The organism is Salipiger marinus (assembly GCF_900100085.1).
Taxonomy (GTDB): Bacteria; Pseudomonadota; Alphaproteobacteria; order Rhodobacterales; family Rhodobacteraceae; genus Salipiger; species Salipiger marinus.
Genome location: NZ_FNEJ01000015.1, coordinates 1 through 112,617, shown reverse-complemented (window position 1 = coordinate 112,617; position 112,617 = coordinate 1). Strand labels below are relative to the sequence as shown.

Here is a 112,617-nt window from a genome sequence, read left to right as displayed (position 1 = left end):
CCCGGTCGCGCCGCTGGTCCCCCCGGCTGAACCAGTTCCAGCAGGACTGCGCGTTATCCCCCCGCGACTGCTGCGGGTAGATCACGACAAAGCCATGGGTTTCGGCCAGCGCGTTCATGCCGGTGCCAGCGGCGAAATCCTCTGGCGTCTGGGTGCAGCCGTGCAGCATCACCACAAGGCCGGTGACCCCGTCCCGCGCCGAGGCGGGCACATAGCTGCGATAGCGTCGCGTGCCCGCCGCACAGGTGAAGCTGCCTTCGGCAAAGCTTGCGCCATCGGGCAGGGCTGCGGCGGGGCTGGCGGGGCGGCCGGTCTGCTGGAACCGGGCGACCATGTCGGCCAGCGGGCTGGACAGCGTCTGCGGGCTGGCCCCGCCGCCAAGCCCCGAGGCAAGCCCGTGCCGCGCCAGCGTGCGGGTGACAAGATCGGTGGCGGCGTCGCGCCGCGCGGCGCGCGCGCCATGGATCGCCCGGCGCCCGGCGCCTGCGGTAAAGTCTGTCATCTGGTCCGTCCTTCTGAGGTGCCGTCAGCCGATACGATCAGCCAAGGCCTTCTTGATGTCCGCGGGCGCCTGAAGGGTGCCGAGAACGGTGATCGCGCCGATGGTGGCCCGGGCAAGTTCGGGCGTGACATCGGGGCTGATGCGGGCAAGGCCCACGACCTTGATATGCAGCACCTCGCCAGCGTCGCGGGCCTGCTCCAGCTCGGCGCGGCTGATGTCGCGCAGGCCAAGTTCCATGCTGTGCCGTTCGATGGACCGCTCCACCACCCCGCCATGGCTGTCGAGCTGCCGGCGGATCGCGGTGCGGATAAAATCGCTGCGGTTCGAGTAGAAGCCCTCCTGCACCAGCAGGTCGATACGGCCAAGATCGACAAACCCCAGATTGAGGGTAAGTTTTTCGCTGTCGGGATGTCTGTCGCGGATCTGGCTGACGCTGCCCATCTTGGTTCTCCATCTGTATGGATGGTATATGGATGGTAAATGCTCGCATGCAAGCCCCGGACCGGCGATCCCGGGCGTGACCCTGCGTCCGGCGCGGCAGCACTGGCCGGAGGGGGCGGTCAGTCCAGCAGGTCCAGCAGCTTGTAAAGCTGGGTCGCCCCCACGATGCCCAGCGATTTCAGCGCGCCCCCCGGCAGGCGCGGCGCCGGGCCGCGCGGCACCTCGATCCCGTCGAGCCCCGCCCCGGACAGCATGGCGCGCGCCAGCAGGCCGCCATAGCTGGTGGCCATCGCCACGCCGCGCCCGCAATAGCCATAGGCGGCCCAGAGACCGGGTTCGGGTTCGTCGATATGCGGCAGGAAATCCTTGGTCATCGCGACGCGGCCCGCCCAGCGATGGCTGATCCCCACCCCGGCAAGCTGCGGATAGATGCTGAGCAGCGCGCGGTGGACATGGTCGAAATCGGCGGCGCTGCGCGGCCCGTGAAGCAGACCGCGCGTGCCGAACAGAATGCGGTTGTCGCGCTCGCGGTGCCAGTAATACAGGATGCGGCGGCTGTCGGAGGCGGTCTGCTGCCCCGGCAGGATCTGCGCGGCCAGATCGGCGGGCAGCGGGTCGGTGGCGATCATGTGGGTGTGGATGGTCGCGATCGACCGCTCCACCCGGGGTTCCAGCCCCTCGACATAGGCATTGGCCGCGATCAGCACCCGGTCGGCGCGCACCGTGCCCCGGGTCGTGCGCAGATCCCAAAGCCCGCCCTGCCGGGTCACCGACAGCACCTCCGTCTCGCCATGGACCTTGGCGCCAAGGCTGATGGCGCCACGGGCAAGGCCGCGCGCATAGGACAGCGGATGCAGCGCGCCGCAGGCATGGTCGATCATGCCGCCGACATAGGCGTCCGAACCCAGCATCCGCGCCACCGCGTCGCGGTCCAGCAGCTCCAGCCCGGTGGTGCCGTCGGCGGTCCAGCTGCGGTGCCGCTCCTTGGTCCGCGCGAGCCCCGCGGCGTTATGCGCGGGCAGCAGCCAGCCGGTGCGGCGCAGGTCGCAGGCGATGCCGAAGCGGTCGACCATGTCATAGACCGAGGCCGCGGTCCGGTCGCCGAACCCCGCCATGGCCCTGCCCCGCGTTTCCCCGAAGGCGCGCACCAGATCGCTGCGGCTGGACTTGAAGCCGCGGATCACCGATCCGGAATTGCGCCCCGATCCGCCCCAGCCGACAAAGCCGCCCTCCAGCACGCGCACGTTCAGCCCCTGTTCCGCCAGACCCACGGCGCAGGCAAGCCCGGTATAGCCTGCGCCGACGATGGCCACATCGCAGCGCGCATCGCCGTCAAGCGGCGTGGCGGGATCCGGCTCTTCGGCGGTGTCCAGCCAGTAGGACGGAAAGCGGGCAAGGCAGTCGGACTGATACCTCATGAGCGTGCTCCAAGCGCATCCGCCGACCGCGTCTCGTGCAGGCGCACGGTGGTGGCGTAATGGTAGTTGAGTTCGGCCTTGGCAGTGTCCGCGTCACGGCGCAGCAGCGCGGCATGAATGCGGCAGTGATCGGCATAGGCCGCCTGCGGGCCGTTGTCCTTGTCCAGCTCGTTGGACCGGATCAGCCGGGCGCGGTTGATGATCGTCTCGGTTTCGCGCAGCAGCATGTCATTGCCCGACAGCCGCGCCAGCGCGAGATGGAACCGCGCATCCAGATCGGAAAACTCGCCCCGGCTGGCATTGCCCAGCACCGCCTTCTGCGCGGCAAGCTCGGCGCCAAGCGCCGCGATCCCGGCATCATCGGCGCGCAGGATGGCGAATTCCACCGACAGATGCTCCAGCGCCGCGCGCATGCGGTAGGTCACCAGAATTTCGTCGTAGCTGTAATTGCGCACCGCGTATTTGCGGCCGATCCGCTCTACCAGACCTTCGGTTTCAAGCCGTTTCAGCGCGTCGCGCGCGGGCGCGCGGCTGGCCCCGAACCAGCTGGCCACGTCTTCCTCGCGCAGCGGATCGCCCATCCGGAACCGGTGGTGCAGGATGCCCGATTTCAGGCCCTGATAGACGGCTTCACCCCGGCTGAGCCCGTCGCCCGCAGCGGGCGCATCGGGGGCGGAAGGCGGGATGTCGGGTGGTCCCGGCATGGGTCTCTCCTGCGGTGCTGCGCAATTTCAGTATACATAAATTCCAAAACGTCAACGCAGGAGTCGGAGCCTGCCCGATTTTCATTCTGCGGGCTCTTGAGGGGAATCCCAGTGCTTTGTCGTGTTTTGCCTGCCTAAACCCGGTCAGAAAGCACCCTTTGCGCGGCGAAAATGATCCTCCGCCCCGGTGCAGCGCATTTTTTGATTGGCAGACCGGCTTTCCTCAGGCCACATTCCGTATACTGAAATGCGAGTCGCCCGACTCGGCACGCAAGGACACGGCCCCATGAAGAAGATGCGTCTTGGTCTTTCGATGCGGTATCACGGCTACCACGTCGCCGCGTGGCGCCATCCCGATTACGTGCCCGGCTGCAACGTCGATTTTCGCAGCTACCGCGACATCGCCCGCGCCGCCGAAGCCGAAAAGCTGGACATGATCTTTTTCGCCGATGGCGTTGCCGTGCGCGGCACCGACCAGCCCGAGGGCGCGCTGAGCCATGACATGCGCAATGCCGAGCTTGAACCGCTGACCCTGCTGGCGGCGCTGGCGGGCAGCACCGATCACATCGGGCTCGTGGCCACCGCCTCCACCACCTATAACGAACCCTTTCACATCGCGCGCAAATACGCCTCGCTGGACCATATCTCGGGCGGGCGCGCGGGCTGGAACGTGGTCACGTCTTGGTCGGATCAGGAGGCGCTGAATTTCAACCGCACCGAGAACCTGCCGCGCGAGGCGCGTTATGGCCGCGCCGCCGAATTTGTCGAGGTGGTGAAGGGGCTGTGGAACAGCTGGGACGCGGACGCCTTCACCCATGACAAGGCAAGCGGCCAGTTCTACGATCCGGATAAGCTGCATGTGCTGGACCATCGCGGCCCGCATTTTCAGGTGCGCGGCCCGCTCAATTCCTGCCGCACGCCGCAGGGCCGTCCGCTGATCGTACAGGCGGGGGCATCGAACCAAGGCCGCGACATCGCCGCCGAACATGCCGATGTGGTCTATTCCGTGTCGCAGACGGTAGAGGAGGCGCGGGCGTTTTATGCCGATCTGAAGGCGCGGGCGGCCGAATTCGGGCGCTTGGACAACGCGCCGCTGATCATGCCCGGCATCACCATCTATACTGGCGCGACGCAGGCCGAGGCGCAGGCGCGGTTTGACGAGCTTCAGGCGCTGATCGACCCGCTGGCCGGGCTCAACATCCTTTACACCTTCTGCGGTGACCTCTCCGGCCATGACCTTGACGGGCCGCTGCCCGAACATCTGTTCGAGGGCCGGATCACCATCGGCAGCGGGCTTCTGGCCAAGGCCAAGGCCGAAAACCTGACCATCCGCCAGCTTTATGAAAGCGCCGCGGCGGGCTTTACCGGGCGCTACATCATCGGCACCGCCGAAACCGTCGTGGACGACCTGCAGCACTGGTTCGAAACCGGCGCGGCGGACGGGTTCAACATCTGTCCGCCGATCCTGCCACAGGGCATGGCGGACATGAGCCGCTTCATCTTGCCCGAACTGCGCAGGCGCGGGCTGTTCCGCACGGACTACGAAGGGGCCACGCTGCGCCAGAACCTCGGCCTCGGCTGAGGCCCGCCCTGCCGGAGGCGCGCCCCCCGGCAGCACGACCATCAAAAAAGGCCGCAAGGGCCAGCAACCAACAGGGAACCTGCCATGACCAACCAGATCTCGCGCCGCCGCGTGTTGCAGGGCATCAGCGCCCTGCCCCTCGCCGGATCCTTTTCGCTGTCGCCCCGCGCCGCACTGGCGCAGTCGACCACGCTGACCGCCGCGATCACCGGCTACAACGTCATCAACTCGCTTGACCCCGCCAAGGCGTCGCTGATCCCCGAATTCTACGTCATCTGGGGCGTGTTCAACGGGCTCATGACCTTTGACGACGAGATGAACATCGTGCCCGACCTTGCCGAGACGGTGACGCCGCTGGAGGGGGGCGGCTATGAATTCACGCTGAAACCGGGGGTGAAATTCCACGACGGCAGCGAACTGACCGCCGAAGATGTCAAATTCACCTTCGACCGGGTGATGGCGGCAGAGACCGCCTCGCCGAACGCGGGCAAGCTGGCCAAGGTCAAATCGGTCGAGGTGGTGGATCCGCTGACCCTGCGCATCCTGACTGACGGTCCCTATGCGCCGCTGCTGACCTTTCTCACCAATGCGCGCACCGGCACGCAGATCATCTCCAAGGCGGCGTTCGAATCCATGGGCGAAGAGGCCTATTCGCGCATGCCGGTGGGCACCGGTGCCTACAAGGTCACCGACTGGCGCTCTGGCGAGGGGCTGACCCTGACCGCGCATTCCGAGTATTTCGAGGGCGCGCCGACCTTCGAGACCATCGAGGTGCCGCTGATCGCCGAGGAAGCCTCTGGCGTGACGGCGCTGCAGGGCGGGCAGATCGACATGACCTCGACCGCCCCCGCCGCCGACGTGTCGGTGCTGATGAAGGACGATGCCATCAAGGTGCTGCGCCAGCCCGGGCTCAACACCCGCTTCATCTCGGTCAATCTCAGAAAGGCGCCTTTCGACGACATCCATGTCCGCCGCGCCTTCTCCATGGCCTTCCAGCGCGAGGCGATGGTGCAGGCGGTGATCTTTGGCGAAGGGGTGACGGCGCAGGGGCTGCTGCCGCCGCAGCTTGCAGCCTATTATTCCGAAGAGCCGCGCCCCTACATGAGCTATGATCCAGAGGCGGCCAAGGCAGAGATGGCCAAGGCCAAATACAAGCCCGAAGAGATCGAGATCGGCGTGATCACATGGTCCGGCGGCTGGTGGAAACGGTTTGCCGAGATCTTTGTGGCACAGGTCAACCAGACGCTTGGCACCAAGCTGACGGTCGAGGTCACCGATGCCAACACCGCCTATGCGCGGCAGAAATCCGGCGATTTCGAAGCGGGCGTCTGGGGATGGCTGGGCATGGTCGATGCCGACGAATATGTGGGCGACATCCTGACCACCACCGGCTGGCGCAATTTTCAGGGCTATTCCAACCCCGAGGTGGACGCGCTGGCGGCGCAGGGCCTTGCTGAGACCGATCCCGCCAAGCGCCCGGACTTCTACAAGAAGGCCGAGGCCATCGCGATGGAAGAAATGGCGGTGATCCCCTGCTTCTGCTCCAACATCCACAATCTGCTGCGCGCCGATCTGGAGGGGTTCGTGCAAAGACCCTATTCCAATTTCGCCGACCAGTTCCGCAGCATGAAGCTGGGCTAAGCAGGCATGTCCGACCTGCTTGGCACGCAGCCAAAGGCCTCCAGCCTCAGCGACCGCTGGGGGCCCGTCGCGCTTTATCTTCTCAAGCGGCTGCTGAGCGGGGGGCTGGTGCTGCTGGCGGGCACCGCGGCGGTGTTCTTTACCATTCAGGCGGCGCCGGGCGATCCGGCGCTGGCCGCACTTGGCGAACAGGCGACCCCCGAAGCCATCGCGGCCTTTCGCGCCGAATACGGGCTCGATGCGCCGCTGATGGCGCAGTATCTGCGCTGGCTCCTTGGCTTCTTCCAGGGCGATCTGGGCCAGTCGCTGGCGGTGGCGCGCGGCATGCCCGTGGGTGAGTTGGTGCTGCAGAAGCTGCCCGCGACCGTCTTTGTGGGGCTTTTCGCGCTGTTTCTTGCCGTGGTGCTGTCGCTGGTGCTGGGCACGCTTGCCGCGCTCAACCGGGGCAAGGCCACCGACACCATCGCCACCTCCATCGCCGTCTTCGGCATCTCCATGCCGGATTTCTGGATGAGCTATGTGCTGATCTTCGGCCTGTCGCTGGGGCTGGGGCTGTTTCCGGCCTTCGGCTATGTGGCGCCCGGCGACAGCCTGCTGGGGGCGCTGCACGCGGCGTTCCTGCCCGCGCTCGCCATTGCCGCGCCTATGGCGGCGGTCTTTGCCCGCACCCTGCGCGCGGTGCTGATCGAGACCCTGTCAAAGCCCTATGTCACCGCCGCGCGTTCCTTCGGGCTGCCGCGCCCGTTCGTGATCCTGCATTTTGCGCTGCGCAACGCGATGGTGCCCTATCTGACCATCGTGGGGCTGCAGATCCGCTACATCCTTGGCGGCGTGGTGGTGGTGGAGCGGATTTTCGGCATTCCCGGCATCGGCTCGCTGATGGTCGATGGCGCCTTTGCCCGCGACTATACCGTGCTGCAGGCCTGCACCGTGGTGTTTCTTGTCATCGTGCTGGTGGTCAACATCGCCGTCGACATGATCTGCGCCCTGCTCGATCCCAAACAGACCGTGAGATGAAAGCCCCCGCATGACCTCTTTCCGCCGTTTCATGCAGAACCGCACCGGCATGGTCGGCCTGCTTATCGTGCTGATCGTGGCCTTGGCGGTGCTGATCGGCCCGGCCCTGATCCCCTATGGCCCCGAGGACATGGATTTTATGGCCATCCTTGCCCCGCCAAGCCTTGCCCATCCCTTTGGCACAGACAGTTTCGGGCGCGACGTGCTGTCGCGCGTGCTGCTGGGGGGACGGGTGTCGCTGACCATCAGCTTCGCGGCCATCCTTGTGGCGGCGGTGCTGGGTTCGTGGATCGGGATCCTGTCGGGCTATCACCTTGGCTGGACCGATGGCGTGCTGATGCGGATCATGGATCTGCTCTTTGCCTTCCCCAGCTTCATCCTTGCCATGCTGCTGATGGTGCTGTTCGGCTTTTCTTCGGTGAACATCATCGCCGCGATCGCGCTGGTCTATCTGCCGATCTTTGCCCGCATCGCCCGCAACACCACGCTGCTGATCCGCGAAGAGCCGTTCATTCAGGCCTCGCGCCTGATGGGCCGCCGCCCTTCGGCGATCATGCTGACCGAAATCCTGCCCAACATCTCGGCGCCGATCCTCGTGCAGGCCTCGGTGGGGCTGGCCTTTGCGATCATTCTGGAAGCCGGGCTCAGCTTCATCGGGCTGGGCGTGCAGCCCCCCACCCCGTCGCTGGGCGGCATCATGTCCGACGGGCGGGAATATTTCTCGCGCGCGCCATGGGTGCTGACCATGAGCGGCATGGCCATTTCCGTGGCCCTGCTGGGGATCAACCTTCTGGGCGACGGGCTGCGGGATCTGACCGACCCCAAGCTGCGCGAAAGGGCCTGAGCCATGTCTGTTCCCCTGCTCGACATCAAGGGCCTGCGCGTGGGCTTTGGCCGTGGCGCCTATCGCAAGGAGGTTCTGCACGGCGTCGACCTGCATCTGCAGCGGGGCGAGACGCTGGGGATCATCGGTGAATCCGGCTCCGGCAAGACGATGACCGGCATGGCGCTGCTGCGGCTGCTGCCCGACACGGCGCAGGTCGCGCAGGAGGCGATGCTGTTTGACGGCACACCGCTGCACGACCTTGACGAGACCGCATTTGGCGCGCTGCGCGGCGTGCGGATGGCGATGATCTTTCAGGACCCGGTGGGCTCGTTCAACCCGGCCAAGCGCATCGGCTGGCATTTCCGGCAGGTGATGAAGCGCGCCGAAACGGCGGCAGGTGGCGTGCAGCCCACCGGCGATTACCGCGCCCGTGCCGTGGCGCTGATGCAGGAGGTCGGCATCCGCCGCGCCGAGGACTCGGTGGATCTTTATCCGCATCAGCTGTCGGGCGGCATGCTGCAGCGGGCGCTGATTGCGCTGGTGCTGGCGCTGGAACCCGATCTGATCGTCGCCGACGAGCCCACTACCAATCTCGACAAGGTGGTCGAACATCAGATCCTGACGCTGTTCAAGCAGATCCAGCGGCGGCTGAACGCGGGCATGATCTTTGTCACCCATGACATGGCCGTGGCCGCCTCGCTATGTGACCGGATCGCGGTGATGCGGGAGGGCGAAGTGCTGGAGGTGGCCGAGGCGCAGAGGCTGTTCGATGATCCGCAGCACGATTACACCAAGCTGCTGATCGCCACGGCGCGCAAGCTGGCCAGCCCCGCCGCCCCCCGGGGCGAGCCCGGGCGGGACAAGCCGCCGCTGATGCAGATCCGCAACCTGTCGCTGGTGTTTCCGCCATCCGGGCCGCGCCCCGCCTTCCGCGCGCTTGACGACATCACGCTAGACATCCGGCAGGGAGAGGTGATCGGCCTTGTCGGCGAATCCGGCTCTGGCAAGACCACGCTGGGGCGCGCGCTGCTGCGGCTTTATCGTCCCAGCGGCGGCACGCTGCTGTTTCGCGGCGAGGACATCACCCGCGCCTCGGACCGGGCGCTGCGTCCGGTCCGGCGGGAGCTGCAGATGGTGTTTCAGGATCCCGGCGGGTCGTTCAACCCGCGCAAGCTGATGAAGGACTCGCTGGCCGAGGCGCTGCGGGCTGCGGGCGTGACCTCCTCGCGCGAGATCGCCGCCCGGACCGCCGCGCTGCTGGAAAGGGTGCAGCTGGCGCCGGAGCATGGCGAGCGGTATCCGCATGAACTCTCGGGCGGGCAGCTGCAGCGCGTCGCCATCGCCCGCGCCGTGGCGCTTGATCCCGCGCTGATCGTGGCGGACGAGGCGGTGTCCAAGCTTGACGTGTCGGTGCGCGCCGGGGTGCTGGATCTGTTCCGCGACATCCAGCGCGAAAAGCAGCTGTCGATGGTGTTCATCACCCATGACCTCGAAGTGGCGCGCTACATGTGCGACCGTATCGCCGTGCTTTATCACGGCAGGCTTCTGGAACTGGGACCGACCGAGCGGGTCTTTGACAGCCCGTCCAGCGACTACACCCGCACATTGCTGGAAACGCTGGACTATTCCTTGGGCGGGCGAAACTTTGGACAGGCCGGTTACGGCGGAACGGGCACGGAGCGCGCGCATGCGGATTAACTATATCGACGCCTCGGAGATGATGGCCGACCTGCTGGCCGAACTGCCGCCGGATCCGCGCATCTCGGTGCATGTGGGCGACCCCGACGAGGAGGCGCTGGTGGCGCTGGCCCACGAGGCGGAGGTGATCCTCAACGGCCATACAAGCATGGGGGCCGCGCTGCTGGCCCGTCTGCCCGCGCTGCGCAGGATCGTCTTTCTGGGCACCGGCGCCAGTTCCTATATCGACCTTGAAGCGGCGGCGGCGCGGGGCATTACCGTGGATACGGTCAGCGGCTATGGCGACCGGTCGGTGGCAGAAATGGCGCTGGCGCTGATGCTCGACTGCGCGCGGCGGGTGACGCAGATGGACCGTGACCTGCGCGCGGGCCAGTGGGACCCGCGCGAGGGCATGCTGCTGCAGGGCCGTCGGCTGGGGCTGATCGGCTTCGGCGGCATCGGGGCGGAAATGGCGCGGATCGGGCGTGCGCTTGGCATGGATCTGGCGATCTGGAACCGATCCGAGATTGCCGAAGACTGGCGCGGCTTCCAGATGCCGCTGCCGGAGGTTCTGTCCGGGTCAGACGTGATCTCGCTGCATCTGGCGCTGACGCCGCAGACCCGTGGCCTGCTGGGGCAGGAGGCCTTTGCGGCGATGAAGCCGGGCGCGATCTTCGTCAACACCGCGCGGGGCGCGCTGGTGGACGAGTCGGCGCTGATCGCGGCGCTCCGCTCCGGGCATCTGGCGCAGGCCGGGCTCGACGTGTTCGAGACAGAGCCGCTGCCGCCCGGCTCGCCGCTGCTCGGCTGTCCCAACCTCGTGCTCAGCGCCCATGCCGGGTTCAAGACCCGCGATGCCGCACGGGCGCTGCTGCAGAAGGCGCTGGCGAAGATCGGCTAGGCGCTACCGGGCAAAGGCCGCGTCGACCCGGTCGGCCAGATCCGCGAGCGAGGTCACATGCAGGTCGGGCGTGGTCACGGTGGCAGGCGTGGGCGTGCCGCCAAAGCCCTGCTGGCCATGGCGCCGCTCGACCCAGCAGGTCTTGTAGCCCAGCGATTTGGCCACGCCGATGTCATGGTGCTGGCTTTGCGCCACATGCAGGGTTTCGTCCTGCGTGAAGCCAAAGGCGGACTGGCGGCCCCGGGTGTAGTCAAAGAACCGCGGATCAGGCTTGGCGCAGAGCGCCTCGTCGCAGGTCACCGCGTCGTGGAATGGCAGACCCAAGCTGTGGGCATAGGAGCTATAGGCGACGCGGTCGGCATTGGTCATCGCCACCAGCCGGTAATGGCGGCGCAGCCGGGCCAGCGCTTCGACCGAATCCGGAAAGACCGGCAGGCGCAGGATGGCCGCCTGAAACCCGGTGGCCGCCGCCTCCGTCGCCTCCAGATCCAGCTGCGCGGCCACATGGCGGTAGACATCGCCAAACGCCTCGCTGGTGCGGCCATGGTGGCGGTCCCGCGCCTCTACATAGGCGGCAAAGATGGTGTCGTCGTCGCAGCGGGCGGCCTTGGCCCCGCCGAAGGCGCGGATGCCGTCCAGCACGCCGCGTTCGAAATCGATGCAGGTGCCGACGATGTCGAAGCTCAGAAGTTTGAAACGGGTCAGGTCCATGATCGGCTCCTTTGCGGACAGGCTCTGGCCGATCCTGCGCCGGGGGGCCGGTTTCGCCAATGGACAAATGCTTGGGCCATTCATAACCTGACATCATGACCGGACTTCGCCGCAAGCTGCCCTCCTCTCATGCGCTGTTCGTGTTCGAAGCGGCGGCGCGGCACGAGAATTTTTCGCGCGCGGCGGCGGAACTGAACGTCACCCAGCCCGCCGTCAGCCGCACCATCGCCACGCTGGAGGCGCATCTGGGCACCGCGCTGTTCCGGCGCGGCAAGACCGGGGCGCGGCTGACGGCAGAGGGGCTGCGGCTGCGCCATGTCGTCTCTGGCGCCTTTGCCGAGATCGGCGCAGAGCTTGACGCGCTGGCCCGGCGCGGGGGCGGCAAGATCCCGATCACCCTGTCCGTCTCCACCGCCTTTACCGCGCATTGGCTGATGCCCCGGATCGACCGTCTGCACGCGGTCTTCCCTCAGGTGGATCTGCGGTTCCAGATGATCCCCGGCCCGGTGGATGGCCCGCCCGATGAGGTTGATCTGGCCATGCGCTATCTGACCGCCGACCCCGGTGCGGCCTGTTTCGTGATGCAGGAGGCGCATGTGCCGGTCTGCATTCCGGCGCTTGTCGATCAGGCCCGGCGCGGCGAGGTGCCGCGCCTGCTGCTGGAGGCTGCAGGCACGGCGGCGCGGGCCGGCCCCAGCCTGAGCTTTCCCGATTATGCCATCGTGCTGCAGGGGGCGATGATCGGCCAGGGCGTGGCGGACGGATGGATCAACATCGTGGCGCACTGGCTGTGCGAGGGGCATCTGCTGCCCTGCGCCGACGCGCTGACGCTGGGCGCGCGCGACTGCTACCTGCTCAACCGTGCGCCGCCGGAACGCCGCGCCACGGCGGATCTGCTGGCGGCGTGGATCACGGCGGAACTGCATGCGGATCTGGCGCGGCTGGACGGGATCTTTCCCGCGCTGGGGATCGGGGCCCTGCGCCACCCGCGCCCGGCCCTTGCGGCGCAGGCCGCGCCCCCCGCGCCCGGCGTCTTGCAAGGCGGCGATGCGATGGATGATTGACGTAAGTCAACATACCTCATAGCCTATCAATCGGGAGGCCTGCCGCACCGGAGGAAGACGCATGACGCAAGCCATGTCGCGGGTGTGCGAGGCGATGATCGACGTATGGCGGGCACCGGGCTGACCGGCGCTGCCACGAAGAGATGGAACGAGGGGAGGCATCATGAAGACGATCAAGGGACCCGCGCTGTTTCTGGCGCAGTTCGCGGGCGACGAGGCGCCGTTCAACAGCTGGGAAGACATCACCCGCTGGGCCGCCGACTGCGGCTACAAGGGCGTGCAGGTGCCAAGCTGGGACGGGCGGCTGATCGATCTGGACCGCGCCGCTGAAAGCCGCGACTATTGCGATGAATTCAAGGGCCGCGCCGCCGAAAACGGCATCACCGTCACCGAACTGTCGACGCATCTGCAGGGGCAGCTTGTGGCGGTGCATCCGGCTTACGACGTGGCCTTTGACGGGTTTGCGCCCGCCAGCGTCCACAACAACCCCAAGGCACGGCAGGAATGGGCGGTGGATCAGGTGCGCAAGGCGCTGACCGCCTCGCGCAACATGGGTCTGACCGCACAGGCGAGCTTTTCCGGCGCGCTGGCATGGCCCTATGTCTATCCGTGGCCGCAGCGCCCCGCCGGGCTGGTCGAGGCGGCGTTTGACGAGCTTGCGGCGCGCTGGCGTCCGATCCTTGACCATGCCGAAGAGATGGGGATTGACCTCTGCTACGAGATCCATCCGGGCGAGGATCTGCATGACGGCATCAGCTTCGAGATGTTCCTTGAGCGTGTCGGCAACCACCCGCGCTGCAACATGCTTTACGATCCCTCGCATTACGTGCTGCAGCACCTTGATTACCTTGACAATATCGACATCTACGCCGAACGCATCCGCATGTTCCACGTCAAGGATGCCGAGCTGAACCCGACCGGTCGGCAGGGTGTCTATGGCGGCTTCCAGTCCTGGGTCAACCGCGCGGGCCGGTTCCGCAGCCTTGGTGACGGGCAGGTGGATTTTGGCGCGGTCTTCTCGAAGATGGCCGCCAATGATTTTGACGGCTGGGCCGTGGTGGAATGGGAATGTGCGCTCAAGCATCCCGAGGATGGCGCGCGCGAAGGCGCGGCTTTTGTGCGCGATCACATCATCCGCGTCACGCCGCATGCCTTTGACGATTTTGCGGCAGGTGGCACCGATGACGCGGCCAACCGCCGGATGCTGGGGATCGACCGATGACACGGATCAGACTGGGCATGGTGGGCGGCGGCAGCGGCGCCTTCATCGGGGGCGTGCACCGGATCGCGGCGCGGCTCGACGGGCGGTTCGATCTGGTGGCGGGGGCGCTGTCCTCCACGCCTGCGAAATCGAAGGCAAGCGGCGCGGAGCTGGGGCTTGATCCCGACCGCTGCTATGGCAGCTTCGCCGAAATGGCCAAGGCCGAGGCCGCGCGCGCCGATGGGATCGAGGCGGTGGCGATCGTCACCCCGAACCACATGCATTACCCGGCGGCGCGGGCCTTTCTGGCGGCGGGGATCCATGTGATCTGCGACAAGCCGCTGACCGCCACCGATGAAGAGGCCGAGGCGATGGCGCAGGCCGTCGCGGGCTCTGGCGCGCTGTTCATCCTGACCCATAACTACACCGGCTATCCGATGGTGCGGCAGGCCCGCGCCATGGTGGCCGAGGGGGCTGTGGGCCAGATCCGGGTGGTGCAGGTCGAATATCCGCAGGACTGGCTGACCGATCCGGTGGAACAAGCGGGCGACAACAAGCAGGCCGAATGGCGCACCGACCCTGCCCGCTCTGGCGCGGGCGGATCGGTGGGCGATATCGGCACCCATGCCTATAACCTTGCCTGTTTCGTGACGGGCCTTGCCGCCGAAAGCCTTGCCGCCGATCTGCAAAGCTTCGGCCCGGGGCGGCAGCTGGATGACAACGCCCATGTGCTGCTGCGCTTTGCCGGTGGCGCGCGCGGGATGCTCTGGTCCAGTCAGGTGGCGCCGGGCAATGAAAACGGGCTGCGGCTGCGGATCTATGGCGACCGGGGCGGGCTGGAATGGGCGCAGGAACAACCGAACGCGCTGTGGCATACCCCCCATGGCGAGCCGACGCGGCTGATCCGCCGCAATGGCAGCGGCGCGCATCCGGCAGGCACGGCGGTCAGCCGCATCCCGGCGGGCCATCCCGAGGGCTATCTTGAAGCCTTTGCCACGCTTTATTCCGAAGCGGCGGAGGCGATCCGCGCCGTCCAGCAGGGCACCGACCGCGACACCGCGCGCGGGTTGCTGCCCGGCATCGAGGATGGCATGGCCGGAATGCGCTTCATCGCCGCCTGCGTCGCCTCGTCGCGGCGCGACGCGGCCTGGACCGCGCTGTGACGGCTGTGCCGGTTCTTGCCCTGCGCGGGATCCGGCGCAGCTTCGGCCCCGTGGAGGTGCTGCACGGGGTCGACATCGCGCTGCATCCCGGAGAGGTCCATGCGCTGATCGGCGAAAACGGGGCGGGCAAGTCCACCACCATGAAGATCATGGCGGGCTACCAGCCCCCCAGCGAGGGCGATATCCTGATCGACGGTCAGGTGACCCGGCTTGCCAGCCTGCATGAGGGCGAAGAGGCGGGGATCGTGATGATCCATCAGGAATTCAACCTCGCCGAACAGCTGACCGTCGAACAGAACGTGTTTCTGGGGCGGGAGCTGCGGCGCGGGCTGCTGGCCGACCGCGCCGCCATGACGCGCGAGACGCAGGCCCTGCTGGACCGGCTGGGCTGCGCCGTGTCTCCGGGGGCGCGGGTGTCGGAGCTGTCGAACTCCGACAAGCAGATGGTCGAGATCGCCAAGGCGCTGTCGCGGCGGGCGCGGGTGCTGGTGATGGACGAGCCGACGGCGGTGCTGACCCATACCGAGGCGGAGGTGCTGTTCGAACAGGTCCGCGTGCTGCGCGCCGCCGGGGCCGCGATCCTGTTCACCTCGCACAAGCTCGACGAGGTGCGCCGCATCTCTGACCGGGTCACCGTCATGCGCGACGGCGCCGTGGTGCATAGCGGCCCCACGGCGGACATCAGCGAGGACGAGATGGCGACCCGCATGGTCGGGCGCGACGTGTCCGTGCTCTATCCGCCCCGCCCGGCCACCCCGCCGCAGGAGGTGGTGCTGCGCCTTTCGGGGCTGGAGGTGCCGGGCCATGTCGAGGCGCTGGATCTGGATCTGCGACGGGGCGAGATCCTCGGGCTTGCCGGGCTTATCGGCGCGGGCCGCACCGAGGCGATGGAGGGCATGTGCGGGCTGCGGCCCGCGCGCATGACGGCGCTGGAGATCGAGGGCAAGCCGGTCAGCATCCGCAGGCCCGCCGACGCGCTGGCGCACGGGCTGTGCTACCTGACCGAGGACCGCAAGCTGCGCGGGCTGCTGCTGGACAAGGGCCTGCGCGAGAACCTGACGCTGCAGGCGCTGTGGAAATTCGGGCGGGTCTTTGTCGACACCGCCGCCGAGGAACGCGCGCTGGACGAGGCGATCACCACCTTTGACATCCGCGCGGGCGACCGGCGGGTGCGGGCGGGCAACCTGTCGGGGGGCAACCAGCAGAAGCTGCTGCTGGCCAAGACCATGCTGTCAGAACCGCGCATCCTTGTGGTGGACGAACCGACGCGCGGCATCGACATCGGCACGAAACAGCAGATTTACGCGTTTCTGCGCGAACTTGCGGCGCAGGGCCATGCTATCATCATGGTCTCGTCCGAGATGCAGGAGGTGATCGGCCTGTCGGACCGGGTGGCGGTGATGCGGCGCGGCAGGCTTGCGGGCGTGCTGGAGGGGCCTGCGGTCAGCGAGGAGGCGATCGTGCGGCTGGCAATGGGGATCGGGGCCGGACCGGCAGCGGCGCGGGACAGCGCTGGTGCCGGCGCGGCCCGGCGGGAGGAGGCCTGACATGGCGATGACGGATGCGGAACAGGGATCGAAGGCGCGGACCCGCCTGCCCCCGATGACGGTGCTGGGGCCGATCCTTGCGCTGGTGATCCTTGTGCTGGTGGGGGCGGCGCTCAATTCCAATTTCCTGAGTGCGGCGAACCTGACCAACGTGCTGTCGCGCTCTGCCTTCATCGGCATCATCGCGGTCGGCATGACCTTCGTGATCACGGCGGGCGGGCTTGACCTGTCGGTGGGGGCCATGGCGGCCTTCATCGCGGGGCTGATGATCCTTGTGATGAACGCGGCCCTGCCCGCGCTGGGGCCGGGCGTGCCCATCGTGCTTCTGGGCATGGCGGTGGCGCTGCTGGCGGGGCTGGTGGCGGGGCTGCTCAACGGTTTCATGGTCACCACGCTGGGGATCGAGGCCTTCATCGTGACGCTGGGCACCATGGGCATCTATCGCAGCCTTGTCACATGGCTTGCCGATGGCGGCACACTGTCGCTTGATTTCGGCCTGCGCACCTATATCCGGCCCATCTATTTCGACGGCATCCTTGGGATGACATGGCCGATGATCGTCTTTGCGCTGGTGGTGATCGTGGGCGAAATCCTGATGAGCCGCGGCGTGTTCGGGCGGCACTGCGCCGCCACCGGCAGCAACGAGCATGTGGCGCATTATTCCAACGTGCGCGTGGGCCGGGTGCGGCTCATCACCTATGCCATGCTGGGCCTGCTGGTCGGCATCGCCACCATCATGTATGTGCCGCGCCTCGGCTCGGCCTCCGCCTCCACCGGCGTGCTGTGGGAGCTGGAGGCGATTGCCGCGGTCATCATTGGCGGCACCGTGCTCAAGGGCGGCTTTGGCCGGGTCTGGGGCACCGTGCTGGGGGTGCTGATCCTCGGGCTGATCGAGAACATCCTGAACCTGACCGATCTTGTCTCGCCCTATCTCAACGGTGCGATCCAAGGGGTCATCATCATTCTCGCTGTGATCTTGCAGCGCGAAGGCAGGTCGGCCTGAGGGAGCGGGCCACCTCATCATCATCAGTGGAGGAACCAATGGGCATCACAATCAGGACAGCGCTGGCTGCGGGCGTGCTGACGGCGCTGGCCGCCCCGGCCATGGCGCAGGACATCACCGTGGGGGTGTCGATTCCGGCGGCCACCCATGGCTGGGCGGGCGGCATGAACTTTCATGCGCAGCAAGCCATCGAACGGCTGGAGGAGGTCTATCCGCAGGTCGATCTGGTGCTGGCCACCGCCTCCGACCCGGCAGAGCAGGTGTCCGACATCGAGGACATGGTGGCCACGCGCGGCATCGACGCGCTGGTGGTGCTGCCCTTTGAATCCGAACCGCTGACCGGGCCGGTGCAGGCCGTGGCCGAAAGCGGCGTCTGGATCACCGTGGTCGATCGCGGCCTGTCGGTGGACGGCATCGAGGATCTGTATGTGGCGGGCGACAACGCGGGCTTTGGCCGGGTCTCGGGCGAATTCATGGCCTCTGCCCTGCCCGAGGGTGGCAAGATCGTTGCGCTGCGCGGGATCCCCACCACCATCGACAACATGCGCGTCGAAGGCTTCGAGGCCGCGATCGAGGGCAAGAACATCGAGGTTCTTGGCATGGAGCATGGCAACTGGAACCGCGATGACAGCTTCACCGTCATGCAGGATTTCCTGTCGCGCTTCCCCGAGATCGACGCGGTCTGGGCCTCGGATGACGACATGGCGGTGGGTGTGCTTGCCGCGATCGAGGCGGCGGGCCGGGACGATGTCCAGTTCGTGCTGGGCGGCGCGGGCATGAAGGAGATGATCGCGCGGACCCGGGACAATGATCCGATGATCCCCGCCAACGTCACCTATCCGCCCGCGATGATCGCCACCGCGATCGAGCTGACCGTGGTGGGCCAGGTGTCGAGCGCGCCGGTGGCCGGAACCTTCACCATCGGATCCGAACTGGTGACGCCGGAAAACGCCGCAGAGTATTACTTCCCCGACAGCCCGTTCTGAAGGGATTGCGGCGGCCCTTCGGGGCCGCCGCAGTTTTTCAGAGGTAGCGGTTCACGAGGTTTTCGAGCCGCTCCTGCCGCCCCGACCGGGGCTGCGGATTGATCCCCTCCGCCTCGACCCGGGCTGTGATCTCGTCAAAGCCCTGCGTGCTCAGCATCGCCTGCGCTTCTGCGCTGTCCCAGCCCGCATAGCGCGCGTCGCGCGCCGCTTCGAGCTTGCCTTCTTCCAGCATCTTCGCCGCCGCCTTCAGCCCTGCCGCACAGGTGTCCATGCCGCCGACATGGCCAAGGATCAGATCCTCGGCATCCAGCGACTGCCGCCGCAGCTTGGAGTCAAAGTTGGTGCCGCCGGTGCTGAAGCCGCCCGCGCGCAGCACCTCGTAATAGGCCAGCGCGGTTTCTGGCACGTTGTTCGGGAACTGGTCGGTGTCCCAGCCGGACTGGTAGTCGTTGCGGTTCATGTCGATGGAGCCAAGGATGCCCAGCTCGCGCGCCAGCGCCAGCTCGTGCTCGAAGCTGTGACCGGCGAGGATGGCATGGCCCTGCTCGACATTGAGCTTCACCTCTTTCTCAAGCCCGAACTGCTTGAGGAAGCCATAGACGGTGGCCACGTCGTAATCATACTGGTGCTTGGTGGGCTCCTGCGGCTTGGGCTCGATCAGGATGGCGCCCTTGAAGCCGATCTTGCGCGCATACTCCACCGCCTGCGTCAGGAACCGGCCCGCCTGCTGGCGTTCGCGGCCCATATCGGTGTTGAGCAGGGTCTCGTAGCCCTCGCGCCCGCCCCAGAGCACGTAGTTTTCGCCGCCCAGCTGGTGGGTCGCGTCAAGGCAGGTCTTCACCGTCGCTGCGGCAAAGGCATAGACATCGGGATCGGGGTTGGTGGCGGCCCCGGCCATGTAGCGGCGATGGGTGAACAGGTTCGCCGTGCCCCAGAGCAGCTTGGTGCCCGTGGCCTCCATCTTGCCCTGCATGTAATCGGTGATTTCGCGCAGGTTGCGGGTGTTTTCGGCAAAGCTGTCGCCCTCGGGGCGCGCATCGGCGTCGTGGAAGGCGAAATAGGGCGCGCCAAGGATCTGGAACATCTCGAAGGCGACATCGGCCTTGAGCTTGGCCTTGGCCATGCCGTCGCCGAACCACGGGCGCTCGAAGGTCTGCCCGCCGAAGGGATCCCCGCCCACCCAAGCGAAGCTGTGCCAATAGGCCACCGAGAAGCGCAGATGCTCCTTCATCGTCTTGCCCATCACCACCTCTTCGGGGTCGTAATGGCGGAAGGCGAAGTCATTGTCGCTGTCGGGGCCTTCGTAGCGGATCGCAGGAATGCCGTTGAAAAAGTCTGTCATGGTTGTCTCGTCTCTCATCTGCCGGTGCCCCGGCTGGCCCAGACCAGCCCGCGGCGAAGGATTTCCTTCATCTGCGGGACGTCGAATTCGGAAGCGTTGTGGCCAAGGGCGGAGTAGAACACCCGGCCCTCGCCATGGTGGCGTGTCCATGCCACCGGCATCACCGTGCCCTTGACCCATGGCGCATGCGTGCCGTCAAAGCGGGTCACGGCAAGCACGTCATTGCCGGGATCGACATGCATGAAATACTGTTCGGAATGGTAGTCGAAATCCCCGATGCCCTGCATCAGCGGATGATCCGGCTGGGTGATCTCGACCCGGTAATCCATCATGTCGCCGGGATGCGCGACCCATTGCCCGCCCACCATGAACTGATAGGCGGGGGCGGCGCGGAACGTGTCGCCCATGCCGCCGTGAAAGCCCGCAAGCCCGGTGCCCGCCGCGATGGCGGCGCAGAGCCGCTCCAGCGGCTCTTTCTTGATCTCGACCTGCGTGCAAAGCGGCACGATCAGGTCGAACGAGGACAGATCCGCCTCGCCCAGCACCGCAACGCCCGGTTCGGAGCGCACGTCAAACCCTTCGTCCCGCAGCATTCCGGCCACCACGGCGGCGCAGGCCTCGGGGTCGTGCCCCTCCCAGCCGCCGTAAAATATAAGTGCTTTCTGGTTCATGCCACCTCCTCCTGCAGCGCGATTTCTCCGGTTCCCCGCTCGGCGAGCAGCGGCGCTGGCCGCTCGCAGCGCGTGGTCATCTCGATGGCGCGGCCCTCGCGGGCCGAGCGGTGCATCGCCTCCATCACCTCCAGCGCGTGCAGTGCCAGATCGCCGCTGGCGCAATGCGGCCCGCCCGAGGCGATGGCCCCGGCCATCTGGGCCAGCCCCAGCCCGCGGTAATTGCCGTCACCATGGCCGTGGCGCATCTGCTGCGGCTGCCAAGCCCCGTCGCGGTGCAGCTCCACCGTGCCGTCGAAGCGGTTGGGATCGGGCAGCGTCATGGATCCGGTGGTGCCATACAGTTCCAGCGGGCCGTGCCTGTGGGCGCGCACGTCGAAGCTGGTGGCGATCTGCACCAGCGCGCCCTGCGCAAATTCCATGACCCCCGCCAGATGGGTGTCGACCTCCACCGGCACGCTCTGTCCGGCGCGCGGCCCGGTCGCGATCTCGCGGCTGTCGCGCGACCGGCCCCCGAAGGCGGTGACCCGCGCCACCGGCCCCAGCAGGTTGAGCATCGCGGTGATGTAATAGGGCCCCATGTCCATCATCGGGCCGCCGCCGGGCGCGCTGTAGTAGAAATCCGGGTTCGGATGCCAGCGTTCATGGCCCGGCAGCATCAGGGTCGCGGTGCCCGCCACGGGGCGCCCGATCTCTCCGGCATCGACCAGCGCCCGCGCGGTCTGATGCGCGCCGCCCAGAAAGGTGTCGGGCGCGCATCCCAGCCGCAGCCCCGCCGCCTGCGCCGCGTCATTGAGCGCGCGCGCCTCGTCAAAGCTGCCCGCCAGCGGCTTTTCCGAATAGACATGCTTGCCTGCCGCCAGCGCGCGATGCCCGATCTCGGCATGGGCGGCGGGAATGGTCAGGTTCAGCACGATGCCGATATCCTCGCGCGCCAGCAGCGCCTCGACCGTCAGCGCCTCCACGCCATAGGCGCGGGCTTTTTCCTCTGCCGCCTCGGCGCGCAGATCGGCCACGGCGCGCATCTTGATCTGCGGGAACAGCGCCGCATTTTTCAGGTAGATGTCGCTGATGACGCCACAGCCGATGACGCCCACTCCGATCCCGCTCATGCCACGGCCTCCATTCGCTGTCCGTCCTGTCCAAAATAATGCAGCGCGCCCGGTTCCGGGCTCAGCCCCAGCTGCTCGCCCGCCTTGAGCCGCATGTGCCCCGGCAGCCGCACCGTGATCTCTCCCAGACCTTCGGCATCCATATAGGCGATGGTGTCGGCGCCCAGCGTCTCGACCACCCGCGCCCGCGCGGGCCAGAGCCCGTCGGTTTCCACCCGCAGATGTTCGGGGCGGATCCCCACCGTCTTGATGTCGTCGCGGGCCACGGCCCGGCCCGGCAGCAGGTTCATGCGGGGCGAGCCGATGAAGCCTGCGACAAATTCCGTGGCGGGGCGGTCATAAAGCTCCATCGGCGCGCCGACCTGTTCGATCCGCCCGGCCTTCATCACCACGATCTGGTCGGCCAGCGTCATCGCCTCCACCTGATCGTGGGTGACGTAGATCATCGTGGCGCCGATGGACTGGTGCAGCTGCGCCAGTTCCACCCGCATCTGCGTGCGCAGGGCGGCGTCAAGGTTCGACAGCGGCTCGTCGAACAGGAACACCTCGGGATGGCGCACGATGGACCGGCCAATGGCGACGCGCTGGCGCTGCCCGCCCGAAAGCTGGCCCGGCTTGCGGTCAAGATAATCCTCAAGCGACAGGATGCGCGCGGCCTCCGCCACCCGCTCGCGCCGTTCCGCAGCGGGCATCTTGGCCAGCCGCAGCCCGAAATCGATGTTCTGCGCCACCGTCATGTGCGGATAAAGCGCGTAGGACTGGAACACCATCGAGATGCCGCGATCCGACGGTTCCGCATCGGTCACGTCGCGCCCGCCGATGCGGATTTCGCCCTCGGTCGGATCTTCGAGCCCCGCGATCATCCGCAGAAGCGTGGACTTGCCACAGCCCGAAGGCCCCACCAGCACGGTGAAGGATCCATGCGGCACCTTCAGGTCAAGGCCCGGGATCACCGTCAGCGCGCCGAAGGTCTTGATGATGCCTGCCAGTTGCACGTCAGCCATGTTCGGCCCTCCTCGCCCGCCCGGTCATCAGCGGGGCTCGTAGTTGAAATGAAGGAAATCGGCGTGATGGCCCCGCCCCGAGGTGTCATGCGCGGCCATGCCGACAAAGGCGCCGGTGAAGTTGTTGCCCGGCCCGTTGCCCGCCTCGTCAGAGATCGCGGACTGGTCGAGCGTGACCCCCAGATCGGTCCAGTCAGCCCCCGGCAGGGCATAGCGGAAGCGCAGGGTCATGCCGTCCACGTCGCAGCCCAGCCGGACCGGCCCGGTGGCGGGCAGATCGACCGGGGCGGCGAGCGGCTGCACCATCCGCAGCATCGGCCAGTCGGCGGGACAGCTGAGCACGGTCAGCTGGCGCTGCCCCTCCTCCCCCGCCGTCACCGCAAGGTAGTGGAACTTGAACCCGTTATACCACGCGATCAGGCCCGCAAACTGCTGGTAGGTTTCCGGGGCGAAGTCGATTTCGGTTTCGGCGGAATAGGCGATGTCGGTCTGGCGCCGCGCCACCAGGGCGTGGTCGAAATGCGATCCCGGCGCCTCGCGCCCGTAAAGCCGCAGCGCGCCGGGCCGTGCGTCCAGCGAGAAAAGCCGGGCGCTGTCGGGGCTGCGCAGCCACTGGAAGGCGGGCGGCAGCGCCCCGGGGGCAAAGGTGGTGCGGGCGGGCTCTGGCGAGAAGCGGTGTTCGGGCAGGTCGGGCGCGGGCGCCGTCGCGGTCGGCACGCAGCCGCCATGGGCAAGGCGCGGAAATTCCCCCGCAGGCCAGATCAGTTTCTGGATCGCGGTTTCCCGGCCCAGCGGCGAGCGGCGCGCATCCTCTTCGTGGATCCCCACGACCCGGCCGGGGGCTGCGCCGCGCGTCTCCTCCAGCGGGCGGGAGCAGAGATGCACGAGGTAAAACTCGCCATTCTGCGTCTCGACGATATCGGCATGGCCCGCGCGCTGCAGCAGCGCCTCGGGCGCGTCCTTGGAGGTCAGCAGATGCTTTTTCGGATCGGTCTCGTAGGGGCCGAACAGATCGCGAGACCGGGCCATGGTCGCGGCATGGTCATAGCCGGTGCCGCCTTCGGCGGTCAGCAGCCAGTACCAGCCGTCGCGCCGGTAAAGATGCGGCCCCTCGGTCAGCTTGTGATCGGTGCCGCGATAGATGTTGCGCACCTCGCCCACCAGCCGTTGCTCTGCCACGGAATATTCCTGACAGACGATGCCACCGAACTTGCCACCGCCCTGCTGGCGGTGATCCCAGATCATGTTGACCAGCCATTTGCGCCCGTCCTCGTCATGAAAGAGCGAGGGGTCGAACCCCGAGGAGTTGAGATAGACCGGATCGGACCACGGCCCGTCGATGCTGGGGGCGGTGACAAGATAGTTGTGGCTGTCCTTCCACGCGCCGTCGCGGCGTTTGACATCGGTATAGATCAGCCAGAACTGCCCGTCGGCATGGGTCAGGCACGGCGCCCAGACCCCGCCCGAATCCGGATCGCCGCGCAGGTCAAGCTGCGCCGCGCGGGTCAGGGGCCGGGACACCAGCCGCCAATGCGCCAGATCGCGGGAATGATGGATCTGCACGCCGGGATACCATTCGAAGGTCGATGTGGCGATGTAGAAGTCGTCGCCCACCCGGACGATTGACGGATCGGGGTTGAAGCCCGGCAGGATCGGATTGCGGATCTCGGTCACTTTGGTCATCCCTTGACGGCGCCGCCGGTCAGGCCTGCGACGATGTATTTCTGGGCGGCGAGGAAGAAGACGATGGCGGGCAGGATCGTCAGCGTGACGAAGGCCAGCGTGCGGTTCCATTCGGTCACGTATTCACCGCGGAACTGCATCATCCCCAGCGGCCATGTGAAGGCTTCGCGCGAGTTGAGCACGACCAGCGGCAGCAGGAAGTTGTTCCAGCTCTGCACGAAGACGAAGACGCCCACGGTGGCGAGGATCGGCGTGGAGAGCGGCAGCGTGACCTGCCAGAAGAACCGCACATAGCCGCAGCCATCGATCCGTGCCGCCTCGAACAGCTCTTTCGGCAGCTGTTCGAAGAAGGTCCGGAACAGCAGGATCGCCAGCGACAGGCCAAAGGCGGTCTGCGGCAGGATCACCGCCCAGTAGGTGTCCAGCAGGCCGATGTCGCGCACCTTGATGAAGAGCGGCAGGATCGCGGTGGCGAAGGGGAACATCAGCCCCAGCAGCAGATAGGAGAACAGCATCCGCGAGCCGAAGAAGCGGATCTGCGCAAAGACATAGGCAGCGGCGGATCCGACGATCAGCGTCAGCACCACGGTCCCGGTGGAGATCAGCAGCGAATTGCCCAGATAGCTCCAGAACCGCGGATCGGCGAGGATCGAGGCGTAGAAGCTGGCATCCCACTGCTGCGGCAGCGCGAAGGCGTTCATGCGGATTTCCGCGTTGCTTTTGAACCCGCCAAGCGCCGTGGCCAGCATGGGCGCCAGCACGAAGCTGGCCACCACGCAAAGGATCGTGACGCGGGCGAAGTTGCGCCAGAAATGGCTGCGGGTCATGGCTTGGTCCCCTTCATGAAGATGCGCTGGTAGAACAGCGCCACGACGATGGCGGCGAGGAACAGCAGCACGCCCACGGCGCTGCCAAAGCCGATCTTCAGCCGGGTCAGTCCGAAGCTGTAGAGATAGGTCACGATGGTATGGGTCTGGTTCGACGGTCCGCCATTGGTCAGCGGGATGATGACGTCAAACACCTGCAGCGCGCCGATGATCGCAAAAAACGCGCTGACCACGATGGCAGGCTTGATCTGCGGGATCTGCACATAGCGCACGATCTGAGGCCGCTTGGCGCCTTCGATCTTGGCAGCCTCGATCAGATCCTCGGGCACGCCCTGCAGAGCCGCGATGTAGATCATCATGTGAAAGCCGAAATATTTCCAGACGATCACGGTCATGACCGCGACAAAGGCCCAGTCCCGGTCAGCAAGGATGAAGAAGCTTTCCTGCCCCATGGACCGTGCGAGGGAGGCGGTGACGCCATAATTGCCGTCGAACACGAAGCTCCAGATCAGGCCCGCTGCCACTTCGGCAAGGATGTAGGGCACAAAAAAGATCAGCCGGAACAGCGCGTTGGTCGGCGTCTTGCGATAGATCAGCAGCGCCAGAAACAGCGCCAGCGGCATCTGGATCAAGAGCGAGACAGCCACGATCTTGAGCGTGTTGCCCATGGCGGTGTGAAACACCGAATGCCCGGCGATCTGTTCGAAATTGCGCAGGCCGACATAGTCTTCGGGCGTGCCGTAGCCGTTCCAGTCGAAAAAGGCGTAATAGCCCGATTCCGCCAGCGGCAGGATCACAAACAGGCTGAACAGGATCAGCGCCGGGGGCAGCAGGATCGCGATGGCGGCAAGGCGGCTGGAGCCCATTCCGCGCCGACGGCGCGCGCGTTTCCGCGATGCGGCCGCGCGGGCATCGATCATCTCCATGGAGTGCGTCTCCGTCTCGGGGGAAAAAGGGCGCGCGTCCGCAAGGACACGCGCCGGGGGAAGGCTTAGCGGAACTGCCAGGCCTCCTCGACCTGTGCCGCGGCCTCCTCGGGCGTGATCACGCCCTGCGCCAGATCGGCGGAGATGTCGTTCACCGTGGCCCCAACCGAGGCGCCAAGGAACTGGTCAAGGAAGATCTGGTGATAGCTGGCTGCCGCGATGTCCTGCGCAACCTGCTGGAAGAACGGGTTTTCCAGCGCCTCTCCGGCCCCCTTCACGATCGGGATGAAGATGCCTTCGCGCGCAACTTCTTCCTGATGATCGCGGTTGAGCAGGAAGGTCAGGAAATCCACCGCGCCATCGGTTGCATCCGACGTGACGGCCCAGCCGTTCATGCCGCCCAGCGTGGCGCTGTCGCCGCCCTCTGCCACCGGATCGGACACCGCCGGGAAGGAGATGATCGCCATCTGGTCATCGGGCAGGCCTTCGCCGCTTTGCGACCGGCCCCGCATCGGCAGGTAATCCCAGTCGCCCATCAGGTGCAGCGCGCCCTTGCCATCGGCAAACATGCCGCTGGCGGTTTCATAGGTGGTGCCCATGAAGCCGGGCTGGAACGGCTCCATTTCGGTCAGCTTCTGGAATTCTTCGCCAGCGGCGACAAAGGGCTCGGCCTCGAACCCGCCATCCTCGCCGTTCATCGCCGCCGTCACGACCTCGGCCCCGCCTTCGCGCAGCGCCAGATAGCTCCAGTAGAAATGCAGCGGCCATTTGTCCTGCCCGCCCACCACGATCGGCGTCACGCCCGCGTCCTTCATGGTCTGCACCGCAGCCAGCAGGTCATCCCATGTCTTGATCGCGGTATGATCGACGCCCGCCTCTTCGGTCAGCGCGGTATTGACCCAGAACACCACCTCGGTGGCGTAAAGCGGCAGACCGTGCAGGGCGCCATCCACGGTATAGGCGGTCAGCGCCGCGTCGGGGAAGGTGCTGCGCACCTCGTCGGAGAGCTCGCCCGAGATATCCTTCAGGAACCCGGCTTCGGCCTGTTCGACCAGCGTCTGGCCAGCCCAGCTGTAGAAAATGTCGGGCCGGGCGTCGGACTGCAGCAGCGTCGGCAGCTTCGACTTGTAGGCCTCGTTGGCGATATATTCGAACACCACGTCCACATCGGGGTTCTGCGCTTCGTAAGCGGCCTCGACGCGGGCATAAAACGCCTGTTCGGGGTCGCTGGGCTGCACCCGCAGCACGCGGATTTCTTCCTGCGCCATGGCGGCAGTGCCCCATGCGGCGCTGGCCAGCAGGGCTGTCTTGACGAACAGTTTCATTGGTCATCCTCCCAGATTGAGCCCGAATCCCGATCCTCCTCGACCGTGATTCTGCACCATTTTGACTAACGTACATCAGATTTGACCAACGTACATCAAGAAAGAGCGGGTATGCAATCCCGCTTTTCCGGACCGGACCCTAGGGCAGGTTGTCGCGCAGGAAAATTTCGGTGTGGATGATGCCGGTGCGCGGATCGACCGGCACCGCCTCGATCAGGTTGCGCATGATGATCAGGGCGCTGGCCACTTCCTTGTGAATATCCTGCTGCAGCACGGCGTCGAACACCCCATCCTGCAGCGCCGCGCGCGACTGGTCTGTCAGTTCGTGCACCACCACCAGCGGGCGCGGGCTGGACTTGGCACGGTCCAGCGCGGCGCGCAGGCCCCGGTTGCCGCCGCCAAGGCTGTAGATCCCCACAATGTCGCGACAATCCTGAAGTACGTTGGTCAGAAGCTCGTCGACCCGCGCCGCCTCGTCGCCGCCTTCGACCGGCGGCAGCAGCTGCAGATCGGGAAATTCCGCATGCATGACCTGTTCAAAGCCCAGCCTGCGCTCCACATGGTCGCGCACCAGCATGGATCCCGCGATGATCGCGATGCGGCCGGGGCGGCCCTGACAGAAGCGCCCCAGCAGTCCGGCGGCGGTGCGCCCGGCGGATACGTTGTCGATGCCGACAAAATGCCCGCGCGCCGAGGCCGACAGATCCGAAATCAGCGTCACCACCTGAATCCCCGCGCCGCGCAGGTCCGACACCGCCTGCCGCACCTCGGCGGATTCCGTCGCGACCATCACCACGCCATCCACCGCCTGCTCGCGGGCGCGCCGCAGATCCGCCGCCAGCGCCCGCCCGTCAAACGGCGGCACCAGCGATACGCTGATTTCCGTGCGATCGCGCAGCGCAAGGCGTGCGTGGCTGTCCAGTTCGGCGGCCAGATTGCGCATGAAGCTGTTGGGCCCGTCCGGAATGGCGAAATGTATACGGTAGACCCGCTTGCGCGACAGGTTGGCGGCCATGATGTCGCGCTCATAGCCAAGCTGCTTCATCGCGGCGCGGACCCGCTGCTGCGTTGCCTGCCGCACCCCGTCGCGCCCGTTCAGAACCCGGTCGACGGTGGACAGGCTGACATTGGCCACGCGCGCCACATCATGCACGGTCGGTCGTGACATATCGCAGCTCTCCTTACTTCTTGTCCCACTCCCGGTTAGACCAGCGCCGGGACGCCCACAACTGACATGGGGCGCGGGCTGGCCCCCTGCCCCGGATCAGGCCCTGACCTGCCCCGCCCGGCCTCCTGCCCGCGCAGGCCCGGAAAATACCGCGCGGCACGGCATCTGACATACGTACATCACACACTGCTTACTGAAAAGTGAATTGCGACGGGCGGGGTCCGGGGGTGCCGCCGCCTAGAGCCGGTCGCGCACCCGCGCCCATGTATTGGCCAGATGCCGTGCCATCACCCGGCCCAGTTCCTCGCCATCGCGCTGGCGCAGGGCGGCGGCCATTTCCTCGTGCTCGGCCACGGCATCATCCCAGTAATCGGCATTGCGGTTGCCCATGAAGCGGATGCGCTTCAGCCGCGCCTGCAGGTTGGCCTGCGTTTCCGTCAGCGCGGGGTTGCCCGCATAGTCGGAAAGCCGCGAATGGAATTCCTGATTGAGCTTGTAATAGGGCATCCGGTCGCGCGCCCGCCAGCGGTCCAGCATCCGGTCATGCAGCGCCAGCAGATCGGCGATCTGCGCATCACTGGCCCGCTCGCAGACCAGCCGCCCGGCCAGAAGCTCGATATGGCCCAGCAGTTCCAGCATGCCATGCACCTCTTCGGGGGTGAGCTTGCGCACCACGCTGCCCTTGGACCGGACCGAGGCGATCAGCCCTTCGGCGGCAAGCGTGCGCAGCGCCTCGCGGAAGGGGGTGCGCGACACGCCCAGCTGTCCGGCCAGCACGACCTCGTCGATTCGGGTTCCCGGCTCCAGATAGCCTTCGATGATCATGTCGCGGATGCGGCTGGCCACCTGATCATGCAGGCTGAGCTTTTCGATCGCTAGCGGTGCGCCAAGGTCATCCATCTGATCCTGCACGTCTTTCTCCTGAAACATAAGGGCTGACACAAATATAGCAGCTTTTTCCGGCGGCGCGAGACTTGTGTATTGTATAATTTATCCATTACACAAAATGCGACACACAGGCCGACCCCGATGCGGGTGGCCCGGACCAGCGACAAGACGGACAAAAGCATGACGAGCGGATCTAAAGTGGCCATGGCGATCGGGGATGCGGGCGGGATCAGCGCCGAGCTTGCGGCACGGGTGCTGGCCTGCCCCGGGGCCAATACGGGCGACCTGATGGTGATCGGCGACCGGCGCCTGCTCGAACGCGGCGCCGCCGAGGCGGGTGTTGCGCTGGATCTGCCGGTGCTGCGCCCGGACCAGACCGCAGGCCCCCTGCCCGAGCACAGCTTTCTGGTGGATCTGGGCAATTGCGACCCCGGGGCCGTGCCGCAGGGCCAGTCCAGCGCCGAAGGCGGTCGCGCCTCGGTGCAGAATTTCCGCGCCGCCCTGCTGGTGGCGGCGGCGGGTCATGCCGATGTGGTGTTCTTTACCCCCTTCAACAAACACGCGATGCGGCTCGCGCAGCCCGATTACGTGGACGAGATCGGCTTCATCGACGCCACCATCGGCGCCACCGAAAGCGGGCGGGAATTCAACGTGCTGGACGAGGTCTGGAATGCCCGCGTCACCTCGCACATTCCGCTGTCGGAAGTGGCGGGCCGGATCACCGAGGCGCGGGTTTTTGACAGCCTCTGCCTGACCGACCGGATCATGCGCAACGCAGGCTATGACCGCCCGCGCATCGGTGTCGCCGCGCTGAACCCCCATGCGGGCGATGGCCGCAACTTCGGCACCGAAGACGAGGACATCCTGCTGCCCGCCATCGAACGCGCCCGCGCCCGGCAGCTGGCGGTCACCGGGCCGGTGCCGTCGGATACGGTGTTCGTGCGCGCGGTGAAGGGCGAATTTGATGCGGTGCTGACCATGTTCCACGATCAGGGCCAGATCGCGATGAAGCTGATCGGCTTTGACCGGGGCGTGACGCTGATCGCCAATTACCCCTTTCCCATCGTCACGCCCGCCCATGGCACGGCCTATGACATCGCGGGACGGGGCATCGCCGATCTGGGCGCCACCCGCAATGCGGTGACGCTGGGCCGCCGTCTGGCGGCAATGGATCCGCGCAGCGACCGGCCCGACACCCCCGCACCGCTGCCCGAACTGTTTGCCCGCGCGCTCGACTGGGGCGCGCTGCCGGTCTGAGATCACCGCGCCCGCCGGAGGAGGGCGGCGCGCATCATCTTTGGGAGGAGAGACACATGAACAGACGAGAGTTTGCCAAGGGCATCGCCCTGACCGGCGGGCTGATGGCCAGCCCCGCCCTGCTGCGCGCCCAAGGCACCGCGCTGCGTTTTGCCCATTACGGCACGGCCAGCGATTCCGTCAGCGCCGCCGCCACCCGTCTGGCGGAGCTTGCGGCGGAAAAGACCGGCGGCGCGCTGACGGTCGAGGTCTATGGCAATGGCGAGCTTGGATCCTCGCCCACCATGCTGGAAGGCACCCGGCTTGGCACCATCGACATGGCGACCACCGGCAATCCCTATTTCACCGCCAGCCTGCCCGCGCTGAACCTGCTGGACCTGCCCTTCCTGTTCCAGTCCGACGCCCATGCCTTTGCGGTGCTGGATGGCGAGGTGGGCCAGACGCTCATGTCCTCCATGTCGGAGGCGGGGCTGCAGGGCATCGCCTTCTGGGAACTGGGCTTCCGCAACCTGACCAACAATGTCCGCGCCGTGGTGACGCCCGAGGACATGGCGGGGCTGAAAATCCGCACCACGCCCAATCCGGCGCATGTGCTGGCCTTCGAGACGCTGGGCGCGCAGCCGACCCCCATGCCCTTTGGCGAGGTCTATTCCGCGCTGCAGACCGGGGCCATCGACGGGCAGGAAAACCCGGTCAACCACATCTATGCCAACAAGCTGCACGAGGTGCAGACGTTCATGAGCCTGACGCGGCACGCCTATACCACCTCGCCGCTGGTGGTGAACGCGCGGCGCTGGTCCGGCCTGTCGCCAGAGGTCCAGACCGCCCTGCAGGAGGCGGCGCTGGAGGCCGCGACCTTCCAGCGGCAGCTCAACGACGAAGAGGATGTGGCAGCGCTTGAAGAGATGCGCGCGGTGGGCCTGCAGATCGAGGAAAAGCCCGATACCGACGCCTTCCGCGCCGCCGTCAGCGACGTGACCCGCGCCGCCTATGTGGAGCAGTTCGGTGCTGCGCTGCTGGATCAGGTGGACGCCGCCGCAACCGCCTGACCCCCGCCCGCACCGGCCGCTCCGGAGGAGGGAGACGCCCATGACCCAGATCGCGCGCCTTGACAGGCTTCTGCGCCGCGCCGTGAACGGGGCCGCCGCGCTGCTGCTGCTGGCGGTGGTGCTGCTGGGGATCGCGCAGGTGGTCAGCCGCTATCTGCTGGGCACCTCGCTGATCTGGTCAGAGGAACTGATCCGGCTGCTTTATGTGTGGATGATCCTCGTGGCCGCCGCCAATGCCGATCACATGCGGATCACCCTCATGGATGGCAGGCTGGGGCCGCGCGGACAGGGCGTGCTGACGGCGCTGCGCACCGCCGTGGTGCTGGCCCTGCTGGCGCTCCTGATCTGGGGCGCGTGGCAGCTTGACGCGAGCTTCGGGCGCGACCGCTATGTCGCGCTCGGCATCTCCAAATCCTGGTACTGGATGGCGGGGGTCGTGGGCGGGCTGCTTTGGGCAGGCACGCAGATCTCGGCGCTGTTCACCTCCCCGACCCCGCCGGAGACGCAATGACCACCCTTCTTCTCTTCGGATCCATGCTGCTGCTGGCGCTGATCGGCGTGCCTCTGGTCTTTGCCATCCTCGCCGCGTCGGTGGTCACGCTGCTGGTGGTGCGCCCCGAAATGCCGCTGCTGCTGGTGGGGCAGGTGTTCATGAACGGCATGGACCAGTTCCTGCTGCTGGCCGTGGGCTTCTTCTTTCTGGCGGGCGAATTCATGAACCGGGGCGGCATCACGCGCCGCGTCATCGATTTTGCGCAGACGCTGGTGGGGCATTTTCGTGGCGGGCTGGCGCAGGTCAACATCGTCTCCAGCCTGTTCTTTTCCGGCATCTCCGGATCCGCTGTGGCCGATACCGCCGCCATCGGTTCGGTGATGATCCCCGAGATGAAGGCGCGCGGCTATTCCGGCGCCTTTGCCGCCGCCATCACGCAATGCAGCTCCGTCGTGGGGCCGATCATCCCGCCCTCCATTCCCATCATCGTCTATGCCGTGCTGGCAGAGCAGTCGGTGGGGGCGATGTTCCTTGCCGGGATCCTGCCCGGCGTGGTGATCGGGCTCTGCCTCATGGCGGCGGTGGCGCTGCTGGCGCGGCGGCGCGATTTCGAAAGCAGCCCCCGGCAGCCCGTCACCGCCATGGCCCGCGCGGGCGCCCGCGCCGCCGTAGCCCTGCTGACCCCGGTGCTGATCGTGGGCGGAATCCTCGGCGGCATCATGACCGCCACCGAGGCCGGGGCCATCGCCTGTCTCTATGCCTTCCTTACGGGGACGCTGTATTTTCGCGAACTTGACCTCCCGGGCATCGCGAAATCCCTCATCGGCGCGGCACAGGGGACGGCGATGGTCCTCGTCATCGTCGGGGCCTCTTCGCTGTTTGCGTGGATCGTCGCCGACCTGCGGCTCAGTCAGGCGGTGGGGGATCTCATCACCCGCTTCGGCGACAGCCCGCTGCTGTTCCTGCTGATGGTCAACCTGTTTGCGCTGGGGCTGGGGCTGTTTCTGGATCCGCTGGCGGCGCTGGTGATCCTTGTGCCGCTGCTGCTGCCCAATGCGGTGGATCTGGGCATCGACCCCGTGCATTTCGGCATCATGCTGGTGTTCAACCTGATGATCGGGCTGACCACGCCGCCGGTGGGCTATCTGATCTACCTGTCCGCCCATATCGCCGGGGAACGGCCCGAACGGGTGATGCGCGAAAGCCTGCCCTTCATGGTGGCGCTGTTTGTCGCGCTCGCCATCCTGACCTTCGTGCCCGCCGTCACCACGCTGCTGCCCCGCCTGTTCATGACCTGAGAGAGCCCATGCGCATCCACGATCTGTCCATGCCCATCCTTGCCGATCACTTCCGCTGGCCCGCGCCGCGGCAGGTGATGGGGGATCATTCCGACACGCAGCCGTTTCAGGTGACCAAGCTCACGCTGTCCTGCCACAGCTTCACCCATGTCGACGCGCGCCGCCACATGCTGCCCGGCGCGCCGACCATCGACCAGACCGCGCCAGAGGATGTGGCGGGCGCCTGTTTTGTCGCGGATCTGAGCGATGTCGCCCCGGATGAAGAGATCACTGCCGCCCGCATCGCCAAGGCCACCGCCGGATATGAGGGCGAGCCGATCCTGCTGCTGCGCAGCGCATGGGACCGCCAGCGCGACTGGCGGACCCCGGCCTACTGGCGCGAGGCGCCTTACATGAGCCGGGAGGCCGCGCGCGCCGTGGCAGCCCTTGCCCCCCGCGCGGTGGCCTTCGATTTTCCGCAGGATTACACCATCCGGCTGTCGCTGGACGGCATCGTGCCGCCCATCACCGACCACGTCACGCATGACGAGATCCTGCGCCATGGCATCACGCTCATCGAATATCTGATCGGCACCGCCGCGCTGACCGGCCCGCGCTGTTTTCTCTGCGCGCTGCCGCTGAAGATCGAGGGCGCGGATGGCGCGCCTGCCCGGGTCGTCGCCTTCGAAGGGCTCGCAGAAGCCCCCGGCGCGACCTGAGCCACACCCATCACCACAGGGAGGAGACCCGATATGACCCTTATCCAGAAAATGCTGACCGGCGTGGCGCTGGCCTGTCTGCCCGCAGGGGCGGCGCTGGCCGACTATCCCGACCGTCCCGTCACCATCCTCGTGCCATGGGGCGCGGGCGGCGGCACCGACACGATCATCCGCATCTTCGCCACTGGCTTCGAAGAGGCAATGGGCCAGCCCATCAACGTGGTGAACCGCGATGGCGGATCGGGCGTGGTGGGCCATATGGCCATCGCGCAGGCACGGCCTGACGGCTACACGCTGGGGGCCTGCACGCCCGAGATCACCTATTTCAAATCCATCGGCCTTGCCGACCTGACGCCCGAGAAGTTCACCCTGATCTCGCGTCTGGCGCTGATCCCGGCAGGCATCACCGTGGCGCAGGACAGCCCCTATGCCGATCTGCCCGCGCTGGTCGAGGCGGTGAAATCGGAACCGGCGGGCCATTTCCAGTCCTCGGGCTCGGGCATCGGCGGCACATGGCACATGGCGACGGCGGGCTTCCTCAAGGCTCTGGGCGAGCCGGTGGACAAGATCGACTTCATCCCCTCCAAGGGCGGCGCGCCCGCGCTGCAGGACATGGTGTCGGGCGGGCTCAACATGTTCACCGGCTCCCCGGTGGAGGCCAAGGCGCTGGCCGATGCCGGAGAGGTGCGGATCCTTGGCATCATGTCCGACGAACGGTCCGATGCCTTCCCCGACGTGCCGACGCTGAAGGAATCCGGCGTGGAGTTTGCGCTGTCGAACTGGTTCTCGCTCTGCGCGCCCGCCGGTCTGCCCGAGGAGGTGACGGCGAAGCTGGCCGAGGCCGCGCGCGAGGCACATGGCGCGGCGGTGGTGCAGGACGCGCTCGCGCAGCGCGGCATCACCCCCTATTTCGACGGGCCGGAAGAGTTTTCGACCTTTGCCGCAGGCTTTGCCGACGAGGCGGGCACGCTTCTGGGCGAGCTTGGTCTGGTGAACTGATCCGCTGCCCGCCGGAGCCACCGGCCCCGGCGGGCCCTCAAGGGCAGGCATGATGAAATTCAACGACCGAGTGATCGGCATTCTGGCCATTCTGGGCGGGATCGCCATCATCAGCGGCACCTTCGGGTTCCGCGAGGCACCGGGGCAGCAGTTCGGATCCGGCTTTTTCCCGCGCATCGTGGGTGCCGCCGCGATGCTGGCGGGGCTGGTGCAGGTTCTGGCGGCGCGCGATCGCGGCCCGTGGATCCGCATCGCGCCAGAGCTGCGCAGCCGCGATGCCTTTCTGAAGCTGGGCGTGCTTGCCGCCGTGGTGTTCTGGCTGCTGACGGTCCAGATGCTGGGCTTTCTGCTGACCACGACGCTGGTGGCGCTGGCGCTGAGCGTGGCGATGGGGGCCCGGCCCCTGCCCGCCACCGGCGTGGCGGCAGGCCTTTCCGCGCTGCTGTGGCTGGTGTTCGGCATGGTGCTGCGGGTGCCGCTGCCGCGCGGCCTGATCGAAGGACTGATGTCATGGACGTGATGTGGGAGGCCCTGCTGCTTGTCGCCCGGCCCGATGTGCTGCTGACCATTCTTGCCGCCTCGACGCTGGGCATCGTGATCGGCGCCATTCCCGGTCTGACGGCGGTGATGGGCGTGGCGCTGCTGGTGCCCATCACCTTCTTCATGGATCCGGTGCCCGCCATTGCCGCCATCGCGGCGCTGGCGGCCATGGCGATCTTTTCCGGAGACATTCCCGGCGCGCTGCTGCGCATCCCCGGCACTCCCGCCTCTGCCGCCTATGTCGATGACGCCTTCGCCATGACGCGGGCGGGCCGCCCCGAACGCGGGCTGGGCCTGTCGCTGGGATCGGCGCTGATCGGCGGGGTGATCGGCGTGCTGCTGCTGATGTTCGCGGCGCCGCTGCTGGCGCGCTTCGCCACCAATTTCTCCTCGGTCGAATATTTCTGGCTGGCGCTGCTCGGCCTTTCCTGTGCCGCCATCGTTTCGACCGGATCGGCGCTCAAGGGTGTGCTGTCGCTGATTTTTGGCCTGTTCGTGGCCTTCATCGGCATTGACGAGGTGGCGGGCCAGCCGCGCTTTACCTTCGGCAGTTTCGAACTCATGGGCGGGGTCAGCTTCATCCCCGCGATGATCGGCATGTTCGCCCTGACCGAGATCCTGCGCAACGCCACCCGCAACGCACCGAAACCCGAAGCGCCGCGCATGGGCCCGGTCTTTGCCGGGCTGGGATCGACGCTGGTCCGCCGCTGGCGCAACGTGCTGCGCGGCGGGCTGACCGGGTCGCTGGTGGGCGCCCTGCCCGGCGCGGGCGCAGACATCGCGGCGTGGGTGTCCTATGCCATCGCCAAGCGCCGCTCCAGGACGCCCGAGAAATTCGGCACCGGCCATGACGAAGGCCTGATCGAGGCGGGCGCCTCCAACAATGCCGCGCTCAGTTCCGCATGGGTGCCGACGCTGGTCTTCGGCATTCCCGGCGACAGCATCACCGCCATCGTCATCGGCGTGCTGTATCTCAAGGGGCTGGAGCCGGGGCCGATCATCTTCGTCAAGACGCCGGAGTTGATCTATGCCATCTTCCTGTCCTTCCTGCTGGCCAACCTGCTGCTGCTGCCCTTGGGCTGGGCGGTGATCCGGCTGGCGCGCCACCTGCTGCGGGTGCCGCAGGCCTATCTGATGCCGATCGTGCTATGCGCCTGCATCGTCGGCAGTTTTGCCATCAACAATTCGCCCTTCGGGGTGGGGATCATGCTGGCCTTCGGGGTGATTGGCTGGCTCTTCGAGGAAAACGGCATCCCCGTCGCCCCGGCCATCCTTGGCATCGTGCTGGGCGCCATGCTGGAATTCAACTTCGTGACCTCCATGCTGAAATCCAAGGGCGATCTGATGACCTTTGTCGAACGGCCCATCGCGGCGGGTCTGGGGCTGGTGGTGCTGCTGCTTTGGGCCGCACCGGTGCTGCGCGCGCTCAGGAGCCGGACATGAAGATCATCGACTGCCATCACCATTACTGGGATCCGCGCGTCAACCCGCATCCGTGGCTGACCGACCGTCCGATGATCCCGTTCCGCTACGGCGACTATTCGGCGATCTGCCGCCCTTGGCTGCCCGAGGATCACGCCCGCGCCGCAGCGGGCTGGGATCTGGTGGCCAGCATCACGATGGAGGGTGAATGGTCCCCCGCCGATCCCTTGGGAGAGGCGCGCTGGATGGCGCGGCTGGCGCAGGAGCAGGGCACGCCCGCCGCCCATGTCGGGCAGATCTGGCTTGACCGCGACGACTGCGCCAAGGTGCTGGACGGCTATGCCACGCTGCCGCTGACCCGCAGCGTCCGGCACAAGCCCCGCAGCACGCCCCGTCCCGGCATGGGCCCCGGCGGGCTTGCCGATCCGGCCTATCTGGCGGGGGTGGCGGCTCTGGCGCGGACGCCGCTGATGTTCGACCTGCAATGTCCGTGGTGGCATCTTGCGGATCTGGCGCGGCTGCGCGAGGTGGCGCCCGACCTGCCGGTGATCGTCAACCATACCGGCCTGCCCGCCGACCGGTCGCCAGACGCGCTTGTTGGCTGGCGCGCGGCGCTGGAACAGGCAGCGGGCATGGGCACGGTCTATCTCAAGATCTCGGGGCTGGGCCTGCCGGGCCGTCCGTGGCGGCTGGAAGACAACCGCGACATCATCCGCACCGCCATCGACATCTTCGGTCCGGACCGCGCCATGTTCGGATCGAATTTCCCGGTGGACGGGCTCTGCGGCAGTTTCGACACGATCTTTTCCGGCTTCGATGCCGCCACGCGCGATTACGGCGCGGCAGAGCGCGCCGCCCTGTTTCATGGCACGGCGGCGCGCGTCTATGGTCTGGACCCGGTCTGAGCCTCAGCCCCGCGCGGCAGGCTCTGCGTCCAGCCGCAGCACATGCTCGGATCCGGCGCTCTCGGCCTGCGGGTAGATCAGGGCAAGGCGCGGATCATGGCCGGGCAGCACATGATCGTCGCTGTCGGCCAGCGCCCGGATGACGTCATGCCCGGCGATCATGTCGGCGGAGCTGTAGACGATGGCAAAGGGGATGCCGCGTTCGTATTCCTCGTAATAATGCAGCGCATCCGAGGCCAGCACGACCCAGCCGCGCGCGGTGCGCACCCGCACGATCTCCTGCCCGGCGGTATGGCCGCCCACCCAGTGCAGGCTGACGCCATCGGCCACCTGCCGCTCGCGCCCGTGCAGATGCAGGCGGCCCGCGTGCAGCAGGCTGACCAGCTTCAGGATCTCGGCGGTTTCATAGGCGCGGCGGAACCACGGGCGTGCCATGAACGGCCCGGTGATATAGGCCATCTCTTCGGCCTGCATGTAGAACTGCGCGTTGGGGAAAGCGTCGAGATAGCCCAGATGATCGTAATGGGCATGGGTCAGCAGCACCGTGTCGATCTGCGCCGCCTCCAGCCCCAGCGCCGCCAGCGCCGCGACCGGACTCAGCAGCGGCGTATGACCGTGGCGGGCGGCGACCTGCGGATCCATGCCGGTATCGACCATGATCGCGCGGTCATCAGAGACCAGCACCCAGCAGTAGAAATCCAGCACCAGCGGCGCGCCGGGATCGGGGTCAAGGATGTAATTCTGCCCCCGGGTCCGGTTGGCGTTGATGGCGTGACGGATGCCATAGATCCGCCATGTGGTCTCGTTCATGTCCTGCTCCTCCTGCTCCGCCGCAGGGTCTGGCGCGGGCGGGGCGAATGCAACCCCGATTGCGCCCCGGCAGGTGTCAGCCCACCGCCGCCCGCCATGCCTGCGCATAGGCGCTCAGCGGCGCGGGGTCGGGGGCGGTGACCGCGCGCCCCGCCGGGACGGCGGCGGCGGACCCAAACAGCAGCGCCGCGCCCGCGCTGGTGCCGGTGGCGGATCCCATGGCGGTGACCCCCTGCGGATGCAGGGCGGCCAGCATCTCCAGATAATCGGCATTCTGGGCAAAGGGCCCTTCGATGACCACCGGCCCCGCCGCCCCGGCAAGGCTCAGGCAGGTGTCGGTCATCAGCGCCAGATACCATGACAGCGCCAGCATCCTCTCGCCCTCGCTGCCGGGCGGAGAGGTCCAGCCGCCCTTCATCCCGCGAAACGGCCCCGATCCGCGTTCGGTCGCGGGCAGGCGCCGCAGCTGCCGCGCCAGCACCGCCTGACGGTCGGCGGCGGTGGGCCGGGCGGTCGCGCCTTCGCGCAGGATCTCGTATTCGCGCCCGCCCATGAAGCGGGCGGAGGGCACCGGCTGCCCCAGCGCGTTGACATTGACCAGCGTGTCACGCGCCGGATCCAGCGTCACCGGGCGGCCCCTCACCGCCATCGCCACCACCCATGTGCCGGTCGACACCACCGCAAAGGGCGCCTTGCGCGACAGCACATGCGGATAGAGCGAGGCGTTGCTGTCATGGATGCCGGTGGCCACGGGCGTGCGCGGCGAAAGCCCGGTGATCCGCGCCACCTGCGCCGAGACCGGCCCCAGCAGATCGGCGGCGCGGCGCGGCGGCGCCAGCCGCCCGGCGAGCCCGAGCCGGTCCAGCAGCGCCGAAGGCCGCCCCCGCCACGGATCCCACAGATCGGTGTGACAGCCCAGCGAGGTGACATCGCTGGCCCGCACCCCGGTCAGACGGAAGCCCCAGTATTGCGGATAGGTCACCACATGCGCCAGCCGGTCGCGCAGCCCGGGATCGCGCTGCAGCATCCAGTGCAGCTGCGCGCCAAGGTTCAGCCCGGCGCCCAGCCGGGGGCTGCCGGTGTCGGCAAAGCCGGGGCGCAGCGCGTCATAGTCGGCAGCGCAGCTGTCGGGGCCGTCATGTTCGTAATCCAGCATCGGCGCGGCAAGCCCGCCCGCCGCATCCAGCAGCACCGCCGAGGCGCCATGGGTGGTGACCGAAATCGCATCGACCCGGTGGCGGGCGTGAAACCGCGCAAGCGCATCGAGCAGAAAGGCCCAGTGGCCGCTCAGATCGAAATGCGGCCAGGGCGGGCCGGGGATCACCCGGTTCGGCCGGGTTTCCACCGCAAGTTCGGACAGATCCGCCGCATCGACGAGCGCCAGCTTGGCATTGGTCTTGCCGATGTCGATCACCGCGATATGGGCGGGGGCGGTCATGGCAGGTGGAACATGGGCACGAGATCCGTCACGCAGGGCGAGCCGTCGGGGTTGGTGTCCATGATATCGGCCATATGCGCCCACCAGCGCCGCATCACCGGATGGTCGGGCAGATCGGCCATGCCGTGATCGGCAGGCCGCCAGAGCACGGCAAAAAGCGCCGACGTGTCGGGATCAAGATGGATGGAATAGTCGCGCACCCCCGCCTCGCGCAGCAGGGCGGCAAGCTCGGGCCAGATCGCGTCATGGCGGCGGCGGTACTCGTCGGCGCAGCCGGGACGCAGGGTCATGCGGAAGGCGTATTTTTCCATCACCGCCCCCGGATCCGCGCGACCAGCCGGGGAATGGCGATGACCCCGATCAGCAGCGCCCCGATGAAGATCGACATGACGATGCCCGGCACGTTGAGCAGGCCCAGCCCGAAAGTGACCATGCCCATGACCAGCGCCGCCAGCACCACGCCGGGAATGGATCCCGACCCTCCAAGGATCGACACGCCGCCCAGCACGACCATGGTCACCACCTCCAGTTCCCATGCCGAGGCGATGGAGGGCCGGGTGGATCCCAGCCGCGCGGTCAGGCAGACCGCCGCGATCCCCGACATCAGCCCGGTGAGCAGGAACAGCACCATCTTCACCCGCTCCACCCGGATGCCGGCAAACCGCGCCGCCGTGGGGTTGTTGCCGATGGTCACGACATGGCGGCCAAAATTGGTCCGGTGCAGCACGATCCCGTAGATCAGCGCAAAAAGCGCGAACAGCACCAGTTCGAACGAGATCACCCAGACCACATAACCCCGCCCCAGCCATGCAAAGCTGTCGGGATAGCCGTTGAAGGCCTGATCCCCCAGCACGATATAGCTGATGCCACGGAACAGGCTCATGGTGCCGATGGTCACCACGATGGAGGGCAGGCCAAGCCGCGTGACCAGCGCGCCGTTCACCGCGCCGCAGGCCAGCCCCACCGCAAGCCCGATCATCACCAGCCCCGGCGTGCCCAGCCCGAACTGCAGCGCCCAGCCCATGGCGGTGGAGGCCAGCGCGATGATCCCCGCCACCGACAGGTCGATCTCGCCCGCGATGATCAGCAGCGCCATGGCAAAGGCGATCATCGCCTTTTCGGTGAAGTTGAAAGTGGCGTCCGACAGGTTCCACGGATCAAGGAAATAGGGGCTCGCCTGCGTGTTGGCGACAAAGATCAGCACCGCGATGCCCAGAAGCAGCACCTCCCAGCTGCGCGACAGGCGGGCTGCGGGGCCGGTCAGCCGGTCGGGCAGGCTGCGGGAACGGGGGGGATCAAGCAGGCTCATGCCGTGGACTCCGGTCTGAGGATGAGACGCCCCGCCTTGGCAGAGGACCGGGCGTTGAAGGCGACGGCGATGATGATCGCGGCCCCCGAAATGGCGAGCTGCCAGAAGGGAGAGATCCCCGCCACGGGCAGCGCGTTCTTGATGGTGCCCAGAAACAGCGCGCCCAGCACCGCGCCGCCCACCGTGCCAAGCCCGCCCGCGATGGAAATGCCGCCGATCACGCAGGCGGCGACCACGTCAAGCTCGAACCCGCCCGCGACATCGACATAGGCCACCGCATAGCGCGACACCCAGAGATAGCCGCAAAGCCCGGCAAGCCCGCCCGCGATGGCGAAGGCGGCAAAGCGGGTGCGGCCCACATCGATCCCGGTATAGACCGCCGCATGGGGATTGCCGCCCACGGCCAGAAAGGCCCGGCCAAGCGCGCTGCGGTTGACCAGCACCGCAAAGCCCGCGATCACCGCCAGCGCGATCCATGACAGCACCGGCAGGCCGATCAGCTCGGCCCGGGGCAGCGCCTTGTAGGCGGCGCTCATCTCGTGGCTGTTCACCCATGCGCCATCCGAGATCAGGAAGATCAGGCCGCGATAGATGGTCAGCGTGCCCAGCGTCACCACGATGGGCGGGATGTCCAGCTTCCAGACCAGAAGCCCGTTGACCATGCCCATGACCACGCCCAGCGTCACCGCCAGCGCGATCAGCGCCACCACCGGCAGGCCCGGCACCGCGGCATTGAGCATGGCGGTGACCATGCCGGTCAGCGCGAGGTTCGAGGCCAGCGACAGGTCGATGCAGCGCGTCAAGATCACCAGCATCTGGCCAAGAGCCAGCATGATGAGGATGGCGGTGTCGTTGAACACCGCCGCCAAATTGCCGGGGCTGGCGAAGCCGGAAAAGCGGCTTTCCACCAGCAGCACCAGCGCGATCAGGGCGCCCAGCAGGATCGCTTCGCGCGATCTGACGAAGCTGCGGATCATGCGGCCACTCCTTTGCGGTCATAGCCGGCGGCGGTGCGCACCAGCGTTTCAGGGGTCAGACGGGCGCGGTCGAATTCGGCGGCAATGCGCCCCTCGCGCATCACGATCACCCGGTCGGACATGCCCAGAATTTCCGGAATCTCGGACGAGACCATGATGACCGACAGCCCCTCTGCGGCGAGTTCCGCCATGAAGTCATGCACCGCCGCCTTTGATCCCACGTCGATCCCCTTGGTCGGCTCGTCAAGGATGATGACCTTGGGCCGGGTGGCGAGCCATTTGGCGATGACCACCTTCTGCTGGTTGCCGCCCGACAGCTCCCCCACCGGCTGGTCAAGCGCCGCCGCGCGCAGATCCAGCCGTTCGGTATAGGTGCGGGCCAGCGCAAATTCCTCCGCCATGCGGATGAAGCCACGGCGCGAGGTGCGGGGCAGCGAGGGCAGCGTGACGTTCTGGAAAATCGGCATCGCGGTCACGGCGCCCTGCCGTCCGCGATCCTCCGGCACATAGACGATGCCCTGCGCGATGGCCTCCGCCGGGGAGCGGATCACCGCGATGCGGCCATCGATGCGCACCGCCCCGCGCGCGGGCCGGGTCACGCCGAAGAGCGCCTGCATGACCTCTGACCGCCCGGCCCCCACCAGCCCGTAGAACCCGAGGATCTCGCCGCGCCGCAGGGTAAAGCCGATATCGGCGAATTCGGTGGGATGGGCATAGCCCGCCACGGTCAGCACCACCTCGCCGGGAACGGACTCGCGCTGCGGAAAGATCGTGTCCACCGCACGGCCCACCATCTTTTCCACCAGCTGGGTTTCGGTGACATCGGCCATCCGTCCGGCATCGACCATCTGCCCGTCGCGGAACACGGTATAGCGGTCGGCGATGCGGAAGATCTCGTCGAACTTGTGCGAGATGAACAGGATCGCCTTGCCCTCGCGCTTCAGCCGGTCGACCAGCTCGTAAAGCTCTTCGATCTCGGTGGCCGAAAGTGCTGCGGTGGGTTCGTCCATCACCACCACCCGCGCCTCGATGGACAGGGCGCGGGCGATGGCCACCAGATGCTTGGAGGCGATGCCAAGCTCGCGCAGCGGCGTCGCGGGGTCGATCTGCGCGCCGATCCGGGTCAGGATCGCGGCGGCCTCCCTGCGCATCCGCGCCCAGTCGATCAGCCCGAACCGCCCGCGCGGGGCATGGCCCAGAAAGATGTTTTCCGCCACGCTCAGGTCATCGAACAGCACGGTTTCCTGATGGATGGCGGTGACCCCTGCCGCTGCCGCATCGCTGGCGGTGGCAAAGCGCACCGCCGCGCCGTCGAGTTCGATCCGGCCCGCATCGGGCTGGTAAAGCCCGGTCAGGATCTTGACCAGCGTGGACTTGCCCGCGCCGTTCTCGCCGATCAGCGCGGTCACCTGCCCCGGATAAAGCGCCAGTTCCACATCGCTCAGCGCCTTGACCCCGGGAAAGCTCTTGCTGATCCCGGCCAGCCGCAGCACCGGATCGGTCGCCCCAGCGATTTGGTCCGTCATGTCGATGGAATAGCTCATCACTCCCCCGGAAGCCGATGGTTGTCGCAAGATCGCGGATGGATATGGGCGCGGACCCGGCGCCAAGGCCGGGCCCGCAAGGGGGAGCCCCTCAGAAGACGCTCTTGAACTCGTCGATGTTGCTGGCGTCATAGGTGAAGGGTTCGGACATCGCGGCGCTGGTCTCGTCGTCCAGCGTGACGCTGCCCATCCGGCCCGTGGCGATCTCGGCGCCGGGTTCGGCGCTGGCCGCGTCGCTGGCCAGCGCATGGGCGATCATCGCGGCGGTATAGCCCAGATCCACCGGGTTCCAGATCGCGAAGGACTTGGAGGCGCCGGACTCGATCGCCCCCGCCATTTCCGACGGCAGGCCCAGCCCGGTCACATTGACCTGCCCCACCTTGCCCGCATCCTGCACGGCCTGTGCCGCCGCGACGATCCCCACCGAGGTGGGCGCGATGATGGCATCCAGATCGGGATAGGTCTGGATCAGGCCTTGGGTCTCGCGATAGGACTTGTCGGCCAGATCGTCGCCATAGACGGTCGCCACCACCTCGATGTCGGGATACTGGTCCATCACCTTGGTCATCTCGGCGATCCAGACATTCTGGTTGGTCGAGGTGGAGGTGGCCGACAGCACCGCCACCTTGCCGCCTTCGGGCAGATGATCGGCGGCAAGCTTGATGATGGTCTGCCCGATCAGCGCGTCCGAGGAGGGCGCCAGATGCATCTCGCGGCCTTCAGGGGCCACGCCCGAATCCCACGAGATCACCGTGATGCCGCGCTGCATCGCCTTCTGCAGGGCGGGCACCACCGCGTCGGGATCATTGGCCGAAATGGCGATGGCATCGACCCGCTGCGCGATCAGCGAATTGATCACCTCGATCTGGCCCTCCGCCGTGGTGGAGGTGGGGCCGGTATAGATGATCTCGGTATTGCCAAGCTCGGCGGCGGCCTCTTCGGCGCCGCGCGCCGCGGCCTCGAAAAAGCCGTTGCCCAGCGATTTGGCGACCAGCGCGATGCGCATCGGATCCTGCGCCATGGCGCTGGTGCCCAGAAGGCTGGCGGCAAGGCCGAGCCCAAGGGCGAGACGTCTGTTGAATGTCATGTCTTTCCTCCCTGAAAGTCCTGTTTGATCGGCGGCGCGGTCAGCCCGCGTCAGCCTCCTCCTCGTCGGCCCCTGCGGGTGCCACGATCAGCGTCACGCCCGCGCTTTCCAGCATGGCGGCATGGGCATCGGTCACCCGGTCATCGGTGATCACGGTGTCGACCTGCGCCAGCGGGCACAGGATCAGGCTGGACCGCTTTTCGAATTTCGTGCTGTCGGCAAGGATCACCACCTTGTCCGCCTGTCCGATCAGCTTCTGTTCGGACTGGATCACCAGGGGATCCGGTTCCATGATGCCGATGGGGGCGATGCCCTGACAGCCCATGAACATGCAGCGCGCGTAAAAATTGCGCGTCACGTCATTGTCGAAGGGCGACAGGATGATGTTCTGCTCGCGGTAGATGGTGCCGCCGGGCAGGACCACGGTGTTCTTGGTCTGCCGCAGCAGATGCTCCGCGATGGGAAAGGAATTGGTGAAGACCTGACAGCGGCGCGTGGCCAGCGGATGCACCATCTGAAAAGTGGTGGTGCCGCCGTTGATGATGATCGACTCGCCATCCTCGACCAGCGCCACCGCCGCGCGCCCGATGGCGCGTTTCTGCCGGGCATTCTTGGACAGGTTCACCGAAAACGGCCGCCCCGCCAGCCCGATCACCGCAGGTGGCGCCACGGATTCCGCCCCGCCCCGGACGCGGCGCAGCTTTTTCTGCATGTGCAGCGTCGCGATGTCGCGCCGGATCGTCGCCTCGGAGGACTCGGTCATCTCGACCATTTCCGCGACCGAGACGAAGGGCTTGGCCTCGACGGCGGACAGGATGACGCGATGGCGTTCGTTTTCGTGCATGGGATCCTCCCTGATGTCGCAGGCTGCCTGACAAAACCAATCACTGTCAATCATAAATGATCGTATGTTGATTTTCTGCGCCTGCATAATGATTGGTATTGATTGTTTATGATTGACATTCGGCTGCCCCGGCGCAACCCTGCCTCCCGAACCGGGCTGAGCACCTTGGCCGTGATGGGAGGATTCTTCATGCTTAACACCGCACCGGGAACGGCGCTCGACAACCTCTGGGACGACGCGCATGCGGCGACGCTCAGCGACTCCGACAAGCTGCTCTATCGCTCCAACCTCTTGGGATCGGACAAGCGGGTGACCAATTACGGCGGCGGCAACACCTCGGCCAAGGTGACGGAGACCGATCCGCTGACCGGCGCCCCGGTCGAGGTGCTGTGGGTCAAGGGATCGGGCGGCGACATCGGCACGATGGACAAGCAGGGCTTTGCCACGCTTTACATGGACAAGCTGCAGGCGCTGAAGGGGCTTTACCGCGGCGTCGCATTCGAGGACGAGATGGTGGGCTACCTGCCGCACTGCACCTTCGCGCTGAACGCGCGCGCGGCCTCCATCGACACGCCGCTGCATGCCTATGTGCCGCGCCGCCATGTCGACCATGTGCATCCCGACGCGATCATCGCCATCGCCGCCTCGGCCAATTCGGAAGCTCTGACGCGGCAGATCTTTGGCGACGACATCGGCTGGCTGCCATGGAAAAAGCCCGGTTTCGAGCTGGGCCTGTGGCTGGAGGAGTTCTGCCGCAAGAACCCCCAAGCCAAGGGAGTGGTGCTGGAAAGCCATGGCCTCTTCTGCTGGGATGACGACGCCAAGACCTGTTACGAGACGACGCTGGCCACCATCAACCGCGCCATCGCATGGTTCGAGGCGCAGATGCAGGATGTGCCCGCCTTTGGCGGCCCGGCCCATCCAACCCTGCCCGAGCCCGAGCGCCGCCGCATCGCCGCAGCGCTGATGCCCGCGATCCGGGGCATGATCTCCGAAGGCAGCCACAAGGTCGGCCATTTCGACGACCAGCCTGCAGTGCTGGACTTCGTGGCGGCTGCCGAGATGCGGCGGCTGGCCGCCCTTGGCACCTCCTGCCCGGACCATTTCCTGCGCACCAAGATCCGCCCGCTGGTGGTGGAGTTCGACCCCGCAGCCCCGGATCTGGAGGCGACGCTGGCGCAGCTTCCGGCCATGGTGGAAGCCTATCGCGCCGAGTATGCCGCCTATTATGACCGCTGCCGCCATCCCGACAGCCCGGCGATGCGCGATCCCAATGCCGTGGTCTATCTGGTGCCCGGCGTGGGCATGATCACCTTTGCCAAGGACAAGGCCACGGCGCGGGTGTCGGCGGAATTCTATGTCAACGCCATCAATGTCATGCGCGGCTCGGATGCGGTCAGCGACTATCGCGGCCTGCCCGAGCAAGAGGCCTTTGACATCGAATACTGGCTGCTGGAAGAGGCGAAGCTGCAGCGCATGCCAAAGCCCCGGTCGCTTGCGGGGCGCATTGCCATCGTCACCGGCGGCGCGGGCGGCATCGGGTCTGCCACGGCGGAACGTTATCTTGCCGAAGGCGCCTGCGTGATGCTGGCCGATATCGACGCCGAGGCGCTGGCCGCCACCCGGCAGGCGCTGGCTGCCCGCCACGGCGCGGACCGCATCGCCACGGTGGAGATGAACGTGACCTCCGAAACGGCGGTGGCTGCGGCCTATGCCGACCTCGCCGTGGCCTTTGGCGGGGTCGACATTGTGGTGTCCAACGCGGGCATCGCCTCTTCGGCCAGGATCGAGGACACCACGCTGGAGCTTTGGGACCGCAACATGTCGATCCTGTCCACGGGGTATTTCCTTGTTTCGCGCGCGGCGTTCCGGCTGCTGAAGGCGCAGGGCATCGGCGGCTCCATCGTCTTTGTCGCCTCCAAGAACGGGCTCGCCGCCTCGCCCGGGGCCGCCGCCTATTGCACCGCCAAAGCCTCGGAGATCCATCTTGCGCGCTGTCTTGCGCTGGAAGGCGCGCCAGAGGGCATCCGGGTCAATGTGGTGAACCCCGATGCGGTACTGCGCGGATCCAAGATCTGGTCCGGCGAATGGCTGGACCAGCGCGCCGCCACCTATGGCACCGACAAGGAGGGGCTGGAGGAGATGTATCGCGCCCGCTCGCTGCTCAAGCGGTCGGTGCTGCCCGAGGATGTGGCGGAGGCCTGCTATTTCTTCGCCGCCGATCTCAGCGCAAAATCGACCGGCAATATCCTGAACGTGGATGCCGGCAACGTGCAGGCCTTCACCCGCTGACCGGCGGGGCAGGCAGACAGGGCCCGCGGCAGGCCACGGGCCGCTGCGGGCGGGACGAAACGGGAGGACAGCGTGATCGACAGGACCATCATCGAGGCGGCCAATGCGGCTGCCGAACCGGGGCTGCGCGCCGAGTATGACGCGCTGGGAGAGCAGCTTGACCGCCGCGGCCTTGCCATCGACAGCCTCAAGGCGCGGGTGGCGGCCTATGGCATCGCGATTCCGTCCTGGGGCGTGGGCACCGGCGGCACGCGCTTTGCGCGCTTTCCCGGCGCGGGCGAACCTGCGGGGATCTTCGACAAGCTCGACGATTGCGGGGTGATCCACCGGCTGACCGCCGCCACGCCGCGCGTGTCGCTGCATGTGCCGTGGGATCTGGCCCCCGCCGCCGATCTCCGCGCCAAGGCCGAAGAGGTGGGCTTGGGCTTTGACGCGATGAATTCCAACACCTTTCAGGACCAGCCCGGGCAGGCGTCAAGCTACAAGTTCGGCTCGCTGTCGCATGTCGATGGCGGCACCCGTGCGCAGGCGGTGGAGCATAACCTTGCCTGCATCGAGATTGGCCGCGAGATCGGATCAAAGGCGCTGACGGTCTGGGTGGGCGACGGGTCCAACTTTCCGGGCCAGAGCCATTTCACCCGGCAGTTCGACCGCTATCTGGACAGCGCCCGGCAGATCTATGCCGCCCTGCCCGAAGACTGGCGGCTTTTCACCGAACACAAGATGTTCGAGCCTGCCTTCTATGCCACCGTGGTGCAGGACTGGGGCACCAATTACCTGATCGCCACCGAGCTTGGGCCGCAGGCGCAGTGCCTTGTGGATCTGGGCCATCACGCGCCCAATGTGAACATCGAGATGATCGTGGCGCGGCTGATCCGCTTCGGCAAGCTGGGCGGCTTTCATTTCAATGACAGCAAATATGGCGATGACGATCTGGACACCGGATCCATCGATCCCTACCGGCTGTTTCTGGTGTTCAACGAACTGGTCGATGCCGAAGGCCAGCCCGGCTTTGACCCCGCGCATATGCTGGACCAAAGCCACAATGTCACCGATCCCATCGAAAGCCTGATGTCCTCCGCGATGGAAGTTCAGCGCGCCTATGCGCAGGCGCTGCTGGTGGATCGCGCCGCCCTGTCCGGCTATCAGGAGGAAAACGACGCGCTCATGGCCTCCGAGACGCTGAAGCGCGCCTTCCGCACCGATGTCGGCCCGATCCTTGCCATGGCCCGGCTGGAGGCGGGGGCGGCCATTGATCCTGTCGCCACCTTCCGCCGCTCGGGTTACCGGGCGGAGGTCGCGGCGCGGCGGCCCCAATCCGGCGGCCGCGGCGGGGGCATCGTCTGATGCCTTGCGCCGGGCGGGGCCTCAGCCCCGCTCGCGCGCCAGTGCCGCCAGCACCTCCTCGGTATGCTCGCCCAGACGGGGGGCGGGCAGACGGGCCGCGCAGGGGGTGCGGCTTAGCTTCACCGGAAAGCCCAGCATCCGCACCGTGCCGCGATCCTCGCCATGCGGCACGTCGATCGCCATGTCCTGCGCTTGGATCTGCGGATCGGCGAAAACCTCTTTCAGCGTCTGGATCTTGCCGGTGGGCACGCCCGCGCGGTTGAGCCGGACAATCCAGTTTTCGCGCGTGTCGCTGGCCAGCGCCGCATCCAGCAGCCCGTGCAGTTCCTCGCGCCGGGCGAAGCGCTTGTCGTTGCTGTCAAAACGCGGATCGGACAGCAGGTCGGGCAGGCCGATCTCGGCCAAGAGCCGCCCCAGCACCTGATCGTTGGAGGCGGCAATGGCGATCTGCCCGTCGGCGGCATTATAAAGCCCGTAAGGCGCCACCAGCGGATGATCGTTGCCGGTGCGCTGCGGGTTCTCGCCGGTGACAAAATGTTCGGAGGCAAGATAGGCCATCATGCTCAGCACGCCATTGACCATGGAGGTTTCCACCGCCTGCCCCGCCCCGTCGCGGTTGCGGCCATGCAGCGCCGAGACGATGCCGAAAGCGGTGTAAAGCCCCGCCACCAGATCGGTGACCGGCTGGGCCGCGCGCAGCGGCGGCTGGTCGGCGGGGCCGTTCACGCTCATGAATCCGCTCATCGCCTGCGCGATGAAGTCAAAGGCGGGCCGGTCGATATAGGGCCCGGTGGAGCCGAAGCCGTTGACGCTGGCCACGATCAGCCGGGGGTTGAGGCGGTCCAGCTCCTCCTGCGGGAAGCCCATCCGCGCCAGCACGCCGGGGCGGAAGTTTTCGACCAGCACGTCGGCGGTTTCCAGAAGCCGGGCCAGCGCCTGCCGCCCCTCGTCGGAGTAAAGATCCAGCACCACGGATTTCTTGTTGCGGTTGAAGCTCGCGAAATACCACGAAAAGCCGTTCTTGTGATGGCCCTGCCCGCGCACCGGATCGCCTGCGGGGCTTTCGATCTTGATGACCTCCGCCCCCATATCCCCCAGCAGCATGGAACAGAACGGCCCGGACAGCACGCGGGTCAGGTCGATCACCCGGATCCCGTCCAGCGGCGGCTTCATCGCCGTCGCCACGGTCATGCCGCATCCCCGCGCGAGGAGCGCACCGCGTCGCGCCCATAGGCGCGCAGCCGCGGCCCCGCCTTCATCACCTGCCCCGGCAGCTTCTGGCCAAGCGCGGTTTCGGTGCGCTGCGCCACGCCGATCAGCGCCTCTAGGTCGATGCCGGTTTCCACCCCGCTTTCGTGCAGAAGATAGACCAGATCCTCGGTGCAGATGTTGCCGGTGGCACCCGGCGCGAAGGGACAGCCGCCGATGCCCGCCACGCTTGCCTCGAACCGGGTGATGCCCTCCTGCAGCCCGGCATAGGCGCAGGCCAGCCCGACGCCGCGCGTGTTGTGGAAATGCAGCGCGATGTCGGCCTGCGGCAGATCTGCGGCCAGCGCCCGGCAGCGCTCCTGCACCAGACGCGGTGTCGCCATGCCGGTGGTGTCCCCCAGCGAAATCTTGGTGATGCCGCAATCGGCATAGGCCTTGGCCACATGCAGGATGTCGCTGACGGGCACATTGCCTTCAAACGGGCAGCCAAAGGCGGTGGCGATGGCGCCATAAACGGCCACGCCCGCCTCCTGCCCCATCCGCGCGATCTCGCGCGCGGCGGCAAGCGAGGTGTCGCGCGCGCAGTTCACATTGGCCTGATTGTGGCTTTCGGAGGCCGACAGGAACACCACCATCGCATCCACCTTCGCCCCGATGGCGCGGGCGGCACCGCGGGCATTGGGCACCAGTGCGGTCAGTTCGGCGCCGCGGCTGCGGTCGATGGCGGCCATGACCTCGGCGGCATCGGCCATATTGGGCACGGCGCGCGGGGCGACAAAGGACGTGACCTCCAGCTGCGGCACCCCTGCCGCGATCAGCCCGTTGATCATCGCGATCTTCACATCCGTGGGCACCGGCTCCGGCCAGGCCTGCAGCCCGTCGCGGGGGCCCACGTCCACGATCCGCACTCTTTCGGGGAAACCCTCCAGCGTGACCTGCGTCATAAGCCCTCCTCCAAAAGCTGTTGATGTGGTCTACCGACGTGGTATACCACCCGGACAGGGAGGGTCAATGCAGACCATGGACGCCACTGACGCGGGGGATACGGCGGCACTGCCGCAGGCGGAACGCGCCCTTCAGGACATCCGGCGGGATGTGCTGTCGATGGCCTTCGCCCCCGGCGAGCCGGTGTCCGAACGCGCGCTGCAGGACCGCTACCACATGTCCCGCACCCCGATCCGCGCGGCGCTGGCGGCGCTGAGCGCCGAAGGGCTGGTGGACCGCGATCCGCGCGGCGGCTACCTGATCGCGCCCATCGACCTGACCGAGATCCGCGACCTGTTCGAATTCCGCGAAGAGCTGGAGGATACCGCCGTGCGGCTGGCCTGCCGCCGCGCGCAGGCGGAGGATCTGGCGGCGCTGCGCCAGACCATCGACCGGGGCCGCACCGATTTCCGGGTGGAGGACTGGATGGCCTCCGGGCTTGACGTGCATGTGGAGCTTGCGGCGCTGTCGGGCAATCCGTTCCTGCGCGATGCGGTGCGCGCCGCCGTGGGCCGGGCGCTGCGGCTGCGCTGGCTGCTGGCAAGCGATGCCGCACAGCGCGAAACCGCGTGGCAGGAACATACCGAAATTCTGGATCTCGTCACCGCCGGGCAGGAGGATGCGGCGGCGCGCCAGATCCGCCTGCACACCCGCGCCGTGCGCGACCAGATCCTTGACGCCGTGGAGGGCGCGCGCCGGTTTCTTGGCACGCGTGGCGTTGTCGATCACAAACCGGGTCGGGGAGGCAGCGTCTAGACCCGAGACCAGACCACCCGGGGCGGGAGACCCCGGCAGAGCAGCCCGTCAGGGCCAAGGGACAAAAGGGAGGAAACCATGTCCATCACGCGCAAACTTGTCACCGGAGCGATCTTCGCCACCGGGCTTACCGCCATCAGCGCTGTCACCGCCAGCGCCGCCGAATGCATCGCCCCCGCCGATCCGGGCGGCGGCTGGGATTTCACCTGCCGCACCGTGGGGCGGCTGCTGACCGATCTCGGCATCGAAGACAGCTCGGTTCAGGTCACCAACATGCCGGGCGGCGTCGGCGCCGTGGCCTTTGCCAATGTGGCGGGCAAGCGCGCGTCCGAAGGTGAACTGCTGGTGGCCACCTCCACCGTGGGCGTCACCCAGATCGCGCAGGGCAAATATCCGGGCGGCGTCGACGTGATGCGCTGGGTGGGGATGCTGGGCACCGATGTCGGGGTCATCACCGTGCCGGCGGATTCCGAATATGACAGCATCGACGACCTGCTGGATGCGCTGAAGGCCGATCCCACCTCCATCCCGGTGGCCGGATCCTCGGGTGCGGGCGGCTGGGACCATATCCGCCTGCTGATGCTGGCCGATGCGGCGGGCATGTCCGGCGAGGATTACAAGGCGATCCGCTGGGTGCAGTTCGATGGCGGCAGCCCGGCTGTGACGCAGATGCTGGGCGGTCAGGTCGGCGCGGTCTCCACCGATCTGGGGGAGATCGCAGGCTTCGTGGAATCCGGCGACATCAAGATCCTCGCGGCCCTGTCCGACGAGCCGATCCCCGCCTTCCCCGACGCCCCCACCGCCAAGGCGCAGGGCTATGACGTGACTGGCTACAACTGGCGCGGGTTCTATACCGGCGGCGACGTCTCCGATGCCGATTATCAGGCATGGGTCGACAAGCTGAAGGCGCTATACGACACCGCCGAATGGAAGGAAGCCGCCGAAGGCAACGGGCTGATCACCGTCTGGCGCGGTGGTGACGAGTTCGAAACCTATGTGGCCGAACAGGCGCAGCAGATGGAAGAGATCTCGCGCAGCATCGGGGTCATTCAATGATCGACCGCATGGTCGGAGCCGTGATCTTCATGATCGCGGTTTCGGCCGTCTGGGTGGCGCGCGGCTACGAGGCGAGTTTCGGGGATCCTCTGGGCCCCGCCGCCTTTCCGCAGATGGTCGCAGCACTTGCGGCCATCCTCAGCCTCGGGCTGCTCCTGCGCCCCGATCCCGACCCCGTGGCACAGTCCGGCCCGGCGCTGGCCCGGCAGCTTTGCACGCTGGCCGTGCTGTCCGGCTACGTGCTGCTGCTGGAGCCCTTGGGCTTTCCGCTGTCGACCACGCTGGGCACCGGCTGTCTGGCGCTGCTGTTCGGCGCCCGGCCATGGAAGGCGGGCGTGACCGGTCTTGCTGTCGGCATCTCCCTTTTTGTGATCTTTGACGCGGTGCTGGGGCTGCCCCTGCCCTTTGCCCCCGCGATCTTCGGCTAGCGAGACTTCATGGACATCCTGACCTCTCTCATGGGCGGGTTCGCCGTCGCCGTCACGCCGCTCAACCTTGCGCTGGCGGTGTTCGGCTGTTTCGCGGGCACGCTGATCGGCGCGCTGCCCGGGCTTGGCCCGGTGAATGGCGTGGCCATCCTGATCCCCGTCGCCTTCGCCATGGATCTGGAACCGGGCTCGGCGCTCATCATGCTGTCCTGCATCTATTACGGCTGCATGTATGGCGGGCGGATCAGTTCGATCATGCTCAACATTCCGGGCGACGAGCCCGCGATCATGACCACGCTTGACGGCTATCCCATGGCGCAGCGCGGGCAGGCCGCCAAGGCGCTTGGCATCTCGGCGGTGGCCTCGTTCACCGGCGCCACCTTTGCCACGCTGGGTCTGACCTTCTTTGCGCCGCTCTTGGCCAAGGCCGCGATCCATTTCGGCCCGGCGGATTACTTCGCGCTTTATGTCATGGCTTTCGCCACCATCGGCGGCGTCACCGGCGTGAACCCGTTCAAGACGCTGCTGGCCGCCGTGCTGGGGCTGCTTCTGGCCAGCGTCGGGCTCGATCCCGCCACCGGCACCGCGCGCTTCACCTTCGGGTCGTTCCATCTTTATGACGGGTTCGATCCCATCGTCGCCATCGTGGGCCTGTTCGCGGTCAGCGAGATCATCATGTATTTCGAAAGCCACGCCACCTCGGGCGCGGGACCGGTCAAGCTGGGCCGCGCCCTGCCCCGGCTGCGCGAGATGTTCGAGGGCTATGGCGCGGCACTCCGCGGCTCGGTCATCGGCTTTATCTGCGGCGTGCTGCCCGGCGCGGGCGCCTCGCTGGGGGCGTTTGTGTCCTACAGCACCGAAAAGCAGCTCAGCGACAAGGACGGCACCTTCGGCACCGGCGATCCGCGCGGCATCGCGGCGCCGGAGGCGGGCAACAACGCGGCCTCGGGCGGGGCGCTGATCCCGATGCTGACGCTGGGGGTGCCGGGCTCCGGCACCACGGCGGTGATGCTGGCGCTGCTGGTCTCGCTCAACATCCAGCCCGGACCGCTGCTGTTCGAACGCCAGCCCGATCTGGTCTGGGGGCTTATCGCGGCGCTGTATCTGGCCAATGTCGTGCTTCTGGTGCTGAACATCCCCATGGTCGGCATCTTCACCCGGCTGCTGTCGCTGCCGCAATGGCTGCTGATGCCCATCGTGGTGATGGTCAGCTTCATCGGCATCTATTCGATCAGCCATTCCACCTTTGACCTCTTCGTGATGATCGGCTTCGGCATCCTTGGCTACGGGCTGCGCAAGCTCGACTTTTCGCTGGTGCCGGTGGTGCTGGGCCTGCTCCTGGGGGCGGACATGGAAAACAACCTGCGCCGCGCGCTGTCGATTTCGGGCGGGGAGTTCGGCATCCTGCTGCAAAGTCCAATCGCGCTGGTGATCTATGGCTTCACCGCGCTGATGCTGGTCTTTTCCTTCGGCATCGCGATGCGCCAGCGCCCCGGCGCAGGCTAAGCGCCCACGCGCCCGCCCTTGCGGCGGGCGCGACCGCTTCAACCCGTCTCGGCTGTTGCCATGCTCCGCCAGATCGGCAATCTGCGCAAAACAGGAGCGCCAATGACACGAACTTGTTCTCTTCTCGGGGCGGCCATCGACACCGGCGCCTCCCGGCCCGGCTGTCTCATGGGACCGGCGAGCCTGCGCACCGCCGGGCTGGCAGAGGCGATCCGCGCGCTTGGCTGGGCCGTCACCGATCTGGGTGACGTGACCATCGCGCCGCAGGATCCGCTGCCCCATGCCAATGCCGCCATCCACCATCTGGCCGAGATGCGGGCATGGATCGAAGCAATCGCACCCAAGGCCCATGCGGCGGCATCGGCGCATGACCTGCCGGTGTTCATGGGGGGCGATCACTCCATTTCGGCGGGCACCGTGGCCGGGATGGCGCGCCATGCCGCCGATCTGGGCCGCCCGCTTTACGTGCTGTGGCTGGACGCGCATCCCGACCTGCATTCGCCCGACACCACGCAAAGCGGCAACCTGCATGGCACGCCCGTGGCCTATGTCACCGGGCAGCCCGGCTTTGACGCCTATCCGCCGCTTCAGGTCGCGGTGGATCCGGCCAATATCTGCATGATGGGCATCCGGTCGGTGGACAGCGCGGAACGCGATCTGATCCTGAAGCTGGGGATCGACGTGCATGACATGCGCGCCATCGACGAAACCGGCGTGCTGGTGCCGCTGCGCCGGTTTCTGGACCGGGTGCGCGCCACCGGGGGGCTGCTGCATGTCAGCTTTGACGTGGATTTCCTTGATCCCGGCATCGCCCCCGCCGTGGGCACCACCGTGCCGGGCGGCGCCACCTTCCGCGAGGCGCATCTGATCATGGAAACGCTCTGCGACAGCGGGCTGGTCTCCTCGCTCGATCTGGTGGAGCTGAACCCGTTTCTGGACGAACGCGGCCGCACCGCCTCGCTGCTCTGCGACCTGACCGCCTCGCTGATGGGCCGCCGGGTGCTGGACCGCCCGACGCGCAGCTTTGCCTGACCCGGCGGGCGGGCGGGATCGCGCCCGCCCGCCCCCTGCCCCTAGCGGCAGGCGCAGGCCTGCACGCTGGCCTTGGCGCCGGTGACCGGCAGCGGGGCCAGATCGCCCGCGCGCAGGGCCGCTGCCGCCGCGACAAGGTTGCGCAGCGCCGCCAGCGTTTCCGGCCATGCGCGGGTTTTCAGCCCGCAATCGGGGTTCACCCACAGCCGTTCCGCCGGGATCACGCTGCTGGCCTTGCGCAGCAGGGTGACCATCTGCGCATGGCTCGGCACGCGTGGCGAATGGATGTCCCACAGGCCCGGCCCGATCTCGTTGGGATAGGCGAAGCTGCCGAAATCCTGCAGCAGATCCATGTCCGACCGCGAGGTTTCGATGGAGAGCACATCAGCATCCATGGCGGCGATGGAGGGCATGATGTCGCTGAATTCGGAATAGCACATATGGGTGTGGATCTGCGTCGCGTCCCGCACGCAGGCGGCAGACAGGCGGAAGGCATCGACCGCCCAGTGCAGATAGCCGGTCCAGTCGGCGCGGCGCAGCGGCAGGCCCTCGCGCAGCGCCGGTTCGTCGATCTGGATGGCGCGCAGGCCCGCCGCCTCCAGATCCGCCACCTCGTCGCGGATGGCGAGCGCGATCTGCCTGCAGGTCTCTGACCGGGGCTGGTCATCGCGGACGAAGGACCATTGCAGCAGCGTCACCGGCCCGGTCAGCATGCCCTTCACCGGCCTGTCGGTCAGCGCCTGCGCGAAACGCGCCCAGTCCACGGTCATCGGCTGCGGGCGGGACACATCGCCATAGATCAGCGGCGGCTTCACGCAGCGCGAGCCATAGCTCTGCACCCAGCCCGCCTGCGTGAAGGCGTAGCCCGACAGTTTCTCGCCAAAATATTCCACCATGTCCGTGCGTTCGAATTCGCCATGCACCAGCATGTCGAGCCCCAGATCCTCCTGCTGCCGGATGCAGGCCTCGGTCTCGCGCTGCAGGAAGCCGGTGTAGTCGGCGTCGCTCAGCAGGCCCTTGCGGTGATCGGCGCGGGCGCGGCGCACCTCTGCGGTCTGCGGAAAGGATCCGATCGTGGTGGTGGGAAAGGCGGGCAGCGCCAGCACCGCCTGCTGTGCGCGGGCGCGCTGCGCATAGGGTGCGGGGCGGGCAAGATCGGCGGCGGTCACCGCCGCACTGCGCGCCTTGACCCGCGGATCATGAATGCGCGGCGAGGCCCGGCGCGCCGCCGCCGCCGCATCGCTTGCGGCCAGATCCGCTGCCACATCCGCGCCCGCCAGCGCGCGGCTCAGCACCGCCACTTCGGCCAGCTTCTGCGTGGCAAAGGCCAGCCAGCCCCTGAGATCCTCCTCCAGCCCGGTTTCTGCGGCCAGATCCACCGGCACATGCAGCAGCGAGCAGGAGGGCGCGATCTGGATCCGCTCCGTGCCGAAGGCCTGCGCGGCCTGCTGCGCCACGGTCAGCGCCTGCGCCAGATCGGCACGCCAGACGTTGCGGCCATCGACCAGCCCCAGCGACAGCACCTTGTCCGACAGCTGCCCAGACTCCGCCGCCAGCACCTGCGCGATCTGTCCGGGCGCGCGCACCAGATCCAGATGCAGCCCGGCGGTGGGCAGCGACAGCGCCAGATCCAGATTGTCGTCCAGCGCGCCGAAATAGCTGGCCAGCATCACCTTCGGCCCGGCCTCTGCCAGGTCCGCATAGGCGCTGCGCAGCGCACGGGCCTGCCCCTGCGACAGATCGGTGACCAGCACCGGCTCGTCGATCTGCACCCACTCCGCCCCGGCCTGCCGCAGCCGCCGCAGGATGTCGGCATAGATCGGCAGGATCGCGGGCAGCAGCGCCAGCGGATCGACCCCTGCCGTCTTGGCCTTGCCAAGGCTCAGCCATGTCACCGGACCCAGCAGCACCGGGCGCGTCAGGATGCCCTGCGCCTTGGCCTCCAGAAACTCCTCGACCGGCTTCAGCGAGCCCAGCCGGAACGCCTGCCCGTCGGTGAATTCCGGCACGATGTAATGATAATTCGTGTCGAACCATTTGGTCATCTCCATGGCGGGCGCCGTCTTGGTGCCGCGCGCCATGGCGAAATACTGCGCCGGGGTGACGGCGCCCTGCAGCGGGCCGAACCGTTCCGGCACCGCCCCCAGCAGCGCCGTGGCATCCAGCACCTGATCGTAAAAGGAAAAATCGTTGGACGGGATCACGTCCAGCCCCGCCTCCTTCTGCAGCGCCCAGTGCCGGGCGCGCAGCAGCGCCCCCTCTGCGGCCAGATCCTCGGCCGAGATGCGGCCCGCCCAATGCGCCTCCAGCGCGGTTTTCAGCTCACGCCGAGCGCCGATGCGCGGAAATCCAAGGTTTGCGGCAATTGCCATGTTCATTCTCCGGAACAGTGTGGTCCGGGGCAGGTTAGGGGCTTTGATCCATGAGTATAAATGGTATGTTCTCATTGATCCATGACAGAGGCTCATCCATGATCGACCGCCAGCATCTTGCCATCCTGCGCGAAATCGACCGGCTTGGCTCGCTCACCCTCGCGGCGGAGCGGCTGAACCTCACGCAGTCCGCCCTGTCGCACACCATGCGCAAGTTCGAGGCCCGCCACGGCGTCCGCATCTGGCAGAAAGAGGGGCGCGGCCTGCGCTTCACGCAGGCGGGGGAGTACCTGCTGGCGCTGGCGCAGCGGGTGCTGCCGCAGATCGACCATGCCGAACAGGTGCTGTCGGAATTTGCGCAGGGCCATCGCGGCGCGCTGCGGGCGGGCATGGAATGCCACCCCTGCCAGCACTGGCTGATGCGGGTGGTGGCGCCCTATCTTGCCGCATGGCCGGATGTGGATCTGGACATCCGCACCGCCTTCCGCTTCGGCGGCATCGGCGCGCTGCTCGGGCATGAGATCGACCTGCTCATCACCCCCGATCCGCTGGATCTGCCCGGCCTGCATTACACCCGGGTCTTTGACTACGAACTGGTGCTGGCGGTGCCGCGCGACCATCCGCTGACCGGCCCCGCCCGCCCGCAGGATCTGACCACCGAGACGCTGCTGACCTATCCGGTGGCGCCCGAACGGCTGGACGTGTTCACGCAGTTTCTGGTGCCCGGCCACTGCCTGCCGAAGCGGCACCGCACGGTGGAAACCACCGACATGATGCTGCAGCTGGTCGCCGCCGGGCGCGGGGTCAGCGCGGTGCCCGACTGGATCCTGCGCGAAGAAGGCGCAGGCCTGCCGCTGCGCGCCGTGCGTCTTGACACGGGCATCGCCAAAAGCCTGCATATCGGCGTGCGGCGCGGCGAGCAGAGCACCGATTACATCGCGGGATTTCTGGCGCAGGCCCGCGCGCTTGGCGCGCGCCCGGACCCGGACTGAGCGCGCGGTGCCGCATCAGCCCTGCGGGATCTCTCCGGCATTCGAGGGCACGTGATAGCCGCGCTGCACCGCGTCCCGCTCGCGCAGGCGCTGATACCACGCGCGCACATGTGGATATTGCGCCAGATCGACCCCGTGCCACGCATGGCGCGCCACCCAAGGCCAGCAGGCCATGTCGGCGATGGAATAATCACCCACCAGATAGGGGCCCTGCGCCAGCTGCGCGTCAAGCACGCCGTAAAGCCGCTGCACCTCGGCCCCGAACCGCTCTTCGGCATAGGCGGATTTGCCGGGGTTGAAATGCAGGAAGTGATGCGCCTGCCCCAGCATCGGCCCGAAGCCGCCCATCTGCCACATCAGCCAGCCCATGACCCGCATCCGGTCCTCGGGTTGCGCGGGCAGGAAGGCGCCGTGCTTTTCCGCCAGATACCACAGGATCGCCCCGGATTCCATCAGCGCCAGCCCGTTGTCCTGATCGACGATGGCGGGGATGCGGCCATTGGGGTTGATGCGCAGGAACTCCGGCGCCTTCTGCGCGCCGCTGCCGATGTCGATGGCATGGACGCGGTAGTCCAGCCCCAGCTCTTCAAGCAGGATCGACACCTTGCGCCCGTTGGGGGTGGACCATGTGTAAAGATCGATCATGTCGGCTCTGCCTCCTCGCCCGCGCCGGACCGCCCCGGTCCGGTCTCGGGCGCATCTAACGGCAAAGTCTCGACAAAGCCGAGCGTTTTGTGCCGCTCAGTGGCCGGAATGGTCCATGCCCGAGTGACCGCCGCCCTGCGCGGGATCGACCATGAACTCGACCTCGACCTCGCCCGCGTTGCGGAAGACCAGCGTTGCGGGGATCATGTCGCCCTCATCGGCGGGACCGCTCAGACCCATGAACATGACATGGATGCCGCCCGGTTCCAGATTGACGGTCTCGCCCGCCGGGATCACCAGTTCCTCCAGCCCGCGCATCCGCGCCACGCCCTCCTCGAAGATCGTGGTGTGCAGGGTGGCATGTTCGGCAAAGGGCGTGCGCACTTCGATCAGCGCCTCGGGCTCCGCCCCGTCATTCGAGATCGCCATATAGCCTGCGGCAGAGCGCGCGGTGGGCAGCGGGTCGGGAATGGACGGGTGGATGATGTGCAGATCCCCGGACACAAGATCATGCGCGGCCAGCGGGCTGGCCAGCAGCAGCAGTAGCGGCAGGCAACGGATCATCACAAACTCCTATCTCAGGGCGGCGGACGCGGCGCCATGGTCATTGGCGGCGAGGGATAGCATCGCAGGCCCTTCGCGCAAGGCGGGAATTGCCGCACCCAAGGCTCAGGCGCTTTCGCGCAGTTCCAGCGCGAACCGGGTGCGGATCAGACCGGGCCCCGTGCCCTCCAGCAGCGCCGCGACGGTGGCAAGGCCGATCTCGTCGGAAAACGGCGCGATCGTGGTCAGCGAGGGGCTGAGCTGCCGCCCGATGTCGTAATCGCCCCAGCCCGCGACGGCGATTTCCCCGGGCACCGACAGGCCGCGGCGGGTGCATTCAAAGATCGCCCCCGCCGCCACCACGTCGCTGGGGCAGAGGATGGCATCCAGCCGCGGCTCCCGCGTCAGGAACTCGTTCAGGATCCGCGCGCCGGAACCGAACCCGTCAGCGGCATGCACGGTCAGCACCAGCGCATCGGACAGATGCGCCGCGAACATCTCCTGCCGGAAGGCGGGCAGCCGCATGGAATAGCGCAGCCCGCCCCCGCCCGAGATGTCGACAAAGCCGATGCGGCGGCGGCCCTGCGCGATCAGATGGCGGGTCAGCGCGCGGCTGGCCGCCCCCACGTCATAACCCACGCCGCAGCCGATCGCCTCCTCCGCGCCCCAGCTTTCCGCCACCGGGATGCCGGAGCGGTCCAGCAGCCGCCGCAGATCCGGCGCATGCGGCCCTGCCACCAGCGCAAGCCCCGCCACCCGCAGGCCCAGCAGGGTCTGGACGGCGGAAAACTCCTCTTCGGGGGATTCCGCGATCATGGTGATGACCTCGTGCCCGCGCGCGGCGGCGGCGCGGCGCAGCCCCGCCGAATAGTTGAAGAACGACGAGTTGCGCATGGAGGGCAGCACCGCCCCGATCACCCGGCTGGATCCCGCCGCCAGCAGCCCCGCCGACATGTTGGGCACATAGCCCAGGTCCGCCGCGACCCGCAGCACCGCCTTGCGGGTCTTGTCCTGCACCCGGTCGGGGTAGCGAAAGCAGTTGGACACGGTCATGGGCGACACACCCGCGCGCCGGGCGACATCCTGCATCGTCAGGGCTCGGGGGGTGGCACGTGGCGCGTCGGACATCACATCTCTCTTGGCTGCCTAAGAAATGCGGCGGCGCGGCGGGAATGGCAAGTCTTCCGCGGGCATGTCGCATTTTCTCTTTACATGTGATTTGTAGCGCTACAATCGTAGCAGGGAAAGCCAGCGGAGCCCGCATGACCGACACTCCCTCAGCCCTGAGCCTGACCGCGATCCGCAAGACCTTTGCCGGGCTGACAGCGGTGGACGACCTTTACCTTGCCGTGGAGCCCGGCGCGCTGGTGTCGCTGCTGGGGCCGTCGGGCTGCGGCAAGACCACGACGCTGCGCATGGTCGCGGGGTTTGAACGTCCCGACAGCGGCAGCATCTGGATCGGCGGCGAGGACGTGACCCGGCAGGCCCCCAACAACCGCGGGCTTGGGATGGTGTTCCAGAGCTATTCGCTGTTTCCGCATCGCACCGTGGCGGAAAACGTGGCCTTTGGCCTGCGCATGGGCGGCGCCAGCAGGCAGGCGCAGGCCGAAGGTGTCGCGCGGATGCTGGACATGGTGCATCTGCGCGGACGCGAGGACATGTATCCGGCGCAGCTGTCGGGCGGGCAGCAGCAGCGCGTGGCGCTGGCGCGCGCGCTGGTGGTCAACCCCCGGGTGCTGCTCTTGGACGAGCCCTTGGGCGCGCTGGACAAGGGCCTGCGCGAGTCGATGCAGTTCGAGATCCGCGAGATGCAGCAGCGGCTGGAAATCACCACCCTGCTTGTCACCCACGATCAGGAAGAGGCCATGTCGATGTCCGACCAGATCGCGGTGATGCAGGGCGGGCGCATCCTGCAGCTTGGCGCCCCGAACGACATCTACGACCGGCCCAAATCCGCCTTTGTCGCCACCTTCCTTGGCACCTCGAACCTGTTTACCGGCACCGTGGCGCCGGATGGCCAGCATCTGGACAGTCCGGCGGGGCGGCTGCCCCTGCCCGAAAGCCTGCCCGCCGGCCGCCGCGCCACGCTGTCGGTGCGCCCGGAACGGATCGTGCTGGGCGGGGCGGCGGCGGGCCTGCCGCAGCAGCTGACGGGCCGCATCACCGCCAGTTCGTTCCGCGGATCCCATGCCGCCTATCGCGTCGTGCTGGACGCATCGGGCGCCGATCTGACCGTCTACCGGCAGGCCGATGCGGGCTTGGGACAGGTCGGGCTGGCCTTGGGCGATCCGCTGAGCTTGGGCTGGCGGATCGAGGACAGCGTGATCGTGACCGCCCCCGAGGGCGAGGAGTAAGACATGACAGACACCGCCCAACTCCCCCCCGGACGGCTGCGCATCGGCATCGACGTGGGCGGCACCTTCACCGATTTCGTGATGGCCGATGCCCAGACCGGCGCCGTGGCGCTGTTCAAGGAACCGTCGACCCCCGACGATCCGTCCCGCGCGCTGATCGACGGGCTGGAAAAATTCCTTGCCCGCGAGGGGATGACCGCCCGCGATGTCGGCGGGCTGATGCATGGCACCACCATCGGGCTCAACGCCATCATCCAGCGGCGCGGCGCGCGTATCGGCCTGATCGTGACGCGCGGCTTCCGCGACATTCTGGAAATCGCGCGCTGCCGCATGCCGTCGTCCTTCGATCTGCACGCGGAAAAGGAGGTGCCTCTGGTGCCCCGCGCCCGGGTGGTGGAGATCGCCGCGCGCTTTGACCGCACCGGCAGGCTGACCCATGCGCCCGATGCTGCCGAGCTTGACCGGGTGGCGGCGGAGCTTGCGGCGCTGGATCTGGACGCGGCGGCGCTGATGCTGCTCAACGGCTATGCCGATCCCGAGGCGGAGGGCCGCATCGCTGCCGGTCTGTCCCAGCGGCTTGAGGGGGTGCAGATCAGCTCTGCCGCGATGATCTGGCCCGAAATCCGCGAATATGAACGCACGCTGGTCGCCTGTCTCAACGCCTATATCCAGCCGCTGATGGCCGCTTATTTCACCCGGCTGACCGAGGGGCTGCAGCGCATCGGCGTTGCGGCGCCGCTGCTGGTCACGGCTTCCAATGGCGGGTCGCTGTCGGTGGGTTCTGCCGTGGCGCGGCCTGTGGAAACCATCCTGTCGGGCCCCGCCTCCGGCGTGATGGCTGCCGTGCGGCAGGCGGCGCAGTCGGGCATGGACAACATCATCACCTTCGACATGGGCGGCACCTCGTCGGACATGGCGGTGGCCACGGGGGGTGTCGCAGGGATCGCCACGCGCACCGATATTGGCGGGCTGCCGCTGGTCCTGCCGGTGGTCGATGTCAACGCCATCGGCGCGGGCGGCGGATCCATCGTCTGGGCCGATGCGCAGGGCGTGCTGAAGGTGGGGCCGCACAGCGCGGGCGCTCATCCCGGCCCGGTCTCTTACGGGCGCGGCGGCACCGATCCGGCGGTGACCGACTGCTACATCGCCTGCGGCTTCATTGACCCTGCGAATTTTGGCGGCGGCACCATGCCGCTCGATGGGGCGGCGGCGGGTGCGGCGCTGGACAGCATCGCGCAGGGCATCGGCATGACCGGCCCCGACCGCGCGCCGCGTCTGGCCGAAGGCGCGCTGGCCGTGGCCTCCGCGGGCATGGCGGGATCGCTGTTCCGCACCATGGCCGAACGCGGGCTTGATCCGCGCGACTTCGTGCTGCTGCCCTTTGGCGGCGCGGGGCCGACCCATGCCGCCCTGCTGGCCGAGGAAATCGGCATCGCGCGCATTCTGGTGCCGCAGGCCGCCGGGGCCTATTGCGCCATGGGGGCGGCGGGGGCCGATCTGCGCCGCGACTTCGTGCGCTCGCTCCGGCAGGTGCTGACCGAAGACAGCGCCGCAGGCGCCGAGGCGCTGTTTGCCGCCCTGACCGCCGAGGGCGAAAGCTGGCTTGATGCCGAACTGCCGGGGCTCGCGGGCCGCCGCGCCGAACGCTCCGCCGACATGCGCTATGCCGGGCAGGCCTATGAGCTGCGGGTGACGCTGGATCCGGGCGCGGAGGCTGCCGATTACGCCGAAGCCTTCCACCGCGAGCATGAGCGCATCTATGGCTTCCGCGACACCGTGGCACCGGTGGAAATCGGCACCATCCGGCTTGCGATGATCGGCGAGGGCCGCCCGCTCGCCGCCTCTGCGGCCACGGGGGACGGCGCGCCGCTGCGCAGCCGCAGGCCGGTCTTTCACAAGGGCCAGTGGCATGACGCGGCGGTGTTTGACCGTCAGAAGCTGGGCGAAGGCGCACATCTGCCCGGCCCCGCCGTGGTCGAACAGCCCGAAACCACCACCGTCATCCTGCCCGGCTGGGCGGCCCGCGTCGATGCCCAAGGCAATCTCATCCTTGAAAGGACCACGGCATGAGCCCGCCTGATCCCGTCCTGCTGGAAATCCTTGGCAACAAGTTCGCCTCCGTCACCGAAGAGATGTGCCTGACCCTGCAGCGCACGGGCCGCACGCTTTACGTCAAGGAGACGGCGGATTTTGCCTGCGCGCTGGCGGGGGCGGATGGCCGGTTCTTCGCCTATCCGCGCTCCATCGGCGTGTCGGGCTTTGTCGGGCTGGAATGTCTGCCCACGATCGAGGCCGCCGTGGCCGCCTGCGGCGCGCTGGAACCGGGCGACGTGATCCTGACCAACGACCCCTACCGGTCCACCGGGCTTGCCACCCATCTGCCCGACCTGCACATGATCGAGCCCTATTTCCACGAGGGCGAGATCGTCGCCTATGGCTGGTGCTTCGTGCACTGTTCGGATGTGGGCGGGCGCGTCGCCTCGTCGATCTCGCCGGTCAATACCGAGATCTTTCAGGAAGGCCTGCGCATCCCGCCGCTGAAGCTGCTGCGCCGGGGCGAGATGTCGCCCGAAGTCAGGCTGTTTCTGGATGCCAATTCCCGCACGCCCGAGGCCAATATGGGCGATATCCGCGCCATGCTCGCCTCGCTCGCCACCGGGCGGAGGCGGGTGGCGCAGATGCTGGGCCAGCACGGCCAGGCCGATCTGGTCGCGGCACAGGAGGCGCTGATGGCCTATGCCGCAGGCAAGGCCGAGGCGGTGCTGCGCCGCATCCCCGAAGGGTGCTACAGCTTTTCCGACTATCTTGACGATGACGCCGCGACCCGCCTGCCCGTCCGCCTGTCGGTGACGGTGGAGATCCGCGACGGGCGCGTGCATCTGGATTTCACCGGCACCGATCCGCAGGTGGCAACCGCGATGAACATTCCCTCCTGCGGGCGGCCCCATGCGTGGCTGACGCTGCGGATGCTGGCGCTGGTGCAGACGCTGGACCGGTCCGCGCCGCTGAACGCGGGCCTGCTGCGCCCGCTCAGCATCACGGCCCCCAAGGGCAGCCTTGTGAACCCCGAGGAACCCGCCGCCACCGGGGTGCGCCATGCCGCCGCCATCCGGGTGAACGACATCCTGAACGGCGCCTTCGGCCTTGCGCTGCCCGATGTGCTGCCCGCCGCCGCCTCCGGCACGGTGATCCCCATCGTGATGAGCGAGCCCAGACCCTCGGGCGGGCGCATGGTGCAGGTGATCGAGCCGCTGATCGGCGGCACCGGCGCGCGCCATGGCCATGACGGGGTCGACGGGCGCGACAGCGGCATTTCCAACCTTGCCAACAACCCCGTGGAAACGGTGGAGGCGGAACTGGGCGTCGAGGTGCTGCGCTACGGGCTGCGCCCCGATTCCGGCGGGGCCGGACAATGGCGCGGCGGCTGCGGCATGGGGCTGAGCTTTCGCGTGCTGACCGATGGCACCCATATCCTTGGCCGGGGCATGGAACGGCTGATGTTCCGGCCATGGGGACAGGCGGGCGGCCAGCCCGGCCTGCCCGGATCGCTGGTGGTGAACGAAGGCTGCCCGCGCGAACGCAGGCTAGGCAAGATCGACGTACTGGAGGTCAATGCGGGCGACATCGTCACCTTCCGCACCCCCGGCGCGGGCGGCTGGGGCGATCCCATGGCGCGCGACCCGCAGGCGGTGCTGGCCGATCTGGCGGCAGGCTTTGTCACCCCCGACCACGCCCGGCGCGCCTATGGCGTGGTGCTCTGCGACGGGGCGCTGGACAATGCCGCCACCGAAGCGCTGCGCCGCAACGCCCCCGCCAGCCATGGCACCGTCTTTGGCCCCGAACGCGAGGCATGGGACAGCATCTTTGGCAGCGCCCTGATGGACCGGCTGAACGCCGCGCTGCTGGCGCTGCCGCTGGCGCGCCGCCAGAGCCGCCGCCGCGAGATCTATGACACCGTGCTGGCCGATCTGCCCTCGGATTTTCCGCGCAACCCGGCCAGCGACACCCAGTGCGAGACGGCCATCAGGCGCCTTGAAACCTGTCTGAGCAGCTTCTGAACCAGAACCGGAAAACGGCCCAGCCCCAATGGAGAGAGTTATGACCCTGAACAGACGCAGATTCCTTGGCACCGGCGCCGCGGCGACGGGCCTGATCGGCCTCAGCGGCCTGCCCCTGCGCGCGCAGAACCGCGTGCTGAACGTCACCGCCTATGGCGGCGTCTGGGAACAGGCCATCCGCGACTGCTTCGTCGCCCCCTTCGAGGCCAAGACCGGCGCCACCGCCACCGTGTCGCTGGGCGGTCCCGCGCAATGGCTGGCGCAGGTCGAGGCGAACCCGGAAAACCCGCCGCTGGACGTGCTCATCATGACGCCGGATCTGGCCGTGCTGGCCGCCGAAGGCGATCTGATGGACGATTTCACCGTCGAAAAACTGCCCAACCTTGCCAAGATCCCGCAGGAATTCACCGATGCCTGCCTCGGCAAGGGCACCTATTTCGATTACGGCGTGGGCGGCATCACCTATAACACGCAGGTGGTGGCCGAGCCGCCGCGCAGCTTTGCCGCCTTTGTCGACCGGGTGGCGGCGGGGGAATTCATCGCCTCGGTGCCGTCGATCTCTTACGGGCCGACGACGATCTTCTTCCTCTGGGCGCTGAACAACGCGCTGGGGGGCGACGTCAACAATGTTGATCCGTTCTTCGCGGCCATGGAAAAGATGAAGGGCAATCTGGTCTACTGGGCCGGTCCCAACGATTTCTTCAACCATCTCGCCTCGGGCGAGGCGGATCTGGGCATCTATTTCGATGGCCGGACATGGAACCATGTGGATGAAGGCGTCGACTGGATCGACTTCCTGAACCCCGAAGAAGGCGGCGCGATGACCGCCGTGGCGATCCAGAAGCCCAAGAACGCCTCTGATCTGGCATGGGATTACCTGAACGAGGTGCTGGACGCGGGCAATCAGGCCAAATTCGCCGAGATCCTGAATTACGGCGTGACCAATACCGAAGTGGTCTACAGCGAAAAGCTTGCCGCCCGGGTCACCCCGCTGGCCGAGGCGAACCTGCCCCCCTATGCCGAGATCGCCCGCGTCCGCAATGACTGGGTGGACCGCTGGAACCGCGAAATCGGCATGTGATGCCCCTCTCCCGCCGGTCCGCCGGCGGGAGCCCCTGACGCCCGAGGTCGCCATGTCCAAAGCTGCCCCCCTGTCCGACCGCAGCCGCCGCGCGCTGCTGCTGGCCCCCGCGCTGATCTTTCTGGCGGTGTTTTTCGTGATGCCGCTTCTGGACAATTCCGCCCGGTCCTTCCTGACCGAAGAGGGCGGGCTGACCTTCGCGCGCTACACCGCCTTTCTGACCGACCGCTTCTATCTGGGGGTGATCGCGGAAACGGTGATCCTGTCGGCGGCGGTCACGGTGATTTCCGTGCTCATCGCCTATCCGGTGGCCTATGTGCTGGTGCGCAAGGCCGGGCGGCTGTCGGGCCTCATCATCTTCCTGCTGATCGCGCCGCTGCTGACCTCGATCATCATGCGCACCTTCGGCTGGCAGGTGCTGTTCGCGCGGCGCGGGCTGGTGAACCAGTGGCTGGTCACCGATCTGGGCCTGCTCGACGCGCCGCTGCGGCTGCTCAACACGCCCGGCCTTGCCATCGCGGCGCTGGTGCATGTGCTGGTGCCCTTTGCGGTGCTCTCCATCGCTTCGGTGCTGCAGGGCATCGACCGGCGGCTGGAGGAAGGCGCGCTGATGCTCGGTGCTTCACGCTTCCGCACCTTCTGGGAGGTGACGCTGCCGCTGACCATGGACGGCATCGGCACCGGCGCCATTCTGGTGTTCATGATCGCGAACGGGTCTTTCGTGACGCTGGTCCTGCTGGGGGGCGGGTTCCAGACCCTGCCGCTGCTGATCTACCAGCAGTTCAACACCACCCGCGACTTCGCGCTGGCCTCGACCATGAGCACGATCCTTCTGGTCATCGCGCTGGCCTGCCTGTGGCTGCAACTGCGCCTCGTGCGCCGTCAGGGAGTGTGACATGCGGCTGACCGACCTCCTGCTCTGGGCCTTCACCGTGGCCTTTTTCACGTTCATGATCCTGCCCATCGTGGTGGTGGTGGTGATCTCTTTCACCGAAGCCGGTTACGCCGCCTTTCCGATCCCCGGCTGGTCGCTGAAATGGTTCGCGCGGATCTTCGAATACGAGCCTTTCATGGACTCGCTCCAGGTCAGCCTGCTGCTGGCCGTCACCGCGACCGTGGCAAGCTGCCTGCTGGGCATTCCGGCGGCCCTTTACCTGTCGCGGGCGCGGTCGGGCTGGGCCACGGCGATCACCACCTTCCTGCTGTCGCCGCTCTCCATGCCGATGATCGTGATCGGCTTTGCCTCGCTGTTCTTCCTGTCTTGGCTCGGCTTCGGTCTGTCCTTCACCGCGCTTTGCATCGTGCATACGGTGATCTGCCTGCCTTACGTGATCCGCACCGTCACCGCCGTTTACCGCTCGGTGCCGCCCGCCTATGAGGAGGCGGCGTTGATCCTTGGCGCCTCGCGCATCACCACCTTCCGCGAGGTGACGCTGCCGCTGATCCGGCCCGGCATCGCGGCGGGCTGCCTGTTTTCCTTCCTGACCTCGTTCGACAACCTGCCGGTCAGCTATTTCTTCGGCTCGGCCCAGACCAACACGCTGCCGGTGGTGATGCTGGCCTATATGGAACACCAGTTCGACCCCTCCATCGCGGCGCTGTCGACGCTGCAGCTGGGGATGGCGGTGATCGCGCTGCTGGTCGCCGACCGGCTTTACGGCATCGAAAAGATGACGGTGGCAACATGACCGGGCTTGCCACGCTCGAGGCGCGTCTGGCCGAGGATCTGGCCTGCCTCGCCCTGCCCGCCGCGCCTTGGGTGCCCGCGCGCGAGGGCGTGACCGATGTGCTGGTGGTGGGGGCGGGCATGTGCGGGCTGGCGGCGCTGGCCGAACTGCGCCTGCTGGGGATCGACCGCAGCCTTGCCGTGGACGCCGCCCCCGCCGGGCTTGAAGGCCCGTGGGACACGTTCGCGCGGATGCGCACGCTGCGTTCGCCGAAATCGCTGACCGGCCCCGCGCTTGGCCTGCCCGCGCTGACCTTCCGCGCGTGGTTCACCGCGCAATGGGGCGCCCCCGCATGGGCGGCGCTGGACAAGATCCCCAAGGGCCAGTGGATGGACTATCTGCGCTGGTATCGCCGCGTGCTGGCCCTGCCCGTGCGCAACGACACCCGCCTGACCGATCTGCGCGGCGAGGGTGATCTGCTGCGCGCCACGCTGCAGACGCCCCAAGGGCCGGAGGTGCTGCTGGCGCGGCGTGTGGTGCTGGCAACCGGGCGTTCGGGTCTGGGCGGCGGGGCGGTGCCTGCGGTGCTGCAGGGCATCGACCGCCGCTTCTGGGCGCATAGCGCCGAGGAGATCGACTTTGCCGCGCTGCGCGGGCGCGACCTGGTGGTGCTGGGCGCCGGAGCCTCGGCCATGGACAATGCCGCAACGGCGCTGGAGGCGGGGGCGGCGCGGGTCGATCTGCTGATCCGCCGCGCCACCATCCCGGCGGTCAACAAGCTGACCGGCATCGGCAGCCCCGGGACCGAGCTGGGGCTGGGCCATGTCAGCGACGCGTGGAAGCTGCGCATCCACCATTACGCCGCCACGCAGCAGGTGCCGCCGCCCGCCCATTCCGTCCGCCGCGTGGCGGCCCATGCCAATGCCGCCTTCCATCTGGACTGCGCGCTGACCGGGGCTGCGGTGCAGGACGGGCGGCTGCGGCTCGACACCTCGCGCGGCAGCTTTGCCACCGATTTCGTGATCGCCGCCACCGGCTTTCGCAACGACTTCGCCGACCGGCCAGAGCTGGCAGACCTTGCGCCGCATGTGCTGTGCTGGGCCGACCGTGCCGATTTCCCGGCGGATCTGCCCAAGGACGGCCCGCTGGGGCAGGCGCCCTATCTGGCGCCTGATTTCACCTTCCGCGAACGCGTGCCCGGCGCCTGCCCGGCGCTGGCGCGGCTGCACTGCTTCAACGATGCGGCGATGCTGAGCCATGGCAAGGTCTCGGGCGACATTCCGGCGGTCAGCGTCGGGGCGAAACGGCTGGGTCGTGCCATCGCGGCAGAGTTTTTCGCCGAGGATGTGGAGACGCAGTTCGCCCGGCTGCAGGCCTATGACACGCCGGAACTGCGCGAGGGCGATTATCACGCCGCCCCGCATCTGCCGCAGGCGCGCCGGGGCGGTTAGGAATCGTCGGTGCCGCCGCGATCCGGCTCGATCTGGCCGGTGCGGGCCAGATGCCGGGCCAGCAGCCAGACCCCCAGCGCCCATGCCGCCCCCAGCGACCAGCCCGCCAGCACGTCCGAGGGCCAGTGCACCCCCAGATAGATGCGGCTGACCCCCACCAGCACCGCAAGGATCGCCGCCACCACGAAATAGAAAATCCGCACCCGCTGCCGCGTCGAGGTGCGCGCCAGCATCACCGCCAGCGTCAGATAGGTGACCGCCGCCATCATCGAATGGCCCGACGGGAACGAGGCGGTGGCGGCCTCCACCCCATGCGGCACCAGATCGGGGCGCGGGCGGGAAAAGCCAAGCTTGGCCAGATGCGAGATCGCCTGACCGCCGAGGATGGCGCTGGCCAGCAGCAGCGCGGCAGAGCGCTGGCGCTGCAGGAACAGGAACACCAGCACCGAGATGGAAATCAGCGTCAGCACGCTGACGCCCCCCAGCGCGGTCAGATCGCGCATGGCGATTTCCACCTGATCGCTGCCGATCGGGTCCGACAGGTCGCCTGACGTGCGCAGCGCCAGCAGCACGTATTCGTCAAAGGCGTGCAGATCGCCCTCTGCCATTTCCGAGGCGAGCGAGACAAAGCCCCAAAGCGCGCCGCACACGATCAGGATCGCTGCAAGGGTCACGCCTTCCAGCCTGCGGGTCAGGGTCTTCAGATATGCGAACAATGCCATGGGGTCTTCCGTGCTGACTGGCCCCCTCTATGGGATCTCCGGGGTGGAGGTGGCAACCCCCTGCCCCGCGCCCTCCGGCTATTCGGCGGCCTGCCTCTGGCGCAGGCTGTTCAGCAGCGCCGCCAGTTCCGGACGGCAGGATCCGCAATTGCTGCCCGCCTGCAGCGCCGCGCCGATGGCATCGACATCCATCAGCTGCTGCGCCTCTATGGCGTGGACCAGCGTGTTGACCCCGACGTTGAAACAGGCGCAGAGCACCGGGCCGGGATCGGGCTGATCCGCCGGGGGGCGCCCGGCCAGCGCCTGCCGCGCTTCGGTGCCGGGCAGCGTGGCCAGATGGTCGCGCAGCAGCGCCACGGGTTCGCGCGCCACGTACAGCGCCCCCAGCAGCCGCCCCTCGTGATAGAGCGCGACCCGCGCCCGGCCCCGTGCGGCATCAAGGATCGACAGCGCCTCTGCCTCGGGCGCGCGCAGCAGGCGCCGCGCCTCCTCCACCCAGTCGCCCGGCTCGGTCTGCCCGGCCAGTTCGGCGCGGTAGCCCGCCGTCGTACGCGCCAGCGCCCAATACGCGCTGTCAAACGCCGGCGCGGTGACTGAGACGGCAAAGCCATACCACGCCGCATCGAACCGGCGCAGCGCCACCCGCGCCGCCTTGCTTTCGGGCTGGCCCGATACCGGATCCGTCACCGGCGGCACCAGCGCGTCGATCCGGGCCGAGGGCGCGGTCTCTCCGGTCCAGTGGATCGGCGCGAAGACCTGCCCGCGCGCCTGTACGGGGGTCAGGCGCGCGCGCAGGATGGCGCGGCCCGTGGGGTTCTGCACCTGCACCAGATCGGCGGGGGCGATGCCCAGATCACCGGCATCGGCGGGGTGAATGTCCAGAAACGGCTCCGCCAGATGCGCCGACAGGCGCGGGCTGAGCCCGGTGCGGGTCATGGTGTGCCACTGGTCGCGGATGCGCCCGGTGTTGAGCGTGAAGGGATGGCGCGCGCCCCCGGCGGTGACGGGCGGACGGTGGCGCAGCGCCAGCAGCCGCGCCTTGCCATCCGGGTGATAGAACCGCCCGTCGCCAAAGAACCGCCCGCCCTGCCGCGTGGCACTGACCGGCCAGCGGGTCGGAGGCAGGGCGGCATAACCCGCCGCATCCAGCCCCGCCAGCGCGGAGATGTCGAAATCCCGCCCGAAGCCGCCCGCGATCCCCGACAGGGCGGCATGTTCGCGGAAGATCTCGGCGGGGCTGGCATAGTCGAAGGCCCGCGCCCAGCCCATGCGGCGGCCCAGTTCGGCAAGGATGTCCCAGTCGGGCCGTGCGGCACCGGGGGCGGGCAGGGCCGCGCGCTGGCGGCTGATGGTGCGGTCGGAATTGGTGACGGTGCCGTCCTTTTCGCCCCATGCGGTGGCGGGCAGCAGCACATGCGCCAGCCGGGCGGTATCGGTGGCGGCGGTGATGTCGCTGACCACCACAAAGGGACAGGCGGCGATGGCATCCCGCACCTGATCCGCCTGCGGCAGGGTCACGGCGGGGTTGGTGTGGATGACCCACAGCGCGCGGATGCGCCCGTCCGCCACGGCGCGGAACATGTCCACCGCCTTCAGCCCCGGCGCCTGCGGCAGCGCAGGCGCCTGCCAGAACCCCTGCACCGCCGCGCGGTGACCGGGATTGTCCAGATCCAGATGGGCGGCCAGCATGTTGGCAAGCCCGCCCACCTCGCGCCCGCCCATGGCATTGGGCTGGCCGGTGACGGAAAACGGCCCCATGCCCGGCCTGCCGATCCGCCCGGTGGCCAGATGGCAGTTCAGGATCGCGTTCACCTTGTCGCTGCCGCTGCTGGACTGGTTCACGCCCTGACTGAACACCGTCACCACCCGCGTCGTGCCGATCCACATCCGGCAGAACGCCGCCAGATCACCGGGATCCAGCCCGGTCAGGCCCGGATCCTCGGCCCGGGCGGCGGCAAGGGCAGCCTCGATCCCTTCGGTGCGGGTCAGGAAATCGGGATCCACCGCTCCGGCCCGGTCGATCTCGGCCAGCAGGTGGTTGAACAGCGCCACATCGCTGCCGGGGGCCAGCGGCAGGTGCAGGTCGGCTCCGTCGCAGCTGGCGGTGCGGCGCGGATCGATGACCACGATCTGTGTGCCCCGCGCCTTGCGTGCGGCCAGCAGCCGCTGGTGCAGCACCGGATGGCACCATGCAAGGTTGCTGCCCACCAGCACCACCAGATCGGCCTCTTCCAGATCGTCATAGGTGCCGGGCACGGTGTCGCTGCCGAAGGCGCGGCGGTGCCCCGCCACGGTGGAGGCCATGCAGAGCCGCGAATTGGTGTCGATATTGGCCGAACCGATGAAGCCCTTCATCAGCTTGTTGGCGACGTAATAATCCTCGGTCAGCAGCTGGCCGGAGACGTAGAAGGCGACACTGTCGGGGCCATGCGTGGCGATGGTGTCGCGGAACCGCGCCGCCACATGATCCAGCGCCGTGTCCCAGTCGGTGTCGCGGCCCAAGACGCGCGGCGTCAGCAGACGCCCCTCCAGCCCCACGGTTTCGCCAAGCGCGGATCCCTTGGAACAGAGCCTGCCGCGATTGGCGGGATGCGCGGGATCGCCGCGCACCGCCAGCCCGCCCCCGCCATCGGGCTGCAGCAGCACGCCGCAGCCCACGCCGCAATAAGGACAGGTGGAGCGGATTTCGGGCGCGGCTGTCATGCGGCGGACCGTTTGGCCAGCAGCCGGCCGTCCAGCAGCACCCGCCCCGCCACAAGGCGCACGGCATAGGTGACAAGCCGCGCGTCTTCGCCCAAGGCCGCGCCGCTTTCCAGATCGAAAACCCAGCTGTGCAGCGGGCAGGTGACGCGGCGGCCATGCACGATGCCTTCGGACAGCGGGCCGCCCCGGTGCGGGCAGGCATCGGCGGTGGCGAACACCTCCTCGGGGCCGGTGCGGAACAGCGCCACGCAGCCCGCCTGCGTCTTGACCACCCGCGCGCCGCGTTCGGGGATGTCCTCCAGCGCACCAATGTCGATCCAGTCCATGAGGCCCTCCTGTTCCGGGGTCAGCTTGGGGGTCAGCACTGCGGCGCCGGTCATTCCGCCGCCTCCCGCGTCAGATCGGCAAGCGGCGCATAGGCGCGGCCCCGGTCGGCATGTTCGGCCCAAGGATCCTTGCGATAGATGCTCTGCGACAGTTCGAACGCCTCGATCAGGCGGCGGCGTTCGGCGGGGTCGTCCACCACCCGCGCCTTGACCCAGTCGAGCCCGACCTTCGCCACCCATTTATAGGGCCGGTCGAGATATCGGGCGTTTTCGCGGTAAAGCTGGATGAAGGCCACGGTCAGATCCATCGCCTCCTGTTCGGTGGCCACATCCGCCAGACGTTCGGTTTCCTTCAGATCCATGCCCGCCGCTCCGGCCACGCCGATCTGGTAGCCGCTGTCGACGCAGATGATGCCCACATCCTTGCAGGTGGCCTCCGCGCAGTTGCGCGGGCAGCCCGACACCGCCAGCTTGACCTTGTGCGGCGTCCACGATCCCCACAGCGTCTGTTCCAGCTTGATGCCGAGCCCGGTGCTGTCCTGCGTGCCGAACCGGCAGTGATCGGTGCCGACACAGGTTTTGACGGTGCGCAGGCCCTTGGAATAGGCATGCCCCGACACCAGCCCGGCCCGGTTCAGATCCGACCAGATGCCCGGCAGATCCTCGCCCTTGATGCCCAGCAGGTCGATCCGCTGCCCGCCGGTGACCTTGACGGTCTGGGCGCCGTATTTTTCCGCCGCATCGGCGATGGCGCGCAGTTCCACCGGGTTGGTGATGCCGCCCCACATGCGCGGCACCACGGAAAACGTGCCGTCCTTCTGGATGTTGGCGTGCTTGCGTTCGTTGACAAAGCGGCTTTGCGGATCGTCCAGATATTCCAGCGGCCAGTCGGCCAGCAGATAGAAATTCACCGCCGGACGGCAGACATGGCAGCCATTGGGGGTGGTCCAGCCCAGTTCCTGCCAGACGGCGGGCTGGCTTTTCAGCGCCTTGGCCTTGATGAGCCGCCGCACGTCTTCATGCGTAAGCTCGGTGCAGGTGCAGACGGGCCGCGCGGCGGGCGCGCTGTAACCCTCGCCCAGCGTCACCTGCAGCAGCTGCTCCACCAGCCCCGTGCATGTCCCGCAGGAGGCGCTGGCCTTGGTGACGGCGCGCAGCCCACCCAGATCCTGCGCCCCGCCCTCGATCGCCTGAACGATGGTGCCCTTGCAGACGCCGTTGCAGCCACAGATTTCCGCCTCAGGCGGCAAGGCTGCAACGGCCGACAAAGGGTCCGCGGCGGATCCTCCCTGAAAGCCGGGGCCAAAGATCAGCGTGTCGCGCATCGCGTCGATTTCGGTGCCGTCCTTGATGAGGCCGAAGAACCACGCGCCATCGGCGGTGTCGCCATACATCACCGCACCCACCAGCCGGTCGCCTTCGATGACCAGCCGCTTGTAGATGCCGCGCGCGGGATCGCGGTAGACGATGTCCTCGCGGCCCGGCCCTGCGGCAAAATCCCCCGCCGAAAACAGATCGCAGCCCGTCACCTTCAGCTTGGTCGCGGTGTCGCGCAGCACAAAGGCATCGGGCCGCCCCAGCAGGGTCTGCGCCGCCACCTTGGCCTGATCGTAAAGCGGCGCCACCAGCCCGAAGAGCTGCCCGGAAAATTCCACGCATTCGCCCACGGCCAGAATGGCGGGATCCGAGGTGACCATCTGCACGTCCACCTCGATGCCGCGCGCCACCTGCAGGCCCGCATCGGTGGCCAGCCGGGTTTCGGGACGGATGCCGACCGCCATCACCACCAGATCGGCGGGCAGCAGGTCGCCGTTTTCCAGCAGCACGGCCTCGGCGCGGTCCTCGCCCAGAATGGCCTTGGTCGAGGCCTGCGTGCGCACGGTGATGCCGCGCGCCTCCAGATCGCGGCGCAGCAGATAGCCCGCCGCCTCGTCCAGCTGGCGTTCCATCAGATGGCCCATCAGATGCACCACGGTCACCGCCATGCCGCGCCCGGCCAGCCCCGCCGCCGCCTCCAGCCCCAGCAGGCCGCCGCCGATCACCACGGCGGATCCGCCGCGCCCCGCCGCGTCGATCATCGCTTCGGTGTCGTCAAGGTCGCGATAGGTGACGACGCCCGGAAGCTCACGCCCGGGCACCGGGATGACGAAGGGCGCCGATCCGGTGGCGATCAGCAGATGGTCATAGGCCACCTCGCCGCCCTGCCCCACCACAACCTTGGCCTCGCGGTCAATGCGGGTGACGTGTTCGCCAAAGCGGCAGGTGATGCCGCGCGCGGCATACCACGCCGCGTCATGGGTGACGATGTCCTCATAGGTCTTGTCGCCCGACAGCACCGAGGACAGCATGATGCGGTTGTAATTGCCCCGGCTTTCGCCATTGAACAGGGTGATGTCAAAGGCATCGGGGGCGGTTTCGGTCAGCTGTTCCAGCACCCGGCCCGAGGCCATGCCGGCGCCGATCACGACGAGTTTCTGTTTCATGGGGGTCACTCCGCGGCGAGGGCTTGCGGTTTTGCCGTCCGGGGCGCGGGTTTTGCGCCATGCTCGTAGTCCTCAAGGAAATCGAGCACCTCCTGCCGGTAGGCGTAATAATCGGGGTGTTCCAGCAGCGCCTTGCGGGAGCGCGGGCGCGGCAGATCCACCTTGGTGATGCGGCCGATGGTGGCCTGCGGGCCGTTGGTCATCATCACCACCCGGTCGGCCAGCAGGATCGCCTCGTCCACGTCATGGGTGACGCAGATCGCGGTGACGCCGGTCTGCTGCCAGACCTCCATCAGCACGTCCTGCAATTCCCAGCGGGTCAGGCTGTCCAGCATCCCGAAGGGTTCATCCAGCAGCAGCAGCTTGGGCGACAGCGCGAAGGCCCGCGCGATGCCCACACGCTGCTGCATGCCGTTCGACAGGGTGCTGGCGGGGCGGGACATCGCATCGCCCAGCCCCACCCGTTCAAGGTAATAGTCCACCACATCCTGCCGTTCGGCGCGGCTGGCGCGGGGATAGACCTTGTCGACGCCGATGGCGACGTTTTCGCGCGCGGTCAGCCACGGGAACAGGTTCGGCGACTGGAATACCACGGCGCGTTCCGGATCGGCCCCCATCACATGGCGCCCGTCCAGCTTGATCGCGCCCTTGGAGATGCCGTTCAGCCCCGCCGCCATGGTCAGCACGGTGGATTTGCCGCAGCCGGAATGGCCGATCAGGCTGATGAATTCGCCCCGGTCGATCTTGAGGTCGAAATCCTCCACCACGGTCAGCGGCCCCTTGGGCGTGGCATAGACCTTGTGCAGCTGGCTGAAATCCAGAAACCGCTCGGCGATCAGCCCGTCCTGCGCCTGACGCAGGGCGGCGGGCAGGGCATGGATCGGCGTCACGTCGGGCAGATGCCGGGTCTGGTCCCGGCGCTGTTGGATCCCCACATCCATCAGATATTTGGTGACGGCGCCGCGCAGCTTCTTGAAGGTCTCGTCATGGTTCATGGCGCCACGGTCGCGCGGGCGGGGGATGGTCACGCGGAATTCCGCCCCCAGCGTGCCGTCGGGATTGAGCGCGATGATGCGGTCGGCCAGCACCAGCGCCTCGTCCACGTCATTGGTGATCAGCACGCAGGTCTTGCGCTCCGCCTGCCACAGCCGTTCGATCTCTGTGGCCAGATTGGCGCGGGTCAGCGCGTCCAGCGCCGACAGCGGCTCGTCCAGCAGCAGCACCTCCGGCGACATGGCAAGGGCGCGCGCCACGTTCACCCGCTGCCGCATCCCCCCCGACAGTTCCGCCGGGCGGCGATGCGCGGCATGGGCCAGCCCCACCATCTGCACGTAATGAGCCACCTTCGCGGCCTTCTCGGCGCGGGACAGGCGCGGAAACACCGCCTCCACCGCCAGCCGCACATTCCCCGTCACGGTCAGCCACGGCATCAGCGCGTAGCTCTGGAAGATCACGCCGCGCTCCGGCCCCGGTCCGGTGACGGGGGCGCCGCGAAAGCTGACGGTGCCGCTGTCGGGGCGATCAAGCCCCGCCATCAGGTTGATCAGCGTGGTCTTGCCCGTGCCGGAAAAGCCAAGGATGACGACAAACTCCCCCTTCGCCACGGTCAGGTCGATGTTGCGCAGCACCTCCCGGCGATGGGTGCCGGTGCCGAAGCTCTTGCAGACATTGTCAAAGGTCAGGACGGACATGGCGCTCACCGGTTGTTCGAGAAGGTGAAAAGCTGCTGCAGCGCGAACATCACCCGATCAAGCAGGAAGCCGATGAGGCCGATGGTCAGCACCGCCACCATGATCCGCGCGAGGCTGGAGGAGGATCCGTTCTGGAACTCGTCCCAGACAAATTTGCCCAGCCCCGGATTCTGCGCCAGCATCTCCGCCGCGATCAGCACCATCCAGCCCACGCCAAGGCTCAGCCGCAGCCCGGTAAAGATCAGCGGCAGCGCCGAGGGCAGCACCAGCCGGGTGATCTTGGCCCATGTGGACATCTTCAGCACCTTGGACACCGCCACCAGATCCCGGTCGATGGAGGCGACGCCAAGCGCCGTGTTGATCAGCGTCGGCCACAGCGAACAGAGCGTCACGGTGATGGCCGAGATCAGAAAGGACTTCGACAGCCAGCCATCCTGCGTGGCATAGACCGCCGAGACCACCATGGTCACGATGGGCAGCCATGCCAGCGGCGAGACCGGCTTGAAGATCTGGATCAGCGGGTTCAGCGCGGCATTGGCGGTGGGGGACAGCCCGGCAAGGATGCCCAAGGGCACCGCCACCAGCGTCGCCACCACGAAGCCGAAGAACACCGTGCGGATCGAGGTGCCGATCTGGTCGTAATAGCTGGGCGCGCCGGTATAGGCGATCTGCTTGACCTCCTCGGGGCGGCCCGCCTCGATCAGCTTCTGGTTGCGGGCCTCCACCATGGTTTCGAACTTGGCCTGCTGCGCCGCCTTGGCCTGCGCATCCTGATGCAGCACTTGCGCCTCGGCCCAGACCTGCGCCGGACCGGGCACCGCCCCCAGCGAGGTCTGCACCTTGGGCGCCAGCACGCCCCATGCCAGCAGGAACAGGGCGATGGCCAGCAGCGGCACCAGCAGCAGCCGCCAGATCTCGGACAGCTGGCCGCGCGGGTTGTCGCCGGCTGCGGCGCGCAGCAGCGGGGTGATCCATGCCAGCCCCAGCACGCGGAACCAGCGGTCGGCGGTGGCGATGCGGGTGAAAAGCCGGGCGCGGCGGGCGTCGCGGGTGGCGGAGGGGGCGAAATTGGGGTCCACGGTGGTCATGGGGTGCCTTTCGTCAGGAGGAGGGGAAAGCGGCGCGGGGCGGGATCAGCCCTGCACCTCGTTGCCCACCACGACCTGCGCGCCCTTCAGCCCGATCGGCAGGCTGTCCAGATAGGCATTGGGCGCGCGGCCGTCATAGGGGATGGCGTCGATGATGTCGGCGGCAGGTGTCGGCGCCTTGTAGCCGTCGCTGTCCCACGGAAAGCCGTCCTCGGGGGCAAGCCCCTCGTCCACCAGCATCCGCGCGGCCTGCAGATAGATGTCGGGCCGGTAAACGCTTTCGGCGGTGTCATGATACCACTGGTCGGGCATCGCCTCGGCGATCTGGCCCCAGCGGCGCATCTGGGTCAGATACCAGATGGCATCCGAATAGAACGGATAGGTGGCGTTGTAGCGGAAGAACACGTTGAAATCGGGGATGTCGCGGCGGTCGCCTTTTTCGAATTCGAAAAAGCCGGTCATGGAATTGGCGATCACCTCGGCATCGGCGCCCACATATTCGGGCCGCGCCAGCATCTCCACCGCCTCGGCGCGGTTGGCATTGTCGTTCTCGTCCAGCCAGATCGCGGCGCGGATCAGCGCCTTGGTCAGGGCCAGCGTGGTGTTGGGATACGCTTCGGCAAACTCGGCGGTGATGCCGAAGACCTTTTCGGGGTTGTTCTTCCAGATCTGGGTGTCGGTGATGACCGGCACGCCGATGCCCTTGAACACCGCCTGCTGGTTCCACGGCTCGCCCACCGAATAGCCGTTGATGGTGCCTGCCTCCAGCGTGGCGGGCATCTGCGGCGGCGGCGTCACCGACAGCAGCACATCCGCCGCGATCTGGCCGGAGATGTTGTCGGGGCTGTAATAGCCGGGATTGAGCCCGCCCGCCGCCAGCCAGTAGCGCAGTTCGTAATTATGGGTGGAGACCGGAAACACCATGCCCATGTTGAAGGGCCGGCCTTCGGCGCGGAAGCCATCGACCACCGGCGCCAGCGCCTCGGCGCTGATCGGGTGCTGCGGACGGCCATCTGCCTGTTTCGGCACATGCGGCAGCATCTTTTCCCAGACCTCGTTCGACACGGTGATGCCGTTGCCGTTCAGGTCCATGGAAAACGGCGTGACGATATGCGCCTTGGTGCCAAAGCCGATGGTGGCGGCCAGCGGCTGACCGGCCAGCATATGCGCGCCGTCCAGCTGCCCGCCGATCACGCCATCCAGCAGCACCTTCCAGTTGGCCTGCGCCTGCAGCGTGACAAACAGCCCCTCGTCCAGGAAATAGCCTTTTTCATAGGCCACGGCGAGCGGGGCCATATCGGTCAGCTTGATGAAGCCGAAGGTCAGCTCATCCTTTTCCAGATCAAGCATCTGGGCCGTGGCGGGGCCCGCCAGCGCGCTGGTCGTGGCACATACGAGAAGCAGGGTCTTCATCATCTGTCCTTTCGAAACGGCCAAAGGGCCGGAAGGGGGGCGCAAAACGCAAAAAAGGCCGCTGCACATCCGACCGGGGGTCCGGCGGAGCGCGAGCGACCTTGCTCAGGTATCCCTGTCATCGGGAAAATTCGGCGCGGCCCACGCCATTGCAGGCCGCTGTCCTCATCATGCCGCAAAGCAGCGTCGGGCAAACAGGAAAGCGGCCCCTTGGCGGCCGTTTCCGGCAAAAACCCCGGCCTGCGCGGCGGGGCGCCCGGAAATTAGTCAGTCGATGCGGCTGGGGTCAAAAATGCGGCCATCAAAAAACGCGTCCTGCAGCAGGCTCAGCTGGCCCTTCTGCGACGCGATGGCGGTGGGATGGCGAATCGCGCCCTCCAGCTTTTCCGAAGCGCCGGGCAGATCGGCATCGGTTTCCGCCATATGCGCGCGGTAGAGATCGCTGCGGAACACCGCCGCCCCCAGATCGCGCGCAGCACCCCGCGGCAGGCCCTGCGCCAGCGCCAGCCGGTCGCCGATCCAGCGCGCCTGACTGCGCCACGGAAAGCTCGCCGCCCCCTGATGGAAGCCGACAAACCCCGCCACCTGCCGCTGCTCGGCCCGCCCCGAGATGATGAACCGCGCCGACAGCGCCCGGTCGATCACTTCGGCGGGCACGCCCAGCCAGTCGGGGCGCGACAGGATCTCGGCGGTGGTGGTGCGGCTTTCTGGATGGGACAGCCAGCGCCCGGCCTTCCACACCGCCCGCATCAGGCGGCCCAGCAGATGCGGTTCGGTCTCGGCCCAGTCGGTGCGCACCGCCAGCACCTTTTCCGGGGCAAAGGCCCAGATGGCGCGGCCCGGCAGCAGCAGCGCGCCCGCGCCCTGTTCCACCGCGACCGATCCCCACGGCTCGCCCACGCAGAACGCGTCCACATCGCCCTCGGCCAGCGCCTGCGCCATCAGCGGCGGCGGCACGGTGCGGATGTCGATGCCGCAGCCCGCCAGCGCCGTATGCTCGACCCAGTAGCGCAGCAGCTCCACATGCATGGAAAACGGAAAGGGCACGCCAAAGACGATGGGCCCCTCGGCCACCGCCGCCAGCGCCGCGGCCGCCGCCCGCGCATCGGCAAAATCGAAGCCGAAGCCCTGCGCCCGCAGCGCCTGTTCCAGCGCGCGGCCCACACCGATCACATTGCCATTGACCGACAGCACCGACACGGCGGAGACGGGGGTGCTGACCCCGCCCAGCCCCATGGCCATGGCCACCGGCACCGGCGACAGCAGATGCGCCGCATCCACCCGGCCAAAAGCCAGCATGTCGCGGACCGAGGACCACGAGGGCGCCGCCACCAGATCAAGCGCGATGCCCTCGGCCTCGGCAAAGCCCATCTCCTGCGCGATGATCAGCGGCGCCGCATCGACCAGCGGCATATAGGCGACCGGCAGCGGAACCGGTCTCATCGCAGCAGCCCCGAGGCGGTGACCAGCGCTTCGGCCACCTCGGCCACGCGGCGGCCCTGATCCATCGCGGTGCGGCGCAGCAGCGCATAGGCCGCATCCTCGTCGATGCCCTTGGCCTTCATCAGCAGCCCCTTGGCGCGGTCGATGACCTTGCGTTCCTCCAGCGCGCGGCGGGTTTCGGCCAGTTCGATGCGCATCTGCCGGAACATGCGGAAGCGCGCGATGGTCACCTCCAGCACCGGCAGCAGCCGTTCCGGTTTCAGCCCGTCCACCACATAGGCCGACACCCCCGCCTCGATCGCGGCCTGCGCCAGACCGCCCGCCGCGCGCGACACGAACATCGCCACGGGCCGCTCCAGCGGGCCGGAAGCCAGCGTCAGTTCCTCCAGCATGTCGCGGGTGGGGTTGTCGACATCGATCAGCACCACATCGGGCGCATGGGCCGCGATGCGCCGCGCCAGACCCGAGGTGGTGCCGATGACGAACAGATCGCAGTCGCAGCTGTCCTTCAGCGCGTCCACGATGGCGAGCGCCCGGTCCCGGTCTTCCTCGACCACCACAACTGTCAGCTTTGATGTCATGGCCGATCCATGGCGCGTGGGCCGCAGCTCCACAAGCGGCACCGGCCCGTCCTGCGCCGCGGCGCGGGCTGCGGGGCCCTGCCCCGGGCTGTGTGCCCAAAACTTGGGCGCTGGTCTGGCGCGCCCCGGCGGTTTACACCGGGCGGGACCGGATGCCGCAGCGATGCCGCATCCCCCAGCCAGATCAAGGACCGCCCATGACCGAAGACGATCTCAACACCCGTCACGCCGAAAAGATGCGCCGCATCAAGGCCGCGCGCGACCGCATGATGGAAACCAAGACAGAGGAGAAAGGTCTGATCATGGTGCATACCGGATCGGGCAAGGGCAAATCCTCCTCCGGCTTCGGGATGATCCTGCGCTGCATCGGCCACGGGATGCCCTGCGCGGTGGTGCAGTTCATCAAGGGCACATGGGTCACCGGCGAGGCCGAGATGCTGCGCAACCGCTTTGCCGGGGAATGCCGCTTCTTCGTCTCGGGCGAGGGTTTCACCTGGGACACGCAGGACCGCGAGCGCGACATCGCCGCCGCCCGGCGCGGCTGGGAGATCGCGCAGGAGCAGATCCTTGATCCCGAGATCCGCTTCGTGCTGCTGGACGAGATCAACATCGCGCTGCGCTACGACTATCTGGACATCGACGAGGTGGTGGATTTCCTGCTGACCCGCAAGCCGCAGATGACCCATGTCTGCCTGACCGGGCGCAACGCCAAGCCGGAACTGATCGAAGCCGCCGATCTGGTGACAGAGATGACGCTGCTCAAGCACCCGTTCCGCGACGGCATCAAGGCGCAGAAGGGCGTGGAATTCTGATCCCGGCGCTCAGGCCCCGGCGCTGCCGCGCTGGGGCACCGGGATGATCACCACCTCGCCGTTCTGGACATTGCGACGCGACACGAGGTGATCGGTGAAATGCCGCACCTCGGCCACCTGCCCTTTCAGGATCGACACTTCCAGACAGGTGTCATGGTCCAGATGCACATGCAGCGAGGAGACCGCCAGATCGGGATGGTCATGATGCGCCGAGGTCAGCTGCCGCGCCACCTCCCGCGCGCGGTGGTCATAGGTATAGACCAGCGCCGCGACGCAGGGCGCATCGGGGGCGGCCTCGGTGCGGGCGCGGGCCAGCCCGGCGCGGGCCATGTCGCGGATGGCCTCTGACCGGTTCTGGTAGCCGCGCGCGGCCATCAGCGCGTCAAGCTCCGCCATCAGATCATCGTCGAGCGTCACGGTCACGCGCTGCATGGTGCCTCCGGTCTGTGCCTGCGATCCGGGCAGCCCTGCTGCCGCCATCCGATTTTTGCCGCCCTCGCCCACGCGCCGCAAGCCCTGCCATTGCGGGGGGCAAAGATCAACGGTATGCGGATTTCGAAAATATGTCATACGAGGGGACAGGCAGATGACACCGATCCGCGCGGCGGCGGCCGCCCTGCTGCTGGGATGCGCCCCGGTTCAGGCCGCGCCCGATCTGGTGCTGGCGCTTGGCGGCGAGCCGGACACGGGCTTTGATCCGGTGCTGGGCTGGGGCAGCTATGGCACGCCGCTCTTCCAGTCCACCCTGCTGCGGCGCGATGCGGATCTGGCCACCGTGCCCGATCTGGCCACAGACTGGGATCTGTCGCAGGACCGGCTGACATGGACCATCTCGCTGCGCCCGGATCTGCGGTTTTCCGACGGCACGCCGCTGACCGCCCATGACGTGGCCTTCACCTATGAACAGGCCAAGCGCGCGCCCGGCGCCCATGACCTGAGCGTGATGGTGCAGGCCCGGGCGCTGGACGATCACCATCTGCAGATCACCCTGAGCCGCCCGTGGATCACCTTTGCCGAAACCTTCTACACGCTCGGCATCGTGCCTGCCGCCAGCTACGGCCCGGATTATGGCCGCGCGCCGGTGGGCAGCGGCCCCTACCGGATGGTGTCGTGGACCGAGGGCGAGCAGCTGATCGTCGAACGCAACCCGGCCTATCACGGCACGCCCGGCGCCTTTGACCGGCTGACCTTCCTGTTCACCGGCGCCGATGCCGGGCTCGCGGCGGCGCGGGCGGGGGCGGTGCATCTGGTCTCGGTGCCCGCGCAGCTGGCCGATGCGCGGCCCGAGGGGTTCCACGCCGTGACAGCGCGCACGGTGGACAATCGCGGGCTGAGCCTGCCCTTCCCGCCGCCGCGCGACGAGGCGGGGCGGCGCGTGGGCCATGCCGTCACCTCCGACCCGGCGGTGCGGCGTGCGATCAATCTGGGCCTCGACCGCGATCTGGTGGTAGATGTGGCGCTGAACGGCCATGGCACGCCCGCCTTTGGCCCCGCCGACGGTCTGCCATGGGCAGGGCCCAAGGACCGCATAACCCCCGACCCCGCGGCGGCGCGGCAGCTTCTGGAGCAGGCGGGCTGGATCCCCGCCGCAGATGGCATCCGCGCCAAGGACGGCCAGCGCGCCGCCTTCCCGGTCCATTACCCTGCCTCCGATCCCACCCGGCAGGCACTGGCCGAAACCGTGGCCGAACTGCTGCGCCCCTTGGGGATCGAGGCCACGCCCAAGGGCGGCAGCTGGGACAGCATCGAACGGGTGATGCATGCCGAACCGGTGATCTTCGGCTTCGGCAGCCATTCGCCGTTTCAGCTTTACAGCCTTTATGCCGCCGGTCTGGGCGGGGTCGGCTACATGAACCCCGGCTTCTACGCCAACCCGCAGGTAGAGCAGCTTTTTGCCGAAGCGCAGGCCGCCCCCAGCCTCGAAGCCTCCTTCCCGATCTGGGCCGAGGCGGCGGCGCAATACGGGCTGGCGGGGGACAATGCCTGGGCGTGGCTGGTCAATCTGGATCATGTCTATTTCGCCAATCCTTGCCTGGATCTGGGGCAGACGCAGATCGAACCGCATGGCCATGGCTGGCCCGTCACCGCGACGCTGGCGCAATGGCGCTGGACCTGCGACTGATCATGCGGGCGCTGCGGCTTCTCGCGCGGCAGGTGCTGCTGCTGACCGTCGTGGCGCTGGCGGTCTTTGCCATGATGAAGGCCTCGCCGGTGGATCCGGTCACCGCCTATCTGGGGCCCGCCATGGCGCGGGTCGGCCCCGAACAGACCGCGCAGATCGCCGCCGCATGGGGGCTGGACCAGTCGCCCGCCACGCAGTTCCTGCGATGGGCCGGGCAGCTGCTGACGGGCAATGCCGGGCACAGCACCGCCTATAACGCGCCGGTGACGCAGGTTCTGGCAGAGCGCGGGCTGGCCTCGCTGGCGCTGACCGGGCTCGCATGGGCGCTGTCGGGGCTGCTTGGCTTTGCGCTGGGGCTGGTCGCGGGCGCCACCGAAGGCCGCTGGCCCGACCGGGTCATCCGGCTCTGGTGCTATCTGCTGGCAGCCACGCCGACCTTCTGGCTGGGGATGCTGGCGCTCGCGCTCTTCGCGGTCACTCTGGGCTGGGCGCCGGTCTGCTGCGCGGGGCCCATCGGCCTGCCCCCCGACGAGGTGACGCCGGGCCAGCGTCTGGCGCATCTGGCGCTGCCGCTGGCGGTGCTCACGCTGTTCGGCGTGGCGCAGATCGCGCTGCACACCCGCATGAAGGTGATCGAGGTTCTGGCCTCGGACTATGTGCTGCTGGCCCGTGCGCAGGGGGCAGGCCTGCCCGACATCCTGCTGCGCCACGCCGCGCGCAATGCCGGGCTGCCCGCACTTGCAGCCCTTTTTGCCGCCACCGGAGAGATCATCGGCGGCTCGGTTCTGGCCGAACAGGTCTTTGCATGGCCGGGGCTGGGCCGCGCCACGGTGGAGGCGGGGCTGAAAGGCGATGTGCCGCTGCTGATGGCGATCGCGCTGCTGACGGCGCTGGTGGTGTCCTCCGGCAACCTTCTGGCCGATGCGCTGGCGCGGCGGATGGATCCGCGCCTGACCGGGGCGGCATGACCGGGCGGCTGCGGCTGATCGCGGCGGCAGGGCTTGCCGCTGCCCTGATCCTTGCGGTGGCGCTGGCGTCATGGGGGCTGGGCGCGCGCGGCATCGCCGCCGATTTTGGCGCGCGGCTGCTGCCGCCGTCGCCCGCGCATCCCTTCGGCACCGATCACATGGGCCGCGACCTGCTGGCGCGCAGCCTGCACGGGCTCGCGCTCAGCCTGCGGGTCGGGCTGGCGGCGGCGGGGCTGTCGGCGCTGATCGCGGTGGCGGTGACGGGTCTGGCGGGGCTGGGGCGGCGCGCCGATGCGGTGGCGGGGTTTGTCACCGATGTGATGCTGGCCCTGCCGCATCTGCTGCTGCTGCTGCTCTTGTCCTTCATGCTGGGCGGCGGCACGGCGGCGGTGATCCTTGCCATCGCGGTCAGCCACTGGCCCCGGCTGGCGCGCATCCTGCGCGGCGAGCTGCGGCAGGTCATGGCGATGCCCTATGTCGAAACCTCGCGCGCGCTGGGGCGTCCGCGCCGCTTCGTGCTGGTCCATCACGTGCTGCCGCATCTGGCGCCGCAGCTGCTGGTGGGGGTGCTGCTGATGTTCCCCCATGCCATCCTGCACGAGGCGGGGCTGACCTTTCTCGGCTTCGGGCTGGACCCGTCGCGCCCGGCCACGGGCGTCATGCTCGCCGAGGCGATGCGCCATCTGGGTGCGGGCCGCTGGTGGCTGGCGGTCTTTCCGGGGGCCATGCTGCTGGCGCTGGTGCTGGCCTTCGATCTGCTGGGCGGCAGCCTGCGGCGGCTGCTCTCTCCGGCAGAGGTGCGGCTCTGATGCTGGTGCTGCGCGATGTCACCATCACCTTTCGCCGCTATGCTGGCCTGCTGCGGCAGGTGGAGGTGCCGGGGGTGCGGGGCGTGTCGCTGCGGCTGGCCCCGGGCGAGGTGCTGGCGCTGGTGGGCGGCTCTGGCGCGGGCAAGAGCCTGATCGCCCATGCCATCCTTGGCCTGCTGCCGCGCAACGCCCGGCTGCGCGGCACGCTGGAGTTTGACGGGCAGGTGCTGGGCCAGCCCTATCCGCCGGGGCTGCGCGGGCGGCGCATCGCCTTTCTGCCGCAGCAGGCCTCGCATCTCGATCCCACGGCGCGGGTGGGGCGGCAGCTGGCATGGGCGGCCCGCCGCGTGGGCGCGCGTGCCGATCTGGGCGCGCGGCTTGCCGCGCTGGGGCTGCCGCAGGGCACGACGCGGCTTTACCCGCACCAGCTGTCGGGCGGCATGGCGCGGCGGGTGCTGGCGGCGGCGGCAGGCGCGGGGCAGCCCGATCTGCTGATCGCCGACGAGCCGACCGTGGGGCTTGATCCCGCCAGCGCCGCCCGCCTGCTGGACCGCCTCCGCGCCGAGGCCACGCGCGGGGCGGCGGTGCTGCTCATCAGCCATGACCTGCCCGCGATCCTGCCGCTGGCGCATCGCGTCGCCGTGCTGGTCGAGGGCGGGATGCGGGCCGAAGAACGGGCGGCGGATTTTGCGGGCCAAGGTGACGCGCTCTCCAGCGCCTATGCCCGCGCGCTGTGGCGGGCGCTCCCACAGAACGGCTTTGACCCCGATGCTTGAGGCGCGGGGCATCACTGCCGGGCATGGCCGCGCGGCACCGGTGCTGGCGGATCTGTCGCTGCATCTGGCGCGGGGCGAGATCCTTGGCCTTGCCGGGCCCTCCGGCTCTGGCAAGACCACGCTGGGCCGGGTGCTGGCGGGGCTGCACCCGCCGCGCGCGGGCAGGGTCACGCTGGACGGCGCCCCCCTGCCCCGGCGCGGCCCCTGCCCGGTGCAATATGTGGCGCAGCATCCGCAGATGGCGATGAACCCGCGCTGGCGCATCAATCGGGTGCTGGCCGAGGCGGGGCCGCCCGATCCGGCGCTGGCGGGGCTGCTGCAGGTGGCGCCCGACTGGCTGGACCGGTTTCCGCAGGAGCTTTCCGGCGGGCAGCTGCAGCGGGTGGCGCTGCTGCGCGCGCTTGGCGCGGCCCCCCGCGTTCTGGTCGCGGACGAGCTGACCGCCTCCATGGACGCGCTGTCGCAGGCGCGGATCTGGCAGGTGCTGCGCGATCTGGCAGAGCGGACCGGGCTTGCCGTGCTGGCCATCAGCCATGACGCGGCGCTGCTGGACCGCATCGCGTCCCGGATCCTGCGGCTCCCCTAGCCGCAGGCGGGCGCCCGGCGGACCGGACGCCCAAGGGTGCTGTCAGGCCATGCGCAGGCGGCGGCGGTTGCGCAGATGCACCGCCAGTTCCACCCCCGCCAGCGCCAGCATCGACAGGCCCACCAGCGGAAAGAACAGCCCCGCCGCCACCGCCATCAGCAGCAGCATGCGCGGGATGCGCCAGTCGGTCGGCACCTGCGGCACGCCGAGCGACCCCGAGGGGCGGCGTTTCCACCACATGACCGAGGCGGAGAGGCAGAGCGCGATCATGGCAAGGCAGGCCAGCAGCAGCACGATCTGGTTCAGCAGGCCGAATTCCTGACCCATATGCACGCTGATGCCCCATTCGGCCCAGCGTCCCAGCGTGCCCAGATCGGCCAGATCCGCATCATACAGCACGGCGCCGCTATACTGATCCAGATGGATCACCCGTTCATAGGTGATGTCATCGGGATAGACCGAGGCGGTGAACACCCCCTCCGGCGTGCCGGGGATGGTGACGCCATAGCCGGGCACCAGCCCCAGATCCTCGACCCGCGCCACGACGGTGTCGAGCGCCTGCACTGGGCCTTCGGTGGCCCCGGACAGCGGCAGCGGCTGGTTTTCCATGATCCATGGCGCGCGGTCGACCGCGTCTTTCACCGGCACGGTCGAGACGGGCGCCCCGGACCAGTAGCCATCGGGGATGCCCAGCCCCAGCGCATAGGAATAGTCGTAGAACTTGCCGCCCCAGACCCCCGACCATGGCAGGCCGGTCAGCGCCAGAAACACGATGAACCCGCCGGTATAAAGCCCGGTCACCGCGTGCAGGTCGCGCCACCACGGGCGCCCGCGCGTGGCCTTGATCCGGACGGTGCCAAGCTTGCTGTTGCGCGGCCACCACAGATAGGTGCCGGTCGCCACCAGCAGCACCATCCAGCCCGCCGCCGCCTCGATCAGGCGGTTGCCGAACCAGCCCACGTAGTCAAGCGAGTGCAGCTTGCGCACCACGAACATCGCAGGGCTGCCTGCCGCCCCGCCATCCCAGAGCGTGCCCAGCACGGTGCCGCGATAGGGGTCGACATAGATGGTGTCGCGCAGCCCGTCTTGGCCCAAGATGTCGACCTCGGCGCTGCGGTCGGGCGCAGGTGCGGGGCTATAGGCGCGCAGCGTGCCGGGATGCGCCGCAAGCGCTGCGGTGGTGATCTGCGACGGGCGCAGCGGCGCGGTTGTTGCCGGGTCGACAAAGCGCAGCGGGCGATAGGCGGCGTCGTTGATCTCGTCCTTGAACAGATAGATTGCGCCGGTCACGGCAAGGATCAGCACGAAAGGCAGGATCAGCAGTCCTGCGATGAAATGCCAGCGCCAGATGGCACGGTAAAGCGCGGCGCTGGCCGCGCGCGGGGAAGTGTCGGTCATGAGGTCAGTCCTGAAATCCCGCCGTCGAGGGCGGGCAGATGCCAAGGATCGGGGCGCGCGGAAGCCCCGCGCGCGGTCCGGTGCGGTCAGATCGGCCTGAGGGCCGTCAGATCGCGAGCGGGGGCGCCCTTGGGGAATGACAGAGGCTGCGCGCCTGTGCCGCGCGGTGCAGATCGGCGAGCCTGCGCCAGCCGTCATGCGGCACCAGCGCCGCCTCGCGCCCGGTGGCCCCGAAGACCGGCGCCTCGGGCAGGGCGTGGCACAGCGGGCAGGTCAGCGCATGGCCCGCCTCCTCGCCGCAAAGGTCACCGGCGGCGAGACCGTAGATCTGGTCGAGCATCTGCAGGGCGACCGTGTCGCGGTCCGGCGCCATGGCGCGCGCCGAGCCGACCCCGGTCCCCCCAAGGAGGACCGCAAGCAGGACGGCAAGAACAGCTGTGGCGCGCCGGATCGACATGGCCCTCACATGCCACGCGGGCGCGCGGCGGAAAAGCCGAAACACTGTCGCAGGCGGCGTTACAAATCCATGTCGAGCAGCACCGAGGACAGGCATTTGCCATGCGCGTCCAGCGCCAGCGACCGGGTGACGCCGCCGGTCAGCGCGCCGCGCAGCACGAAGTTCAGCGCCTGCAGCTGCGGCAGGACGTGGCGGGTCACGGACGCCTCGGGCTGGCCCAGATGGGCGGCAACCCGCGCCGGGGTCAGATCGGCCAGCAGGCGCGGGAAATCCTCCGCCCGGTAGGCGATGACAGAGATGTTGGACACGTCGCCCTTGTCGCCGGTGCGGCCATGGGCCAGGTCATGCAGGCGCATGCTGCACCTCCTCCAGTTCGGCGCGCACGGGCACCTGCCCTGCGGGCATCAGCGTCGAGGCGATGGCCACGATCTCGCGCAGCGTGGTGGTGACCCCTCCGCCCGCGGCGGGACCGCAGAGGTAAAGCGCCTCCACCTCCTCGGCCACGCTCTGCGCGGTCAGCCGGTCGGCGCAGCGCGCGGCATAGCGCAGCCGCACCTCGCGCGGGGCCTCGGCCTGCGCGCCGATCAGATCGCCGCGCCGTTCAAGGATCGCCGCCTCGCGCAGCCGCTCGTCCAGAATCTCCAGCCCCAGTTCTCCGCGCGCCACGCAGTTCGCCCCCGCATAGGAGATCTGCCCCTCTCCCAGCCAGCCGTCGCGATAGCCGACCGAGACTTTCAGCAGCCCCGAGGGCGCCTGCCCCCCGGCCCCCGCCACGCGCACCCGGTCCGGGCCGATCTGGTCCAGCGTCACGCCGGAAAAATCCGCGATGACATCGGGCTGCATGTAACGGGCGGGATCGTGGATTTCATAAAGCAGCTGTTCGGTGCAGGTGGCGCGGCTGACAAGGCCGCCGGTGCCCGGCAGCTTGGTGATGACCGCCGTGCCATCCTCCGCCACCTCGGCCAGCGGAAAACCCAGATGCGCCAGCCCCGGCACGTCCTTCACGCCGGGATCGGCGAAATAGCCCCCGGTGATCTGCGCCGAACATTCCAGCAGATGCCCGACCAGCGTGCCCCGCCCCAGCCGGGTCCAGTCATCCATGGCCCAGCCGAAGTGATGGACCAGCGGCGCAAGGAACAGCGCCGGATCGGAGGCGCGGCCACAGATCACGATATCCGCCCCCTGCGCCAGCGCCGCCACGATGCCGCCCACCCCGATATAGGCATTGGCCGAGATCAGCCGCGCCCCCAGATCGCGGGCGGGGCGCCCGGTCTCGTCCAGCACCTGCCCGCCGATGCGGTCCAGCACGTCATCGCCGGTGACCGCCGCCACCTTGAGGTCGAGCCCAAGCTCGGCCACGACGGCGCGGGCGCGGGCGGCGGCGGCGCGGGGATGGGCCGCCCCCATATTGGTGACGATGCGCGTGCCTGCCTTGGCGCAGGCGGGCAGCACCGCGCGCAGCCGCCGTTCCAGCCGGGGATCAAAGCCTGCGGCGGGATCGGCCAGCCGGGCCTGCTGCGCCAGCGCGATGGTGCGTTCGGCGAGGCATTCGAAGACCAGAAAATCCAGCCCGCCACGTTCGGCCAGATCAACCGCCGGGCCGATGCGGTCGCCCTGAAACCCGGCGCCTGCGCCAATGCGGATCGTGGTCATGCCAGCGCCCTTTTCTGTCTGTGCCCCAGATGGCGCGCGCCAAAGAACAGGGCCAGCGCCAGAAACGGCGTCGCCACATGCGGAAAGATCGCCAGCCCGATCACCACCAGCAGCAGCGCCACATCCACGCCGCGCCGCCCGGTCAGCGGCGCCCCCGCCAGAAGGGCGGGCACCGCCAGCACCAGCGCCAGCCCCGCAAACACCGCCTCGAGGATGCCGAGCGCGCCGCCCTGCAGCAGCATCCCCGGATAGAGCAGCAGCAGGAAGGGCACGATATAGGTGACCGCCCCCAGCCGCACCGCCTCGCCCGCGGCGGGCAGCCAGTTGGTCTTGGCAATGCCCGAGGCCACAAAGACCGCCACGCAGACCGGCGGCGTGATCACCGAGATGGTGGCGAAGTAGAACACGAAAAGATGCGCGGCCAGCGGATCGACCCCCACCGCCGTCATCGCGGGCGCCAGCACCGCCGCCACCAGCACATAGGCGGCGGTGGTGGGCAGGCCCATGCCCATGATGAGGCAGACAAGCCCCACGATCCCCGCCACCAGCACCACGGAATCCCCGGCCAGCGCCACGATCAGCGATGACAGCGTGACCCCGATCCCGGTCAGGTTGATCATCGACACCAGCACCTGCGCCCCCGCCAGCAGCACGCCGATGATGACCATGCCGCGCCCGGCATCCTCCAGCCCGTCCAGCACCCGGCCCGCCATGGCGCGGGGCCGCAGCTGCCCGGCCTGCGTCAGCACGAAGGCCAGCAGCAGCCCGATCACCCCGTAAAACGCCGAGGTGGAGATGGAGCGGCCCAGCCAGATGCCGATGCCCAAGCCCCCAAGCGCGCAGAGGATCGGCGCGACCCGGCGCGGCGCGAGGATGGTGCCCCATGCGGGCAGATCGGCCTCGGGCACCACGGCAAGCTCGCGCCGCACCGCCACAAAATGCACCGTCACGAAGACCGAGACATAGAACAGGATCGCGGGCAGGATCGCGCCCATGATGATGGTGGTATAGGGCACGCCCAGAATCTCGGCCATGACGAAGGCCGCGGCCCCCATGATCGGCGGCGCGATCTGCCCGCCCGTCGAGGCCACCGCCTCGACCGCGGCGGCGAAGGGGCGCGGATAGCCGAGCCGGATCATCATCGGGATGGTGAAATTGCCGGTGGTCGCCACATTGGCCACGGCGGATCCGGAGATCATGCCGAAAAGCCCGCTGGCGATGGTGGCGATCTTGGCGGCACCCCCCGGCTGCCGCCCGCCAAGCCGCATCGCCAGATCCATGAAGGCCTGACCGCCCCCCGTATGCAGCAGAAGCGCGCCGAACAGCACGAAGGCCGCGATAACCGTGGCGGCCACGCCGGTCAGCATCCCCCAGATGCCCAGATCCCCCAGAAAGATCGTCTCGGTCACGAAGGCGCTGTCAAAGCCGCGATGCCGCAGCGGCCCGGGCAGGTGATTGCCGAAAAGCGCATAGCCCAGCCCGAGCAGCACCAGCACCGGAAAGATCAGCCCGACCGTGCGCCGCCCCAGTTCCAGCACCGCCAGCACCAGCCCGGCGGTCAGCACCATGTCAAGCGTGGTGGCCCATGGCAGGGTGGTCATGATGGCGTCGTAATTCCAGACCACATAGCCGCAGGCCGCCAGCACCACGGCGGACAGCGCCAGATCCAGCGCCAGCCCCGCCGGGCGCCAGCGCGTGCCAGCCCCCAGCGGATAGAGCGCAAAGCCAAGGCAGCAGACCAGCGCCAGAAACAGCGCGCGCTGGATCAGCCCCTCGAAGGGGCCGGTGGCTGCCGTGTAGAAAACGAAGGCGCCCACGAGGATCGCCAGTCCTTTCTGGACGCGCTCCGCGGTCATGTCATTCGGCCTTCAGCTTGGCGGGGATCTCGATGCCCTGTTCCTCGAACCAGCGGGCGGCGCCGGGATGCAGCGGGATGCTGCCATAGTCCAGCGTCATCTGCGCAAGGCTTTCATCCTTGAGGCTTGCCATGGCATTGGCCTGCGCGGTCTGGTCGGCCATCACCGCGCTGACGATGGCATAGGCGGTGTCGGCATCCATGCTTGACGGTGCCGCGACACCCACGCCGAAGGCCCATGTGGTATAGGCGGGAACGCCTTCTGCCGCGCCTTCGGGAATGTCCACCACCGCCAGATCCGGCATTTCGGTGCGCAGCGTGTCGGCCTGTTCCGGGCTCAGCCCCAGCACCGCGATGTCGGTGGTGGTGGCCACGTCCATGGTGGAGCCGTCCAGCTTCAGCCCGGATCCGGATTTCACATAGCCCGCCACGCGGTTGTCCTTGATCGCATCCACGATGTCGGTGGTCGAGCCGCGCACGTAATCGGCGCTGAGCCCCAGCGTGTCGAACACGGCTTCGGTGGTGCTTTCCGTGGCGCTGCCCTTGATGCCGGGGTTGAAGCGCACCTCGGCCAGAGCTTCAAGGCTGTCGACCCCCGCATCCTGCCGGACCACCACGTTCTGCGGCGCGTTGCTGTAGACCCAGAGCAGGCGCAGATCCTGCGCGTTGCCTTCGAAATCCTTGGTGCCGCTATAGGCGTGCTGCGCGGTGTTGGTGGTGACCAGACCCAGATCGACCTGCCCGCGCGCCATGCGGCGGATGTTGTCCATGGTCGCGCCGGTTTCCACCACGCTGGCGCGCAGCCCTTCGGCGTTTTCGTTGATGATCTGCCCCACCGCGACGAAATAGCCGTAATGGCTGGACGAGGCCGAGGTGGATCCGATCAGCAGATCCGTGTCCTGCGCCAGCGCGGGGCCCGCAAGCAGGGTGGCGCCCAGCAGGGCGGCAAATGCGTGTTTCATGGTATCCTCCCAAAAACCCCCTCCTCGGGGTCAGGTCATGATGCCGCAGGGAGTCCATTGCGAAAACAGACAAGATCTGCACAATTGCTGCATGACACGCAACAATGCCACTCTGCAGGACTATCTCGCCGTGCTTGCCCTTGCGCGTGGCGGATCGTTCCGCGCCGCCGCCGAGGATCTGGGCCTGTCGCCCTCGGCGCTGTCCCGGCAGATCGCGGCGCTGGAGGACCGGCTGGAGGCGCGGCTTTTTGACCGCGACACCCGCAATGTCAGCCTGACCCGCAGCGGCGAGGTTTTTGCCCGCATCGCGGAGCGGATGGTGCATACCGCGCAGGACGCGCAGGCCGAATTTGACGCGCATCTGTCGGCGCGGCACGGGCATCTGACGATTGCCGGGCTGCCCTCGGTGACCACGGCGCTGCTGCCGCGCATCCTGCGCAGCTTTTCCGCCGCCCATCCCGACATCGACCTGCGCATCATCGACGCGCTGTCGGGCAGCGTCATCGAGGCGGTGGAAACGGGGCGCGCCGATCTGGGCTTTGCGGCGGGCACGGTGTCGGCGCGCAGCCGCCTGTCCTTCCTGCCGCTGATGGATGATGCCTTTGTCGCCATCGGCGCCCCCGACGGGCCCTTGGCCGAAGACCGCGCCTATGACTGGGCCGAACTGGTGCGGATGCCGTTCATCGCCATGGCGCAGGGCACGTCGGTGCGCGAACTGCTCGACGGTGCCTGCCTGCGGCTGGGGCAGCCGCTGTCGCCCCGGTTCGAGGTGGCGCATCTGGCCACGGCGGGGGCGCTGGTGGCGGAGGGGCTGGGCGTGTCCGCCCTGCCCGAACTGACGCTGCCGGTGCTGCGCACCGACCGGCTGATCCGCCGTCCGATCCGCGATTTTGGCGCCAAGCGCCGGATCGGGCTGGTGCGCCGCACCGGGCGCTCGCTCACCCCCGCCGCACAGGCTTTTCTGACCCATGTCACGCGCGAGACGACCGGCTGACCGCCCGGCCCCTAGCCCAGACGGCTTTCCAGCTTCCGGAGCAGGGCGCGGCGCCCGGCCCGGCTGCGGATCTGGTCGGTGTCGATCTTGGTGGCAAGGATGGTGGGCGCGCCCTCCTCGTCAAAGCTGAGCCGATACTGGCGCGAGGCCCCGACCAGCGACCACCGCGCCGCCATGGAAGCCGCCACGACGATGGTCACCGATTTCAGATCGCTGACCGGGATCGGCTGCGAGGCGGATCTGTGCAGCAGGGTGTCGAGCGTGCCGATGCTCATGAAGGCGCCGCTGGCCAGCGGGCCCTGATTGGTGGCCTCGCCGGGGTTGCTCAGTTCGCGGTCGTTCATCTCGGTGCGGTCGGTGACCACCGCCTCGGTGATGCCGTCCTCGGTTTCGAGCCGGACCAGAACATCGACGATGAACACCGGCTCCAGCCCCAGATTGGCCACGAACCAGCTGGCCTTGGTCCCGGCCCCCGCCCCCAGCGAAATGATGATCTCTGGCCGGCGCTGGCGCCGGAAGCTGACAAGAAAGACCTGAAGATAGACGATCCAGATCAGCGCGGTCAGGCCGCTGAGGATCACCTGCAGGGAGTTGCTATGGGTTGATAACCATTCAAACATGATCGTCGCCTTCTTCTGAACCTGCGCCGGGGCCGCGCGGCCTCCGGCCTGTCGCGCGCCAGCCTGCGCGGGTCGTCAGTCCCTGCCCGCAGGCAGGACCGGCCCCGAGGGTGGCAGCACTCAGCCCGCCGGCCAATGCTCCGGCACGTGACGGCGCAGCTCGTCCAGCCACGGCGTCGCCACGCTGTCGGAGGGCGCGCGCCAGTCGCCCCTCGGGCTCAGCGCGCCGCCCGCGCTGACCTTCGGCCCGTTCGGCAGCGCCGAGCGCTTGAACTGGCTGGTGGCAAAGAACCGCACGAGGAAGCGTTCCAGCCAGTGGCGCAACGTCTGCAGGTCATATTCGTTGCGCTTGGCCTGCGGAAATCCGTCCGGCCAGACCCCCTGCGCCGCGTCATGCCAGGCATGCCATGCCAGAAACGCGACCTTGGAGGGTGCTGCGCCGTAGCGCATGATGTGGAACAGGAAAAAATCGTTCAGCTCATAAGGGCCGATCATCGACTCCGTGCTCTGGATCTGCTCGCCCTCGCCTGCGGGCACCAGTTCGGGCGAGATTTCGGTGGCAAGGATCGCCTCCAGCACCGCGTCCGTTTCGGGATCGAACTGGTTGGTGCGGGTGGTCCAGCGGATCAGATACTGGATCAGCGTCTTCGGCACGCCCGCATTCACCGCGTAATGGCTCATCTGGTCGCCCACGCCATAGGTGCACCAGCCAAGCGCAAGCTCGCTCAGATCGCCGGTGCCCACGACAAAGCCGTTCCGCTGGTTGGCAAGCCGGAACAGATAGTCGGTGCGCAGCCCCGCCTGCACGTTTTCAAACGTGATGTCATAGACCGGCTCGCCCCCCGCGAAGGGATGGCCCATGTCGGCCAGCATCTGCCGCGCGGCGGGGCGGATGTCGATCTCGTCGGCGCTGACCCCCATGGCGCGCATCAGCTTCCACGCATTGTCCTTGGTGGCATCCGACGTGGCAAAGCCCGGCATGGTGAAGGCAAGGATGTTCTTGCGCGGCAGGCCGATCCGGTCGCAGACTTTGGCCGCGACGATCAGCGCATGGGTGGAATCGAGCCCGCCCGAAATGCCGATGACCATGGTGGTGCCGCGCGTGGATTCAAAGCGGCGGCGCAGGCCCTCCACCTGAATGTTGAACGCCTCGAAACAGTCCTGATCCAGATGGCTCGCGCGGTTCGGCACATACGGGAACCGCCGCACCGGACGGATCAGCCCGGCCTCGGCGCGGTGCGGCTGGTGGTCGAACAGGATCCGGCGGAAGCTGGGCGCCTTGTGGCGGGCGGCATCGTCGAAGCTGCCGGTGCGCATCCGTTCCGACTGCAGCCGCCCGGTATCCACATCGGCCAGCGTCAGCTGCGGCTCGGTCGGGAAGCGGTCGGATTCCGCCAGAAGATCGCCCAGTTCATAGATCATCCCCTGCCCGTCCCAGGCAAGATCGGTGGTGCTTTCGCCCGGCCCTGCCGCGGAATAGACATAGGCGGCAAAGGCGCGCATGGACTGCGACTGGCAGAGCAGATGCCGGTCCGACGCCTTGCCGATGACGATGTTGGAGGCCGAAAGATTGGTGAGGATCAGCGCCCCTGCCATGGCCGCATCGGCAGAGGGCGGCGCGGGGGTCCACAGATCCTCGCAGATCTCGGTATGGAAGATCAGACCGGGCAGGTCGGAAGCCTCAAAAATCAGATCATCGCCGAAGGGCACGCGCTGTCCCGCCACGGCGATCTCGCCCGCCAGCCCGCGGCCATGGGCAAACCAACGCTTTTCATAGAATTCGCGGTAATTCGGCAGGTAGGATTTGGGCACGACGCCAAGGATGCGCCCCCGCGACAGCACCACCGCGCAGTTGTAAAGCCGCCCGTCGCGCCGCAGCGGCGCCCCGATCAGGATGACCGACGACAGACCGGCGCTGGCTTCGGCCAGCGTGGCGACCGCCTGCTCCACCTCGGAAAGCAGCGCCTCCTGCAGATGCAGGTCGTCGATGGCATAGGAGGACAGGCAGAGTTCGGGGCAGACCAGCAGATCGGCGCGGGCCTGATCGGCGCGCCGCATCTGGTCCAGCACGCTGTCGCAGTTGAACCGGACATCCGCAGGCCGCACCTGCGGCGTGCAGGTGGCGACGCGCACGAAGCCGTGGCGGTGATAGGCGGCAAAGGAGCTTTTGGTGCGATCTGTCATGCGACAACGCTTTCCAGCATATCCAGCACGGTTTCAAGGCATCTTTGCCGGATCGGATCCCGCCCGATGGCGCCAAAGGACTCCTGCCGGTGCCGGGTGGGCCCGCCTTTCCGGGCCAGCGCGAAATGCACCAGCCCCTCTTCCCGCCCCTCGCCGGCGGGTCCGGCATAGCCGGTGACGGAAACCGCAAGATCCGCACCCGACCGCATCAACGCACCGTCCGCCATGGCCACCGCCACCTCCTTCGACACCGCGCCACAGTCTTGAAGCAGACGGCGGTCCACGCCAAGCAGTTCCTGCTTGGCCGCGTCGGTATAGGCGACAAATCCACGGTCAAAGGCGTGCGAACAGCCTTCGATATCGGTGACCAGCGCCGCGACCAGCCCGCCAGTGCAGCTTTCCGCCGTGGCAAGCGTCAGGTTGCGGTCGCAGGCCCGCGCCAGCACATGCGCCGCGCGGGTGGCAGTCAGATCAGTGGTTTCCGGGGCGTTCATCTTGGGGACTGACATCCTGTTTTCTTTCTGGAAGGGCCGCCCCAGAACCATGAACCCCTCCGACTGTTCCCGCCCCCCTCAGGCGCGATGGCAGATCACGGCAGAGCCTGCGCGCCGGTCGGGCTGCACCGCCGCGCAAGATTGCGCCCGTCCGGCACGGGATCCTCGAAGGAGTGTCGTCAATGCGGACCCCCGTCCGGGGGTCGCGCAGGATCAGTTCCTGAGGACTGCGCCTAGACCACCGGCACCTCGAAATAGCCCGCGCTCCGGAGGTCGGTCAGCAGATCGGGACCGCCGGGCTGCCAGCCAAGCCGCGCGCGGGTGCGCTCGCCGGAGGCGGTCTGGTCAAGCGTGGCGAAGGGAAAGAACCAGCCGAAATGGGCGCGCGCCTCCTCCTCGGACAGCGACATGCTTGGCACGCCAAGCCCGATCGCGATCGCCTCCGCGATCTGCCGGAACGGCACGCCCGCCTCGCCCACGGCATGGCAGATCTCGGCGCTGGGGCCCTGTTCGACAGCCAGACGATAAAGACGGGCGGCATCCTGCACGGCCACGGCGGGCCACAGATTGGCCCCCTCGCCGATATAGGCGGCACGGCCCGTCCGCCGCGCGATGTCGATCAGCATCGGCACGAAGCCATGATCACCCCGGCCATGCACGCTGGGCGGAAGGCGCAGAAGCGTCACCGGCACACCCTGCGCGCGTAGCGCATCCGCCGCCGCTTCCGTGGCCCGCGGATAGGCCGCAGAGGGCGGAAAGGCGCGGTCGGTTTCCACCGCGACCGCACCGGCAGTGTCCAGAAAGGCAAGCCCCGCCGTCACCACCAGCGGCTTGCCCGTGCCCGCCACCGCCGTGCCAAGCGCCTCGATCGCCCGGCGGTCAATCTCGCAGGCCTCCGCGAAGCGCGGGAAATCGTGCAGGAACCCCGCATGAAGGATGGCATCGGCAGCCCGCGCGCCCGCGACAAGCCGGTCGGGCATCGCAAGATCGCCCCTCAGCACCTCTGCCCCGGCGGTCTTCAGCTGCGCCGCGCTCCGGTCGGACCGCGCCAGCCCCAGAACGCTGTGCCCGTGGGCCTGCAGGTCGCTGACGACTGCCGCGCCGACAAACCCTGTGGCGCCCGTGACAAATATTCTCATGACAAACTTTCCTCTCGTGTCCGCAGACACTCTGGGGCAGTCTGACTGCTATTAAAGACGGGACATTATAGGGGTATAATGACCACCACTCTCGACACTGCGGCGGCGGGGCACCGGCTTGGCGCCTTTCTCAAGGACCGGCGGGAGCGGCTTGATCCCACGGCCTTTGGCTATACGGGCCGTCGCCGGACCCCGGGCCTGCGGCGCGAGGAGGTCGCGCAGCGCGCCTGCATCAGCACCACATGGTATACATGGCTGGAACAGGGGCGCGGCGGGGCGCCGTCGCCGCGCGTGCTCGACAGTCTGGCCAAGGCGCTGATGCTGAGCGAGGCGGAGCGCGAGCATCTGTTCCTTGTCGGCATCGGGCGTCCGCCCAAGCTGCAGCCCCGCGCGCCAGAGGGGATCTCGTGGCGCCTGCAGCGGTTTCTGGACGCGATGCCGCTGATCCCCGCCACGGTCGCCACGGCCACATGGGATGTCATCGGCTGGAACCGGGCCGCGCAGCTTGCCCTGACCGATTACGCCGCGCTGCCGCCGGAGGGGCGCAATATCCTGCGGCGCATGTTCCTTGATCCTGCCACCCGCGCCGCCCAGACCGACTGGCAGGGCGTGGCGCGTTTTCTGGTCGCGACCTTCCGCGCCGAAACCGCCCGCGTGGGCGAAGACGGAGTGGCGGCGCGGCTTGTCGCCGAGCTTTCGGCGGCAAGCGAGGATTTCGCGCGCATGTGGGCGGATCAGGACGTGCTGACCCCCGGCGAAGGCGCCAAGACAATCCGCCATGCCACCGCAGGAGAGATCAGCTTCGAATTCTCCTCCTTCGCGGTGGATGGCCGACCCGATCTCAAGCTGATGATCTACACTCCGGCCAGCGCTGGTGATGCGGAAAAGATGCGCGGCCTTGCCGGTCCGGACGGGCTGGCCTGACCCATGCCGTCTTGCGCGGTTGCGGATCCGGCCCGGCCCGCCCAAGACGGGCTCAGGCACCACGCAAGGAGGAAAGGCAGACTGCCATGCAAAAGGTCACCGTTGCGATCGCGGGGTTCGGGGGCGTCGGGCGCGCCACGGCAGAGCTGCTTCTGTCCCGGCGCGCGCGCTACCGCGAGGTTCATGGGGCGGATGTGCGGCTGGTCGCGGTCTGCGGCTCCCGCGCCGGTCTGGCAGGGCCGCAGGGGCTTGAGGCGCACCAGCTGACGTCGCTGCAGCAGGGGCTGACCGGCCCGGAATTTATCGCGCAGAGCCAAGCCGATATCCTGATCGAGGCCGGGCCTACCAACTTCCGCACCGGCGGCCCCGGGCTTGCCTATATCGAGGCGGCGCTGTCGGCGGGGCGCGACACCATCGTCATCTCCAAGGGCGCGCTGGTCTATCGGGGGCCGCATCTGCGCCAGATCGCGCGGCAGACGGGCGCGCTGCTGAAGCTCAGCGGCGCCGCCGCCGCAGCCCTGCCGACGCTTGACCTTCTGCAGACCAGCCTTTCCGGCAGCAGCGTGCTCAGGCTCGACGGCATTCTCAACGCCACCACCAATGTCCTTCTGGAGGCCATGACGGTCCGGGGTCTTGGCTTTGACGCGGCGCTGGCAGAGGCGCAGGCAAACGGCATTGCCGAGGCCGACCCGCGCAACGACATCGAGGGCTGGGACACCGCCTGCAAGCTGCTGCTGATCGCCAATTTCGGGCTGGGCGCCACGCTGACCATGGCGGAGGTGAGCGTGGACGGGCTGCACTCCCTCACGCCTGCGCAGATCGACGACTGGCGCGCCCGCGGCGTGGTGCCCAAACTTGTCGGCAGCCTGACCCGCGAGAAAGAGCGGTTCCGCGCCGAGGTGAAGATCAGGACCTACCCGCCCGATGACCCCTTCGCGCGGGTGAGCGGCAAGGCCAAGGCCATCCGCATCATCACCGACGCCATGGGCGAGACGCTGGCGATTTCCGACGCGGCGGAGCCTCTGGCCACCGCCGCCGCCGCGCTGAAGGATCTTGAACAGATCCTCGCCGCCAGATCCGCCTGACCGACAGACCCCAAGGCTGCCATGGCGCGACCCATCCGGGCTGCGCAGGGGTGCCGGTGCGGGACAGGGCGCCGGTGCGGGCCGGATGATCGCCGTTGCGGGCCGCGCAAGATTGGATCTGAGAGCAAAGGCGCCCCTGTCCACCGCGCGGCGGAGGGGCCCGCCGCCCCTGAGGCCACAACCGGCCCCGAAATCCTGCGGCAGTCTGGCCAAAGGCGCGGCGGATGCAGCTTTCTGGGCGCCGCCCGCGCTGCGGGCCGGAAATGCCGCGACGCCGTGCCGTGGCGGAGCCGGAGGGCCGCGCCCCCTTGCGGGCGAAGCGGTGGCCACGGCGCGGCACATCCTGCAGGGCACCGGCTAGGGCAAGGCCGCGCGCCCCGGTCAGTCGGGAACCCGCACCACCATCTCGATCTCGATCTTCAGGTCGGGGCGGAACAGCGCGCTGATGCCGATGCCGGTCAGGCTGGGCATGGCATCGCCAAGAAAGGCGACCAGCGGCGGAAACACCTCGGCGGCCTTTTCCGGTGTCCAGTCGACGATATAGGCGCGCAGGCTGACGATATCCCCGGATGCGGCGCCGACGCTGTCAAGACAGCTGCGCAGGTTCCGGCACACGATCTCTGTCTGCGCGGCCAGCGATGGCGGCGCCATCTCCACCCCCCGCTGCCATGCGATCTGTCCGGAAAAGAAGGCCAGCCTGCCCCCGTCCACAAGGGTGCCCTGCGCATGGTGGTTCTGGCTGGCATCAAAAAGCCCGGCGGGGTTGAGCCGGATCAGCGGTCTGGTCATATCGGTCTCCTGCTGACCGGCGCGGCGCCGGTCGTGATTGTGGTCCTGTCCAGATAAGCGATCCTGCGCGGAACGGATGTCCGGCCAGCGCTGACCAGAAGTCACGCCTGCCGCCGCTGGACGCCCGCGACCGACCGGGGCTAGGGTTCCGCCAGCCCACGGAGCCGCCCGCATGACACCCGCCCCAGACATCCGCCGGACCCCGGCATGACGCCCACCAAGGTGAACGAAATCGTCATCTTCATGGCGGTGGCGGAGGCGGGCAGCTTCGTGCGCGGGGGCCGCAGCCTTGGCCTGACTGGATCCGCCGCAAGCAAGGCCGTGGCCCGGCTTGAAGCCCGGCTGGGGGTGCGGCTGCTGCACCGCAATTCGCGCTCGGTCCGGGTGACGGAGGAGGGGCAGGCGCTGGTCGGGGGTGGCCAGCGCATCCTTGACGCCATCGAACAGGCCGAAGCCGCCGTCGCGGGCCCCGTCGGCACGCCGCGCGGCCTGCTGCGCCTGACGGTGCCGGATGCCTTCGGACGCCGGATGATCCTGCCGCTGGTGACGCGGTATCTTGAGGCATGGCCGGATGTCCGCGTGGACATGGCGTTTTCCGACCGCACCGCGGATATTGTCGCCGAAGGATTCGATCTGGCGATCCGCATCGGGGCAGAAACCGCGCCCGCCGGGCTGATGTCGCGGCGGATCGCCAGTTACCCGGTCTGGCTCTGCGCCGCGCCCGGCTATCTGGCAGCGCAGGGCACCCCGTCACAGGCCGAGGCGCTCGGCCGCCATGACTGCATCCTGTTTCGCAGCGGAACGCTGACGCAGGACTGGCATGCCCATGACCCGGATGGCCGTCTGCACAAGCTGCCGGTGCGCGGACGGCTGCGCATGGACAGCGCCCATGCGATCCGCGACGCGGCGCTGGCCGGGCAGGGCATCGCGCTTCTGCCCGCCTTTCTCATCGACGAGGACATCGCCCAGAAGCGGCTGGTGCGGGTTCTGCCGGACTTGGAGCTTGGCACGCTGCGTATCGTCGCCCTTTACCCCAGCCGCCGCCTGCTGGAGCCGCGCGTGCGCCGCTTCATCGACTTTCTGGCCGAGGAACTGGGCCGCCGCTAAACGGCTGGTTCCCGGGAAAGCTCAGGCTCTGGCCCGGCGCAGCGCGCTGTTTTGGCGCAGGCGTTCGGCGGCAAACGCCATGAAGGCCCGCACCTTCGCCGCGCTGCCCCGCCCGTCGGCCCGGACCAGATGGATCGGCAGCGCCTCCGGCGCCTCGGCGTCAAGGACCGTTTCCAGCGCGCCGCTTTCAAGATCGGGCCCCACCTGATAGGACAGCACCCGGCTCAGCCCCCAGCCCTGCCGCGCGATCTCTATCGCGGCGGCGATGCTGCTGACATTCAGCTGCGGCCGGATCGCGACGGCGGGACCGCTGCCGAACCGCCATTCCCGCGCCGGACCACCCGTCCCGATCGACACCAGCCGGTGCCGGGAAAGTTCGGCGGGGCTTGCCGGTCGCCCGTGCTGGCGGAAATAGGCCGGGGCGCCGCAGACGATGCGCCGCACCTCGCCAACCCGGACCGCAACAAGGCCCGAGGAGGGCAGCGGGCCGATCCGCACGGCAAGGTCGAACCCCTCCTCCACCAGATTGACGACGCGATCGACCATCAGCACATCGGCACTGACTGCCGGGAAGCGGTCAAGAAACTCGGTCAGCAGCGGTGCGACATAGATCCGCCCGAATTCCTGCGGGCAGGTGATCCTGAGCTGCCCCACCGGTCTCTGGGCCGTGCCTGCGGCCTGATCGTCCGCCGCCTGAAGCTGGGCCAGCACGTCGCGCACCTGTTCAAGATAGACGCGCCCGGTTTCGGTCAGCCGGACCCGCCGCGTCGTGCGGGTCAGCAGCGCGGTGCCAAGCGCGGTTTCGAGCGCATGCACCGCGCGCGTGGCGGTTGGCGCGCTGACCCCCATCGCCCGGGCACCCCCGGCGAAGCTTTCCGCCTCCGCCACGGCGGCAAACAGGCTCAGGGCATGCAGACGGTCCATCGCGGCTTATCATTTCAGATTTGGTAATTCAGGCATTCACGATCGACCCATTATTGCAGGATGTAAAGGCTGCTACGTGTCGAGGGCACCCGGATGATGACCCCGCAGAGGAGAGTTCCCATGGCCGACGCGCTGCCCGCCGTCCCCGTCACATTGTTCCGCACCCCAAAATCGGGGCACTGCCACCGGGTCGAGCTGATGCTCGCGCTGCTTGGCCTGCCCTATGAGACCGTCGATCTTGACATGACGCAGGGGGCCCACAAGGCGCCCGGGTTCCTGATGATCAGCCCGCTGGGGCAGGTTCCCGCCATCGACGACAACGGCACGCGGCTGAGCGATTCCAATGCCATCCTCGTCTATCTTGCCGCGCGCTATGGCGAGGAACCGCTCTGGACCGGCATCAGCCCGGCGGAAAAGGCCGAGGTGCAGCGCTGGCTCTCCATCGCGGCGGGCGAGATCGCGGCAGGGCCCTGCGCGGCGCGGCTGGTCACGCTGTTCGGGGCGCCGCTGGACCATGAGGCGGCAAAGGCCAAGGCGCATGATCTGTTCAGGGTCATGGAAACGCATCTGCAGGGCCGGGACTGGCTGGCCGCGGACCGCCCGACGCTCGCCGACATCGCAGGTTACAGCTATATCGCCCATGCCCCCGAGGGCGGCGTGAGCCTTGCGCCCTATCCGACGCTCCGCGCGTGGCTCGCGCGGATCGAGGCCCTGCCAGAATTTGTCGGCATGGCGCGGTCGCCGCAGCTGGCCTGACGCCCTGCCCCCCCCTGCCCCCAGCGATCCGCCCGGCACCGCCGCGCGGAAGGAGAACGGTCATGCCCACAGATACCAGCCCCTTTCATCCCGGCGAACTGACCGCGCAGCGGCGCGCGGGCGCGCTGAATGTCGCGGCCTCCGCCGGGCCCTTCATCCGCGATCACATGCCCGGCCAGCACCGTGACTTCTTCGCGGCGCTGCCGTTTCTTGTGCTTGCGGCGGGCGATGCGGAGGGGCGCCCTTGGGTGTCGCTTCTCGAGGGGCCAGAGGGGTTCATCGCCACGCCGGACGCGCATCGCCTGATCCTGCACGCCCGCCTTGCGGCGCAGGATCCGCTTGCCGGGGCGCTGCGGGCGGGGGCAGAGATCGGCCTGCTGGGCATCGATCTGGCGAGCCGGCGGCGCAACCGGGTCAACGGGGTCGTCCGCAGCACCCGCGACGGCTACGGGATCCATGTCCGCCAGAGCTTTGGCAACTGCCCGCAATACATCCACCCCCGCGACTGGCACCGTGCCGAGGCGGCCCCGGAGGGCGCGGCGCGGGTCACGGAGCGGCTTGATGCGGCGCAGATCCGCCGGATCGAGGCGGCGGACACGGTCTTCATCGGCTCCGGCCAGTCCTCCGGAGCGGGCCTCGCGACCGATGGCTATGACGCGTCACATCGCGGCGGCGCGCCGGGCTTTGTCCGCGTGGCGGCGGACGGAACGCTGCGCATTCCGGATTACGCGGGCAACCGGTTTTTCAACACGATCGGCAATCTTGTCCGGGATCCGCGTGTGGGCCTGTGTTTTGTCGATTTCGGCACAGGCGGGCTGCTGCAGCTGACCGGGCGCGCCCGCATCGACTGGACCGGGGAGACGAGCCACGATCCGGAGGCGCGGCGGATGGTCGTGGTGACGGTCGACAGGGTGATCGACCGCCCCTCCGCGCTTGCGCTGCGCTGGAGCCGCGAGAGCATCGCGCGGCTGCGGCTGAGGGTGATCGACAAGGTGCCGGAGGGTGACGAGATCACCTCTTTCCTGCTGGCCGACGCTGCGGGCGGCAGGCTTGGACGGTTCCGCGCCGGTCAGCACCTGCCGGTGGCGCTCGACGTGCCGGGACAGCCGGGCAAGGTCCGGCGCAGCTATTCGCTGGCCGGAGCGCCCGATGGTGGACCCTACCGCATCGCGGTCAAGCGCACCGCACGAGGTCTGGCCTCGCGTCACCTGCAGGACGCGGTCGGGATCGGCGACGTGATCGAGGCCTCCCCGCCCGCAGGCAGTTTTGTGCTGCCGCAGGGGCGCGACCTGCTGGTGCTGGCCAGCGCCGGTGTCGGGATCACGCCGATGCTGGCCATGCTGCACGAGCTTGCGGCGGAGCAGCCCGACCGCCCTGTCTGGCTGCTGCACGGCACCCGCACCCGCCGCAGCCATGCCTTCGCGACCGAACTGGCCCTGCTGGCAGCCCGCGCGCCCATGCTGCGCATGAGGTTTTTCTACAGCGCGCCGGATGCGGAGGACCGGGTCGGGCAGAATTGCGAATCCGAAGGGCGGATCACCGCCCGCGACCTGCTTGCCCTGAACCTTGGCCCACGGGCGCGCTATCTGCTCTGCGGGCCGCCCGGCTTTCTGGCCGATCTCCGCTCCGGTCTGGACGCGGGCGGGGTGGCGGCGGAGCATGTAATCACCGAAACCTTCGGGCCCTCGGGCTAGCGCCTGCCCGGATCACACGGGCATGGAGCGGCCAGCGCCGGGCGGGGGCCTGACGGAGCGCAGGACCTGCGGCAGCCGGGGGCCAGCCCCCGGACCCCCGGGATATTTTTGCCAAGAAGAAGCAGCGGGCGGGGGGGCGATTGCGGGATCACAGCAGAGGAGTGCATGCTGGACATCGTGATGCGGCCCGAAGGGGGCGGGCGGCGCGGCGGGAGCGCTTGACCTGCTCGGTCGGCAGCGCCTGCAGCCAGACAGGGGGGCATCGTGCCGTGGCCGCTGGCCGGGCGCGGCATCGCGATGGGGGCGCCGCCGCGCCTGTCCAGCGGCTCGACCGGGAGAGGCTCCTCTCCCGCGTCATGCGGACCGGCGGCTGCGGGCAGGATCTGTCGACCGAGCGCCGCGAGAAGGGCAGGGATTACCACGTCCTACGGTCGGACTGGATGGCCTTCGCCAAGGCCGAAGCTGCAAAAGGGAACCCGCCCAAAAATGCCGGTGCGGCCTTCGTGGCATACTGCAAGAAACAGGAAAATCTGCGCCGATAGGAAAGCCCTTGCAACGGCGCAACGCGTCGCACAGCATAGCAATGCAACGATGCGCAACGGACCCGCAACACCATGAAATACACCCTCTCAGAAGCAGCGTCGGCCACCGGAAAGAACAAGGCAACCATTCAGCGCGCCATAAAAAGCGGGAAGATTTCTGCGCCTAAGGGTGAATCTGGATCATAAGAAATAGATCCGTCTGAGCTTCACAGAGTTTTCCAACCCGTCGCGCAACGCGTCGCGCAGATAAACAATGCAACGATGCGCGACGGCGCGCAACAGGCCGGATTGCCCCCAGATTTCAACGCATTGCAGCGGATAGCTGATCTGGAAAAAGAACTTGCCGTGATGGAGGAACGAAAGAACGGTCTAGAGGAGCAGAAACGCCATCTGACGGACACCGTGGAGGATCTTCGCAAGCGCCTCGACAGCTCCGAAGGCCGCGTGCTGACGCTGCTGAACGACCCAAGGCCGAAAGGCTTCTGGAAACGCCTCTTCGGCTAATGCCACGGTTCCGGAAAGGTCAATCGCCGCATGACACTTGAAAGTAGTAACCCAATGGGGTATATGCAGCCATGCAGTCGGTAGCAGAGACCCCGATCTTCACCCGCCAGACGGAAAAGCTCTTCACCGAGGACGAGAAGCGCGAGCTGATCGACTTTCTGGCGGAGAATCCGCTGGCTGGCGATGAAATCCCGGGAACGGGTGGGGTTCGCAAGGTTCGCTTTGCGGCATCCGGACGCGGCAAGAGGGGAGGGGCACGGATCATCTACTACTACCTAGATGACACCATGCCGCTCTACGCCCTTCTGGCCTATGCGAAGAACGATCAGGGCGACATGACGCCCGACGAAAAACGCGCCGTTTCCACATTGGCGGCGGCACTGAACCCGGAAGGAGAAGAGATGAGCACCTTCGGCGACGATCTTATCCAGGCAATGACCGAGGCCCTTGCCCATGCGAAGGGCGAAGGCCCGGCCATTGTCCATGACCCCATTGCCCCGCGGAAAGTGCGGGAACAGGCCCACCTGACGCAAGCCCAGATGGCCCCGCTGATGGGCATGAGCCTTTCAGGCTACCGGAAATGGGAACAGGGCCAGCGCCGGGTCAGTGGGCCAGCGGCAACCCTGCTGCGGCTGATCCAAAGAGAGCCGGACGCGGTGAAACGCGCACTGCTGTCCTGAGCAATCCGCCATGTTCCACAGCGCCCGCCTGATCGCCCTTGCCATTGTTTGCGCCTGCGGCTCTGCCGCCTCAGCAGATGTGCGTTCCGATGTGAAGGCGATCTTCGCGCAGGATATGGAGGCAATCGACTTGGCGCAGGCCAAGCTGGAGCTGGACCGCCTGGTCATGCCATCTGTCGATGTGGACGTCGAGCTGGCACAGATCGACGCCATGACGGCGGAACTTGCGGCGATGATCCCGGCAGGGGCCGATGCATGGGCGAAGGTCGAAGTGCTACGGCGCTACCTCTACGAGGCTGGGCCATGGAACGACAACCGGCCCTTCGCCTATGACATGGCCGATCCCTACGGCCAGATCCCCGGCAACAAGCTGCTGGCCGACTATCTGGATGACCGGCAGGGCAACTGCGTGACCATGCTGATCCTGATGATCATCCTCGGCCAGCGGATCGGGTTGGACATCACCGCCGCCAGTGCCCCGATCCACGTCTTGGTCAAGTTCCGCGATGACGAGGGCAAGCTCTGGAATCTTGAGGCCACCAGCGGAGGCTTTCCCGCCCGCGATCAGCATTACCGCGACCTCTTGCCGATCTCGGATCGCGCAATGGAAACCGGTATTTACCTGCAACCGCTGACGAAGGCCGAGACTGTCGCCGTGATGGCGGAAGTGGTCATGGAGGATCAGATCGGCAAGGGCCGCTACATGGATGGCATGGCCATCGCCGATATAGCCCTCGATCACTACCCGCTGTTTGTGCAGGCCATGGTGCGCCGGGGCAGTGCCACCTTCCTGATCCTGAAGCAGGATTTTGAAGCCAAGTATCCCAGCCTGGACGCAGTTCCCGAGTCCGAGCGCCCCCGGCTGGACTACCTCCTGCGGGTCAACCAGACCATGTTCGACAAGGCCGAGAATCTGGGTTGGGAGCCCTTCAATCCCTGATGTAGCATCTCGCCCATAGCTTGTATTTGCGGGGCCGGTTCCGATGTTCAAATTTCTGCACAAAACCTTTCTGACCGCCCTCTTCGCAGCCCTTGCCTCGCAGGCCAGCGCCATGTTCATACAGCCCGATTGGTTTGACCCTACTGCTCCCGGGATTGGCACCAACAGGTACTCTTATTGCTTCAATGATCCAATAAACTGTATCGATCCAAACGGAAACCAAGCTCAACCAGCAGACCCTGATGATGACCTCGACGATCCAGATCGGACTAGGTCATGTTGACAAAAGGCGCAGCCAAAGTCGGATGGAGGTGATGTCGATGAAGCCCAAGAAGCTCTCAGCGGTTTTGTCGTAGCGTGTGGCGACACGGCGTGCGTTTTTCAACTTGTTGAAGCACCGCTCGACAAGGTTGCGCAAGGAATAGAGAGAATGATCCACACCCACGCGCATCCTGCGTGATTTGCGCATGGGAATTTGGGTGAGCACCTCCCGCGCCTCCATCTTTTTCCGAATGCGGTCAGCATCATAGCCTCTGTCAGCCAGCAGGACGCTCGGCTCTGGCAGGTTGTTGACCATGACCAGGTCGAACCCCAGGTAATCGGATGTCTGCCCCGGAGTG

Annotated in this window: 103 protein-coding genes (1 of these 103 only partly in view); 51 read left to right on the top strand and 52 right to left on the bottom strand. The window is 67.7% G+C overall.

The features are described 5' to 3' along the window. The 4 genes from BLR51_RS17225 to BLR51_RS17210 form a co-directional block, all read right to left on the bottom strand. Positions 1–502 carry the 5' portion of an extracellular catalytic domain type 1 short-chain-length polyhydroxyalkanoate depolymerase gene (locus BLR51_RS17225; protein WP_089849279.1) on the bottom strand. It extends 569 nt beyond the left edge of the window, so the window shows 502 of its 1,071 coding nt (coding positions 1–502); it begins with the start codon at positions 500–502; the stop codon falls past the left edge of the window. 24 nt (positions 503–526) lie between these two features. Then, positions 527–943 carry a ribbon-helix-helix domain-containing protein gene (locus BLR51_RS17220; protein ID WP_089849277.1) on the bottom strand — a complete coding sequence of 139 codons (417 nt, stop codon included), beginning with the start codon at positions 941–943 and terminating at the stop codon, positions 527–529. Positions 944–1,062: 119 nt separating this feature from the next. Next, positions 1,063–2,361 carry an NAD(P)/FAD-dependent oxidoreductase gene (locus BLR51_RS17215; protein ID WP_089849275.1) on the bottom strand — a complete coding sequence of 433 codons (1,299 nt, stop codon included), beginning with the start codon at positions 2,359–2,361 and terminating at the stop codon, positions 1,063–1,065. Next, positions 2,358–3,065 carry a GntR family transcriptional regulator gene (locus tag BLR51_RS17210; protein WP_089849273.1) on the bottom strand — a complete coding sequence of 236 codons (708 nt, stop codon included), beginning with the start codon at positions 3,063–3,065 and terminating at the stop codon, positions 2,358–2,360. The genes BLR51_RS17215 and BLR51_RS17210 overlap by 4 nt, the downstream gene beginning before the upstream one ends. A 286-nt stretch (positions 3,066–3,351) precedes the next feature. Between BLR51_RS17210 and BLR51_RS17205 the strand changes: the two genes are divergently transcribed. The 6 genes from BLR51_RS17205 (at position 3,352) to BLR51_RS17180 (ending at position 10,709) form a co-directional block, all read left to right on the top strand. Then, positions 3,352–4,647: an LLM class flavin-dependent oxidoreductase gene (locus tag BLR51_RS17205; protein ID WP_089849271.1), complete on the top strand. Its 1,296-nt coding sequence runs from the start codon at positions 3,352–3,354 to the stop codon at positions 4,645–4,647. 84 nt (positions 4,648–4,731) lie between these two features. Beyond that, positions 4,732–6,288, top strand: a complete 1,557-nt coding sequence (locus BLR51_RS17200; protein WP_089849268.1) for an ABC transporter substrate-binding protein — start codon at positions 4,732–4,734, stop codon at positions 6,286–6,288. Positions 6,289–6,294: 6 nt separating this feature from the next. After that, the gene (locus BLR51_RS17195; RefSeq protein WP_089849266.1) at positions 6,295–7,305 is read left to right on the top strand and encodes an ABC transporter permease; all 1,011 of its coding nucleotides are present in this window, start codon (positions 6,295–6,297) and stop codon (positions 7,303–7,305) included. A 10-nt stretch (positions 7,306–7,315) separates the two neighbouring features. After that, complete coding sequence (locus BLR51_RS17190) at positions 7,316–8,149, top strand: ABC transporter permease (protein ID WP_089849264.1); 834 nt, start codon at positions 7,316–7,318, stop codon at positions 8,147–8,149. 3 nt (positions 8,150–8,152) lie between these two features. Then, a complete protein-coding gene (locus tag BLR51_RS17185) occupies positions 8,153–9,829 on the top strand; it encodes a dipeptide ABC transporter ATP-binding protein (RefSeq protein WP_089849262.1) in 1,677 nt (558 codons plus the stop codon). Then, positions 9,819–10,709 (top strand): 2-hydroxyacid dehydrogenase, encoded by an 891-nt coding sequence (locus tag BLR51_RS17180; RefSeq protein WP_089849259.1) that lies wholly within the window; start codon positions 9,819–9,821, stop codon positions 10,707–10,709. The genes BLR51_RS17185 and BLR51_RS17180 overlap by 11 nt, the downstream gene beginning before the upstream one ends. A gap of 3 nt (positions 10,710–10,712) precedes the next feature. Here BLR51_RS17180 and BLR51_RS17175 read toward each other — a convergent pair whose 3' ends face one another. Next, positions 10,713–11,420: an HAD-IA family hydrolase gene (locus tag BLR51_RS17175; protein ID WP_089849257.1), complete on the bottom strand. Its 708-nt coding sequence runs from the start codon at positions 11,418–11,420 to the stop codon at positions 10,713–10,715. A 95-nt stretch (positions 11,421–11,515) separates the two neighbouring features. Between BLR51_RS17175 and BLR51_RS17170 the strand changes: the two genes are divergently transcribed. From BLR51_RS17170 to BLR51_RS17145, 6 genes are all read left to right on the top strand, one after another. After that, positions 11,516–12,484: a LysR family transcriptional regulator gene (locus tag BLR51_RS17170; protein ID WP_089849255.1), complete on the top strand. Its 969-nt coding sequence runs from the start codon at positions 11,516–11,518 to the stop codon at positions 12,482–12,484. Between the two features lie 163 nt (positions 12,485–12,647). Beyond that, positions 12,648–13,706: a sugar phosphate isomerase/epimerase family protein gene (locus BLR51_RS17165; RefSeq protein ID WP_089849253.1), complete on the top strand. Its 1,059-nt coding sequence runs from the start codon at positions 12,648–12,650 to the stop codon at positions 13,704–13,706. Continuing rightward, complete coding sequence (locus tag BLR51_RS17160; protein WP_242656764.1) at positions 13,703–14,848, top strand: Gfo/Idh/MocA family protein; 1,146 nt, start codon at positions 13,703–13,705, stop codon at positions 14,846–14,848. The genes BLR51_RS17165 and BLR51_RS17160 overlap by 4 nt, the downstream gene beginning before the upstream one ends. A gap of 5 nt (positions 14,849–14,853) precedes the next feature. Beyond that, positions 14,854–16,395: a sugar ABC transporter ATP-binding protein gene (locus BLR51_RS17155; RefSeq protein WP_207543651.1), complete on the top strand. Its 1,542-nt coding sequence runs from the start codon at positions 14,854–14,856 to the stop codon at positions 16,393–16,395. 7 nt (positions 16,396–16,402) lie between these two features. Continuing rightward, the gene (locus BLR51_RS17150) at positions 16,403–17,398 is read left to right on the top strand and encodes an ABC transporter permease (RefSeq protein ID WP_230795811.1); all 996 of its coding nucleotides are present in this window, start codon (positions 16,403–16,405) and stop codon (positions 17,396–17,398) included. Positions 17,399–17,436: 38 nt separating this feature from the next. Further along, a complete protein-coding gene (locus BLR51_RS17145; RefSeq protein ID WP_089849245.1) occupies positions 17,437–18,384 on the top strand; it encodes an ABC transporter substrate-binding protein in 948 nt (315 codons plus the stop codon). 37 nt (positions 18,385–18,421) lie between these two features. Here BLR51_RS17145 and xylA read toward each other — a convergent pair whose 3' ends face one another. From xylA to BLR51_RS17095, 10 genes are all read right to left on the bottom strand, one after another. Further along, a complete protein-coding gene (gene xylA, locus BLR51_RS17140; protein WP_089849243.1) occupies positions 18,422–19,726 on the bottom strand; it encodes a xylose isomerase in 1,305 nt (434 codons plus the stop codon). Positions 19,727–19,740: 14 nt separating this feature from the next. After that, on the bottom strand, positions 19,741–20,397 hold the full coding sequence (locus BLR51_RS17135; RefSeq protein WP_089849241.1) for a ThuA domain-containing protein: 657 nt from the start codon (positions 20,395–20,397) through the stop codon (positions 19,741–19,743). After that, the gene (locus BLR51_RS17130; RefSeq protein WP_089849239.1) at positions 20,394–21,509 is read right to left on the bottom strand and encodes a Gfo/Idh/MocA family protein; all 1,116 of its coding nucleotides are present in this window, start codon (positions 21,507–21,509) and stop codon (positions 20,394–20,396) included. Before BLR51_RS17130 ends, BLR51_RS17135 begins: the two co-directional genes overlap by 4 nt. Next, on the bottom strand, positions 21,506–22,513 hold the full coding sequence (locus BLR51_RS17125) for an ABC transporter ATP-binding protein (protein ID WP_089849237.1): 1,008 nt from the start codon (positions 22,511–22,513) through the stop codon (positions 21,506–21,508). Before BLR51_RS17125 ends, BLR51_RS17130 begins: the two co-directional genes overlap by 4 nt. Positions 22,514–22,540: 27 nt before the next feature. Next, entirely contained in the window at positions 22,541–24,187 is a 1,647-nt protein-coding gene (locus tag BLR51_RS17120; RefSeq protein WP_242656763.1) for a glycoside hydrolase family 43 protein, read from the bottom strand. A 5-nt stretch (positions 24,188–24,192) separates the two neighbouring features. Next, on the bottom strand, positions 24,193–25,023 hold the full coding sequence (locus tag BLR51_RS17115; RefSeq protein ID WP_089849233.1) for a carbohydrate ABC transporter permease: 831 nt from the start codon (positions 25,021–25,023) through the stop codon (positions 24,193–24,195). Beyond that, the gene (locus tag BLR51_RS17110; protein WP_207543647.1) at positions 25,020–25,949 is read right to left on the bottom strand and encodes a carbohydrate ABC transporter permease; all 930 of its coding nucleotides are present in this window, start codon (positions 25,947–25,949) and stop codon (positions 25,020–25,022) included. Before BLR51_RS17110 ends, BLR51_RS17115 begins: the two co-directional genes overlap by 4 nt. 65 nt (positions 25,950–26,014) lie before the next feature. Further along, the gene (locus BLR51_RS17105) at positions 26,015–27,274 is read right to left on the bottom strand and encodes an ABC transporter substrate-binding protein (protein ID WP_089849231.1); all 1,260 of its coding nucleotides are present in this window, start codon (positions 27,272–27,274) and stop codon (positions 26,015–26,017) included. 139 nt (positions 27,275–27,413) lie between these two features. Beyond that, positions 27,414–28,442, bottom strand: coding sequence for a LacI family DNA-binding transcriptional regulator (locus BLR51_RS17100; RefSeq protein WP_089849229.1), 1,029 nt, complete (start codon positions 28,440–28,442; stop codon positions 27,414–27,416). A 237-nt stretch (positions 28,443–28,679) separates the two neighbouring features. Continuing rightward, on the bottom strand, positions 28,680–29,354 hold the full coding sequence (locus tag BLR51_RS17095) for a GntR family transcriptional regulator (RefSeq protein ID WP_230795456.1): 675 nt from the start codon (positions 29,352–29,354) through the stop codon (positions 28,680–28,682). A 156-nt stretch (positions 29,355–29,510) separates the two neighbouring features. Between BLR51_RS17095 and BLR51_RS17090 the strand changes: the two genes are divergently transcribed. The 9 genes from BLR51_RS17090 to BLR51_RS17050 are packed head-to-tail and all read left to right on the top strand — an operon-like array spanning position 29,511 to position 37,991. After that, on the top strand, positions 29,511–30,587 hold the full coding sequence (locus BLR51_RS17090; RefSeq protein ID WP_089849300.1) for a 4-hydroxythreonine-4-phosphate dehydrogenase PdxA: 1,077 nt from the start codon (positions 29,511–29,513) through the stop codon (positions 30,585–30,587). 56 nt (positions 30,588–30,643) lie between these two features. Continuing rightward, entirely contained in the window at positions 30,644–31,636 is a 993-nt protein-coding gene (locus BLR51_RS17085; RefSeq protein ID WP_089849227.1) for a DctP family TRAP transporter solute-binding subunit, read from the top strand. Positions 31,637–31,676: 40 nt separating this feature from the next. Then, positions 31,677–32,147: a TRAP transporter small permease gene (locus BLR51_RS17080; RefSeq protein WP_165616859.1), complete on the top strand. Its 471-nt coding sequence runs from the start codon at positions 31,677–31,679 to the stop codon at positions 32,145–32,147. Continuing rightward, positions 32,144–33,427, top strand: a complete 1,284-nt coding sequence (locus tag BLR51_RS17075) for a TRAP transporter large permease (RefSeq protein ID WP_089849223.1) — start codon at positions 32,144–32,146, stop codon at positions 33,425–33,427. The genes BLR51_RS17080 and BLR51_RS17075 overlap by 4 nt, the downstream gene beginning before the upstream one ends. A gap of 8 nt (positions 33,428–33,435) precedes the next feature. Further along, positions 33,436–34,125: a cyclase family protein gene (locus tag BLR51_RS17070; RefSeq protein WP_089849221.1), complete on the top strand. Its 690-nt coding sequence runs from the start codon at positions 33,436–33,438 to the stop codon at positions 34,123–34,125. Between the two features lie 33 nt (positions 34,126–34,158). Beyond that, a complete protein-coding gene (locus BLR51_RS17065; protein ID WP_089849220.1) occupies positions 34,159–35,124 on the top strand; it encodes a Bug family tripartite tricarboxylate transporter substrate binding protein in 966 nt (321 codons plus the stop codon). 52 nt (positions 35,125–35,176) lie between these two features. After that, complete coding sequence (locus tag BLR51_RS17060) at positions 35,177–35,644, top strand: tripartite tricarboxylate transporter TctB family protein (RefSeq protein WP_165616858.1); 468 nt, start codon at positions 35,177–35,179, stop codon at positions 35,642–35,644. Continuing rightward, a complete protein-coding gene (locus tag BLR51_RS17055) occupies positions 35,635–37,107 on the top strand; it encodes a tripartite tricarboxylate transporter permease (protein WP_089849216.1) in 1,473 nt (490 codons plus the stop codon). Before BLR51_RS17060 ends, BLR51_RS17055 begins: the two co-directional genes overlap by 10 nt. Then, a complete protein-coding gene (locus tag BLR51_RS17050; protein ID WP_089849214.1) occupies positions 37,104–37,991 on the top strand; it encodes an amidohydrolase family protein in 888 nt (295 codons plus the stop codon). Before BLR51_RS17055 ends, BLR51_RS17050 begins: the two co-directional genes overlap by 4 nt. 3 nt (positions 37,992–37,994) lie before the next feature. Here BLR51_RS17050 and BLR51_RS17045 read toward each other — a convergent pair whose 3' ends face one another. From BLR51_RS17045 to BLR51_RS17010, 8 genes are all read right to left on the bottom strand, one after another. Then, positions 37,995–38,801, bottom strand: coding sequence for an N-acyl homoserine lactonase family protein (locus BLR51_RS17045; protein WP_089849212.1), 807 nt, complete (start codon positions 38,799–38,801; stop codon positions 37,995–37,997). Positions 38,802–38,877: 76 nt separating this feature from the next. Continuing rightward, entirely contained in the window at positions 38,878–40,239 is a 1,362-nt protein-coding gene (locus BLR51_RS17040) for an FGGY-family carbohydrate kinase (protein WP_089849210.1), read from the bottom strand. Continuing rightward, positions 40,236–40,550 carry an L-rhamnose mutarotase gene (locus tag BLR51_RS17035; protein ID WP_089849209.1) on the bottom strand — a complete coding sequence of 105 codons (315 nt, stop codon included), beginning with the start codon at positions 40,548–40,550 and terminating at the stop codon, positions 40,236–40,238. Before BLR51_RS17035 ends, BLR51_RS17040 begins: the two co-directional genes overlap by 4 nt. Further along, a complete protein-coding gene (locus BLR51_RS17030) occupies positions 40,550–41,548 on the bottom strand; it encodes an ABC transporter permease (protein WP_089849206.1) in 999 nt (332 codons plus the stop codon). The genes BLR51_RS17035 and BLR51_RS17030 overlap by 1 nt, the downstream gene beginning before the upstream one ends. Continuing rightward, complete coding sequence (locus BLR51_RS17025; protein WP_089849205.1) at positions 41,545–42,525, bottom strand: ABC transporter permease; 981 nt, start codon at positions 42,523–42,525, stop codon at positions 41,545–41,547. Before BLR51_RS17025 ends, BLR51_RS17030 begins: the two co-directional genes overlap by 4 nt. Beyond that, the gene (locus tag BLR51_RS17020) at positions 42,522–44,069 is read right to left on the bottom strand and encodes a sugar ABC transporter ATP-binding protein (RefSeq protein ID WP_165616857.1); all 1,548 of its coding nucleotides are present in this window, start codon (positions 44,067–44,069) and stop codon (positions 42,522–42,524) included. Before BLR51_RS17020 ends, BLR51_RS17025 begins: the two co-directional genes overlap by 4 nt. A gap of 91 nt (positions 44,070–44,160) precedes the next feature. Continuing rightward, positions 44,161–45,156 carry a rhamnose ABC transporter substrate-binding protein gene (gene rhaS / locus BLR51_RS17015; protein ID WP_089849203.1) on the bottom strand — a complete coding sequence of 332 codons (996 nt, stop codon included), beginning with the start codon at positions 45,154–45,156 and terminating at the stop codon, positions 44,161–44,163. A gap of 40 nt (positions 45,157–45,196) precedes the next feature. Further along, on the bottom strand, positions 45,197–46,000 hold the full coding sequence (locus BLR51_RS17010) for a DeoR/GlpR family DNA-binding transcription regulator (RefSeq protein WP_089849201.1): 804 nt from the start codon (positions 45,998–46,000) through the stop codon (positions 45,197–45,199). A gap of 189 nt (positions 46,001–46,189) precedes the next feature. Here BLR51_RS17010 and BLR51_RS17005 point away from each other — a divergent pair, with 189 nt between their 5' ends. Then, positions 46,190–48,292, top strand: coding sequence for a bifunctional rhamnulose-1-phosphate aldolase/short-chain dehydrogenase (locus BLR51_RS17005; protein ID WP_089849199.1), 2,103 nt, complete (start codon positions 46,190–46,192; stop codon positions 48,290–48,292). Positions 48,293–48,364: 72 nt separating this feature from the next. Continuing rightward, positions 48,365–49,639 (top strand): L-rhamnose catabolism isomerase, encoded by a 1,275-nt coding sequence (rhaI, locus tag BLR51_RS17000; protein WP_089849197.1) that lies wholly within the window; start codon positions 48,365–48,367, stop codon positions 49,637–49,639. 21 nt (positions 49,640–49,660) lie between these two features. Here rhaI and BLR51_RS16995 read toward each other — a convergent pair whose 3' ends face one another. Together BLR51_RS16995 and BLR51_RS16990 are read right to left on the bottom strand one after the other, a co-directional pair. Then, positions 49,661–50,830 carry a CaiB/BaiF CoA transferase family protein gene (locus BLR51_RS16995; protein WP_089849195.1) on the bottom strand — a complete coding sequence of 390 codons (1,170 nt, stop codon included), beginning with the start codon at positions 50,828–50,830 and terminating at the stop codon, positions 49,661–49,663. Next, positions 50,827–51,792, bottom strand: coding sequence for a hydroxymethylglutaryl-CoA lyase (locus tag BLR51_RS16990; RefSeq protein ID WP_089849193.1), 966 nt, complete (start codon positions 51,790–51,792; stop codon positions 50,827–50,829). The genes BLR51_RS16995 and BLR51_RS16990 overlap by 4 nt, the downstream gene beginning before the upstream one ends. Before the next feature lie 67 nt (positions 51,793–51,859). Between BLR51_RS16990 and BLR51_RS16985 the strand changes: the two genes are divergently transcribed. The 5 genes from BLR51_RS16985 (at position 51,860) to rocF (ending at position 56,610) form a co-directional block, all read left to right on the top strand. After that, positions 51,860–52,588: a GntR family transcriptional regulator gene (locus BLR51_RS16985; protein WP_089849191.1), complete on the top strand. Its 729-nt coding sequence runs from the start codon at positions 51,860–51,862 to the stop codon at positions 52,586–52,588. Between the two features lie 78 nt (positions 52,589–52,666). After that, positions 52,667–53,644 (top strand): Bug family tripartite tricarboxylate transporter substrate binding protein, encoded by a 978-nt coding sequence (locus BLR51_RS16980; protein ID WP_089849189.1) that lies wholly within the window; start codon positions 52,667–52,669, stop codon positions 53,642–53,644. Then, complete coding sequence (locus BLR51_RS16975; RefSeq protein ID WP_089849187.1) at positions 53,641–54,072, top strand: tripartite tricarboxylate transporter TctB family protein; 432 nt, start codon at positions 53,641–53,643, stop codon at positions 54,070–54,072. The genes BLR51_RS16980 and BLR51_RS16975 overlap by 4 nt, the downstream gene beginning before the upstream one ends. A gap of 9 nt (positions 54,073–54,081) precedes the next feature. Then, the gene (locus BLR51_RS16970) at positions 54,082–55,578 is read left to right on the top strand and encodes a tripartite tricarboxylate transporter permease (RefSeq protein WP_089849185.1); all 1,497 of its coding nucleotides are present in this window, start codon (positions 54,082–54,084) and stop codon (positions 55,576–55,578) included. A 102-nt stretch (positions 55,579–55,680) separates the two neighbouring features. Then, on the top strand, positions 55,681–56,610 hold the full coding sequence (gene rocF, locus BLR51_RS16965; RefSeq protein WP_089849184.1) for an arginase: 930 nt from the start codon (positions 55,681–55,683) through the stop codon (positions 56,608–56,610). Positions 56,611–56,651: 41 nt separating this feature from the next. Here rocF and metE read toward each other — a convergent pair whose 3' ends face one another. Beyond that, the gene (gene metE, locus BLR51_RS16960) at positions 56,652–58,982 is read right to left on the bottom strand and encodes a 5-methyltetrahydropteroyltriglutamate--homocysteine S-methyltransferase (RefSeq protein ID WP_165616856.1); all 2,331 of its coding nucleotides are present in this window, start codon (positions 58,980–58,982) and stop codon (positions 56,652–56,654) included. Positions 58,983–59,080: 98 nt separating this feature from the next. On the opposite strand from metE, the gene BLR51_RS16955 reads away from it, so the two are divergent. After that, positions 59,081–59,974 (top strand): LysR family transcriptional regulator, encoded by an 894-nt coding sequence (locus BLR51_RS16955; protein WP_089849180.1) that lies wholly within the window; start codon positions 59,081–59,083, stop codon positions 59,972–59,974. Between the two features lie 15 nt (positions 59,975–59,989). On the opposite strand, the gene BLR51_RS16950 is transcribed toward BLR51_RS16955, so the two are convergent. The 3 genes from BLR51_RS16950 to BLR51_RS16940 form a co-directional block, all read right to left on the bottom strand. After that, complete coding sequence (locus BLR51_RS16950) at positions 59,990–60,619, bottom strand: glutathione S-transferase family protein (protein ID WP_089849178.1); 630 nt, start codon at positions 60,617–60,619, stop codon at positions 59,990–59,992. A 96-nt stretch (positions 60,620–60,715) separates the two neighbouring features. Beyond that, entirely contained in the window at positions 60,716–61,183 is a 468-nt protein-coding gene (locus BLR51_RS16945) for a copper chaperone PCu(A)C (protein WP_089849177.1), read from the bottom strand. Positions 61,184–61,288: 105 nt separating this feature from the next. Continuing rightward, positions 61,289–62,290 (bottom strand): LacI family DNA-binding transcriptional regulator, encoded by a 1,002-nt coding sequence (locus BLR51_RS16940; protein ID WP_089849175.1) that lies wholly within the window; start codon positions 62,288–62,290, stop codon positions 61,289–61,291. A gap of 134 nt (positions 62,291–62,424) precedes the next feature. Here BLR51_RS16940 and BLR51_RS16935 point away from each other — a divergent pair, with 134 nt between their 5' ends. The 7 genes from BLR51_RS16935 to BLR51_RS16905 are packed head-to-tail and all read left to right on the top strand — an operon-like array spanning position 62,425 to position 71,773. Continuing rightward, positions 62,425–63,516, top strand: coding sequence for an ABC transporter ATP-binding protein (locus BLR51_RS16935; protein ID WP_089849173.1), 1,092 nt, complete (start codon positions 62,425–62,427; stop codon positions 63,514–63,516). Between the two features lie 3 nt (positions 63,517–63,519). Then, positions 63,520–65,586, top strand: a complete 2,067-nt coding sequence (locus BLR51_RS16930; protein WP_089849171.1) for a hydantoinase/oxoprolinase family protein — start codon at positions 63,520–63,522, stop codon at positions 65,584–65,586. Next, entirely contained in the window at positions 65,583–67,574 is a 1,992-nt protein-coding gene (locus BLR51_RS16925; RefSeq protein WP_089849169.1) for a hydantoinase B/oxoprolinase family protein, read from the top strand. Before BLR51_RS16930 ends, BLR51_RS16925 begins: the two co-directional genes overlap by 4 nt. A 40-nt stretch (positions 67,575–67,614) precedes the next feature. Continuing rightward, positions 67,615–68,655: an ABC transporter substrate-binding protein gene (locus BLR51_RS16920; protein ID WP_207543646.1), complete on the top strand. Its 1,041-nt coding sequence runs from the start codon at positions 67,615–67,617 to the stop codon at positions 68,653–68,655. A 52-nt stretch (positions 68,656–68,707) separates the two neighbouring features. Continuing rightward, positions 68,708–69,550 carry an ABC transporter permease gene (locus BLR51_RS16915; RefSeq protein WP_089849167.1) on the top strand — a complete coding sequence of 281 codons (843 nt, stop codon included), beginning with the start codon at positions 68,708–68,710 and terminating at the stop codon, positions 69,548–69,550. Position 69,551: 1 nt separating this feature from the next. Next, positions 69,552–70,343 (top strand): ABC transporter permease, encoded by a 792-nt coding sequence (locus tag BLR51_RS16910; protein ID WP_089849165.1) that lies wholly within the window; start codon positions 69,552–69,554, stop codon positions 70,341–70,343. After that, entirely contained in the window at positions 70,340–71,773 is a 1,434-nt protein-coding gene (locus BLR51_RS16905; protein ID WP_089849163.1) for an NAD(P)-binding domain-containing protein, read from the top strand. Before BLR51_RS16910 ends, BLR51_RS16905 begins: the two co-directional genes overlap by 4 nt. On the opposite strand, the gene BLR51_RS16900 is transcribed toward BLR51_RS16905, so the two are convergent. The 9 genes from BLR51_RS16900 to BLR51_RS16860 form a co-directional block, all read right to left on the bottom strand. Further along, positions 71,770–72,495: a phosphatase PAP2 family protein gene (locus BLR51_RS16900; protein ID WP_089849162.1), complete on the bottom strand. Its 726-nt coding sequence runs from the start codon at positions 72,493–72,495 to the stop codon at positions 71,770–71,772. The two genes, BLR51_RS16905 and BLR51_RS16900, sit on opposite strands and share 4 nt — an antisense overlap. 78 nt (positions 72,496–72,573) lie before the next feature. Then, on the bottom strand, positions 72,574–75,198 hold the full coding sequence (locus tag BLR51_RS16895; protein ID WP_089849160.1) for a nitrate reductase: 2,625 nt from the start codon (positions 75,196–75,198) through the stop codon (positions 72,574–72,576). Continuing rightward, complete coding sequence (nirD, locus tag BLR51_RS16890) at positions 75,195–75,524, bottom strand: nitrite reductase small subunit NirD (RefSeq protein ID WP_089849294.1); 330 nt, start codon at positions 75,522–75,524, stop codon at positions 75,195–75,197. The genes BLR51_RS16895 and nirD overlap by 4 nt, the downstream gene beginning before the upstream one ends. A 50-nt stretch (positions 75,525–75,574) precedes the next feature. Beyond that, positions 75,575–78,007, bottom strand: a complete 2,433-nt coding sequence (nirB, locus tag BLR51_RS16885; protein WP_089849158.1) for a nitrite reductase large subunit NirB — start codon at positions 78,005–78,007, stop codon at positions 75,575–75,577. Between the two features lie 5 nt (positions 78,008–78,012). Next, positions 78,013–79,698: an ABC transporter ATP-binding protein gene (locus BLR51_RS16880; protein ID WP_207543645.1), complete on the bottom strand. Its 1,686-nt coding sequence runs from the start codon at positions 79,696–79,698 to the stop codon at positions 78,013–78,015. Positions 79,699–79,703: 5 nt separating this feature from the next. Beyond that, on the bottom strand, positions 79,704–80,786 hold the full coding sequence (locus BLR51_RS16875) for an ABC transporter permease (protein WP_089849154.1): 1,083 nt from the start codon (positions 80,784–80,786) through the stop codon (positions 79,704–79,706). Between the two features lie 45 nt (positions 80,787–80,831). Further along, positions 80,832–82,199 carry a CmpA/NrtA family ABC transporter substrate-binding protein gene (locus BLR51_RS16870; protein ID WP_089849292.1) on the bottom strand — a complete coding sequence of 456 codons (1,368 nt, stop codon included), beginning with the start codon at positions 82,197–82,199 and terminating at the stop codon, positions 80,832–80,834. 267 nt (positions 82,200–82,466) lie between these two features. Beyond that, positions 82,467–83,642, bottom strand: coding sequence for an ABC transporter substrate-binding protein (locus BLR51_RS16865; protein ID WP_089849152.1), 1,176 nt, complete (start codon positions 83,640–83,642; stop codon positions 82,467–82,469). Next, complete coding sequence (locus BLR51_RS16860; RefSeq protein WP_089849289.1) at positions 83,639–84,223, bottom strand: ANTAR domain-containing response regulator; 585 nt, start codon at positions 84,221–84,223, stop codon at positions 83,639–83,641. Before BLR51_RS16860 ends, BLR51_RS16865 begins: the two co-directional genes overlap by 4 nt. 197 nt (positions 84,224–84,420) lie before the next feature. Here BLR51_RS16860 and cobO point away from each other — a divergent pair, with 197 nt between their 5' ends. Then, entirely contained in the window at positions 84,421–85,035 is a 615-nt protein-coding gene (cobO, locus tag BLR51_RS16855; protein WP_089849149.1) for a cob(I)yrinic acid a,c-diamide adenosyltransferase, read from the top strand. Positions 85,036–85,044: 9 nt separating this feature from the next. Here cobO and nikR read toward each other — a convergent pair whose 3' ends face one another. Beyond that, positions 85,045–85,467 carry a nickel-responsive transcriptional regulator NikR gene (gene nikR, locus BLR51_RS16850; RefSeq protein WP_089849287.1) on the bottom strand — a complete coding sequence of 141 codons (423 nt, stop codon included), beginning with the start codon at positions 85,465–85,467 and terminating at the stop codon, positions 85,045–85,047. Positions 85,468–85,621: 154 nt separating this feature from the next. Here nikR and BLR51_RS16845 point away from each other — a divergent pair, with 154 nt between their 5' ends. Genes BLR51_RS16845 through BLR51_RS16825 form a run of 5 tightly spaced genes read left to right on the top strand, consistent with a single transcriptional unit; the run spans position 85,622 to position 90,296 of the window. After that, positions 85,622–87,157 carry an ABC transporter substrate-binding protein gene (locus BLR51_RS16845; RefSeq protein ID WP_089849147.1) on the top strand — a complete coding sequence of 512 codons (1,536 nt, stop codon included), beginning with the start codon at positions 85,622–85,624 and terminating at the stop codon, positions 87,155–87,157. Next, positions 87,136–88,125, top strand: a complete 990-nt coding sequence (locus BLR51_RS16840) for an ABC transporter permease (RefSeq protein WP_242656762.1) — start codon at positions 87,136–87,138, stop codon at positions 88,123–88,125. The genes BLR51_RS16845 and BLR51_RS16840 overlap by 22 nt, the downstream gene beginning before the upstream one ends. Further along, positions 88,122–88,934: an ABC transporter permease gene (locus BLR51_RS16835; RefSeq protein ID WP_089849145.1), complete on the top strand. Its 813-nt coding sequence runs from the start codon at positions 88,122–88,124 to the stop codon at positions 88,932–88,934. The genes BLR51_RS16840 and BLR51_RS16835 overlap by 4 nt, the downstream gene beginning before the upstream one ends. Then, positions 88,934–89,710 carry an ATP-binding cassette domain-containing protein gene (locus BLR51_RS16830; RefSeq protein ID WP_089849143.1) on the top strand — a complete coding sequence of 259 codons (777 nt, stop codon included), beginning with the start codon at positions 88,934–88,936 and terminating at the stop codon, positions 89,708–89,710. Before BLR51_RS16835 ends, BLR51_RS16830 begins: the two co-directional genes overlap by 1 nt. Beyond that, a complete protein-coding gene (locus tag BLR51_RS16825) occupies positions 89,703–90,296 on the top strand; it encodes an ABC transporter ATP-binding protein (RefSeq protein WP_089849142.1) in 594 nt (197 codons plus the stop codon). Before BLR51_RS16830 ends, BLR51_RS16825 begins: the two co-directional genes overlap by 8 nt. Before the next feature lie 42 nt (positions 90,297–90,338). On the opposite strand, the gene BLR51_RS16820 is transcribed toward BLR51_RS16825, so the two are convergent. From BLR51_RS16820 to BLR51_RS16795, 6 genes are all read right to left on the bottom strand, one after another. Further along, on the bottom strand, positions 90,339–91,694 hold the full coding sequence (locus BLR51_RS16820; protein ID WP_089849140.1) for a PepSY-associated TM helix domain-containing protein: 1,356 nt from the start codon (positions 91,692–91,694) through the stop codon (positions 90,339–90,341). Positions 91,695–91,800: 106 nt separating this feature from the next. Beyond that, entirely contained in the window at positions 91,801–92,151 is a 351-nt protein-coding gene (locus BLR51_RS16815; protein WP_089849138.1) for a hypothetical protein, read from the bottom strand. 59 nt (positions 92,152–92,210) lie between these two features. After that, a complete protein-coding gene (locus BLR51_RS16810; protein ID WP_089849136.1) occupies positions 92,211–92,507 on the bottom strand; it encodes an AtuA-related protein in 297 nt (98 codons plus the stop codon). Beyond that, positions 92,494–93,804, bottom strand: coding sequence for an acyclic terpene utilization AtuA family protein (locus BLR51_RS16805; protein ID WP_089849134.1), 1,311 nt, complete (start codon positions 93,802–93,804; stop codon positions 92,494–92,496). The genes BLR51_RS16810 and BLR51_RS16805 overlap by 14 nt, the downstream gene beginning before the upstream one ends. Further along, positions 93,801–95,660 (bottom strand): TRAP transporter permease, encoded by a 1,860-nt coding sequence (locus tag BLR51_RS16800; protein ID WP_089849132.1) that lies wholly within the window; start codon positions 95,658–95,660, stop codon positions 93,801–93,803. Before BLR51_RS16800 ends, BLR51_RS16805 begins: the two co-directional genes overlap by 4 nt. A gap of 1 nt (position 95,661) precedes the next feature. Continuing rightward, positions 95,662–96,621, bottom strand: coding sequence for a TAXI family TRAP transporter solute-binding subunit (locus BLR51_RS16795; protein ID WP_089849130.1), 960 nt, complete (start codon positions 96,619–96,621; stop codon positions 95,662–95,664). 91 nt (positions 96,622–96,712) lie between these two features. Here BLR51_RS16795 and BLR51_RS16790 point away from each other — a divergent pair, with 91 nt between their 5' ends. Then, positions 96,713–97,615: a LysR family transcriptional regulator gene (locus BLR51_RS16790; protein WP_165616855.1), complete on the top strand. Its 903-nt coding sequence runs from the start codon at positions 96,713–96,715 to the stop codon at positions 97,613–97,615. Between the two features lie 11 nt (positions 97,616–97,626). Here BLR51_RS16790 and BLR51_RS16785 read toward each other — a convergent pair whose 3' ends face one another. The 4 genes from BLR51_RS16785 to BLR51_RS16770 form a co-directional block, all read right to left on the bottom strand. Then, positions 97,627–98,235: a hypothetical protein gene (locus tag BLR51_RS16785; RefSeq protein WP_089849127.1), complete on the bottom strand. Its 609-nt coding sequence runs from the start codon at positions 98,233–98,235 to the stop codon at positions 97,627–97,629. A gap of 120 nt (positions 98,236–98,355) precedes the next feature. Next, positions 98,356–100,419: an NAD(+) synthase gene (locus tag BLR51_RS16780; protein ID WP_089849125.1), complete on the bottom strand. Its 2,064-nt coding sequence runs from the start codon at positions 100,417–100,419 to the stop codon at positions 98,356–98,358. Further along, on the bottom strand, positions 100,416–100,928 hold the full coding sequence (locus BLR51_RS16775; RefSeq protein WP_089849123.1) for a CinA family protein: 513 nt from the start codon (positions 100,926–100,928) through the stop codon (positions 100,416–100,418). The genes BLR51_RS16780 and BLR51_RS16775 overlap by 4 nt, the downstream gene beginning before the upstream one ends. Positions 100,929–101,146: 218 nt before the next feature. Next, positions 101,147–102,052 carry an SDR family oxidoreductase gene (locus tag BLR51_RS16770; RefSeq protein ID WP_089849120.1) on the bottom strand — a complete coding sequence of 302 codons (906 nt, stop codon included), beginning with the start codon at positions 102,050–102,052 and terminating at the stop codon, positions 101,147–101,149. 78 nt (positions 102,053–102,130) lie between these two features. Here BLR51_RS16770 and BLR51_RS16765 point away from each other — a divergent pair, with 78 nt between their 5' ends. Further along, complete coding sequence (locus BLR51_RS16765) at positions 102,131–102,976, top strand: helix-turn-helix transcriptional regulator (protein WP_089849118.1); 846 nt, start codon at positions 102,131–102,133, stop codon at positions 102,974–102,976. Between the two features lie 86 nt (positions 102,977–103,062). Further along, complete coding sequence (locus BLR51_RS16760) at positions 103,063–104,061, top strand: homoserine dehydrogenase (protein ID WP_089849116.1); 999 nt, start codon at positions 103,063–103,065, stop codon at positions 104,059–104,061. 381 nt (positions 104,062–104,442) lie between these two features. Here the strand turns inward: BLR51_RS16760 and BLR51_RS16755 are convergent, their stop codons facing one another. After that, positions 104,443–104,850, bottom strand: coding sequence for a RidA family protein (locus BLR51_RS16755; protein WP_089849114.1), 408 nt, complete (start codon positions 104,848–104,850; stop codon positions 104,443–104,445). A 207-nt stretch (positions 104,851–105,057) separates the two neighbouring features. On the opposite strand from BLR51_RS16755, the gene BLR51_RS16750 reads away from it, so the two are divergent. Further along, entirely contained in the window at positions 105,058–105,957 is a 900-nt protein-coding gene (locus BLR51_RS16750; RefSeq protein WP_089849112.1) for a LysR family transcriptional regulator, read from the top strand. A gap of 21 nt (positions 105,958–105,978) precedes the next feature. Here BLR51_RS16750 and BLR51_RS16745 read toward each other — a convergent pair whose 3' ends face one another. After that, positions 105,979–106,881 carry a LysR family transcriptional regulator gene (locus BLR51_RS16745; RefSeq protein WP_089849110.1) on the bottom strand — a complete coding sequence of 301 codons (903 nt, stop codon included), beginning with the start codon at positions 106,879–106,881 and terminating at the stop codon, positions 105,979–105,981. Between the two features lie 120 nt (positions 106,882–107,001). Between BLR51_RS16745 and BLR51_RS16740 the strand changes: the two genes are divergently transcribed. From BLR51_RS16740 to BLR51_RS16720, 5 genes are all read left to right on the top strand, one after another. Then, positions 107,002–107,637: a glutathione S-transferase family protein gene (locus BLR51_RS16740; protein WP_089849108.1), complete on the top strand. Its 636-nt coding sequence runs from the start codon at positions 107,002–107,004 to the stop codon at positions 107,635–107,637. A 62-nt stretch (positions 107,638–107,699) separates the two neighbouring features. Then, positions 107,700–109,331, top strand: coding sequence for a pyridoxamine 5'-phosphate oxidase family protein (locus tag BLR51_RS16735; protein ID WP_089849107.1), 1,632 nt, complete (start codon positions 107,700–107,702; stop codon positions 109,329–109,331). Positions 109,332–110,134: 803 nt separating this feature from the next. After that, positions 110,135–110,377, top strand: coding sequence for a hypothetical protein (locus BLR51_RS27455; RefSeq protein ID WP_131821832.1), 243 nt, complete (start codon positions 110,135–110,137; stop codon positions 110,375–110,377). Between the two features lie 71 nt (positions 110,378–110,448). Continuing rightward, positions 110,449–111,057: a type II toxin-antitoxin system RelE/ParE family toxin gene (locus BLR51_RS28225; RefSeq protein ID WP_089849103.1), complete on the top strand. Its 609-nt coding sequence runs from the start codon at positions 110,449–110,451 to the stop codon at positions 111,055–111,057. A gap of 10 nt (positions 111,058–111,067) precedes the next feature. Further along, complete coding sequence (locus BLR51_RS16720; RefSeq protein WP_089849102.1) at positions 111,068–111,997, top strand: transglutaminase family protein; 930 nt, start codon at positions 111,068–111,070, stop codon at positions 111,995–111,997. 274 nt (positions 111,998–112,271) lie between these two features. Here BLR51_RS16720 and BLR51_RS16715 read toward each other — a convergent pair. After that, positions 112,272–112,617: transposase (locus BLR51_RS16715; protein WP_165616854.1), on the bottom strand; the 346-nt coding region annotated here is incomplete at its 5' end.

Bases quoted from the DNA above. Each gene is read 5' to 3' on its own strand.
- BLR51_RS17070 (WP_089849221.1), top strand. From the start codon at position 33,436: ATGCGCATCCACGATCTGTCCATGCCCATCCTTGCCGATCACTTCCGC.
- BLR51_RS16930 (WP_089849171.1), top strand. From the start codon at position 63,520: ATGACAGACACCGCCCAACTCCCCCCCGGACGGCTGCGCATCGGCATC.
- BLR51_RS16870 (WP_089849292.1), bottom strand. From the start codon at position 82,199: ATGAAGACCCTGCTTCTCGTATGTGCCACGACCAGCGCGCTGGCGGGC.
- xylA (WP_089849243.1), bottom strand. From the start codon at position 19,726: ATGACAGACTTTTTCAACGGCATTCCTGCGATCCGCTACGAAGGCCCC.
- BLR51_RS17220 (WP_089849277.1), bottom strand. From the start codon at position 943: ATGGGCAGCGTCAGCCAGATCCGCGACAGACATCCCGACAGCGAAAAA.
- BLR51_RS16845 (WP_089849147.1), top strand. From the start codon at position 85,622: ATGACACCGATCCGCGCGGCGGCGGCCGCCCTGCTGCTGGGATGCGCC.
- BLR51_RS16765 (WP_089849118.1), top strand. From the start codon at position 102,131: ATGACCACCACTCTCGACACTGCGGCGGCGGGGCACCGGCTTGGCGCC.
- BLR51_RS16775 (WP_089849123.1), bottom strand. From the start codon at position 100,928: ATGTCAGTCCCCAAGATGAACGCCCCGGAAACCACTGATCTGACTGCC.
- BLR51_RS17020 (WP_165616857.1), bottom strand. From the start codon at position 44,069: ATGAGCTATTCCATCGACATGACGGACCAAATCGCTGGGGCGACCGAT.
- BLR51_RS16995 (WP_089849195.1), bottom strand. From the start codon at position 50,830: ATGACCGTGGCGACGGCGATGAAGCCGCCGCTGGACGGGATCCGGGTG.
- BLR51_RS17210 (WP_089849273.1), bottom strand. From the start codon at position 3,065: ATGCCGGGACCACCCGACATCCCGCCTTCCGCCCCCGATGCGCCCGCT.
- BLR51_RS16840 (WP_242656762.1), top strand. From the start codon at position 87,136: ATGGCGCTGGACCTGCGACTGATCATGCGGGCGCTGCGGCTTCTCGCG.
- BLR51_RS28225 (WP_089849103.1), top strand. From the start codon at position 110,449: ATGCAGTCGGTAGCAGAGACCCCGATCTTCACCCGCCAGACGGAAAAG.
- BLR51_RS17170 (WP_089849255.1), top strand. From the start codon at position 11,516: ATGACCGGACTTCGCCGCAAGCTGCCCTCCTCTCATGCGCTGTTCGTG.
- BLR51_RS17080 (WP_165616859.1), top strand. From the start codon at position 31,677: ATGACCCAGATCGCGCGCCTTGACAGGCTTCTGCGCCGCGCCGTGAAC.
- BLR51_RS17060 (WP_165616858.1), top strand. From the start codon at position 35,177: ATGAAATTCAACGACCGAGTGATCGGCATTCTGGCCATTCTGGGCGGG.
- BLR51_RS16950 (WP_089849178.1), bottom strand. From the start codon at position 60,619: ATGATCGATCTTTACACATGGTCCACCCCCAACGGGCGCAAGGTGTCG.
- BLR51_RS16860 (WP_089849289.1), bottom strand. From the start codon at position 84,223: ATGACATCAAAGCTGACAGTTGTGGTGGTCGAGGAAGACCGGGACCGG.
- BLR51_RS16940 (WP_089849175.1), bottom strand. From the start codon at position 62,290: ATGTCCGACGCGCCACGTGCCACCCCCCGAGCCCTGACGATGCAGGAT.
- BLR51_RS16985 (WP_089849191.1), top strand. From the start codon at position 51,860: ATGCAGACCATGGACGCCACTGACGCGGGGGATACGGCGGCACTGCCG.
- BLR51_RS16935 (WP_089849173.1), top strand. From the start codon at position 62,425: ATGACCGACACTCCCTCAGCCCTGAGCCTGACCGCGATCCGCAAGACC.
- BLR51_RS16945 (WP_089849177.1), bottom strand. From the start codon at position 61,183: ATGATCCGTTGCCTGCCGCTACTGCTGCTGCTGGCCAGCCCGCTGGCC.
- BLR51_RS17085 (WP_089849227.1), top strand. From the start codon at position 30,644: ATGAACAGACGAGAGTTTGCCAAGGGCATCGCCCTGACCGGCGGGCTG.
- BLR51_RS16760 (WP_089849116.1), top strand. From the start codon at position 103,063: ATGCAAAAGGTCACCGTTGCGATCGCGGGGTTCGGGGGCGTCGGGCGC.
- BLR51_RS16920 (WP_207543646.1), top strand. From the start codon at position 67,615: ATGACCCTGAACAGACGCAGATTCCTTGGCACCGGCGCCGCGGCGACG.
- BLR51_RS17005 (WP_089849199.1), top strand. From the start codon at position 46,190: ATGCTTAACACCGCACCGGGAACGGCGCTCGACAACCTCTGGGACGAC.
- BLR51_RS17200 (WP_089849268.1), top strand. From the start codon at position 4,732: ATGACCAACCAGATCTCGCGCCGCCGCGTGTTGCAGGGCATCAGCGCC.
- BLR51_RS16785 (WP_089849127.1), bottom strand. From the start codon at position 98,235: ATGTTTGAATGGTTATCAACCCATAGCAACTCCCTGCAGGTGATCCTC.
- BLR51_RS17100 (WP_089849229.1), bottom strand. From the start codon at position 28,442: ATGTCACGACCGACCGTGCATGATGTGGCGCGCGTGGCCAATGTCAGC.
- BLR51_RS17025 (WP_089849205.1), bottom strand. From the start codon at position 42,525: ATGATCCGCAGCTTCGTCAGATCGCGCGAAGCGATCCTGCTGGGCGCC.
- BLR51_RS17010 (WP_089849201.1), bottom strand. From the start codon at position 46,000: ATGCACGAAAACGAACGCCATCGCGTCATCCTGTCCGCCGTCGAGGCC.
- BLR51_RS17105 (WP_089849231.1), bottom strand. From the start codon at position 27,274: ATGAAACTGTTCGTCAAGACAGCCCTGCTGGCCAGCGCCGCATGGGGC.
- BLR51_RS16720 (WP_089849102.1), top strand. From the start codon at position 111,068: ATGTTCCACAGCGCCCGCCTGATCGCCCTTGCCATTGTTTGCGCCTGC.
- BLR51_RS16780 (WP_089849125.1), bottom strand. From the start codon at position 100,419: ATGACAGATCGCACCAAAAGCTCCTTTGCCGCCTATCACCGCCACGGC.
- nirB (WP_089849158.1), bottom strand. From the start codon at position 78,007: ATGAAACAGAAACTCGTCGTGATCGGCGCCGGCATGGCCTCGGGCCGG.
- BLR51_RS16810 (WP_089849136.1), bottom strand. From the start codon at position 92,507: ATGCGCCTGCATGACCTGGCCCATGGCCGCACCGGCGACAAGGGCGAC.
- BLR51_RS17110 (WP_207543647.1), bottom strand. From the start codon at position 25,949: ATGGAGATGATCGATGCCCGCGCGGCCGCATCGCGGAAACGCGCGCGC.
- nirD (WP_089849294.1), bottom strand. From the start codon at position 75,524: ATGGACTGGATCGACATTGGTGCGCTGGAGGACATCCCCGAACGCGGC.
- BLR51_RS27455 (WP_131821832.1), top strand. From the start codon at position 110,135: ATGCGCGACGGCGCGCAACAGGCCGGATTGCCCCCAGATTTCAACGCA.
- BLR51_RS17150 (WP_230795811.1), top strand. From the start codon at position 16,403: ATGACGGATGCGGAACAGGGATCGAAGGCGCGGACCCGCCTGCCCCCG.
- metE (WP_165616856.1), bottom strand. From the start codon at position 58,982: ATGGCAATTGCCGCAAACCTTGGATTTCCGCGCATCGGCGCTCGGCGT.
- BLR51_RS16815 (WP_089849138.1), bottom strand. From the start codon at position 92,151: ATGTCGATCCGGCGCGCCACAGCTGTTCTTGCCGTCCTGCTTGCGGTC.
- BLR51_RS16770 (WP_089849120.1), bottom strand. From the start codon at position 102,052: ATGAGAATATTTGTCACGGGCGCCACAGGGTTTGTCGGCGCGGCAGTC.
- BLR51_RS17215 (WP_089849275.1), bottom strand. From the start codon at position 2,361: ATGAGGTATCAGTCCGACTGCCTTGCCCGCTTTCCGTCCTACTGGCTG.
- BLR51_RS17180 (WP_089849259.1), top strand. From the start codon at position 9,819: ATGCGGATTAACTATATCGACGCCTCGGAGATGATGGCCGACCTGCTG.
- BLR51_RS16880 (WP_207543645.1), bottom strand. From the start codon at position 79,698: ATGTCCGTCCTGACCTTTGACAATGTCTGCAAGAGCTTCGGCACCGGC.
- BLR51_RS17090 (WP_089849300.1), top strand. From the start codon at position 29,511: ATGACGAGCGGATCTAAAGTGGCCATGGCGATCGGGGATGCGGGCGGG.
- BLR51_RS16915 (WP_089849167.1), top strand. From the start codon at position 68,708: ATGTCCAAAGCTGCCCCCCTGTCCGACCGCAGCCGCCGCGCGCTGCTG.
- rhaS (WP_089849203.1), bottom strand. From the start codon at position 45,156: ATGACATTCAACAGACGTCTCGCCCTTGGGCTCGGCCTTGCCGCCAGC.
- BLR51_RS16750 (WP_089849112.1), top strand. From the start codon at position 105,058: ATGACGCCCACCAAGGTGAACGAAATCGTCATCTTCATGGCGGTGGCG.
- BLR51_RS16990 (WP_089849193.1), bottom strand. From the start codon at position 51,792: ATGACGCAGGTCACGCTGGAGGGTTTCCCCGAAAGAGTGCGGATCGTG.
- cobO (WP_089849149.1), top strand. From the start codon at position 84,421: ATGACCGAAGACGATCTCAACACCCGTCACGCCGAAAAGATGCGCCGC.
- BLR51_RS16980 (WP_089849189.1), top strand. From the start codon at position 52,667: ATGTCCATCACGCGCAAACTTGTCACCGGAGCGATCTTCGCCACCGGG.
- BLR51_RS17175 (WP_089849257.1), bottom strand. From the start codon at position 11,420: ATGGACCTGACCCGTTTCAAACTTCTGAGCTTCGACATCGTCGGCACC.
- BLR51_RS17040 (WP_089849210.1), bottom strand. From the start codon at position 40,239: ATGACCGCCCCCGCCCATATCGCGGTGATCGACATCGGCAAGACCAAT.
- BLR51_RS17185 (WP_089849262.1), top strand. From the start codon at position 8,153: ATGTCTGTTCCCCTGCTCGACATCAAGGGCCTGCGCGTGGGCTTTGGC.
- BLR51_RS16925 (WP_089849169.1), top strand. From the start codon at position 65,583: ATGAGCCCGCCTGATCCCGTCCTGCTGGAAATCCTTGGCAACAAGTTC.
- BLR51_RS17055 (WP_089849216.1), top strand. From the start codon at position 35,635: ATGGACGTGATGTGGGAGGCCCTGCTGCTTGTCGCCCGGCCCGATGTG.
- BLR51_RS16820 (WP_089849140.1), bottom strand. From the start codon at position 91,694: ATGACCGACACTTCCCCGCGCGCGGCCAGCGCCGCGCTTTACCGTGCC.
- BLR51_RS16955 (WP_089849180.1), top strand. From the start codon at position 59,081: ATGATCGACCGCCAGCATCTTGCCATCCTGCGCGAAATCGACCGGCTT.
- BLR51_RS17045 (WP_089849212.1), bottom strand. From the start codon at position 38,801: ATGAACGAGACCACATGGCGGATCTATGGCATCCGTCACGCCATCAAC.
- BLR51_RS16790 (WP_165616855.1), top strand. From the start codon at position 96,713: ATGACACGCAACAATGCCACTCTGCAGGACTATCTCGCCGTGCTTGCC.
- BLR51_RS16905 (WP_089849163.1), top strand. From the start codon at position 70,340: ATGACCGGGCTTGCCACGCTCGAGGCGCGTCTGGCCGAGGATCTGGCC.
- BLR51_RS17050 (WP_089849214.1), top strand. From the start codon at position 37,104: ATGAAGATCATCGACTGCCATCACCATTACTGGGATCCGCGCGTCAAC.
- rocF (WP_089849184.1), top strand. From the start codon at position 55,681: ATGACACGAACTTGTTCTCTTCTCGGGGCGGCCATCGACACCGGCGCC.
- BLR51_RS17065 (WP_089849220.1), top strand. From the start codon at position 34,159: ATGACCCTTATCCAGAAAATGCTGACCGGCGTGGCGCTGGCCTGTCTG.
- BLR51_RS17125 (WP_089849237.1), bottom strand. From the start codon at position 22,513: ATGGCTGACGTGCAACTGGCAGGCATCATCAAGACCTTCGGCGCGCTG.
- BLR51_RS17035 (WP_089849209.1), bottom strand. From the start codon at position 40,550: ATGGAAAAATACGCCTTCCGCATGACCCTGCGTCCCGGCTGCGCCGAC.
- BLR51_RS16970 (WP_089849185.1), top strand. From the start codon at position 54,082: ATGGACATCCTGACCTCTCTCATGGGCGGGTTCGCCGTCGCCGTCACG.
- BLR51_RS17195 (WP_089849266.1), top strand. From the start codon at position 6,295: ATGTCCGACCTGCTTGGCACGCAGCCAAAGGCCTCCAGCCTCAGCGAC.
- BLR51_RS16875 (WP_089849154.1), bottom strand. From the start codon at position 80,786: ATGACCACCGTGGACCCCAATTTCGCCCCCTCCGCCACCCGCGACGCC.
- BLR51_RS16900 (WP_089849162.1), bottom strand. From the start codon at position 72,495: ATGGCATTGTTCGCATATCTGAAGACCCTGACCCGCAGGCTGGAAGGC.
- BLR51_RS17135 (WP_089849241.1), bottom strand. From the start codon at position 20,397: ATGAACCAGAAAGCACTTATATTTTACGGCGGCTGGGAGGGGCACGAC.
- BLR51_RS16835 (WP_089849145.1), top strand. From the start codon at position 88,122: ATGACCGGGCGGCTGCGGCTGATCGCGGCGGCAGGGCTTGCCGCTGCC.
- BLR51_RS16745 (WP_089849110.1), bottom strand. From the start codon at position 106,881: ATGGACCGTCTGCATGCCCTGAGCCTGTTTGCCGCCGTGGCGGAGGCG.
- BLR51_RS17165 (WP_089849253.1), top strand. From the start codon at position 12,648: ATGAAGACGATCAAGGGACCCGCGCTGTTTCTGGCGCAGTTCGCGGGC.
- BLR51_RS17145 (WP_089849245.1), top strand. From the start codon at position 17,437: ATGGGCATCACAATCAGGACAGCGCTGGCTGCGGGCGTGCTGACGGCG.
- BLR51_RS17205 (WP_089849271.1), top strand. From the start codon at position 3,352: ATGAAGAAGATGCGTCTTGGTCTTTCGATGCGGTATCACGGCTACCAC.
- BLR51_RS16825 (WP_089849142.1), top strand. From the start codon at position 89,703: ATGCTTGAGGCGCGGGGCATCACTGCCGGGCATGGCCGCGCGGCACCG.
- BLR51_RS16975 (WP_089849187.1), top strand. From the start codon at position 53,641: ATGATCGACCGCATGGTCGGAGCCGTGATCTTCATGATCGCGGTTTCG.
- BLR51_RS16740 (WP_089849108.1), top strand. From the start codon at position 107,002: ATGGCCGACGCGCTGCCCGCCGTCCCCGTCACATTGTTCCGCACCCCA.
- BLR51_RS16755 (WP_089849114.1), bottom strand. From the start codon at position 104,850: ATGACCAGACCGCTGATCCGGCTCAACCCCGCCGGGCTTTTTGATGCC.
- BLR51_RS16805 (WP_089849134.1), bottom strand. From the start codon at position 93,804: ATGACCACGATCCGCATTGGCGCAGGCGCCGGGTTTCAGGGCGACCGC.
- BLR51_RS17075 (WP_089849223.1), top strand. From the start codon at position 32,144: ATGACCACCCTTCTTCTCTTCGGATCCATGCTGCTGCTGGCGCTGATC.
- BLR51_RS16865 (WP_089849152.1), bottom strand. From the start codon at position 83,642: ATGAGACCGGTTCCGCTGCCGGTCGCCTATATGCCGCTGGTCGATGCG.
- BLR51_RS16735 (WP_089849107.1), top strand. From the start codon at position 107,700: ATGCCCACAGATACCAGCCCCTTTCATCCCGGCGAACTGACCGCGCAG.
- BLR51_RS17130 (WP_089849239.1), bottom strand. From the start codon at position 21,509: ATGAGCGGGATCGGAGTGGGCGTCATCGGCTGTGGCGTCATCAGCGAC.
- BLR51_RS16910 (WP_089849165.1), top strand. From the start codon at position 69,552: ATGCGGCTGACCGACCTCCTGCTCTGGGCCTTCACCGTGGCCTTTTTC.
- BLR51_RS17160 (WP_242656764.1), top strand. From the start codon at position 13,703: ATGACACGGATCAGACTGGGCATGGTGGGCGGCGGCAGCGGCGCCTTC.
- BLR51_RS16795 (WP_089849130.1), bottom strand. From the start codon at position 96,621: ATGAAACACGCATTTGCCGCCCTGCTGGGCGCCACCCTGCTTGCGGGC.
- BLR51_RS16895 (WP_089849160.1), bottom strand. From the start codon at position 75,198: ATGACAGCCGCGCCCGAAATCCGCTCCACCTGTCCTTATTGCGGCGTG.
- BLR51_RS17190 (WP_089849264.1), top strand. From the start codon at position 7,316: ATGACCTCTTTCCGCCGTTTCATGCAGAACCGCACCGGCATGGTCGGC.
- nikR (WP_089849287.1), bottom strand. From the start codon at position 85,467: ATGCAGCGCGTGACCGTGACGCTCGACGATGATCTGATGGCGGAGCTT.
- BLR51_RS17115 (WP_089849233.1), bottom strand. From the start codon at position 25,023: ATGACCCGCAGCCATTTCTGGCGCAACTTCGCCCGCGTCACGATCCTT.
- BLR51_RS16830 (WP_089849143.1), top strand. From the start codon at position 88,934: ATGCTGGTGCTGCGCGATGTCACCATCACCTTTCGCCGCTATGCTGGC.
- BLR51_RS16800 (WP_089849132.1), bottom strand. From the start codon at position 95,660: ATGACCGCGGAGCGCGTCCAGAAAGGACTGGCGATCCTCGTGGGCGCC.
- BLR51_RS17030 (WP_089849206.1), bottom strand. From the start codon at position 41,548: ATGAGCCTGCTTGATCCCCCCCGTTCCCGCAGCCTGCCCGACCGGCTG.